Here is a 115,343-nt window from a genome sequence, read left to right on the forward strand (position 1 = left end):
CTACAAAAGCAGGTACAACATAAACTCCATCAGATGAGGTTACTCTAGTAGCATATTTCTCACTATCTACAGCATTTTTAATCATTCTTAAACCATCACGTAACCATTGAATAGCAGAACCTGCAACAAATATACTTCCTTCAAGTGCATATTCAACTTTTCCGTCTATTCCCCATGCAATTGTAGTTAATAATCCATGATTTGATTTAACTGCATGATTTCCCGTATTCATAAGCATGAAGCATCCGGTTCCATATGTGTTTTTAGCCATTCCCTTTTCAAAACAGGCCTGACCAAATAAAGCTGCTTGCTGATCGCCCGCTATGCCAGCAATTGGAATCTCATTTCCAAAAAAATGATAACTTACAGTATTAGCATATACTTCTGAAGAAGGGTGGACACTTGGAAGCATACACTCAGGAACATCCAATATTTTCAATAAATCTTTATCCCATTTTAATTCATGAATATTATACATCATCGTTCTAGAAGCATTTGAATAGTCTGTAACATGTGCCCTGCCTCCAGAAAGCTTCCACACTAACCAAGTATCAATCGTTCCAAATAATAAATCTCCTGCCTCTGCCTTTTCTCTAGCACCATCAATCTGATCAAGAATCCATTTTACTTTCGTACCAGAAAAGTAAGCATCAATTAATAGGCCTGTTTTTTCGCGAACTATTGAATCATAACCGTATGTTTTCAGTTCCTCACAAATTTCGGCTGTTTGTCTTGATTGCCAAACGATGGCATTATAGATTGGAGCCCCAGTATGTTTATCCCAAACTACAGTCGTTTCACGTTGGTTAGTAATCCCAATTCCGCTAATTTGATCATGACGAATATTCGATTCTGCAAGGCACGTTGCAATGACCGCAAGTACTGAACCCCAAATCTCATTTGCGTTATGCTCTACCCAACCTGGATGTGGAAAATACTGTGTAAACTCTTTTTGAGCTGTATGTACAATCTTACCTTCTTTATCAAACAAAATTGCTCTTGAGCTAGTCGTACCTTGGTCAAGTGATAAAATATATTTTTCCATCTCAAATGACCTCCTTACTATTATTTTATGTAGGTGTGATTTAAAAATGCGACTTAGTATCTATTTAAAGAGGAATGCTGATTTCCACGCTTTATTCTAGGAATAAATCAAAAGATATTTACGAACTAATATCTGTGAAAGAAGAACGTTGATTTCCTCTACAGGTGCCCGCTTTCCAGGGAGCGGAATCTGAGCCTCCTCGTTCCTGGTGGGTCTTGAGCCTTCCCACTAATCCCATAGGAGTCGAACAACCTTTCGTTCCAATCAACTTCTCTTTGACTATTCTTAATTTTCATTTTTAATACTATTTGTAAAATCAAGATTTACCAAGAATACTTCTCACTTATTATATAAAAAATTTTTATACACATAATCACTTAAATACATATTCTATTTAACAATTAATGATTCCTTTCTTACAAGTACTGTATTGTAAATCCCTCACTTTTTCTCCCAATAAAAAAACCTACCTAGTTCAGTAGATTTTCTCACTTAATATTAAATTCTTTTGTTTTAATTAATTTTATTGTAGTTTATCGTTATTTCTTAGGAAATAATGTCGGAAATATACTTTATTTTCTTGTGAAATCATGAAATGACTTTCTTAAATAGCTACAATGTCTTGACATTTAACTGTTTTTTGAAGAGGATATTATCGGTAAAGATACTTCAAAACTAGTCCCTTCACTTATTTTACTTTGAACTTTGATTTTCCCACCATGTTCTTCAACAATCCATTTTGCAATTGATAAGCCAAGTCCAATTCCACTTTTTGATGTACGTGAGACATCTTCTTGGAAGAAACGGTCAAAAATTCGAGGAAGGTTTTCTTCTTTTATTCCCGCACCACTATCTATAACCTTAATTAGAAAATTATTTTTCACTTGTTCACAGCTAATTTGAATCGTATCATTTTCGTTTGTAAATTTCATTGCATTATCGATTAAAATTACAAGTAATTGGTGAATTCTTTCTTGATCACCAAAATAAAAATACGTATCTTTAATAGATAAAAATATTTCTTTACTTTGAAATGATATGATTTCAGTAAAGTGTGAAACAACTTCTTCTAACAATTCATTTAAGGAGAATATTTTTTTATTTAATTGTATTTGCCCTGAATCTGATCTCGCTAGGGTTAATAAGCTTGCTACTAATTTAGAAAGGCGCCTATTCTCTTTTAACATAATTGAAAAGTCTTGTGCCTTTTCTTCGATTGTTGCACCTGGCTCTCTAAGCAATAACTCCAAACGTGATTGAATTACGGTTAAAGGAGTTCGAATTTCATGAGAAGCATCTGATACAAACTCTTGTTGTTTTTGCCATGCGTTTGTTATTGGTACGAGTGCACGTCCAGCCAAAATATAACCTGCTACAACTGATAATGCACTTCCCAGAACCCAACCAACGATTAATATGATTAATAATGTATCAACTAAATCCTTTTCTGAGTCGATATTCCTTAATATTTGTAGTGTAATTTTCCCTCGATTTGTCTCACCTTGAATTGAAATCGTTCGATAATTCATATCACCGATTTTATCATTATATATTTCGTTTATTTTTGTAGGATATTTAAGTTCATCTTGTATAATAATCGCATTCATACCTGGCATGGGATTTACTAATTTTTTATTTTCATCCCACATGATCATTAAAACACGTGGATCCCGATTGGAAATTGGTAAACGATTTGGATTATCACTATTTTGTATACGGTTAATATTCCATAAAAGTGATTGATCAACTTCTTTATATAAACGATTATTCGTATAGGAATAAATAATTAAAGAAAGAATTCCTATTAATAAGATAAATACTACTGAATTTATAATCGTTAATCGAATTTTTGTTTTCTTAAACATCTCTTCACCTAGTCATCTTTCATAATATATCCGATTCCTCTGACAGTCTTAATCATACTACCATAATTAAATGGCTCTAGTTTTTTTCGAAGTTGATGTACATATACTTCAACGATTGCAACAGTAGTATCAGAATCAAATCCCCAAATTCTATCAAAAATTTGTTCTTTCATTAAAATCTTGCCTTGGTTTTGAATGAAGTATTCTAGTAATTCATATTGTTTGATTGTTAAATGGGTCGATTCATTATTTATTTCAACAGGATGTTCTTTTCCTTTTAAAATGATTCCTTGATATTTCAATGAACTATCAATTGTTAATTTACCACTTCTTCTAAGTAATGCATAAATTCTTGCTAGTAACTCCGGCCCTTGAAATGGTTTTACTAAATAATCGTCAGCTCCTAAGTTTAATCCCTCTACACGATCTTCTAGTGAATCTTTGGCAGTTAGGAAAAGAACTGGTGTATGTACCCCTACTTTTCTTAAGTCCTTAACAATTTCAAAACCATTTTTCTCAGGCAGCATTACATCTAATACAATTACATCATATATGTTTTGCATCGCTAAGAAAAAGCCTTCTTCCCCTTCTAACGCCTTATCTACTTTAAAATCATTAGCTAATAATTCAACGATTGAATTTAAAACTTCTATATGATCTTCTACAACTAAAATTCTCACTTTTTTGCCTCCATTAGACTAAAAAGAAGCGTTCATCAAATAACAACGCTCCCCTTAATTTATTCAAATCGTACTGCTTGAATTGGTCTCATACTTGAAGTTCTACAGGGAATACCTTAAAAATTCATCCCAACTAATAGAGTAAAGATTACAGGTAAATTGAATGCAATAACTGTGATAGAATACAGTTTTGTTACACTTACACTTATCATACCACCAAATGAGCTAAGTACGAATGATCCGATTAAAAATTGTAATTGTATATCTGTTTACCGAATGTAGTTTGAAAGTTTTTATAATCTTTACTATATGCAACAACTGTGGCTTTCCCTTAATTGTTGCTACCTGATGAACCGCCTGGTTGTTGATTGAAATAACCTCCGCCACCATTTTGTGGGAAGCCTCCTCCATTTCGGATGTTTCTCATCATTTCCGTTCGATTATTATTTTTATAACTTAAATAGCCCACTCCAATTAACGTAAAAATGCCAATTACTAAATTGATAATTAATAAAATAGAAATGACTTTAGGCGAAAAAGCACCCGTAGTTGAACGATTCTTCAAATTCGTTTTTTGGTTTTTTTCTACTAGATTTGATTCTAAATCTTCCATCTTGATTCCACTCCTTCAATTCAATTAATTGAATTATGTAATAGAATCCTTAATTTTTACTTAATAACTAATTAATTTTGACTTTTTAGGATAAAAATCATAAAAAAACCACCTGTCTAAGATGGTTTTCGATCAATTTAAAGATTAGTTTTTAACGAGATTAGTAATATAACGATTTTCAGGAATTTGTAATCCTAAGTTTCCTCTCAAAGTTGTGGATTCATATTCTGTACGATAGATTCCTCGTTCCTGTAATAATGGAATGACTTGCTCCGTAAAATCCTTTAATGCACTTGGAATTGCAGAATAAATCATTAAACCGTCAGCTGCTTCCTGTTCATACCACTCTTGAATTAGATTAGCAATTTTTTCCGGGGTGCCAATAAATGCACTTCTAGGAGTAGCAGCTTGTAATGCTACCTGTCTAAGTGTTAATCCTTTTTCTTTCGCTTCTTTCTTTATTTTATCTGTATTACTTCTAAAACTATTTTTTCCTAAATCACCAATGTCTGGGAAAGGTTCATCTAAAGGATATTGTGAAAAGTCATGATGCTCAAAGAAACGACCTAAATAATCCAATGCATTTTCAATACTTGTTAAATTAACAAGATCTAAATATTTTTGCTCTGCCTCCTCTTCGGTTTGCCCAACTATTGGAGCAATGCCAGGGAAAATAACGATATCATCTTTTGATCTGCCGTATGCTACTGCACGATTCTTTACATCTTTATAAAATTGCTTAGCTTCTTCTAGATTATCATGACCAGTAAACACTGCGTCAGCTGCTTTAGCAGCTAATTCCTTACCACTCTCTGAAGATCCAGCTTGAAACACAACTGGTTGACCTTGTTTAGAACGTCCGATATTAAGAGGACCTTCTACTTGAAAATACTTCCCTTCATAATTTAATCTGTGAAGCTTCTTTGGATCAAAAAATACACCTGATTCTTTATCTCGAACAAACGCGTCATCTTCCCAAGAATCCCATAGACCTCTAGTTATTTCTAAATGCTCTTCTGCAATTTTATATCGATCATCATGTGAAGGGTGACCATTTCTACTATAGTTTTTAGCAGAGCCTTCAAGTGGAGAGGTAACTAAATTCCATCCAGCACGCCCATTACTTATATGGTCAATTGACATGAATTGTCTTGCTACAGTAAATGGTTCACTATAGGTAGTTGAGAGCGTACCAACTAGGCCTATATTCTTTGTAACTCCTGCTAATGCCGATAAGATGGTAATTGGTTCAAAACGATTTAAAAAATGTGGTATCGACTTTTCAGTTATATATAATCCATCTGCAATAAAAACTAAATCAAATTTTCCGTTCTCAGCTAATTTCACTTGCTCTTGATAATAGGAAAAATTAACACTTGCGTCCGTTTGAACCTCAGGATGGCGCCAGCCAGACATACTGCCTCCTACTCCATGAACTAGTGCTCCAAGCTTTAGTTTTTTTCTTTCTGTCATTTTTTTCCCCTCCATTAATTTAATAATATTGCTGTATCTTTAATATTTAGTTCATAGCTTTTAACAAGGATATCTCCATTCATAAACTCATATTGTTTAGCGCGTTGAAACCCTATTTTTTCATATAAACTAATAGCAGACTTCATCATATCTGATGTATGAAGAACAATTCTGTCCGATCCCCACTCTAATGAAAGATTGCAGCTTGCTTTTATTAATTCTGTCGCAATCCCTAATCCTCTTGCTTTAGGAGAAACACCTATTAAGCGAATAATTGGATAATTAATCTCTAACTCAGGTAAGCCATATGCTTTTTCTGCAGAGTCATAGATAAAACATGCTCCTAATAGTACATTATCCACAGTGGCAACAAGCTTTGTCTTAGTGTGGCTGTTATCAGTAGCATCAATAATACTATTTTTATAGTTTTCCCATTGTTCTTTTGAAAGAATAGAAGCATATTGTTCATACGCATCGATTAACACTTTTTTTATATTATCTATTTCACTTGGTTTAGACTCTCTAATAATTAAGCGATTTGAAGACATAGCCTACCTCCTCAATTAAATTAAGCTATATTCATACAAAATACGTTGTATTTGTTTTAAATGAAGATGAACATGTGATATAAAAGATTTAATGATATCCTCAACTGTAACGTTTGCATTTTGAGGATTAATCCCGCTCTTCTTCCAATCATCACTTGTTATTCTTTTAAGCAATTGGCTATTGTAATATAAAATAGCACGATATGTTTCTAGTACATCTGCAACATTACCATCGTTTGCATATTGCCCTGCAATCCATTTATCTTGATTAAAAGCAGGTAATTGAACACTTGATCCAGCTAAAACTTCCCTTAGTCGAAAGTTCACTACAAATGCATGATCTAATAAATGAGTTAGCACTTCTACAATACTCCACGATCTTTCATTTTTCTTCCAATGCAGTTTCTCTTTTGAAAGATTTGAAGTTTTTTGCGATAGTAAGTCAAAAAGCTGATTAAATTCACTTATTTCAATTGATAAAGTACTCATCTATTTCCTCCTATATTTTGACTACACTTTTTGAAAGTTCATTCAGTATTGTGATAGAAAAATCTGTAAAAAAACTAATACTTAGCGGGATTGCTTTCTCATCAAGATCAAATTTTGGATGATGCCACTCATATTTTCCTGAAGTTCCAAAAAATACGAATAAACCTGGAATCTCTTCTAAGTAATAGGAAAAATCTTCACTTGCTGTAGATACAGACGGCTCAATTACATGTAAGCCTTGTTTAGTTGCTACATCTCTTGCAATTCGAGCTAATTTTTCATCATTCACAACAGCGGGTGGACCAGGATTCCAAGTCGTATGAACATCCGTTCTAAAAGCATCACCAACAGACTTACTAATTTCATTTAACCGATTTTGAATGTTCTGTCTGACTTCCATTTTAAAGGTACGAACTGTCCCACTAAAAACCGCTTTGTCTGCGATCACATTTGATGCTTTCCCACTATGGAATTTTGTTACACTTACAACTGCATTTTCAAGTGGACTAATATTACGGCTCACAATCGATTGAAGCGATGTAACAATATGTGATGCAGTAAGGATTGAATCTAGCCCAGCTTCAGGTACAGCTGCATGGCTCGATTTCCCATTTATTTCAACAGTAAATCCGTCGGCAGCTGCCATTAAAGGACCTGATTTAATCCCAATCGTTCCAACTGTTAAATCAGGTTTATTATGCATACCAATAATCACTTTTGTATCCTTTAATACATTAGTTTTAATAATTTCTAATGCACCTTTTCCAATTTCTTCTGCAGGTTGAAATAGAATCTGTACTTTTCCCGGCAACTCACTTTCAAATTCCTTCAATAAAATGGCTGTACCCAAGATTGCAACTGTATGAAAATCATGTCCACAAGCGTGCATCTTATTTGGATTTTCTGATGAAAAAGGTAATCCTGTTTCCTCTTGAATTGGAAGTGCATCAATGTCTGCCCTAATTGCGATTGTAGAACCTTTTCGATCGTCACCGATTTCTGCAACAAGTCCTGTTTTTAAAGGTAAAGGTAGGATCCGTATGTTATACTCTGTTAAAAGTTGAACAAGTGTGGCTGTTGTTTTATATTCTTCAAACGCTAACTCTGGAATCGCATGTAAACTCCTTCTTATTTGAATTAGCTTTTCAAGTAGTACATCAGATAGTTCAAATTTCATGGTTTTCAACTCCTAAACTATTAAGTCAGACTGTTATTTCTGTGAAAGCCTCTTTCATTAATTGCAGCGAACGAACTCTTTGTTCAAAATCTGGAATTAATGATGTGAAAATAAATTCATCAATACCGTATTCTTTTTGATATTCAAAAATTCTTTTCTGAAAAGTTTCTTTTGTTCCCTTAAGAACGTCTGCCTCTCGAACTTCTGTAGTATAGGTTTGACCAGCTTGTTTAGCGTAAATCTCTGCTTGCTCAAGCGTGCCGAGATTTACAATTTGCCCATTTCCTAATGTAACTCGCACAGTTTGTAATTGATCTGATAGTTTAAGTGCTTCCTCTTCCGTTTCAGTCACAATCGTAGACAAGGCTAAAATAAACTTTGGTTTTCGACCACTTTGATGATTAAAGGAATTATGATAAGCCTTGGTGGCTTCCTTTGCTGCCACTGGGTCATTATTTATGAATAATGCAAATGCATATGGATAGCCCTTTTTAGCTGCAAATTTTGCACTTGATACACTTGTTCCTAATAAAAATAGTGGAACTCTAATCTGTGGTAATGGAGAAGCTTGTAAAGAATCAAACGAACTTACTTCTGAAGCATCCTGATATAAAAAATTTTCTAGTTCATCAATTTTCTCTTCAAGAGATTGAGATTCTTTCAAGTTTTTTTGGAGCTCTTGGCTAGATTTTGGAAATCCGCCCGGTGCTCTTCCTATGCCAAGCTCTACTCTATTTGGTGACAAATTAGCTAATACATTAAAGTTTTCTGCTACTTTATATGGACTATAATGCTGTAACATTACCCCACCTGAACCAACAGAAATTCGTTCAGTTTTAGCAAGAATATGTGAAACAAGCACTTCTGGAGATGATCCAGCAATTCCCTGTGAATTGTGGTGCTCTGATACCCAAAATCGATTAAATCCTAATCTTTCAGCTTCTTTTGCTAGATTTATAGTGTTTATAAGTACTTCATTTGCAGTTTGACCAGGAAAAATAATACTTTGATCTAAGAATCCATATTTAAGCCCCATATTCTTTCCTCCATTTTTTTAAATATAGTACATGTCTTCCTCTGAAAATCGTTTTAAAAACTGAATTGTTCTTTCTTCTTTAGGTGATTGAAAGATAGCCTTGGGATTCCCTTCTTCAACAATTATGCCGCCGTCCATAAACACAACATGATTAGCAACATCCCTAGCAAATGCCATTTCATGTGTGACGATAATCATTGTAATTCCTTCTTTTGCTATTTTTCGTATAATCGCTAGTACTTCACCTACTAATTCAGGGTCTAAAGCAGAGGTTGGTTCGTCGAATAAAATGACCTCTGGATTTAAAGCAAGGGCGCGAGCAATTCCTACTCTTTGTTGCTGCCCGCCGGATAACTGTAGAGGGTAAGAATCTAACTTGTTTCCTAAGCCTACTTTCTCAAGTAATTCAGCGCTTTTTTTGTATGCTGCTTCCTTAGACCATTTTTTAGCTACTATTAATCCTTCCATTACATTTTCAACTACTGTTTTATTTTTAAATAAATTAAATTGTTGGAATACCATAGCTGTTTTCTGGCGCAATGAAAGAATTTCTGTTTTTGAAGCTTGACTAAAATCTACTTTAAAATCGTCTATTGTAATTTTTCCTTTATTTGGTTTCTCTAAATAATTTATACAACGAAGTAAAGTTGTTTTTCCTGATCCACTAGGACCTAGAATTGCGACGACTTCGCCTTTATTAACTGTTAAATCTATACCTTTTAACACATGATTTTTTCCAAAGGACTTTGTTACATTCGTTAAAGTAATCATTTCACTCCCCCTCGACTAAAGACGCTAAATCTCTTCTCTAATAAACTTGTCATTCTTTCAATAACTAATGTAATTCCCCAGAAAATTAGTGCGGCTGCAATATATGCCTCGAAAAACTTCCAATTTGTAGAAGCAACAATTTGTGCCTTTGCGTTTATATCTACAACAGAAACAATAAATGCCAAAGTTGATCCATGCAGCATTCCAATAAATGTATTTGATAAATTTGGTAAACTTACAGCGAAGGCTTGTGGAAATACAATTCTTCTTAGTGCTTGTGTTGTTGTCATACCAACTGAATAAGCAGCCTCAATTTGTCCTCGATCTATATTTGTAATTCCAGCTCTAACCACTTCTGATAAATACGCACCTGCTGTAATAGAAAAGGAAGTAATTGCAAAAGCCGTCATAGGAATTGATGATGAATTAAATGCAAAATGATAATGTTCAGCAAGTGAATCTAATAGCATTGACATTGAATAATAAATAATTAACAAGTGTGTAATCATCGGCGTTCCTCGAATAATCGTAACGTAACTAGATGCTGCCTGACTAAATATTGGAACCTTATAAATACGAACAATAGCCGTAAAAGTTCCTATTACAAATCCAATAAGGACTGACAAAAAAGTTATGAAAAGTGTAGTTGGAATTGCAGGTAGTATTTGTATAAATGCCTCCCAAATAAATGAGAAATCTAGTTTCATAATCTCGTACCTTCTTTCACAACAACGACATCACGATTCATTTTTCCAAATATGTTACGGATTTTAAAAGTTTTTTCTTTCTTTTCAACACTTGTTCTTTCATATTTTCCAAATCGGCTTTCTAATAAGATAAATCCTTTTTCAAGAAAGACACTTAAAATAAAATAAACGAGAGCAAGTGCAAGATAGGATTCAATAAAATGACGATTTAGTAAACCTAATGTTTGTGATTGCCCTGTTAGCTCCATTACCCCAAGAGTGAATGCTAATGATGTATCTTTTAATGTTCCTATTAATAAGTTTCCTAAAATAGGGATCCATATTGCGAATGCTTGTGGTGCTATGATTCTCTTAAAAGCCTGATATCCGTCCATTCCAACAGAATAAGCTGCTTCAATTTGCCCTCTATCTACAGCACTAACTGATGCACGAATACCTTCTGAAATAAAAGCTGCACTGTGTAATCCGTATGTTAAAATGACAAAATATAAAACATCAATTCTACTAACATCTACTTCTACTAGTTTTAATAGCTCTGGTACGCCATAATAAATTAAAAATAATTGAATTAAAATAGGAGTTCCCCTAAAAAATGAAACATATATTTGCGAGATTCTTTGAAAAATTGGTACCTTATACATTCTAGGTAAGGCTACAAGTAAGCCAACACCTAACCCTACTAAAATAGAACTCCCTACAATGATTAACGAAATCTTTATAAAAGGTAGTAATTTAATAAAATATTCAAAGATCAATCCAGCTTTAAAATCAGCACCCATTCTTTCTCACCCTTTTGGTTTTAGCTTTAATTTGCTGTAAAATCAGCACCTAACCACTTTTGGCTTAATTTAGCAAGTGTTCCGTCAGCTTTTATTTTTAATAGTGCTTCGTCAATTGCATCTGCTAATTTTTGATCTTTTGTATCATTTTTTCTAAAGGCAAATAATACATCAGCCTCTGTTAAAGCTGGCCCTACTGCTTTCAATTCGCCTTTTGGATCAATCAAAGATAAGGTAAAATCTGCAGAGACTGTAGCATCTACACGCCCTGATATAATTTGTTGAACAGTGTCATTTGCTCCACCATTTTGATAAACAATTTTAATTGCGTTATTATGCTCTTTATTATAATTTTCAAGAATTTGTGCTTCTGCACTTGTAGCTGTTGTTAATACCTTTTTGCCTTTTAAGTCATCAATTGATTGAATTGAATTATTACCTTTTGCAACAACGATCTTATTTTTCCAATGCGCATAAGATTCTTTGTTAAATAAATACTTCTCTTCCCTCTCTGGATTTTTTTCAATTTCGTGTGCCACAAAATCTATTTTCTTAGTTTCTAGACTTAACAATAAGCTTGAAAATTCATATGTTTTTAAATCAAACTTGTATTCTGGTAATCTTTTATCAACTTCTTTTACAAGTTCAACATCAAAGCCAGTTAGATTTCCATTTTTATCGATAAAGCATACATTTGGAAATTGTGTACCAGTACCTACAACAATTCTTTGAACTTTTGAACCAGTAGCTGTTGCTGCCTCTTTATCATTATTTTTTAAAGCAAATGTAATGATTAAAACAACGACTGCCAAGGATACAAGTGTAATAACAAACTTTTTCATTCTCAATTCCTCATTTCTGATAATTTTTTTTAGGGTCTTACTGCTAGCCAAATTAACTCTTCTGATAATTCTTCAGTTGCTTTATTTAGTCTTTCTGTTAATTCATTAGATAATGAAAAATAATTTTGATAATCTCTTATTACCCAATCATCAATTGCATAAACACCAGTAACAAAATGATTTCCCCCAAGAACAGAGAGAACTGGTTTTAATGCATAATCTAAACTCAGTAAATGGGCAATTGTTCCTCCGATGAAGATTGGAAGAACAACTTTATTTTTCAAGCCATTCTGAGGAATTAAATCTAAAAAAATTTTTAATAAACCTGAATAGGAAGCCTTATAGACTGGTCCTGCGATAACAACCCCAATCGAATTCTCAATTTTATTAAGGGCTTCTTTAATTTCTTCATTATTAAGATCGCTCTTAATTAAAGCTTCCGTTGGCAAATCCCTAATATTTACTTGACATACTTTAATCCCTACATTAGTCCACTTTTCTTTTACAAATTGGAGTATGCCATTCAATTTTGAGTTTGGTGATGAGCTTGCAGAAATTATGACAATATCTTTCAACGTGATCCCCCCTTTTTAAAAACCAACATTCCTTATAGGTTAACTAGGAATTAATTGTTATAAACTTTATCACTGACAGAATATTTAGTCAACGTAATTTCCAATAGAACTTTTCTATCGTTTTATTAAATATTTGAATTAGCTCGTTAACTTTATAGTTTCCATATGTACGATATAGTTGATTGTCAATTGAGAATACCCCCAATTCTTATATTTAGTTTTATTTTTAGCTTGTTAAAAAACAAAAAGAGTTGGCTATTTCACCAACTCTTTGCTTAATTCAACTATTTCATTCATTAAATCTGTATACTCTCCACGATTACAGAAAATATTTGTTTGAAGAAAAATTCCCTTTGTTTCTTCAATATGTATTGGGTATAGTATTCCTTCTTTAACTTCTTTTTTCACACTGATACTAGGTAAGAAAGCAATTCCAAATTGTTCTATAATAAGTTTTTTTGACATCTCCGAGCTATCAGTATGAATCCTAATATTTGGAGGAGCCTCTAGATTTTCAAATAATCGATGAATTCTAAGCCAATCTAATGAACCGCATTCAAAGAAAATAAGATTTTCCTGAGCAATATCTTGAATTGTGATCGATTTTTTTGAAATAAACGGATGATCTTTATAAACATAAAGCGTAATTGGATCTTCAAATAATTTAATTGATTGTAAGCTAGGGTGACTAGTTTTCCGAACAAAACCTATATCAATTTCATTATTTAACACTTTATTAATTAATTCATCACTCTTACCTGTAATAACTTTATAATGTAAATCTTCTTTACTTACCGAAAGTTTTGGCAAAATTTCTGAAATAACATAGTTTGAAACCGAAACAGTGGAGCCAATTTTCAATTCATTATTGTGTGATTTTTTTTGATTAACGTGCATCTTCCCTTTTTCGTAAATATGAACTAATTGTTGAGCATATGGTAAGAAGCGCTTACCCTCTTCTGTTATATTAATTTGTTTACCCGTTCGGTGAAAAAGCTGACAATTTAATTCTCTTTCTAACGATTGGATTCTAGCCGTAACAGTTGGTTGTGACAGAAAAAGTGATTCTGCAGCTTTGTTAAAGCTACCATAGTGAATTACATGGATAAACGCTTCTATATTTTCAATATTAATTTCTTTCACACCCTTAAATAACAATTTAGTTATATACATTAAATATTCATCTTTATTCCATTCGGTGGATTCTATATTACTATTCATTTAAATAAAAAATATCATTAATAAGTCTATTAGAAATTATTATTTTTATATTTTAATCTTTACATATTCTTTGAAGCTTCTTAAATTCCTTTTTATTTACTACCTTTAGAACATTTAAAGCTGATAAAATGAAATTTTTATGTACAACATTATAAATAACTATTCAAAAGGATTAAAAGAAAACCCAAGTTCTTATATAGAACTCAGGCTCTTTAGAGGGGGCTAAACTGTTACACAGACTCCCTGTTATACGATAAATTAATTTTTTAAAATAACGTAAGTACCAAAATAGTAAATTTTAAATTAAAAGTTACGATAACTTAATTTTTCGGACTACTTGTATCTTGACGTGTTTAGGTATATCACCTTTAATCGTCACTTCTCCATTCGATAAAGGAATTTTTGCTCCCCATCCATTTTTAAATTTTTTGATTTTTACTCGAATTAATCTTATTTCCACTTGACCTAATCCAGATTTGTTTTTTACTTCTAATTCTGGTGTTTTTGCATTACCAATATTATGTAGAAGTAGTTTTACCCTAATTAGAGGTTCTTGATCGCTTTTTACGATTACATATGCGTTTCCTTGTTCATCCTCTTTAAATTGGTCGTAGGTTACTGAAAAGCCTTTTGTACTTAAGTAAATTTCTCCATCATCATTTACTTTGTAAACTGGTGAAAACATATGTCTCTTCTCCTTGCCGTATATTGTTCATATGTAAATAAAGAAATCTTGTTGGCCAGCCTTTTAAAGCGAAGTCAGAAACGTAGGTGCACTTTATTCCTAGAATTGGCTACTACATCGACTACTCATCATCGCTGCCAACTTATACTTCCTTAAAGTGCAATAAAAAATTGACGATGAAATAATTAAATTATTTTTACGTCAATTCTAATCTTAGTATGGCTTAACTATTTAAAAATGTTCTTTCCAATATTTAATATGTTAAAAATATAGTTCTTATCACATCAGACAGATTATTCTAGTTTATTAAATATTATTCGAAAATGCAATTTTAAAACCCTGAAATTAATATCTAATTTTTGGAAATTTCCGTTCAAAATAAAGCCATTATTTTACATTAAAACTTGGTTCTAAAACATAGAATTTAATGAATAAATATGCTATTGTTCTAATGAATTATTTAAAAATTTAAAATCGAATATTTTATCGAAATTATGAAATTTAACAAAAGGAAGAAGGAACGTCAGTTGATTTACAGTAAACAAGATGTGCTACACAATGAATTCCAGAGCATTAAAAATGGAGCTGCATCTACAATCGCAATCAGTTTATCAAATAATTATTTTATATTGTTTGCTATTGCAATTTTAGGTGCTACCAATTATCAAGTTGGTTTAATTTCTTCCTTACCTTCAATCGTCGGAATGGCCGCCATGCTCCCAGCTGCTTTTATTGTTAATAAGTTAGAAGAAAAAAGAAAATTCACTGCCTACTCCATTTTCTTTACACGTTTTTTTCTATTAATAATGGTTTTTCTTCCATTTATTAAATCAGAGCATATCTCATGGTTTTTTGTTATTTTAATTGCATTAATGAATTTTCCTGGTACATTTCTAAATCTAAGCTGGCAGGCATTTATAGGTGATTTAATTCCAGCAGATCGTCGAAACACATTTTTTGGCAATCGAAATAGAATACTGACCTTTACGGGAATGATTGTAACGCTTGTAGCAGGAATATGTATGAAATCCATTAGCCCAAAAAGTGCTCTTCCGTATCAATTACTTTTTTTATTTGCATTTATATTTGGAATGATCGAGTTCTTTTATCTATTGAAACATAAAGAGGAGAAGCAAAAAATTGAAATTTCTAATCATTATTCTCCTTTTTCAAAACATCTTTTTCAGTATAAACCATATATCTCATTTTTAGTTTGTGCATTATTTTTTAACTTTGCGTGGCAAATGGCATGGTCTTTATTTTCGATCTATCAAATAAGATTTGCTCATGCAACTGCTTTTTGGATTAGTTTATTTACTGTAAGCAACCAACTTTCACAAATTGTTAGTTTTCGTTGGTGGGCAAAGATGGCGAATCGTTACAGTAATACTCAATTATTAATTTGGATTTCAATCGGAATGGCATCTGCACCTATTTTAAATATTTTATCAACTAATTATGTATACTTATTTTTCGTAAACTTTACATCCGGATTTTTTGTATCTGGTACAGTTTTAATATTATTTAATAGCTTACTAGATGCTACAGAAGAAGAACATCGCACTTCCTATATTGCCAATTATAATTTCCTACTTTCAATCGTTGCTTTCATCGCTCCACAATTTGGTGTTTTTTTACTTGAATCCTTCAGTATGAATATTGCGATGATTATTTCAACGATATTCAGAGGATTGGCTGGAGTATTTTTTGGAGTGATGGCCTATAAAATGGCACATTCGAAACAATTAGATTATAAGCAAAATAAAATATCTCTCTAGATAAATCTAAAGGAGTTCAAAATTGAACTCCTTTTATTTATGGCTTCAAAACCACTTTAATACAATTATCTTCTTTATTATTAAAAATATGATAGGCATGATCTGCTTCATCTAAAGATAATTTATGCGTAATAATTTTGGTCGGGTCAATATTTTCACTTGTAATTTGTTCATATAAGTGTGGCATATAATGTCTTGCCGGAGCTTGCCCCATTTTTATATTTACATTTCTACTGAAAAATGCACCCAAAGGAAACGCATTATAGTTCCCACCGTAAACTCCTGTGATTTGAACAGTTCCACATTTTTTAACAGCCTTTGTAGCAATTTGAATTGGTCCTAATGTTCCACCTTGTAATTTCATTTTCTGTTCAATAAATTCCAACGGTGATTTCTTCCCATCCATACCAACACAATCAATGACAACATCCGCTCCACCTTTTGTTATCTCTTTTAAGGTTTCACCCATATCTGGATCTTTCGAAAAATCATAAGTCTCTGTTTTATTCATCTTTTTTGAATGCTCTAATCGGTAATCGATATAATCTACTGCAATAACTCTTTTTGCACCTTTTTTCCAGGCAAACTCTTGAGCCATTAACCCAACTGGACCGCATCCTAATACAATGACTGTATCTCGTTCTTTGACCCCTGCATTTTCAACACTCCAATATGCAGTTGGTAGTACATCTGAGAGAAACAGTAGATGATCATCATCTAATTCACAGTTTTCTGGTATTTTAAACGGAGTATAATTGCCAAACGGTACCCTTAAATACTCTGCTTGTCCACCTGGATAATCTCCAAACTTGGAAGTATAGCCAAAATAACCACCTGAATCATAATGTGGATTCGAGTTATCGCACTGACTTTGTAAACCATGATTACAATATGGACAAGTTCCGCAAGCTACTGTAAATGGAATTACGACTCGATCTCCTTTATTTAAATTAGTAACACCTGGACCAACTTCTTCAACTATTCCCATCGGCTCATGTCCTATAATATAGCCTTCTTTTATTGGAAAATTACCTTGATATAGGTGAAGGTCAGAACCACAAATTGCTGTTGATGTTATTTTAATTATGACATCATCTTTATGTTGAATTTTTGGATCATCTACTTTAATCGTTTTTACATTATAATGCCCTTGATAAGTAACCGCTCGCATAATACGCCTCCTAATTTAGGTCATTTTTATAGCGTTACCTTAAGGAGTATTAGTATGTAATAATTAATAAAAAAACCTACCATTCTTTCGTTAAAAAATGAAATAAAAAAAGTAACCCCTTGCAGACTGTAATTAAACTTCTTGCCCAATGCTCTTTTATAGGCAACAGAATGACTGTAAAATCATACTTTAATTAATGTGATATTAATTTAATTGACCCTATTAGATGTTACTGATTTTTTTTGTAAAATTAGCTATTCTTGAAGATTCAAATCCAAATGAATTTGATACTATTATAATTAGTACGATTTAGGAAAGGATACTGATATGACTATAGATTATCGTTTTTATGAGAGTCCAACAGATCTTGACTTGCAGTTTGATTTTTGGAATAAGATGACCAAATCTCTTCCCTATGCCTGGAAACCAACTTTATCTCCAAAATTATTTGAACAACAATCTGAATTTAATGAAAAATCTAGATGTTTTGCTTTTGATGGAGATCAGCTTGTCGGTTATATGAGTTTCTCTGGTAAAGGAGAGTTTGTTTCACTAGGTTATCCATGGGTATTACCTGAATATGAGGATACTGTGCGGGATGAATTATTTGAAAGAGTTTATCAATTTGCTGTTAGTGAGGAATACGGTGGAAAACTATTTGCACAGCGATTTAGAGGACAGTGGTCAAAACATATAGACTACTTCTTATCAAAAGGCTTCAACATTACCAATCGTACTCAAATAGTTGGAGCGCATTATCCACTTCTTGTAAAAACAATCCAAAGCATTCCTGGATTTTCGTATGAGATAAAAGATCAATTTCAATTTAATGCTTGGAAAGATTTAAAAATGAAGCAACAAATTCTTACTAACGAACAAGTTGCCATGATGAATGAGTATTATAGCTCAATTGAATTCGACTATGCAGTTGAATGTAAGCTAGAAAATCAAGTGATTGCCTATTTTGGTATGACAATACGACCAGATACTGGGTATTCAGAAATATTAGCTGTTGCTCATACTGAAGCAGCTATACCTTATTTTTATGATATAATGTCGATTATCCATAATGAAAACATCAATCGAAATGTTACAGCTGTTACAATCACTAAGTCACAAATTCCTAAAAGTGTGTTACAAGAAAAACTTGGATTTACTCCATTAACTGAAGATGTGATGATGCACAAGAGACATGGATAAGTGAATAAAAAGATAGGTGAGCTGAAAACATAGAGAGATTCCAAAAAATTGGAATCTCTTTTTTATTTTACCGTAAAGTCATACGTTCCACTTTCCACTCCATTGATTAGTAGTGTGATACTATGTTGACCTGGATAGTGTTTTCTTGTTGATAAGTTTTTGAAAGAGAGTGTTCTGTTGTATGTAAATGTTTTGCCACTTTCAATTGTGTTTTCGGATATTTTAAAGATTTTTCTTGTACGATTTCCTTTTGATTTTACATAATCAATTGCGAATTCGATTCTAAGTTTTGTGGCTGTCGGTTCGTTACTATGAATCATAAAAGAAAAGTTTAAGTCTCCACCAATTTCTATATTGTCTGAATGTAATTGGAATTGGTCGATATGGATTGCTTTTGCCGTTTGGAATCCAAAAATCGTTAAAGCTTCTATATTACCATTTTTTAATAGGGTTCTACATGCGTGCTTTATAATCCAATTGGTATGTGGATTTTTACCGTACCATTCTTTCGCAATTTTTAATACTAGCGTTGGGTGATCTTTAGAAATATCATTTAAATTATTTGCTACACTTTTTCGAACATATAGTGACTCATCTTCCTTTAAGTTTTCTAGAATCGGAAGAATTGGAGTTGGGTCTTTTTTTAGACTTTTTAGAACCATCCCCCACGGTAATTTGGGTCTGCATCCTTCACTTGCAAGCCTTCTTACATGTTCATCTGGATGAGTAGACCATTTTAGCATTTGTGTCATCATTCGTTCTTGGTCTTGTACAATAAACGGTCTAACAGCAAATTCTGATGTTGAGTGCTGTGTAAATATTTCTAGAGCTTCCATAGATTTTATCCAATGCTCTAAGCCGTACACTTCAACAAAATCAGGAAAAAAAATACTACTTAATTGTCCCTTTGGAAATTTATCTAATATACTTCTTAAAATATCTATTGATTTTTCATATTTGTTTGGAAGTGTCTCTCCCAAACAAATCGTAATCTGTCTCATTCTTTCCTTTAATGTTTTTTCATCCCAGTTTCCATTGAATACTTTATCCATAAAAGTTTCACGATTAAAATCTGTATAAACGGTGATTATTTCGTTTGCGATTTTTGAAATTAAATCGTAGTTATATACATTTTTCAAAGCATCTGCCATTTTAGTTCTCCAATCATTTCATTTCAAACTATTAAACAATCTCACCTAATAAAGTAATTGGCTGTGTGATTTGTCTTTTTAATTCTTCAATAGCACCATGTTTAATAATTGCTAGTGCGCATGTCGCTGGACCAGCTGATTTATGTAACGGAATACAAGATTGATTCAATAATTTTATATCGATATTATTCGTTTCCATCAATAGATTCAATTCATACTGAACGCCCTTTGAACCAATTGGTAATAAATCAGAGACATCTTCGCAATTAGTTAATTGCTTTAATGAATTAAAATTAATGATTTCATTTTTATTTTCATTTAAATCCTCTAATACCTCATTTCCTACTTTTGGATATCCAATTAATATTACAATGTCACCTGAAATGACTTCTTTTCGATTAAACGGATTATAAATTTCTCCCATTAAAGTAATTCCTAAACCTGTTTGTTTTGTTGGGATATTTTCTTCTGTACTTCCAGTAATATTTATTTCTAAGTTGTCTTCATAAAAATCAGCTTCATTATATTCGTTAATTGCTTTTTCAATCCCGTATATTATTCGCTTACCTCTTCCGTTCATTTCTACACATAAAGTATTGATTAATACCGTTGGCTTAGCGCGAAATGCTAATGTTTCAACTAAACATACTTTCGCCGTTAAATAACCTACAATTTCTTCATCAACTTTTATGAGATCTAGCTCACTCATCCCTATTCCACCGCAGCTATCACAAGCAATTGTAAAATAACGATTCCCATCTATTTGCATTAAAGTTAGATCTCTATATTTTAAAATTTGCACGTTTCATCACCTTTTGAAGTATAAATGCTAAAACAATATTTGCTGCTGAAGCTATAGTCAATGGCACAACCATTAAGATAAAAAAACTACTAATAGTCTTTGCTGTAAACGAGTGATTCAAATAAGCAATTAATAGACTACTTAATAAAGTTGCCACTGGACCATTTAAAATAATTGCCACGACCATTGCTATGTATTGATTCATTTTTTTAAATAATACGCCAAATAACCAAACAATCACAAGCATTTGTATTGCGATAAATAGATGCACTGGTACTGTAAATGGAAAACCAGAAGTAATTGCGGTAAGAAGATGACCTAGTGCCCCTACAATCCCGCCTGCAATCGGAGAAATTAACATAGCTGCTAGAAAAGCTGGCAAAGAATCAAATGCAATAGAATAGACTATTTTTATATTAGACAGTACAGCACTTAATGCGATAAATAATGAAAGTAAAACAATTCTTTTTGTGTTCAAGTTTCTCCATCCTCTTAATTTAGTTGAATGATATTTTTCAAAAATCCAAAACCATCATTATACTCAATTTCAATAATACATCCATTACTCGTATAAAATTTCCAGAAATGATTTAAATCTAGGTGAAGTAAATTTAAGAGTAGTAACTTCATAATCCCACCATGTGATACTACTATTACATCTTCGTTTTTTGATCTAATGTCATGACAAAATGTATTAACTCTTTCTGCACATTGCTTTAAGCTTTCCCCATTCGGAATTTGAAAATGAATCAAATCTTCATTCCACTTTTCTACAACTTCAGGCACTTCATTTAAAAGATCAGTATATGTTTTCCCTTCAAATAGCCCAAAATTTGTCTCTTGTAACCGATGATCAATGATTTTCGATTCTCCTATTAAATCTTCAATCGCATCACTTAATAAAGTGCATCTACGAAGTGGACTTGAATACAAAGTATAGCGTGAAGTAGGTTCAATCATTTTCGTAAACTGGGTTATCACACCATCTATTTGACTTAAGCCTTTTTCTGTTAAATCAAAATCAGTCATTCCAGCATAAACCTTTTTTCTATTTCCAATGCTTTCTGTATGTCTAATTAAAAATATTCTCATACTAATCTCTCACCTATAACAGCAAAAATTAAAAAGCATAATTGGGAAACTTCAATTGTAAATCCAATTACATCTCCTGTAATTCCATCAAGTTTTTGATTGATTCTTTTCGTTACAAAAGTAATAAAAATAAACGTGAGACATATCGCAAAAACAATGGCCATTTCATTGATATATACACTACTTACACAAATAAGTAACAAGTATGTAATTAGAACAAATAATGAATTAGATTTTTTGGCTTCGATTATAAATTGACTTCCAAATCCTTCATTTCTAGCATAAGTACTTATTCTGCATGTGAATAAGGCAATGCATCTCCCAATTATCGGAAATATAAAAATAACAAATGTTGTACTCTTTGATAAAAATAACCAATCTCCTAAAAATAAAACAATTAAGGAGATTACCCCAAATGCGCCAATGCGACTATCTTTCATAATTTCTAGTATTCTTTCTTTTGAACGATGACTAAAAATTCCATCTGACGTGTCAGCTACTCCATCAAAATGTAATCCACCTGTTAAGAATAAATAGACTAATAGAATAAGAAATGCACTGGATTCTTTGTCCAAAACTAATGATATTCCAGTATTCAAACTAACAAGTATTAAACCAAATAACATACCTACTAATGGAACCAATCTAATTCCTTTTCCTAGTTCGGCTTCAATAAAATCGTAATTTTTAACCGGTATGGTTGAAAAAAAACTGATGATCATTTTAAATCGATTCATATTTGTACTCCTACTTTATTCTTAATGGTATACCAGCTGTAACGAGTATAACTTCTTCTGCTCTTGAAGCAATTTTTTGATTTATACGCCCAGCAATATCTCTAAAAATCCTTCCTAATCGATAAGATGGAACTAGTCCATATCCTACCTCGTTCGTTACAATTATTAATGTCTTACTATGCTGATCACACATGTCAATCAACTCGTTCACTACAACTTCTATATCAAACTCTAGCTTGTTTATTTCCTCGTTATCAATTGTTTCAAAATCAACATCAGTATACTGATCAAACATTAAATTTGTCACCATAACTGTCATACAATCTAATAAGACATACTTCGATTGTATAAATTTTTCATGCGTTTTTAGTTGATTAAAATGTTTATAGCGCTCAATGGTATGCCAATTGTTCGGACGATCTTCTTGATGTCTTTTAATTCTTTCATTCATATCTCCGTCAAATGGTATTGCTGTAGCAATATAAACTACATCATTTGAATTTGTTTGTAACTCCTTTATTCGTCTTTCGGCATAGGAACTCTTTCCACTACGGGCCCCACCAATAATTAGAATCAACGTCTTCACCTCCACGTATAAAATAATTTACCTTAATTAAAGGATCGCAATATCTTGTCCTAATTATCCTAACTCTCCAAGTACAAATAAACCAACTAACAAAATGATTATTAATATAACTGAACCAATTATTTTCTTCATACTAGGTCTCGAACCATCTTTTAAAACTCTTAACCCAAGTGGTACAAGTGAAATGCAAAGTGCCAATGTAGCTACAATAGAAAATGGAGTTGTACCTTTTAGAACGCCTAGTGGTAATGAACTCATAAGTCCTAACAGTATAGAACGAGTTAACCCCAATACATTCGCACGATATGAGCCAATAGCTAAAATAATCCAGCCAAACATAATTAAAGGGGATAGACTATGAAATATATGAAACGCTCCATAAGATTGTTCCATAACTTTTGTAGCGGTGTCCACACCTAAAATTCGAACCATTTGAAAAGCTAGATGATCGACTCCAGCATGAAATGTACGAGCAAAAAGGCCAAATATCGCAAAACTGCCTCCCCATACTGCCCAATTTGGCTTTTTTATACTGATTAATCTACAAAGTGAGATAACTGCTGGCCACAATAGAACATTCCCGGCAATAAAGAAACTATAAGATAAAAATAATAAAGTTGGATGAGCCTTGTATGCTTCAAGCTGATTGGGAAAGAAGAAATGAAATCTACTTCTTAAAATGACACCTATCAGCATAAGACTTGGACCTAATATTAGAGAGGACCCACCTAACCAACGACCTGGAAACCAATTATCTTTTACTCTTTCATTCATAGCCATACTCCTTTTATTTAGTTCATTTCTATCATAATTCATTTTTCATAAAAATGAGCATAAAAAAGAAGGTCGTTTCCATAAAAATCAACCTTCTTTTTACAATCTTTTTCTTTTCTGAATCACGTTCATCTTTTATAAGATTTAGTACCAATAATATGTACTTTTACTTTTATATCTTTTATTGAATTAGCATTAACTGAATTCAAGGTTTTTATATCCCATTCTTTTCGATTAAATCGGTAAGCCTTTTCCGAAATATTGAGAAGATCTGCATGAAGCTCTTCTCCTTTTTTAATTGTTGATAAAATTTGCTTTTTCATTTCATTTCTTATTATAGAAGTCATTTTCTTTATACTTAAATTATTCTCGTTTTCTAAAACCGCAACTTTTGTTTTTATGTTAATAATGTATTTTGGCTTCTTACCACCACGCATTACTTTCACTGAGCCCCTTGAGCTTCTTATTTCGATATTTAATTTATCTTTTTTAACTAAAAGTGGCATATGATCATTTTCTTGATGAAAAAAATCTAAAGATCTAACATCATTTATTGTTACTAGACCTTTATATTTTTGTCGAGAGAGAACATAAGCACCGTTAATATAGGCAACCTTATCTTTTGTTTTTTCTTTAAAATTCGTTTCATCAATATCTAATGAAGGAATCAAAATTGTTCCCACAGGCTGATAATACCTTGAAATCAACTGATGAAATTTTAAGCTTAAAAGGATTAGACTCCCCCTACTCTTTTCATCTGGATTAGATACTACTGTATATAAAAAAGGTAAATTAAAAAAATTTTGACTTGAAAAAATATCCTTAATATCTCGATTGGTACCAAAAATCCACATTGTATACCTTAATAACGGTCTGCCGTTAATAAATGAATTAATATCTTTCATTTTTTCACTAATTGCCGAGTTACTTAAAATTACACTATTTACATGACCATAATATAATGGTATAGGTGAAATTTCATCTAATTTATTAAATGCTGACTGTAGACTTTTCCCAGTTGATTGTCCGACTAATGGTGGTGCAGGAACTTGTAAATTTCCGCTTTCTTGCTTGGCAATATTCGAATAGTTGAGTGCCTGAATCGTGACAATATATTGATTGTTTTTATAGTCAATCCCTATACTTGTTACCATTGTTTGATCGTTAATCGTACGACTTCCCCAACATCCTGTCAAAATGAATAATTGAAAGACCATCAATGTGGTGATTAATACTTTTTTCATCGTATATTTCACTTCCTTTGACGGTCTTTATCGATCGGATGGAGTGATTGATTTCTATTCTTCTTATACTTTTGAGGTAATTTGATCAATACATTTAAAAAGTCAGATTTACTCGGTACAGAAAAAACAGGAATAAAAGGTTGTCCAAAGCTTTCTAATGAGACAACCATAGTAATAAGTAGAAAAAAGCTTGTAAAAAAGCCGATTAACCCTAATATAGACGATAAAAATAAGACAAAAAAACGAAGGATTACAATATTACCTGAAATATTTTGGTTAATTAATGTATAGCCTGAAATGACAGTTAAAGCTATGACTACAAGCATTGCAGGTGATGTTAGACCTGCCCGGATCGCAGCATCGCCAATAAATAATCCCCCTAGAACAGCTACTGTTTGTCCTACTGCTTTTGGTAATCGTATACCTGCTTCTTTAAATAATTCGAAAAAAACTAGCATTAAAACTGCTTCTTGTGATGCTGAAAATGGTAATCCATTTCTAGAAGTAGCAATCGTTGCAAGAAATGGATAAGGTATTTGATCTAAATGATATGTCAATAATGCTATATAAAAGCCGGGTAAGAAAATGGTCGTCAATACAGCAAGAATTCTGAGATACCTGACTACATTCATATAAAAAAAGCTTGCATGTATATCTTCAGGTGAATAAATAAGCTGATTTAAATTTGTCGGTCCTATTAAACAAGTTGGATTTCCATCAACGATTACTGCAAACCTTCCTTGATTTAATGATTGTGCAACGAAATCAGGTCTACCTATATTATCTAAAAGCGGAAAAATCGAAAATGGTTGATCATATAATGCTTCTTCAATTTCATAGCTACTTACAATTGCGTCTTTTTTTATAGAACTTAAACGCTGTTTAACATCAGATAATATTGAAGGATTAATAATGTCTTCAATATAGGTTAATAAAACTTTTGTACGGCTTCGTTCACCAATTGTATATTCAATACTTTTTAATGTTGATGTTTTAAGTCTTTGACGAATTAATGCCATATTATCTGAAATATTTTCTACAAAACCGTCTCTAGGTCCACGAATTGAAGTTTCTAAATTAGATTCCTCTGGCGTTCGTTTTGGAAGATTTGCTACAGAAATAAAAAATATATCATTTAAATAAGAACTAAAAATTACTAGGGCGCCAGAAAATAAGTTTTCTTCAACTTCTAATTTAAGATTAGATACTGTTTGTAACCTCTTTGTTTCAACTAGATTACTTACTAACTCAAAATTAAACTTTTTTTCCCGATTTATTATCTGAAACATATCATTAATAATTTGATTACTAAATTGAATATCAATCAAATTTGGACAAAACATGACAATTACGTAATGGAGCACTTCACCTTCTTTATACGATTTCGTTCTGAAATCAATATCCGATGAATGATTAAAACATTCCATAAACTCTAGTAGATTTAGGTTATTTAAAGTTGCCGATTCTTTTGCCATACTGAATCACCTTCAATTTTGAAATAGCTAAGAATAGTAAAAGAGTAAAAAGTAAAAAAATTAAATTTATAGGAAAATAGTAGTGTTGCAAAAAATAATAAAATGATGTTGCATTCCAAGGAATCATTACAGCTACCGATACCAAAAGAGACAATGCAGGTAAGCTCCATTTTTTCCGTCCACTGTAATTAATAATGTAATTTGCAATAAATAGATTTAAGCTGATTCGAATAAAAGCTCCTGATAACCACTGAAAAATTGAAAAGAAATCCAATCTAGTAATATTCACACCTAGCGTTAGAAGTTTCCATTGCTCATAAACAGGATTTCTCATTTTTTCTGCCTCATGTGATCCAAATTCCATTATCGCTCCTGTCAAAGGTCCCAAAATTAACATTAACAATATGAAACTTACTAAAATTAACCATTTTACTTTTACTTTATCCTTTAAAAAAGAGTTTAAAAATAAAAGTAAAATAATTTCAAAAAATCCTGAACAAGTATAGATAAAGCCATGAAAAAAATCATGATATCCTTTTTCAAAAATAGGAAATAATAAGCCGTAATCTTTGTTCTTAATATTCCCTATACCCACTAAGAAACCAAACAAAACAACAAATGGTAAAACTAAAAATGCAACGGTTGCAATTGTACGAATTCCTTTTAATGCTGCATAAAAGCAGATCAGAGAAATTAAAAATACTACGACAATATCTGGAATGTCTTCTGTATAGTTAAGATTTGCCCAAATAAGTGTAAATCGAAAAGCAACCAAAGCTGATAATAGAAAATAAACTACAAAAATTGATGAGAATAGATAAGCTAATGGTTTATACATCACTTTAAACATTAAAGATACAACGTCTTCATTATTAAACTTTTTATACAAATAAAAAACTAAAGTCGTCCAAATCACAAAAGGGAGAATACTAGCGACCACCGTTATCCATGAATCTCGAAGAGCAGAGGTTAAAACACTAGGCACGATAAACACATGTAACATAAATCCCGTAGACATAATAAGTAAGATATAAATATGAACTGAATAAATAAACTTTTTATTCATAAAAAGTCTCCCTAGAAATCCTTTATTTCTTTAAGTTACCCGAAATGCAATCATTTATGTATATATTTACCAATGAACATAAATAAAAAGCCTTCTCCAAAAATAATCGGGAGAAGGCTGCTTTTATTTTGTTTTAAATGTTTTCCTTATTCCTGCTCTTAATGATTTAATCCTAAATCATTTAAGATACTATCTAATGTAGCACCTTTATAAGTAGTTTTTGGTTTTGGAGCTATATCAACAGTAGGATTTTGTAATCCAAAGTTTCGAACAACAAAGTCCATATCCTTTTTATCTACTACTTTATCAAAGTTAAAGTCTGCTGTAGCTTTATTAGTACCCCAATAAGTTTGTACAGCTAATGCATCTAACACATCAATTACATCATCTTTATTAACGTCTCCAGCTGCAGCCGTTAATAAGCCTACGTTGTATCTTTTTCCTAAGTTCTCTCCACGTACTACATCTGATAAAAGAACTTGTCTGTTCATTGTAAAATGTCCAGGTACTTCAACTTTATAAGTATATGGCATAGGATCTGCTTTCAGTCCCTCTGCACTATATGTTCCACTTTTGTTAATTGTAGGTTGAACAGTTGTTTTTCCATCATAAGTAGTAACTGTAACTTTTGCACCAATTACACTTTGATCAAGAGCATAGTTTTGCTGACCTGTAGCCGGATCAATTGTTCCTTCTATACTTAATGATCCATTTAATTTTGAATAAGTATTTTTAATTTTATAAGATTCCATGTACGTATACACATCATTTGTCACAGCATTTGATTGGTCAATTGTAGTTGCTGTCATTGTATACCAGTCATTTGGAACTGATTTAGTATATTTCTCTGCTGTTTTCATATCAAAATTAAATAATTGTAAGTCTTCTGGTAAAGCCTTTGTTCCATTATAAGTAAAAGTAAATGTATAAAGCTGACTTAATCCAGAAGGTACTGAAGTTACAGAGACTTGTGCATCACCATATTGTTTTACTGCATCATTTACAACGACATTTTGAATTGTTGCAAAATTCGGATCAACTTTTACATTAATTTTAGTTGTTTTTAAGTTTTTAATATTGTTTGAACGTACGCTGTAATTTACAGTATCACCTGTTGTAACTGTTTGTTTATTTGCTTTTAAATAATAGTACGGGAAATTTTGATCTACGAATACTAGTCTTAACATATTTGTTGCATTTCCAGTAAAGTTTCTTGCTGCATCCATACCATAGAATGAAACTTGTAATGGTGTTGAACGCTTCTTAACTAAAATTTGGTCAGTATAGTTACCGTTCTTATCTGTTTTAATTGGATTATCTGGGAACGGACTATCGTAAAACGATACAACTGCATTACTAGACTGATCTACAGGTAAACCTAAACGACTTGCTTCTGCAGTTTCAGGATCATTTAGATTAATGTTAAAGTCGTATAAGAATTGACCATTTGAATCAAATTGGCTATCTTTGTATTCAATTACTTTTTGATCTAATGTATCAAAACTAGAAGTCATATTTGGTGCTGCAACATCATAAACGAAATCAGCTGTTCTTACGAATGTCTTTCCATTATCATTCGTACCAACTAATTTTAATTTATAGTTTCCTGCTTTTGCTACAACTGGATCATAACTAATCGGATTTTTTGAATCACCAGTAAATGGATAGTAAATTGAACTAAATCCTCTTCCGATAAAGTAATCTTGATTTTCATTCATTGTGATTGGTGTGAAAGAACCAACTAAACCAAGATCTTCACCTGTAGTAGCATCTTGTAGCAATACATCTAATGTCTTCATATGTGACTTTAATGAAAGATCAAATGATAAGAACGGGAATGCATTTGCTGGCCAGCTCGTATCATTACCAAACATCGGATTATCAATTTTAAAATAATCAATGCCTTCATCAACTACACGACCACCAAATGGAATTTGATATGTTTCTGATGGATCCTGAGTATTCGTAAATGTAATAAATCCTTCGTAAGTTCCTTTTTCTGCTGTTTTTGGGATATTTAAGTTAAACTTAACATTCTTTTGGCTAATTCCATTTAATTTTACAGAAGTAGGACCAGTTAAAGTTACATTGTTCCCAGTTGCATCTTTTGATCCTCTTAATCCAGTTTGGAATTTGACATTAACATTAAATGTTTTTGCTTTTTCGCTACGATTTTTTAATGTAATATTACGAGAATCTGCAATATCTTGATCATCAAAACCATAAGTTCCGAAGCTAATACCACCAGTTAATTCTTTAATTGATTTTTGTTTGCCATTAATATATGTTGGCGTTTGATCTACTACTTCTAATTCTACATTCGAATGAATTGCTTCATATGCGTCAATACGTCCACTACCTGCTTCAAATACACTATAAGCTTTTGATAACGGGTCAGCTGTATTCATTAGAATTGATTTGATATCTTCTGGTTGTAGGTCTTTATTTGATTGAAGTAATAATGCTGATACACCTGCTACATAAGGAGTAGCCATTGAAGTACCTGATAGTCGTGCATAAGCATATTTATAATCTTCAGGTTTAGAGCCATCAACGTTTTTATCATTTACATAAAATGGAACAGTTGATAGTATTGATACTCCAGGTGCTGTAACTTCTGGTTTGATATCATAATTGATTCGTGAAGGACCTCTTGAACTAAACCCTGCTAATTCATCAGATGCTGTTTGGATTTTCTTAAAATCACCAAATGTAAAATCTGATTTTCCAGCTTTTAATGCTGCAGAAATTACTGAACCCTCTTCAAATGAAACTGAGAATGAAGGGATCGCATTCATTGATTCACCAAGGAATGTCTGAATTGCTCCCTCTGCCTTGTTCGCTTCATCGTTAGCCATGATAACACCAACAGCACCTTGTGCTTTCGCATATGCAACTTTAGAGTCTAATGTATAAACTCCTCGGTTCATGAATACAAATTTACCTTTTACATCTTTATTTTTATAACCAGCTGGATCTCCAAGTCCTACATCAACTAGTTGAATCGATTTCCCTTTTAATACTGATAAATCATCTTTATAATTTTTCGTTAATTGTCTTAGATTGTAATTTTTACCATTAAGTACACCTGAATATTGATAAATATCAATTGCAACTGATGAAGCTCCAACTGTTAAAGCTAAAGCAGCCGATCCTGGCGAACCTAATGTATACATTTTGTCCCCATCATTACCAGCTGCAACAACTGTCGTTACCCCACTTAATACTGCGTTATTTACAGCGATTGAAGTAGCGTAAAGTGGGTCATTCAGTGTTGCACCAAGTGACATGTTAATAACGTCCATACCATCTTGTACTGCTTTATCAATTCCTGCTATAATTCCTTCACTTGTTCCTCCACCATATGGACCAAGTACACGATAAGCATAAAGATCTGCTTCTGGTGCAGCACCAACAGATGAATACTCACTATTAGCTACTCCACGCCCACCGATAATTCCTGCAACATGTGTACCATGTTCAGTATAATAAGTAGAACCATTTACTTCTGGTTTTCCTGATTTCTTCCAATCCTCATATGTTGTTTCCATCGGATCATTATCATTATCGACAAAATCATATCCGCCTTTATATGCGTCTTTTAAATCTGGATGGTTATAATCCATACCTGTATCTAAAATACCAATTTTAATCCCTTTACCTGTATAGCCTTCTGCATGTAGACGATCTAGCTGATCATATGGAGAATAGTTTGCAATATTAAACTCGTCTGCTTTTAATTGTTCGTTTTCTTGATTTTTTGTAGGCGGATCAATGGAGAATTTCTCATTACTCCAAACTGTCTTTACTGCTTTTGATTTTAATAGATTCTTAATTTGGTTTGCTGGTAGGGTTATCGAAACACCATTGAATGCATCTTTAAATGAACGATTAATTTTATAATCTACCTTTTTACTTTCTGTATTTGTTAAAATTTTCCCTATATCATTTGTAAAAGTATCATGGTCTTGATCAATTAATTTTTGTGCATCAGTTTTTGTTAATGTTTTACCTTCAACGCTCGCCTCAATTTGAGCGACCTTAACTGGTTTATTGGCAAACTCTACAATAACTTTTGTTTCTTCCGATGATTCCAAGTTAATATCAGAAGAAATTTGAAGCCCAGTTTCTTCACTAGTAGAAAGCTGCTTAAGAGCTGCTCTTTGCTCTGAACTTAAACTTGCCAAAATATCTTCTGCCTTACTTGGACTTGCTGCATTTGATACATTTGTTACTTGTCCTAGAGAACCTAAAATAAAACTAGATGTTAAAGCTAAAACAGTAAAACTTTTTAGAACTTTACTTTTTTCTCTCTTTTCCCCCATTTTTCTTCCTCCAGTTCATTTTTCGTATTAGTTTGCCTTTTACGTTACTTACTAGAAATAAGTTTTTTTGACAACTTCTTCAAGTAATCAACAAAATAGAATGACATTTGTCGTTCATATCTATTAATTATATTATTGGGAATTTTCTATTTTTAAGCAATTGGGTTATAACAAACCTTGATTTATCAACGTTTACTCAATACCCTTTTAACAAAACGACAAATTACAACATAATTCCCCTGCGGAATAAACCAATTTCAAGCAATTTAAATTCAATCTATTAATTTATTAGCCTATTCTGACGAAATAAATTTCTAAAAAGACAAAAAAATGGAGCCATCTCAAATTTCTGGATGCCTCCTTAACGCTTCTGAAACAATTATTTGTTAATCAAAGTAGTTGGGGGATCTCAGGCAGTACTTTTCATTTGTGGTTGAGATCCTTCTCTATTTATAAAAATAATTAGAATAGTATATTCGATAGTGTAAGATTTAGATTATATTAGCTAGTTTTAAATTTAAACTGAACGACTATTATACAATTCTGAGTCATAATACGGTGATTATTAACTTTATTTGCGGTTTCCCTGGATTTAATTACAGTTGTGATAATTTTAATTGCTATTGTCTAATTTTAATTGCATTTCTCAGATTTTATTTGCAGTTCACTGTTTTTTTACAACTCACCAATATCTATATGCATTTTTGCACCTCTTAATTTGAATTTTTCAGCAAAAAAACGAGGGTACCCCTTTTGGGACACCCTCATATTTTTTACATGCTTACAAATGTATGTTCAATGGACTCATATAACTCGGCAGCTTTTTGGTACTCTTTAATCTCTATATAGTATTTATATAATTTCTTACCAAACTGTTCGATATAAAATTTATTATTAGTAGAATAAAAGAATGGGAGTGCCTCATCCGATAGATATTGATAAAATTTTTCACGGGCTCCCTCAGCCTTAAGCTTATATAATTTAATCAATGTAATATGTACTGGGCTTTTTAACATTTTTGCTAATGCTAATGCTCTTTTCATCACACCAAGAAGTATCTCTTTTTCTAATAGTGTGCCTTCCGTACATGTCTCTAAATAATTGCACAAACGTCTTAAGTAATTGATTGATTTTTTATTTTCGGTTTCATTAATACTTTCCTCAAAATAATACAATGCAGTTTCATACTCTTCTCGCTTAAAATATTTCACTCCGAGATTATTCAATAAAATGGCCTTGCGTTCGCGGTCTCCTAATACTTCACAGTTATGAATCAAATCTTTATAGCGTTCAACTACTTCACTAAAATTGATCTCTAGTTCACTACCGTACTGCAAAAGCATAAGGGTTTCGGAACTAATTGCAGATGGGTAGTTGTTCGTCTTCTGAAAAAACTTAAGTGCCATTTCGGCATATTTATACGCTAAGATTTTTGAACTTCCAAAATGATAGGCAATTGCTAGATGGTGATAATATTCTTCATTTCGATATTCATCAATATTAATCATCTTTAATACCTTAATTGCCTTTTGATGGTCCTCATTACTTAGGCTAGTATAGTTCGATATATAGTACATACCTTGAAGATGATAGAATAAATTTTTCTCGAAAGGAGATAAATCACTATATTCTTTTTTCACATATGTAAGTATTTGCTTAACCATATCTAAATTTTGATTATGAAAATAGTACCTTGCTCTTAGTAAATTATAGTGGGCTGCATATTGTGAATAGTCAATAAAGGGCATTTGTTCAAGTTCTGCTTTATATTCTTCTATTTGTACTTCTTTTTTCATGATTAATGCATCATGCCATAGATGTAATTTTTTTTCTAAATTATAAAAAGATTGGACTTCTTGATTAATATTGATCCCTAAACGATCTGAGAATAAAGCAATAATATCAGGTGAGTAAGCCGTCTTACCTCTTTCAATTTTACTTACATGAGTAGTTGTACATATACCTTCTCCAAGCATTGCTTGAGTTAACCCCATTTTTTCACGATAAAACTTTATGATTTCCCCCTCAATCATATGCACCCTCCTCTATCTCTATAAACATATTTATCTAACTATTCTTTACTAAATTTTAATATCCTTTTAAGGAAAAAACAATTAATGATTTTTACCTAATACTAGGAAACTCCCTTTCAAACTCAATACAATATATCTATAAAAAAGAAAAAATCCGAAAATGAAATCCTATCATAAAGACTATTTTAGATTGATTTTCCAATTCCAAAGACCTATTTAACCAAATATTCTTACCTTAGAGAAACTGCATATATTTGACACTTATCACCTCTCTTATTATGAAAATTTGCTATGCTTTTATATTCCTCTTCTAATTTTTTAGATAAACTACTCATTGAGCTATGCTCTCACATTTTTGAGAAAGGAGCATTCTGAATTCTGCATTAATCAACTGTTGTTATCCTGTACCATATATAAAGTATAAACTCTTTTTTATTCAAATATAAAAATAATGTGTGAAAAAAATTTTTTTGACAAAAATGATATTATGCGAAATAATTTTCACAAGAAAGGGTTTTCATATTATTATTAAAAAAAACTCTTTTTTCCTATATAATAATTATTAAGCAAATAATAATGCTTTTCTAAATCTTTAAAATACAAACAATTTCAATTTAATACTATATTAAAAATTTATTTATTCAAAAAATCAATTTCCTAAAGGAAAGGTGTAAAGAATATGGAACAAACGAACAGCTTAGGTAAAATTCGTTCTTATTATGCGCGATTAAGTGATAAAGAAAAAAAAATCGCTGATTATATATTACAAAACCCAAAGCATATTATTCACAGTACGATTACAGAAGTAGCTGAAGACTTAAACGTTGCAGATGCAACTGTTTTTAGATTTTGTAAAAGGATTGGATTTAAAGGATATCAAGCGCTTAAGATTGCATTAGCAACTGAAATTATGACGCCGATCCAGCAAATCCACGAGGAAATTAACGAAAAAGATGATGAAATAACAATAGCAAATAAAATATTTCAATCTAATATTCGAACACTTGAAAATACTGCCCAAATTCTAGATAGTGCATCGTTTAAAAAAGCAGTAAATCTTATTTTAAAAGCTAATAAAGTTGAATTATACGGTGTAGGTGGCTCGTCTGTTATTGCGATGGATGCCTTCCATAAATTTATTCGTACAGGAATAAAAGCGAACTCGTACACAGACTCGCACTTTCAATTGATGTCAGCTTCACAACTGACAAAAGAAGATGTTGCAATCGTTATCTCGCACTCAGGCTCAAATAAAGACATCCTTCGTATCTTGCAAGTACTAAATGAAAACGGTACCAAAACAATTGGAATTACAGGTTTTCCAAAATCACCATTAAGTCAAAATGTTGATGTCTCACTTTACACTTCTTCCGAAGAAACAGAATATCGACCAGAAGCACTTGCTTCAAGAATTGCTCAATTAAGTATTATTGATGCACTATACGTAAACTTAATGATTTTAAACGCTCACAAAGCTAAAACATCATTTGAAAAGGTAAGAACTGCAATTTCAGAAACAAGATCTTAATATTATTAGGAAAAAAGATGTCTCACAAAAGTGTTGAGACATCTTTTTTATGGCTTAGCGATTTGACTAACAAACTTTTTCATAAACTTCAAAAGCTTCATATGCATGATTGCCATTTCTTCAGGGGTAATTGGTTCTTCTTTTTCTAGCCATTGCTCCATAAGTCCAAAGAATGCCGATGAAATAAATGCAGTTGTGTATTCGTGTGGAATTTCAATCATGTATTCTTCTTCTAATAAATCCACTAGTTTTTCATAAATCGTCTCTTTAATGTATTCCTTCATTTTCCTCGGAAAAGCTGGGTCACCTTTTGTACTGATTAAAATTTTAATAAATCTTTGATTTTCTTTTAAATAATGATATACATTAAGAATAGGTGGATAGACCATATCATTTGAATAAAACTCATTCATTTCTTTCGGCCTTATAAATATAAGTCGATCCTGTAATCCTTCCAATATTTCATTTTGACTTTTTTCCATTAAATCATATTTATCTCTGTAATGTAGATAAAATGTACCGCGATTTAATCCTGCTTTTAATGTAATATGTCTAACTGAAATAGCTTCGAATCCTTTTTCTTCTATTAAATCTAACAACGTCTCTTTTATTAATTTCTTAGTTTTTTCAACTTTTATTTCTCTTAATGATTGATTCATTTTAGATCATCCTTTTGGAATATAAGTTCTTACTGAACAAATTTGATAAATGTGTTTAGCAATGAACACATTTGTATGATTTGCTTATTGTGATTTATTAAAAGTCATTGTAATATCTTCACATAACAATAGTCAACACGTTGTTCAGTTATTTAATTAAAAGAATTAGGAGGTTATTGAAATGAACTTATTTAAACAAAAACAAGCTATATTAGCTCCTATACTAGTACTAGTTGTTGCGATTATATTCAGTTTAACATTAGCATCATCCGTTAATCCTACACCTAAAGATCTTCCTATCGCGATCGTAAACGAAGACCAAGGAATTCAAGTACCTTCAAAAGGTAATGTTAATATAGGTGATATGATGGTTGCAAAAATAAATGCACTATCTAAAATGAAAAATGGTGAAAAACCAGCGATTAAGTGGATTCAAGTATCAAGTGAAGAAAAAGTACGTAAAGGTCTAAATGACCAAAAATACTATGCTGCCCTTATCCTTCCAAATGATTTAAGTAAAAATCAGGCTTCATTAAAAACAGCGAATCCATCACCTATTACGATGAAAATTTTAGTTAATCAAGGCAAAAATGCAAATGGATCAACGATGGCTAGTCAAATGCTGACTCATTTAGTAGAAAATCTAAACTTAAATATTCATACTGAAATTTTTAATGAATTAAAGAAAAGCGTGAGCTCAATTTCAGTAAATCAAGCTGAAGTATTAGCAAGCCCAATCATAACGAAGGTTGAAAATGTAAATGTAATTGGAACCCATACAGCAAATGGAAATGCACCAGTGAGTTTAATCACACCACTTTGGATGTCTAGTTTAATTGGTGCCGTAATCGTCTTTTTAGCGAAAAAGAAAACAGAAACATCAAATTCAATTAGTAAATTAAAAGTTATTTTTGAACAATTACTATTAGGAGTAGTCCTATCCTTCCTAATTGGTTTTGGTATAACTTTAATGGCAAAGTGGATTGGCTTTACTCTTCCAAGCTTCTTGGACGTTGCGCTATATTTAACGATTACTTATTTCTGTTTCCATATCCTAATTTCTGCTGTCATGTCTTGGATTGGCTTTGGTGGAGTAGGGATCTTTGCTCTAATCTTTTTCTTCTCGGGTTCTTTAATCGGAATGCCAAAAGAGCTTTTACCAGCTTTTTCAAAAGACTGGATTTACTCATGGGTTCCAATGCGATTTGGTGCTGATGGATTAAGAGAAATCTTCTATTTTAATAAAGGATTATCAATGAGTCATCCAATGAGTATTATTATCTGGATTGGTGTAATCTCTGTTATTGTTTTATCCTTATCTGCTTTTAAACCACAAAAAGAAGAACTAAATCAAACTTTAACAATAAAATAAATTAAACCACAAAAAAGGGAAACCTAATCATTTGGTTTCCCTTTCCTTATTACTGATCTAATCCTAAATCTTTTAAAATATTATCTAAAGTCTTTCCTTTATAAGTAGTTTTAGGCTTCGGTGAGTTATCAACTGTAGAATTTTGTAATCCAAAGTTTTTTACAATATAGTACATATCCTTTTTATCAACTACTTTATCAAAGTTAAAGTCTGCAGTAGCTTTATTTGTACCCCAATAAGTTTGTACAGCTATTGCATCTAAAATATCGATTACGTTATCTTTATTGACATCACCAGCTGCTGCCTGTGTTAAATTCCAAACCATTCTCTTTCCTACTAATTCACCTCGAACTTCATCTGCTAAGTTCATTTTTCTATACATTGTAAAATGACCAGGTACATCAACTTTTACAGTATATGGTTTTAGATCTGCTTTTAAGCCCTCAGCAGTGTATTGTCCATTTTGGTTATATATTGGAGCATCGACCATCGTTTTTCCATCATACGAAGTGACGGTTACTTTTGCACCAATTTTACTTTCATCAAGCGCATAATTTTGCTGACCTGTAGTCGGATCAACTGTTCCTTCTAATCTTAAAGTTCCTTCTACTCTAGAATATGTTAGCTTTTTATTATAAGTTTCCATAAAAGTGTAGACATTACTTGTTTCTACATTTGATTGGTCAATCGTTGACGCTGTTATTGTATTCCAATCAAAAGGCATACCCTTAAGCCATTTATTTGCTGTTTTCAAATCGAAATTAAATAGTAGTAAATCTTCTGGTAAAGCTTTCGTTCCATTATAAGTAAATGTAAATGTATAAAGAAGTGTACCAACTGAAGTAGGTACTGAAGATACTGATACATTCGCATCTCCGTACTGTTTTACCGCGTCATTTACTAGGACATTTTGAATTGTTGCAAGATTTGGATCTACTTTTAAATTAATTTTAGTAGTTTTTAAGTTTTTCACGTTATTTGAGCGAATACTATAATTGACAGTGTCACCTGTTGTAACAGTTTGTTTATTTGCTTTTAAATAGTAATATGGTAAATTTTCACTTACAAATGTTACTTCTAACATATTCGATGCATTTGCCGTAAAGTTTCTTGCTGCATCAAAACCATAAAATGCAACATTTAAAGGAGTAGAACGCTTTTTAACTTTAATCTTATCCGTATAGTTTCCATTTTTATCTGTATACTTTGGTTTTGCTGGGAATGGACTATCGTAAAACGATACTACTGCATTGCTTGATTGATCAACCGGAATACCTAAGCCATTTGCTTCAGCAGTTTCAGGATCATTTAAATTAATGTTAAAGTCATATAAGAATTGCCCATTTGAATCGAATTGGCTATCTTTATATTCAATAACTTTTTGATCTAAATTGTCAAAGCTAGTTGTCATAGTTGGTGTGCCAGCGTCAAAAAAGAAATCAGCTGTTTTAGTGAATACTTTACCTTCTTCATTTGTTCCAATCATTTTTAATCGATATTTACCTGCTGTTGCATTAATCGGTTCGCTACTTATCGGATTTTTCGCATCTCCAGTGAATGGATAGTAGATTGAATTAAATCCTCTGGGATTCGTATAATTTTGATTTTCGTTCAATATGATTGGTACATATGAACCTACTAACCCTAAATCCTCACCAGTTTCTGCATCTTGTAACACTACATCCAATGTTTTCATATATGATTTTAATGAGTAACTAAAACTTATATAAGGATACGCATTTTCAGGCCAGTCTATATTATTGCCAAACATTGGATTGTTGATCTTAAAGGTATCAATTCCTTCATCAACAAAACGTCCACCAAATGGAATTTGATACGTTTCCGTTGGATCTTGTGAATTTGTAAATGTAATATACCCTTCGTATGTTCCCTTTTCTGCAGTTTTTGGGATGTTTAAGTTAAACTTAATATTTTCTTGGCTATTTCCATCTAATTTTACAGAAGTAGGACCAGTTAATGTTATATTATTTTTAGCTGCATCTTTAGATCCTCTTAATCCAGTTTGAAAATTTACATCTACATTAAATGTTTTCACTTTTTCACTACGATTTTTTAATGTAATCTTACGAGAATCTGTAACATCTTGATCATCGAATCCATAAGATCCGAAACTAATGCCACCAGTTAATTCTTTAATTAATTTTTCTTTACCATCAATACCCGCAGATGTTTGATCAACCACTTCTAACTCTACATTAGAATGAATTGCTTCATATGCATCTACTCGTCCACTACCTACTTCAAAAACACTATACGCTTTTGACAATGGATCAGCAGTGTTCATTAAGATTGATTTAATATCCTCTGGTTGTAAATCTTTATTTGATTGAAGTAATAATGCTGAAACCCCCGCTACATAAGGTGTTGCCATTGAAGTTCCAGATAAGCGAGCATAAGCATATTTATAATCTTCAGGTTTTGATCCATCAGCTGTTTTATTATTTTCATAAAATGGTACAGTTGAAAGAATGGCTACACCTGGAGCAGTTACTTCTGGTTTAATGTCATAGTTCCTACGAGATGGACCTCTTGAACTAAATGTCGCTAATTCATCTGATGCAGTTTGTACTTTGCTAAAGTCTCCAAACGTGAAATTTGATGCACCAGCTTTGATTGCCGCTGAAATGGCTAAACCATCTTCATTTGAAACAGAGAATGCTGGAACTGCATCTACTGATTCTCCAAGGAATGCTTGAATTGCGCCTTCAGCTTTATTTGCTTCATCGTTATACATTAATACGCCGATTGCACCTTTTGCTTTTGCATTTTTGATTTTATCATTTAATCCAATCGTTCCACGTTTAATAAATGCAATTTTTCCATTTACATCTTTACCAGTAAAATCAGCAGGATTTCCTAAACCAACATCAACTAACTGATATGTTTTTCCTTTTAAAGATGTCAGAACATCTGTGTAATTTTGTGCTAATTGTCTGACTGAATAGTTCTTTCCATTATTTACCCCTGCGTATTGGTAAACATCTAAAGCAATAGATGACGCACCTACTGTTAAAGCTAATGCCGCAGCTCCAGGTGAACCAACCGTATACATTTGATTACCAGTATTCCCCGCTGCAACCACTGTTGTCACACCACTTAAAACTGCATTGTTAACTGCTATAGAAGTTGCATACATTGGATCATTTATTGTTGCTCCAAGTGACATATTAATTACGTCCATACCGTCTTGAACTGCACGATCGATTCCTGCTAGAATATCTTCAGTTGTTCCACTTCCATATGGTCCAAGTACACGGTAAGCATATAAATCTGATTCCGGTGCTGCTCCTAACGTTTTATATTCACTATTTGCTTTGCCACGACCACCAATAATACCTGCGACATGTGTTCCATGCTCAGTGTAATATGCTTCTGAATTACTAACCTCAGGTTTACCAGATTTTTTCCAATCAGCGTAAGTCGTTTCCATTGGATCAGGATCGTTTTCAACGAAATCATATCCACCTTTATAAGCATCCTTCAAGTCCGGGTGGTTATAATCCATCCCTGTATCTAAAATTCCAACTTTAATTCCTTTGCCTGTATATCCTTCCTTATGTAAACGATCCAAAGCATCATATGGTGTATAGTTTCCAACATTTGCTTCATCTGATTTTAATTGATCATTTTCTTTTGGTGGATCAATTGAAAATGCTTGGTTACTCCAAACTTTTTTAACAGCTTTTGATTTTAGTAGATTCTTAATTTGATTTGCTGGTAATGTCATGGACACACCATTGAATGCATGTTTATATGAACGATTAATTTTATAATCTACCTTTTTACTTTTACCACTAGTTAGAACTTGTCCAACCTCTTTCTTAAAAGTATCATGGTCTTGATCGATTCGCGTTTCAGCATCCGATTTAGTCAGAGTTTTACCTTCAACACTCGCTTCAATTTGAGCGACTTTAACTGGTTGATTCACAAACTCGACTATAACACTTGTTTGTTCTGTAGAATCTAAGTTAATATCAGAAGAAATTTGAAGCCCTAATTCTTCATTCGTTGAAAGCTCTTTAAGAACTGCTCTTTGCTGTGCAGTTAAGTTAGCAAGAATGTCTTCTGCTTTACTTGGACTTGCTGCATTCGATACATATGATACTTGTCCAAGAGAACCTAACATAAAACTAGATGTTAAAGCTAATACTGTAAAACCTTTAAGAACTTTACCCTTCTCTCTAATTTCCCCCATCTTTCTTCCTCCAGTTCGTTTTCAATAAAATAGCTAATACAATTAATTACAAAAATTATCTTATATTGACAAAATTCACTGTCATTAATCATTTAAAATGATCAATTTTCGTTCATTTATCTTACTTAAATTATCGTGAATATTCTGTTTTTAATCAAATGGGTTATTGCTAGCCTTGATTTATCAGCATTTATTCCACTCGTGAAAAAATACGACAAACTTCTGCGTTTTTTTTAATAAAATTAACGTGATTTTTAACTATTTTAGGGATTCATTTTATAATTCAATTAGCTAATTAAAAATTAAAATATAAATAAAGTTATTTAGATAAACGATGGAATGTTCTAAGTAAGATTGTAAGATACCTAAAACACAAAAAAGAACCAAACAGAGTTGGTCCTTTTTTCGTAGATTAACTGTCAATTAAGTATCAAATAATATACCATCCAATGCTTCAATATATCTTTTAGCAGAATTAGAGACAACGAGCTTTGCATTCTCTTTTACAATCCCATGAAATGCATTATAAATTCTATCAAATGTTAACTTCTCTACGGCTAATGATATCTCTTTTACTTTTTTTGCTGGTAATGGAATTAAATTAGGATAACTGTACATAAAACTTACCCAATTTGGATCTGCAACTACTTGAATAATATCTCCTGTTAACAGTATTCCTTTTTGCTCATTTCCAGCTTTCCATTCTAATACTGCCCCACCTTTAAAGTGCCCGCCTAATCGATGAATTTGAATTTCTTTGTAAAGCTCCAACGATTCGCCAGACCAAAAAATAATTTTATCACTTTTTCTCGTGACCCACTCTTGATCATCTTCATGTATGTATACAGGTACATCAAATCTTTCAGCCCATTCAATTTGACTAGAGTAATAGTGTGGATGTGATAGAGCAATCGCATTGATTCCTCCTAACCTCATAATTTCTTCTATCGTCTTCTCATCTAGATAAGTAACACAATCCCATAAAACATTAAACCCTTTATTCTTAATAAGATAGGCAGTTTGACTAATCCCAAACTTAGGGCTCGTTACAATACTATATAAATTTTCTTCTTCAAAGCGAATAATATTTTGATAGTTTTGTTCTTTCATTAATTGTAATGTTGTCCAACTTTGACCATTTGGATTGATGTATTGTCTTTCTTCAGAACAAATTATGCAGTAATCAGGAGGATCAATAGACTTGTTATACTGAACGCCACAAGTCGTACAAATAAATTTGAACATTTACTTATTCATCTCTCTTTCCCTCTAATTTAGTCTGACGTATTTCACATTGATTTAAAGGTAAAAATTACCAATACAAATAGACACATTTAAGTATAGTAAATCAATAACTGATTTATTACACTTGAATGTGCCTAAATGATTTCTGTTCTATTATTTAATTTTTACTACTTTACCTTTTGTCATTTCAATTAATTCATTTGGTGTTAACTGAAAAATTGCTTTTGGATGACCAGCAGCAGCCCATACTTCTTTATACTGTAATAGATCCTCATCTATAAATGTCATTACTTGGTTTTTATGACCGATTGGTGATACCCCTCCAATTACGAATCCTGTTTGTTCACGCACGAAATCAGCATCTGCTTTAGCTAGTTTATCATTCATTATTTTCTCGATTTGTTTCTCATTTACACGGTTTATTCCACTTGCTACGATTAGGACAGGACTATTTGAGCTTTCTAATTTAAAGATAATAGACTTTGCTATTTGAGCTACTTCACAATTTAATGCATCCGCTGCTTCCTGAGCAGTTCTTGCACTATTTGGTAGTTCAATCACTTTATTTGAATAACCTAACTCAAAAATTAAATCTTGTACTATTTTTGCACTTTCTTTTAATGCTTCCATTAACATCACTTCCCTAAAAAATTGATTTTTTATTTATTCAATAATAAAATGTACAATCCTGCTTTTTTTCAAATAAATAAACTACTTCCACCAAATTGATTTAGGATATTCACCTGTACTTATATTAATTGTTTCTCCAATTTTAGGTGTGGCATACTTTACCTCATTTTCTTTAGCAGCCTTCACAACCCGTTCAATTGGCTCATTCCAGTCATGAAATGCTAATGTAAAAGCACCAAAATGAATTGGAACAAGAACTTCACCTTTTACATCAATAAAAGCCTGAACTGTTTCTTCTGGCAGCATATGGATTGCAGACCATCGTTTATCATATTGACCACATTCCATTAATGCATAATCAAACGGTCCATACTTTTCCCCTATTTCCTTAAAATGAGGTGCATAACCGCTATCTCCACTAAAGTAAATTTTCGTTTTCCCACCAATGATGACCCACGAACACCACAATGTACTGTTACGATCAGTTAAATTTCTTCCTGAAAAATGTCTTGCAGGAGTACAAGCTAAAGTTAATTGATCAAATTTAAATTCATCCCACCAGTTATGTTCAGAAATACTCTCTTTTGATACTCCCCAACTCACCAAGTGACTCCCTACACCAAGAGGAACAATAAATCGATCAACTTTTTGTTTGATTTTTTTTATCGTACCGTAATCTAAATGGTCATAATGATCATGCGATAATATGACAGCATCTATTTTTGGTAATTCACTGATCTCAATTGGTAAACCGCCACTATATCTTTTACCACCAAATTGCGGAAACGGGGTTGGTGCGTTCCCAAACATTGGATCAATTAAAATATTTTTTCCATCGATTTGAATTAATAAAGCTGAATGTCCAAACCAAGTAATTTTTGAGTCGTTATTTTTCGAATGCAAAAATGAAACGTCCATTTTTTCCATTGGAATCTTTTCTTTAGGCGTACGATTGGGATTTATCTTAACAAAGTCTCTAACCATAGAAACATTTGTTTTGAAATCCATACTCATACTCGTAGGGATTTGGTTTATAAACTTACCATTTTTGTAATGCTCTAAAGCATAAAATGACTGCATTTTATCCTTTGAATATTTCTTCCCAAAATGAGGATATGTATTTAAAAACATTGTTATTATGATAACTAGCAATACTAAAATTAGTAAAAATAACATTTAATTTCTACCTCCAAATTAACTTTTACTAAATTTTACACTACCACAAATTTAGAAGATTAAACAAATATTCAGATTGCTTTTTTTTAATGAAAAAACACCTTTTATGATTCATAAAAGGTGTTTCATTTTATAGTCTAGGATCGATTTCTTTTGCCTGCTGTTCTTCGAATAATTTATTTGCAATTAATTGTTTATACTGCTCATTATCATTTGAGATTGAAGATAGTGGATATTCTAACATCTTTTGCCCTAAAACATAATCTTTAATTGAGGCATTTATCTTCTTATTGATCCGCTTTTGTTTGATTAACTTCTGATATTTATGTTCTAATTTATAATCATATCCATAAACAAGCGTTAAATAATCAGCGTTTCTAACCTTCAAGAATGGAGCACTATTGAAAGATTTATGGTTAGGTTTTATGACTACACCTTCCATTTTTCTAGTTGTCGTTAGCGTTTCATAATAATGATTAGCTTTTTCAAAGTAATGTTCATCATCCAATGAAAGAACTAAATAATCGTCACCCGATACGAGTGAGAAAATTTCAGCAGTACTTAATGAAGGTAATTTTTCCTCACCATTTTCATAAACCATTTTTAAGAGATTAAATGGCTTATACTCTATTTCTGATTTCGCTCCATATATTCTCAGTTGCTCATCATAAATATCTAATAACTCTTCATGCTTTTTAATCGGTACGTACGACTTTAATGTTTCTTTTACTACACTAAATGTTGAATAGTCATTATGACCATATTTATTCGTTAATATTTGTTTCGTAGTATGATTTACTTCATCATGAAAATCCGTTTGCTCATATCTAGAGATCAGTTTGTTAAAATGCTCATCAAATCCAGTCTCTTTTAATATGCTTAATTCAGACCTTAATGATTTTGATAAGACATTAAATTTACCTTCTATTAATCCCGTGCCTAATACGATCCAAGGTAGTAACTCTCCATCTAGAATTAAAGTTCTAATATTCTCTTTTTCCATAAAGCTACCTAATCGCTCTAATAGAATTGAATACACGCCCGAAAGATCAACATTTTTTACACGATATCCATTCCGACTGACTGCATAACATTCTTCAATTTTTTTAGAAAAATAGATATTACATCTTGAACCCATATACTTTGGTTGAAGTACAACTTCTTGAACCTTTTTATCTTTAAAGTATTGTAGTCCTTGCTTTAAAGACTCTAAATCATTCGCATTTGTATCCTTATCAGCCGGACTCATCGTACCAGAAATATAATTAATTGAATTTTTTAATACATAATTGAGACGTCGTTTATCTCTTTGATCCAATTCATTTAGATTGATACTTTTTTCTCTTCCTTTGAATAATTCTGGTAATTCTTCTTTATTCACGACATCCTCATCAACTGAAGGAACACTATACAAATATGGGTTATTTGAATATATTCTAATACTAGTCAGCTGATTCCCACTAGCAGCACCAGTATCAATTCCATATTTATTCTTAATACGAATTAATTTCTTACTCGCAACATGACCAAATACATGATAAGGCTGATTTGAAACAGCTTCCTCAGCTAAAAATTGTAATTGCTCCTGAATCGGTTTATTACGATCAATTCGGAATGAACGTTGATGGCGTAATGAATTATTATCCATTTTTCCAATATATTTCTTTTTACATGGAGCATGAGTAATATAATATGAAGGAAAGTCTTCACCTATATAGTGATAAAACTCCTTACTTTCATTAACCAGCTCTAAAAACTTAACTTGGAGCCCTTCATCTTTTTCCAACGTTTTAATAGAAGTAAAGTATGTTTCGACTAAGCTCTGATCAATCGAAGAATCTTTTAATTGACCTAATAAATACTTACTAACAAAATTTTCATGATTTCCTTTTATAAAATAAAACCATTTGCGGTTTGAATAAATGAACTCAATTATTTCTTTAACTTTGTTCCCTTTATCAATCCAATCTCCTACTAATAGTATGCGGTGATTACTACTTTTCTCTGATTCTATTATTTGATTATTTTGAACCGTGAAACCAGCTTTCGATAATAGCTTTTGAAATGTGAGAACCTGTTCATGAATATCCCCTACGATTGTATATTTGTATTTTGTAGGCAGCTTTCGAGAAATATACTCCTCCATATTATCCACTTTAATCTCAAATTCAGTCGGATTAAGAAAATTCTTCTGACGAATACGATGTATAATTCGATAATTACTTCTTTTTATATTTGGAATTACTTCTGTTCGAAGACGTCTTACATGATTATCAATTAATTTCTTTGATCGGTCTGAAGAATAGTACTCACGTATATTTTTATAGTCAAATAATACTAAATCAACATTATATGAATTTTGATTTGCGATCTCTACAACTTGATCACGGAATGATTCTGATAGTCCAGTTGTATCGACAATTACAAATTCTGCATTAATTGGGAATGTTGTAACCATCTTTAATTTAGTAAATAGTAATTCAAATGCTTGTTCACTCGCCTCGAGCATAATCGTACTATGTTTATCAAAATCTTCCCCTAATATTTCTCGTCTAATATCATCAGATGATAAATACTGTATATTTGTTTTATAATTTCTCGACTCGTCTCTATAAGATAAAGATGGAATTAAAATTTTTTTTGCAAAAGTCGATTTTCCACATTCACTAGAGCCTACTAAAAGAAAAATCGTATGAACATTTGTTGAGATTTTCATTCCTGATGCTCCTTTACTTTTTGCTTCGTTATAACAACTGCCTGAGAAAGTGAGATTCCGTCTACACGATCTCCTACATCCGAGAATGTATACGTATATGTCGTATTACTTAAGATTGAATCAATCCATTTAACGAAATCTTCTTTTGTCATTTCCCATTTATGATCATCATGCCTAAATCCATCTAATTGGTATAGATTATTAAACTCTGCATTTGGAGTCGTTATGATGAAATTCTCAAAATTAACATAAGATAGTACGCTCTTTATTAAATTGGTAGCATCCTTAACACTCATATGTTCAACAACTTCAGTTAGCAATACATCAACATTCAAATCGTTGTCGTAAAACTCTAGAAAGTGAGATAAAGACTCATAGATTGCAATATTTTCAATCACTTTGTTATTTATTTTATATTTCAATCGTTCTCTTATTTCGGCATCAATATCAATTGCGAAATAATCATACTCACTGATTTTTTGACTATAAGGAATTGCATACGCTCCCTCACCACAACCAATATCAAGAATAGAACGCTCAAATTTTAACTGTTCTGAAATCCACTCTTGACGCTGTCTTGCAGTATTTCCAAATTTAAAATTGATATCATAATGATTTGTTTTTTCAAGTTCATTTTTAAATGCAAGAAATTTTTTACGACTATTTAACACATTTCTATTAAATAAATAACGTATATAATAAGGTGCATCAATGACTTGCATACTAGTTATATATTTTCGTATAACATCGTCTGTAAAATCGATATACTCATCTGAAACGATGCTCAAGAAAACGCATAGCACTGTCGTATAGTGAATTAACTCATGAATTGTTTTTGTTGTACGAATACGTAGCTGATAAGTTTTACTAGCTAACTCTTCAAAGGTTAGATCAAATTCATTTAAATGCCTCTGAAAGAAGTTTAAGTAACTAACGTTTTTCACATGAATAGCATTAATCAATACGCTATTTTCATATTCATTCTGATCTTTTTCATGTAATTTTTTGAATGCTGAAGAAAAGAATGTGTTGATTGCATTTAAAGGGAATAGGGTTGAACAATATCTTGTCGTATTTAAGTATTCAAACATTTCCTCTGCTTGTTCTTTATACGAAATTTCATTATCAGCATCTTTAAAATAAATATTATATGTATCTTCTGTAGAATACCACGCAAACGCGTTTCCCTTCCTAATTGTCTTAATACTCATCCCAGAGCTTGGATTTTTTGCAATTATATAGGAAAAATCAGGGTTATTTGATTTTAACTGAAAAATAGCCACTTGAGTGAATCACCCTTTCTTTTTGAATTATCAAATTATTAATCTTATTTTAACATGGAATTTCTAATAGATTATTGGTAATTTAATAAAAAAAAGAGAGGTAAAATTCACCTCTCCTTAACCAGTTTCTTCTATTATATATATACTTAGTTTAAAGTTCTTAATAAATTAGCCATCTCAATTGCCGAAATACCAGAATCCCAACCTTTATTACCAGCTTTCGTTCCCGCTCTTTCAATTGCTTGTTCAATATTTTCTGTCGTTAATACACCAAAAATAACAGGGATACCAGTTTGTAGAGTAATAGCTGCAACCCCTTTTGCCACTTCGTTACATACGTAATCATAATGAGTAGTTGCCCCACGAATAACTGTTCCAAGCGTAATAATCGCATCGTATTTTTTTGAATCTGCTAGTTTTTTTGCAACTAATGGAATTTCAAATGCTCCAGGTACCCAAATAACATCAACGTCTGATTCTTCTACACCATGACGATATAGTGCATCTTCTGCACCACCAAGTAGTTTTGATGTAATAAATTCATTAAAACGTCCTACAATTACAGCAACTTTAAGTCCAGATCCTACTAAATTTCCTTCAAATTTCATCTTAATCTCTCCCATTTTTTAATAGTGTAATAAATGTCCCATTTTTTCAATTTTAGTAATTAAATATTTTTCGTTTTCCATTTTCATCTCAGTTTGAATTGGCACTCGATTATTAATCTGTATTCCGTGAGATTTTAACGCATCTATTTTAACTGGATTATTAGTTACTAAATCTATACTCTCAATGCCTAAATCTTTTATAATTTGAGCACTTATCGCATAATCTCTTAAATCTGAATCAAATCCTAAGTTTAAATTTGCTTCAACAGTATCAAAGCCTTCTTCCTGTAACTTATATGCTCGTAACTTATTAAGTAAGCCAATTCCTCTACCTTCTTGTCGCATATAAACAATTACACCTTTTCCAGCTTCTTCAATCATCGATAATGTAGATTGCAACTGCGGTCCGCAATCACAACGACATGAGCCAAATACATCACCTGTTAAACATTCCGAATGAATACGTACAAGTACTGGTTCACCATCGTCAACTTTACCTTTTACAATCGCAATATGCTCTTTACCATCGATCTCATTTGTATAACCAATCATCTTAAAATCACCAAAATCAGTTGGTAATTTAATTTCAACTTCTCTTTTTACAAGTTGTTCAGTTTCTTGTCTATAATGAATTAAATCTTTAATTGTTATCATTTTTAAATTAAACTTGTTTGCGATTTTGATTAAATCGGGTACTCTTGCCATAGTTCCGTCGTCATTCATAATTTCACAAATAACACCAACTTCTTTCGATCCGGCCATTCGAGCTAAATCTACTGCCGCTTCAGTATGTCCCGGTCTCTCAATAACGCCTCCGTTTTTAGCGACTAGAGGAAACATATGCCCAGGTCTTCTAAAATCTGCTCCAGTTGATTCATCATTTAACATTTGTAAAACAGTATGTGAACGCTCAAATGCTGAGATACCAGTAGTAGAATCGATATGATCAATACTTACCGTAAAGGCAGTTCCATGTGAATCTGTATTGTTTGTTACCATTTCATATAAATCCAGTTTTTTGGCTATCTCTTCAGAAACAGGTGCACATATTAAACCCCGACCATGTGTTGCCATAAAATTTATATTTTCAGGAGTTGCAAATTCTCCGATAACAACAAAATCGCCTTCATTCTCTCTATCTTCATCATCACAAACAATAATAATTTTTCCATTTTTCAAATCTTCAATTGCTTCTTCTATTTTAGAGAACATGAGCTTACTCCTTTATATATAGCCATTTTGAGATAAAAATGAAGTTGTTATTGCAGAACTCTTTTTCGTCTCATTCATACCAAGCATTTTTTCAACATACTTACCTAATAAATCAAACTCAATATTAACAACGTCTCCCGTTTTTTTACTGCCTAAGATGGTATGTGATCGGGTATGAGGAATTAAAGAGATTGTTACAATATCAGTTTCAACTTCAAATATTGTTAAACTTGTACCATCAATCGTTATACTGCCTTTTTGTAGGCAATATTTAGCAAACGAACTTGGAATAGTAATTTTATACATTACTGCGTTTTCCATTGCATTTACAGATATAATTTTACCTGTGCCATCAATATGACCAGATACAATATGTCCACCAAACCTTCCATTTGCAGCCATTGCCCGCTCTAAATTTACTTTTTGGTTTGAAACCAAAGTACTTAGATTCGACGCTTGAAACGTTTCAGGCATGACATCAACAGAAAATTCATTTTTAGTAAAATCCGTAACGGTTAAACACACTCCATTTACAGAGATACTATCTCCTAAATGAACATCCTCTAAAATGACTGGTGCCTCAATTGTTAGCAATAAAGTTTTACCTTTTTTTACGATATTTTTTACTGTTCCTATTTCCTCAACGATTCCAGTAAACAAGTTTTTTCACCTCATTTCGAAAAAGCATATTACATTCCAGCCCGATAAATGACTTTGTAAGATCCATCTCTAATTTTATAAATAGTTGATCCACCTTATCACACCCTCTAATTCAAATTAATTTGAAAAAGTGAAAAGCCCCTTAGAGAAAACTCCTAAGGGGCAATAGATGTTTAAGAAAGGAAGCATACTTAAATAAACGCTAGTTCAATATGAGTCTATTTAAAGACAGTACTATAGCGTCTATTGTTGTACATACAAAATATGCACAACGAACTAAGCCTATATGGATAGTATTTTTGAAAAAACAAATAACCAGACCATATATGCACTCCATCCTTCTCCCATCCAGACTATACTGTCGGCTCTAGATTCTAACTAGATCAGCAACATATAAAAAATCTATATGAAGCTCACGGGCTTAGTATATAAATATACAACACCGCCGGTTGGGAATTTCACCCGACCCCGAAGGACACTAATTATCAAATTTGGTTTCATTATAACTAGCAATTATTTGATTGTAAAGATTTTAAGATTCTATTTTTTTTTAAATCGAACTGATTGAAAAGAAAATAAAAGTAAAAAACCTTATAAAATATGGAAAATTTCTTACTCTATTTCGTTAAAAAATATTTTATTTTTTTATCTAATAATTTAATCATCTTGCTTTATATATTTTTTTGCAACGAATACAAAAGTGAATAAATATTAATAATAAAGTAATTTCGGAAATCTTGAATTTGATAGTTAATTTAGAAAGTAAGACTTATAGATTCCGAAATTATATAAAATTAGCCGAATTAATAATACATTTGAATTCGTTTTTTATTTGTATTGTTTATTTAAACCAAAGAGTCATACACTCCTCTTAATAATGCTCCTAAAATACTTAACAATTCCAATTATAAATGCGCTTTCCTTTATATCAGAAATAGAAATAATTAAACCTTATAACTACAAAATAATATATAATCCTAAAATAATAAAAGACCCTTCATCCGTACTAAAAAGCCGATAATTAAATTGAAATAAACAGCTTCATCTTATACCAAACTGAAAAGTGTTGTGGAATTCCAGTAGATCTCCTTTTAGAAAAAATAATAATAAATATGCGGTATGTGTAATTATTATAAAAAAGTTAGTTTTTTTTAAAGAAACTTCTTTTAATAGAAGTTTCACGCTGTTGAAAAACACCTTGTCAATTAAATTACCAAATTTTCGTAAAAGGAGTAGAGTGATGTTGATTTCCACTACATGGTGCTCGCTTTCCATGGGGCGAGACCTGAGCCTCCTCGGCAAGCCGAGGCCACTGAAAAAGTAAATTTTGATCAAATTTTGCTTTTTACGAAAAATCAATTCCCATAAAAACCTCGATTTTTATAGATAAAGTGGGGATGACACATTAAGTTTTAACCCATTTTTGAGACAAAAGTGGGGATGGAAATTTTAGGGAATTGAACTTTTTCAAAAATCATAGAGTTATTCAGCGGCCTAGGCAAGCCTGCGGGGTCTCAGCCTTCCCGCTAATCCCATAGGAGTCGATCACCCCTCCGTTCCAATCAACTTATACAATTAAAAAAAGTCTGTAATTAAATACTAGTCAAATAGCCTTTACTTAGAGTAATCTAACTGTTGTATATTAATCAGCTTGTAGATCAATTAATACCGAACAATTGTTAAACTAAACTATAAAATTTGTTCCCTAAAAAAGCCCATCATATTTTTAACTTCTAAAAAAAATCATTACTAGTGTTATTCGAATAATAAATTGCTCAAACACTTTTACATTTAAAACCATTAAAAAATCATTCAAAAAATGCTAATTTTATCATTATTAAATGTTCATTTAAAGTCCGTTTCCCTATTGACGACTTTATATTTCAACACTCTGAAACTTCTTTTAATAGAAGTTTCCTTTCTAATCCATTATTTATTTCCAACTTGTAGAATTTTTTCATGTTGTTTTGAATGTCTTTTTTGTAGCCAAATAAAGTACACTGAAACTACTATGATCAATATTAAAATGATCGGCGAGGAAAAAGAAAGTATTCCTAAAAAGCAAATTGCTAGTATACATGAACCGATTTTAAAAATTACGGAATCAAATAATCGTAAACATGCTAATACTCCTAGTAAAGCGTTGCATAAGAAGAATGCATTTGCAATTGCTACAAGTGTTTGAATGCTTAGGAAATCATTAAAATAAAGAATAAATACAATTATGTGAATGACAAACAAACTAAATAATGATCGAGTTGCCACATTATTTCTATTTTTAAAAGAAAGCCATGAAGGCAATAAACCGTTTTTGGCTTGATCGGCGATTAGCCTTGATACTGCTCCTATTACTAGCAGAACCGTACTAATACAAAGTGCAATTGTAATGGATGAAATAATTGGAGTTGACCAACTTCCAAATAAACTTTGTAGTAACGGTGCTAATGATTGATCCATCATATTTCCATTTTTAGAATGAATCCACTGGAAAGCAAATGCAACTGTTAGACTTACTATTGCTATAATCGAGAAACTTAAGACTACTGCTCTAGGAATTGTTCGTTCTGGAGTTTTTACTTCTAAAGAATAGCTACCGATGACCTCCCACCCGATTAAGGCCCAAAATAATAAAAGTAAACTTTCTCCAAAATTAGAAACAGTAATCGGATTCGATAAAGTAAAGCTCCCATCAACTGTAAATAATGTATGAATACTGCCAACTATAAGCGTCACTACAATGAAACTAGACATAAAAAAGGCAAATTTTCCAACATCGGCAATGCTTCGAGTTAAAATGATATAAACAAAACATAGGATTCCTAAAGCTAGCCACTTTTCATTGAAGAAACTTTGATTTGTCAGTAGTTGTAAGTAATGTCCTGCCGTACCTGTAACTGCTATTGGCCCAAAACAAACTGCAAGTAAAAAGAAAATAGCTGAAAGGTTTTTTAGTTGTGTACCAAATGCACGTTCAACTGCCAATGGTACTCCAGAATCTCCTGGAATCAACAAACTTAGCTTACCAAACATTAGTGCAAATATTAAACTTAAACCAAGCATTAGAACCCATGCAAAAATAGCATAATTACCAGCAGTTTCATACACTGCAGGCGGTAAAATGATAATTCCCGAACCTAAAATAGGTCCAATCATTAACCCGCTGAGCAAAAGAAAACCAATTTTTCGATTCCTCATTAATATCCCCCCAATAGTTATTGAAAAAAATTGTAATCTCGTATACTTTAATTATATGAACCGACTTAACATCGGTAAAATGAATAATTATGATATAACTCATCGGTAAATCCGATACTTAGGAGGTTATAATGGAAATCCGTCATTTAATTACGTTTAAGTCAATTGTAGATATGGGCGGGTTCTCAAGAGCTGCCGTCCATCTCGGATATGCACAATCTACAGTTACTGCACATATACAATCACTTGAGCAAGAATTAGGAGTCCCTTTATTTGACCGATTAGGTAAAAAGGTACATCTGACTGAGGTCGGTGAGAACTTTTTAGTTCACGCAATCGAAATGATTCAGCTCTATACAAAAGCAAAAGATGTATTTCAGATGGAAAATGAAGAAGTATCCACGTTAAAGATTGGAGCTCCTGAATCTTTAACAATCTACCGTCTTCCACAAATTATCCAAGCTTTTCGATCACAATACCCGAAAGTAAATATTATAATGAAATCTGGTTCATGTTGGGAATTACAAGATGAATTACGTCGAGGAGATTTGGATATTGGCTTCTTACTACAGGCTCCATTAACTGATTCAGATTTATATACGGAAACACTAATTGAAGAACCACTTGTCATTTTACTACCTCCATCTTCTGATACTAGAACACTTTCATCTTTTACACTAAATGCGAATGAAAATATAATTCTCACCGAACAAGGTAGTTATCGTGATTATTTTGAAGCATTTTTAAGAAGTAAAGGTATTGCAACTGAGTCTGGAATGGAATTTTGGAGTGTTGAGGCAATTAAACAATGTGTCATGTGCGGACTTGGTATATCCATACTCCCACTCATAGCAGTTCAAAATGAAATGCAGCAAAAAAAACTAAAAGTCATAAATTGGGATACAAATTTAGGAAGTGTATCTACAATCATGTCTTGGCATAAAAATAGATGGCAATCACGTGCTGCTAGAAAATTTATGGAAGTTGTTAGAGATCAGTCATCTTTATGGAATCAGTCTATCAAAATCTAGTTTCTAATAAGTTATTACTTGGGAGTTATAAGCTTAGAAAGAAGTCTTTAGTATTGTTTAGTACTGGTCATTTCTCGGCCTATTGTAATTCATTTACTCTATCATTCATGTGTGACTTTATTTGCAGTTATCCAGATTTTAATTGCAGATTTGCCTTTTTTATTTGCACTTCCCATACAACGACACGAAAAAAAGCTAGCGCTAACTAGCTTTTTTATTATACAGTCTGCCGCTCAATTAATTTAATCGCTATCTCCTCTTGATTAATTACAGAATTAATCGCTTGTATAAAAAGTTTCCTCCCTATTTCCCGTAATGGAATTTCGACTGTTGTTAACTTCATTACTTTAGCAATTGGTTGATTATCGAACCCAATTATCGCTAGATCATGAGGAATAGCTATTCCACGATCATTACAGCAAGTCTGCACACCCGCTGCCACTTGGTCACTTGTTACTAACAAAGCTGTTGGTCTCTCTTTTAAATTTAATAAAGACTGGACAATTCTTTCACCATCTTCAAAATAGTAACAATTATCGAATACAAAATCCTTATTTAGTGCTTCATTATATTTACTATGAAAATCAATATAGGCTGATTCTCTTTGTTTACTATTCTTACCTGTTCTACGACCAATACTATAACCTATTTTCCGATGACCTTTTTGATATAAATATTCTAAAGCAATCATGAAACAATTGTATTGATCTATAAATGTTGAGGAAACCCCCGTATTTCTTGTATCTTCAAATATGACAATTTGTCCATATTGCTTATAATTCTCGATCATTTCAATTGAACAAACTCTAGAACAAATAATGAGTGAATCTATTTGTTTATGCTGCAGCATCTTTAAAGCCTCAATTTCTCGCTTCACCTCATAATTTGATTGAAATAGTACTAACTTATAATTATTTTTTATCGCTTCGTTAGCAATTCCATCAATTAGCAATCCAAAGTATGGATGTTGCGAGAACGGAATAACCACTCCAATTAGATTCGTTTTTCCTTTGCTTAAATTGACTGCATTTTGATTTCGTTGATAATTTGTTAACTCAATTGCATTTAAAACTGCTTTTCTTTTTTCCTCACTAACGTATGGTTTATCATTTAAAACTCGTGAGACTGTTGTAACCGAAACGCCGGCAATCCTCGCAATTTCTTTAATATTAGACATTTTCTCACCTTTTTCTAAACTTTTTCTTGCTCTGAAACTAGTTCCATACTTTACGATGTTCTCATCATAAAAAGGAGGTACGAATATGCAAATACTTTTTGGTTTACTTTGTTTACTATTTATGTGTTGTTCAATTTTATTTTTCGCTTTTTTTGCTATCATACAACAAGAAAAGAAACGAGTTAAGTAATGTAGGCAAATCTTAAAACAATTGCTCCAACAATTTTCCTCCCTATAATATTACATAATCCTTTAAAAAAGCTCCTATTTTCCATGAATACTCTCACTTTACTATGTAAATAATAATATAGGTTAGTAATTAAAGGAGGTATTATGATGGATACTGAAAGAGCATTAGAAATCGTAGCAGCACCTGGTATGATAAATGTAACTTGCGATGGAGTACCTGTTTATATTCAGCATGTTAATAAAAATGAGGGCACAGCAAGAATTTATCCTCTTGATCAACCACAAAATGATAAAGAAGTATCATTAAGTCACTTAAAAGAACATTAAATGATAGAAAAGACCCAAAAATAAACCTCCATCAAGGAGGTTTATTTCATTTTTGGGAAAAAAGCCCAATTATCTAACTATTTTGTCTGATTTCAACTGAAACCTTTAGGAATATAAAGATTAATGAGTGCAGTATTACTTATGGCATAACGATTAACTAGTTTATTTTTACTAAACGACTAGGTATTGGGTAATAAGTCGAATTTACTACTTACTTTAAAAAAAAATGAAAAAAAAGTCGAAAAATTATTTGAAAATTTCTATAAGTGTGTTATCATAAAAATCACTTAAGAGACAAATTGAAATATTACTTCGTAGCTAATTGTCAGAATTTTCTATTTTTTGAGGTAAAATTAGAAAATAATAAACTTTCTAAATAGAAAATTAAAAAACTACTAAAAATAGGATTAGAGGAGGCTCATATGAATTTATTTCGAAAAAAATCAGTTTCAACCGGATCGCCTAGTTCACTTAAACAAGTTCTAGGAGCGTTTGATCTTACAATGTTAGGAATCGGTGCCATCATCGGTACAGGTATATTCGTTTTAACTGGTGTAGCAGCAGCTGATTACGCTGGTCCAGCACTTATTCTTTCATTTATTATCGCAGGTTTAGCTTGTACATTTGCTGCACTTTGTTACTCTGAATTTGCATCTATGATTCCAGAGGCTGGTAGTGCTTACACTTATAGTTATGTTGCTTTCGGTGAAGTCATTGCTTGGATATTAGGTTGGGATATGGTACTAGAGTATGGACTTGCTTCTTCAGCAGTGGCAAGTGGATGGTCTGGCTATTTCCAAAGTTTATTACATGGTTTTGGAGTAAACCTTCCAACAGCTTTAACAAGTGCATTTGATCCATCTAAACATACTTTTATTGATTTACCGGCAGTAATCATTGTTTTACTTGTAACGTTCATTCTTACTAGAGGTGTTAGAGAATCAGCAAAACTTAACACGATCATGGTAATAGTAAAATTAGCAGTAGTAGCACTTTTCATCGTAGTTGGTGTTTGGTACGTTGAACCGCATAACTGGACTCCATTTATGCCAATGGGATTCCATGGGGTTACAGCTGGTGCTGCAGTAGTAGTATTTGCTTACTTTGGATTTGATGCAGTATCAACTGCAGCTGAGGAAGTTAAAAACCCTCAGCGTAACTTACCAATCGGTATTATCTCTGCTTTAACAATTTGTACAATCTTATATATTGTCGTTTCATTAATTCTTACTGGTATCGTTCCTTTTGATCAATTAGGTGTTAAAGACCCTGTTGCTTTTGCACTAGCATTTATTCACCAAGATTGGGCTGCGGGTTTCATTTCACTTGGCGCAATCATCGGTATTACAACTGTATTAATCGTAATGATGTTTGGACAAACTCGTCTATTCTATGCAATCAGTAAAGATGGTTTATTACCAGGTAAATTATCAAAAGTTAATAAGAAAACTTCAGTTCCTATAACAAGCACTTGGGTAACTGGCGGACTAGTTTCTTTATTCGCTGGCTTAATTCCATTAAACAAATTAGCTGAATTAACAAATATCGGTACTCTATTCGCTTTCTCTGCTGTTTCTCTTGGTATTCTTGTATTAAGAAAAACTCGCCCAGACTTAAAACGTGGATTTAAAACGCCTTGGGTACCAGTAGTACCAGTATTAGCAGTTGTATTCTGTGTATATTTAATGCTACAACTTTCATCATTTACTTGGAAAGGTTTCGTAGTTTGGTTAGTAATCGGTTTAGTAATTTATATCACATACGGATATAAAAATTCTAAACTAAATAGTAAAAATAAGTTTGATAAGGATTCAAATCAAACTGCATAAGTAATGAAATCCCACTATAGTAACCTATAGTGGGATTTTTTTTGTTAGTTACATATTTTGATTAACAATCTAGAATAATTATAGATATCCAAATCAACAAACTTTACAAAAACAGATTTACTTTATGATATGATACGACTTAAGAAAATTTATTTTCGAATGAACAGGAGCTGTTAAAATGTTCCCATTAAAAAATTATTATGAATCATTTATTAAAAAGGATCTTATTGGATTGAAAAGAGAGATCGCATTAAAACGACTAAGTAATTTACTTGCTTGTCAAAAGATTAGTAAAGATACCAAGGAAGTTGTACATATTCGTTATTTTACTTGTACCGAAACACTTCAGCCCACTGACACTTATTTAGGTACAATAGCTGTGAAGTTTCAAAATGGTTATGTAGTTGAAACAGCAATCTCACTTCCTAAGGAAAAATAATTCATTTATTAAAACTTACTTCTAGGTAAAAGCCTAATTACACTATAGACTAGTTTCATAGTTGGCAAAAAAACATACGATACATTATCCACCTCTCCTAATTGTAATTTTTCAATTAGCTGCATGACCCTAAGGGAATTTTCCCTTAAATATCGTATGAAGGAGGTCACATGTATGAGTACTGGACATCACGGACACCATCTTAACGGTTTTGCTTTAATCGTTGTTCTGTTTATCTTATTAATCATTGTTGGAGCAGCTTGCTGGTCTGGACATGACGGATATGGATATGGTCACCACTGGTAATCATTAAAAACTATAAAACTCCTGTTAAATTTTAACAGGGGTTTTTTTTTAATCCATTAAGAAACTAGTGCTTGCTTAGAATGAATTGTAGTGATATGTACTGAACTTTTTAAGTCGAACCATTTTTCTATTCCAAGGTAAGGATCTTAAACTTAACACTAAACTCGATTTAAAGAAAGTAAAATTCCAAAAGCGCTTGTATATACAGTTAAACTTATTAAGTTCATATTACCGGAAAGAATGAAAATTAATATGCATAAATAGACAAAATAAAACAGAAGGAAGAATAAAAAATTTTAAATATATGGCATGTTTTTTAAGATAAATTTTAAATGAATACCCAATCACACCACGGTTAATAATATGTTAGGTTTCTATTTTTAGTTTAGAGGAGGTTATGTATGAATAAGCAACGAGCTCAAGAAATTGCTTCTTCTGCTGTAATGGCTAATGTTACATATAATGGAGTGCCAATTTATATTCAACATGTTGATGAAGCAAATGAAACTGCTAGAATCTATCCGCTAGGTCAACCAGATCGAGAGGAAGATGTTTCAATCAATAGTTTGTCAGAACATTAATTCTTGAATAACAAAAAACAAACCTCTTAGTTTTTGAGGTTTGTTTTCGTATTGTTTCTCCAGATTACCAACATAAGCTTTCAATTAAACTGCATTTAAGGCATTCTTGTATCGTATCTTTTTTCTGGAAATCGTGTACACAGTTTTTTTGAATTGTGCTCAATTCGATCTTTAACTGATTCATATTTCTTTCTAAATACTTTATTTCTTTTATGATTTCTTCTACCCTATTCATATAAGGCTCACACCCTTATTGATAGATTTCTCCGCCTTGTTTTCTAAATTCAAGTGCTTTTTCTTTCATGCCTTCTTCGATGATTGAATCATTCTGAAGTTCTTCTTGTTTAACTAAATCTCGAATATCTTGAGAGATTCTCATACTACAGAATTTTGGACCACACATTGAACAAAAATGTGCTGTTTTAGCTCCTTCAGCAGGTAATGTTTCGTCGTGATATTCAATTGCTCTTTCAGGATCTAGGGAAAGGTTAAACTGATCACGCCATCTAAATTCAAATCTTGCTTTTGAAAGTGCGTCATCTCTTTTTTGTGCACCAGGGTGTCCTTTTGCTAAGTCAGCTGCATGTGCTGCTATTTTGTATGTAATAACACCTACTCTTACATCTTCCTTATTTGGAAGGCCTAAATGCTCTTTCGGAGTTACATAACAAAGCATTGCAGTACCAAACCAACCAATCATTGCTGCACCGATCGCTGATGTAATGTGATCGTAGCCAGGCGCGATATCAGTCGTTAACGGTCCTAATGTATAAAACGGTGCTTCCTGACAAATTTCTAATTGTTTATCCATATTTTCTTTAATTAAGTGCATCGGTACATGTCCCGGTCCTTCAATCATAACTTGAACATCGTGTTTCCATGCAATTTTCGTTAACTCACCTAGTGTTTCTAACTCAGAAAACTGTGCTTCGTCATTTGCATCGGCGATTGAGCCTGGTCTCAGTCCATCTCCTAAAGAGAATGTTACGTCATAACGCTTCATAATTTCACAAATTTCTTCAAAATGAGTATATAAAAAATTCTCTTTATGATGAGCTAAACACCACTGAGCCATAATAGACCCTCCACGAGATACAATTCCAGTCACTCGTTTTGCAGTTAATGGGATATAGCGTAATAACACACCCGCGTGAATCGTAAAATAGTCTACCCCTTGTTCAGCTTGCTCAATTAGAGTATCTCTAAACACTTCCCAGCTTAAATCTTCAGCAATTCCATTGACCTTTTCAAGCGCCTGATAAATCGGAACTGTCCCTACTGGTACCGGTGAGTTTCGGATAATCCATTCACGTGTTGTATGAATATTCTTCCCGGTTGAAAGATCCATCATCGTATCTGCTCCCCAACGAGTAGCCCATGTCATTTTTTCTACTTCTTCTTCAATTGAGGACGTGACGGCTGAATTACCTATATTGGCGTTTATTTTCACATGAAAATTACGTCCGATGATCATTGGCTCACTTTCAGGGTGATTAATATTCGATGGAATGACAGCCCTTCCTTTTGCAACTTCATCACGAACAAATTCAGCTGAAACATTCTCTCGAATCGCAATAAATTCCATTTCAGGTGTTATAATCCCTTTACGAGCATAATGCATTTGAGTAATATTTCCATTATCCTTTGCACGTAACGGTTTTCTTTTTAACCCTTTAAACACCTCAACATTATGTTGATCTGACTCTTTTCTATATCCATTATCTTCAGGCTTTATTTCACGCCCTTCATACTCTTCAACATCATTTCGTTCGATTACCCAGTTTTGTCTAATCGCCTTAAGTCCCATTCGAATATCAACTGAGCTAGCTGAATCTGTGTAAGGTCCGCTAGTGTCGTAAACTCTTACTGGAGCATTCTCTTCTTCGCCAAAAGTGCCAGTTGTTGGACTTAATTGAATCTCACGCATTGGCACCTTAATGTCAGGTCTAGACCCTTCAACATACACCTTCTTACTCCCTGAAAAACTAGACATGATGGAAAAATTCATTTCATTTACAGAATTGTTCATTTGATTTCATTCCCCTTTTTAATTAGTTTAAAAAGGACGAAATCCAATTCATTTAAAGCATGAAAAAAAGCCGAAATCTTATTTTTAAGACCCGGCTAAGTGTTAGCAAAACTACATTAACAATTATGAAATCATTAATGAGAAATTTCTAACTTCCCCACGCTGGTATGAACCAGATCAGGTCCTGAGGGTTAAGAAACTTATTCGCGTTTCTCTCTCAGCCCAACTAATTGGACACCCCTAGTCAATCTATTAAATTGTTCAAACTAAATATAAACCCACAAATTTAAAATGTAAATGTTTTTATTCCCCTAAATTTTTACAGAAATTCCAAATTAAAAAAATTATTGGTTTTTTTATCCCCTAAAAATACTTGATTTCACTATATCTCAAGCCCAATTTCTAGTAAATAATTAGACTAGTAAAAATAAATTTAGTATTGAATATTATTTTTTATATGCTATGCTAAGATTAATTTTCATACATATTCATCACTAGGGGATCCCTTGATAAGGGCTGAGAATAAAGTAGTTACTTTTAAACCCTCAAAACCTGAACAGGCTAGTACCTGCGTAGGAAAGTGGCGCATTTTATACTTTTTCACGTGCGATGTAACCACTTTCTTTTTTTAGGAAAGTGGTTTTTTTGTTGAAAAAATTTTCATAGTGAAAGAGGCTGGGAAAATGGAACTTATTGCAATTACAGATGATCAGCACTCAGTCGAAGTACTTGCTACAAAAATAATTCAAATAATCGATGCTGTCGACTATGTACATATTCGCGAAAAATCGAAAACGGCAATCGAGCTACTATCACTTTTAAATCTACTAAAAATAAACAAAGTAGATATGAAAAAAATTGTTTTAAATGATCGATTAGATATAGCTATTTTCTCTAACCTATCAAATATTCACTTGCCAGGACATGGTCTACCACTTGTTGATGTAAAAGAATATTTTCCTAATTTACGAGTAGGAAAGTCAGTTCACTCACTTACTGAAGCAATACAGGCAGAAAATGATAAAGCTGACTATATTATGTATGGTCATTGTTTTGAAACAGAGTGTAAAAATGGATTAACACCTAATGGAATTGAACTAATTCCAGAAATGAAAAAAACGTTAACTATACCAATCTATGCAGTCGGGGGAATATTACCTGAACATATCCACGTTCTAAAAGAGAACAAAATTGATGGTATAGCTGTAATGTCTGGCATATTTTCTGCCCGAAATCCCCTAGAAGCTGCGCTGCAATATTTTGAAAGGTGCAAATTCGCTTATGAACAAGAAATTTGATGTTGTAGTAATTGGTGGTGGAATAATAGGTTGTTCCATTTCTTATTATCTAGCAAAAGAAAACATTCATGTCGCAGTTCTTGAAGGACAGCAGGTTGGTCAGAAAACAACTAAGGCAGCTGCTGGAATGCTTGGCGCGCATTCCGAATGGGATCATTCCGAGTCATTTTTTTCTTTTGCTAGAAACAGTCAATTAACTTATTTTCACCTTCAGGAAGAATTAAAAGAATTATGTGGAATTGATATTGAACTTAAAAAAGGTGGCATTTTCAAACTAGCTTATACAGATTTAGAAAAAAAACAATTAACTCCCCTACTCACTCAAACTTCATCACTTTGGTCTAACCAGGAGGAGCTAAAAAAACAGATACCTGGCATCCATCCAAACATAATTGGAGCAGCTTATATTGAAGACGACGTGAATGTGTTGCCTGTTTCTGTCTGTAACGCGTTTTGCAAAGCTGCTCAAATTTTAGGTGCATCTATTTTTGAATATACACATGTATTTCAGATTCAAAAAATTGATTCACATTATTTAGTTAAAACAACAAATGGCGATTTTGAAGCAAAAACCATTGTAGTTGCAAGTGGCGTTTGGAGTAATTCATTGTTTGGACAGCTTGGATTACATCACGAAATTATTCCCGTTAAAGGTGAATGCATCTCAGTCAAAAGTGAAAAAGTTGCATTAAAGCATACTCTCTTCCATGAACAAAATTATATTGTTCCAAGGAATGACGGCCGCCTTGTTATCGGAGCTACGATGATTGATAACGAATGGAATGAGAACCCTAGCTTAAAAGGGATTGAGTCATTAATAAAAAGCGCTAAAAAAATGCTTCCCGAAATTGAAGACATGAAAATTGATTCATTTTGGGCAGGATTACGACCGCGAACTCTCGACTATAACCCTTTTATTGGAACTCATCCAGAAGAAGATCAAATCTTATTTGCGACCGGCCATTTTCGAAATGGGATATTGCTTGCACCAGCAACTGGAAAATTAATTCGAGATTTGATCCTTAAACGGGAAGTCGATCGTAACTGGATTGAAGCATTTAAAATCAATCGTTAATTTTAAGCCTTTGGAGGTGTAAGCAGTTGGAAATAAGGTTAAACGGAAAGAATATCGATATTTCGAGCAAAAACTATACAATTCAGGATCTGCTTAATGAATATCAATTAGAAAATCGAATTGTTATTGTCGAAGTTAATAAAGAAATTATTTACAAGGAACAGTATTCGATAACTCATCTCTCTAACGGAGATTCTGTAGAATTAATACATTTTGTAGGTGGTGGCTAATCATGTTAAAAGTAGGAAATCATACGTTTCATTCAAGATTATTATTAGGAACAGGAAAATACCCTTCATTTGAAGTCCAGAAAGAAGCTGTTGAAGTATCGGAAGCCGATATCCTAACTTTTGCTGTTAGAAGAATGAATATTTTTGAGGAATCTCAGCCAAATTTTCTTGAACAATTAGATCTAACGAAATATAAATTATTGCCGAATACAGCTGGTGCAAAAACTGCTGAAGAGGCAGTTAGAATAGCAAGATTGGCAAAAGCGTCAGGCTTGTGCGATATGATCAAGGTAGAAGTAATTGGGTGTGATAAATCATTATTACCCGATCCAATTGAAACATTGAAGGCATCAGAAATGTTATTAAACGAAGGCTTTATTGTATTACCTTATATTTCCGATGATGTTGTGCTAGCAAGAAGACTAGAAGAACTTGGTGTACATGCGATTATGCCAGGTGCATCTCCAATCGGTTCCGGAAAAGGAATTATTAATCCATTAAATCTTAAATTCATCATTGAGCAAACGAATGTACCTGTTATAGTAGATGCCGGAATCGGGTCACCAAAGGATGCAGCTTTTGCAATGGAGCTAGGTGCTGATGGAGTTCTTTTAAATACTGCGGTTTCTAATGCGAAAGATCCTGTAAAAATGGCAGTTGCAATGAAGCTTGCTATTGAAGCAGGAAGGCTTGGTTATGAGGCTGGAAGAATTGAAGAAAAAAATTATGGTGTAGCTAGTAGCCCAATCACAGGGTTGGTGAATTCTTGACAAACCGTTATGCAAAACAAGAATTATTTTTAGGAAGAGATCGTCAATTAAACTTACAAAAAGCCAGTGCTATTATTATTGGTGTTGGTGCACTAGGCTCATCAATAGCAGAAATGCTTGTAAGAGCAGGCATTGGAAATATAACAATTGTTGATCGTGATTACGTTGAATGGACTAATTTACAAAGGCAATCTCTTTATACTGAAGAAGATGCTAGAAATAAACTACCTAAAGTAATTGCAGCTAAAAATCGACTTCAACAAATTAATAGTGAAGTATTGATTACTAGTTTAATAAAAGATATTACTAGTCTTAATATTGAAGAGTTGATTAAAGGTCAAACAATCATACTAGATGCAACAGATAATTTTGAAACTAGAATGGTTGTGAATGATGCAGCAATTAAGCATGGGATTCCTTTTATTTTTGGTGCGTGTGTTGGAAGCTATGGCCTCTCGTTTCCAATTATTCCAGGAAAAACTCCTTGTCTTAACTGTTTATTAAATCATATACCAACTTTAAATATGACTTGCGATACAGTAGGAGTAATTAGTCCAATTGTGCAAATGATTGCTGCCTACCAAGTAACCTATGCCATGCAATATCTTACTAATTATGAACTTTTACCAATCTTACAATCGATTGATGTTTGGAAGCATGAAAAGTCTGAGATAAACATCGAGAAATTAAAAAATAAAAATTGTTTAACATGTGGCTCTATAAGAAGTTACCCATTTTTAAAAGATGATGACCATATGAAGTCATATGTTTTATGTGGAAGAGATGCAGTCCAACTAAGAGTATCATCTTCTAAAACCCCAACACTAACTAACCTGTCTGAAAGATTACAAGGGTTAGTAAATGATTTGATTGTAAATCCTTATTTATTGTCATGTACTTATGAAGATCATCGCATTGTTTTATTTAAAGACGGTCGAGCGATCATTCACGGTACAAAGGAACCATCTGTTGCTAAGGAACTCTATCACAAAGTTTTAGGTTGAATGACTTTTTTACAACAATATTTTAACAGAGTTTTAGTCGTTGGAACATTCGTTTCAATTGCATGGGCACATGAAACTAAATACTTATCACTTAACGATGCTAGTAAGACTGATGGTTTAAAAAAACCAAATAGTCATCCAGCAGATATTAAGCCGAATATCTTATAAAACAATTAATATGTAAATATATAACTTTAAGAAAATATAAAAAAGCAGGAAAACAAAGGGTTTCCTGCTTTTTATCTGTTTAATTTATGGCACATCTACAACAAATGGTACTATAAACACATCTCCATTTTGTTTAAACTGTCCCCATATTTTATATAATCCTTTTTTAGGAAAACTAGTCATAAACTCTGCGTCAGGTCCACTTGACTTTTCATTCATTGGATGGACATGTAAGTAAGTATTCGTATCACCACTAATCGCAACAACATGACCAATAGCACCCAAATAAGGCTGTAAATCAGTAATACCTTTTTTGGTTTTAGCATCCTTAATCGTAAATGTCATTTTAACTTCATTCTTTGTCGTCAATTTATCAAATTTTAAAGTAACCTCCTTTCCATCAATTACTTTTGTTAATACTCTATCTGGTATTAGTGAAACTGGTTTAGCTTGCTCACCTGACACTTGTACTAGTTTTGTTTTTACATTTTTATCAGAGCCCTCAGGTATAAAATCTGCAAATAATTTATATTCACCACCACTTGGAAAATCCGGTGTGACTGTAAATAACCCCTTACCTTTGTATACTGGGTGCAAATGGTCAAAATATGATAAATCCTTACTTACAACAATTAAATGCATTAATTTTTCGTGCTCGAACTCAAATTTATTTACTGTTTTCCCCATCAAATCATTAACTTGAATGTTTAGATTTACTTTCTTACCACTTTCAGGATTACTGTTAAACGTAAATTGTACCTTTGTTGAATCCTTTTCTTCTTTTGTTTCATGATTCATACTTTCATGATTCATACTTTCATGAGTAGAAGCTGTATGGGACATATTTCCACATCCACTTAAACCAATAACTGTAACAAAACTAAGTAACAACAATAAGTATTTCATCTAATTCTCTCCCCAGTCTCGCATTTTTTCCAAATAAAAAGCGAACCATTAGTTCGCCTTTTATTTTTTTGCTAAGATTAAACGATATCGTAACCTTGATCTTCAATAGCCTCTTTCACTTTCTCAATTGTTTCAGCGTTTGAAGTTTTGAATGTTACTTCTTTATTTTCTAAACTTACAATTATATTATTTGTACCAGCCACTCCTTCTACCGCTTTCATAACTGCAGCTTTGCAGTGTCCACATGTCATACCTTCTACTTTTAAAATTGTTTCCATTTCTAAATCCTCCTATATTTTTATGCGTTTTAATCGTAATGCATTTATGACAACCGATACAGAGCTAAATGCCATTGCAGCACCTGCAATCCAAGGCTGCAACAACCCTAAAGCTGCAATCGGTATACCTAAACTGTTATAAAATAACGCCCAAAATAAATTTTGGCGAATATTATTCATTGTTTTCTTACTTAAGCTAATAGCTTTCGGAATATGTGATAAGTCGCCACCTACTAGCGTAACATCCGCTGTTTCAATCGCTACATCTGCACCAGTACCGATTGCCATACCAATATCAGCTATAGCAAGAGCTGGAGCATCATTAATCCCATCTCCAACCATCGCAACAATTTTCCCTTGTTTTTGTAGTTCAGTAACTATATCTGCTTTTTTCTCTGGTAGAACTTCAGCAAATACATTTTCAATCCCAACTTGATCTGCAATCGCTTTTGCTGTGTGTTTATTATCACCGGTTACCATAAAAACCTCTATTTTTAAATCCTTTAATGCGTTTATCGCATTTCTTGAAGATTCTTTAATTGTATCGGCTACAGCAATAATCCCTTCAAGCTTCTCGTCAATTGCTACTAACATTCCTGTCTTGCCGGCAGATTCAAATGCGATTAATTGTTCATCTACTGAAGAAAAATCGATATTCTTTTCATTCATTAACCTTCGAGTACCGATATATACCTTTTTATTTTCGATCATGGCTTCTACTCCATGTCCAGGTACGGCAATAAACTCAGTAAGAACAGTTAGTTGCAATTCCTGTTTAAGAGCGTATTGAACAATTGCTTGTGCTAAAGGATGCTCTGACATTTTCTCTACACTTGCTACCAGCTTCAATAAATCCTCTCGATGATTTAAATTAATAATATCTGTTACTTCAGGCTTTCCTTTTGTAACAGTTCCTGTTTTATCAAGAATGATTGTATTAATTTTTTGGGTAGTTTCTAAAAATTCTCCGCCTTTGTATAAAATCCCATTTTCCGCACCTTTTCCACTTCCAACCATAATCGAAGTTGGTGTAGCAAGTCCTAAAGCACAAGGACATGCTATGACTAAAACAGCTATTGCTACTTCAATTGATTTAGGTAAATTTTGTGGATCGACTACAAAAAACCAAATGATAAATGTTAATATAGCTATGCCAATTACAATTGGAACAAATATATTCGAAATTCGATCAGCTAATCTTTGAATTGGAGCTTTTGAACCTTGTGCCTCTTCAACTATTTTCACAATATTTGCTAATGCCGTATCCTTACCAACCTTCTCAGCACGTATTATTAAAATACCATTTCCATTAACCGTTGCTCCAACAACTTTATCATCAGCCTTTTTATCAACAGGTAAAGACTCACCTGTAATCATTGATTCATCAACTGTAGATACTCCCGAAACAATGACACCGTCCACTGGAATTTTCTCACCTGGTTTAACTAGTAGTAGATCTCCAACTTTTACAGCTTCCAATGGTACATAAACTTCATTTCCATTTTCTAATAAAATTGCTTCCTTAGCTTGTAATTCCATTAGTTTTGATATTGCTTCAGTCGTTTTCCCTTTAGCAATATGCTCAAAATATTTTCCAAGCAAAACTAATGTTATTAAAACCGCACTTGTCTCAAAATATAGATGCGGCATATACATACCATTATTGATTGTCTTAATCGACTCAACTAAGCTATAAAAATAAGCAGCCGATGTTCCAAGTACGACGAGCACATCCATATTTGCACTATAATTTCGTATTGCTTTAAAAGCTCCTACATAAAAATGCCAACCAATAATAAATTGAACAGGAGTTGCAAACAATAATTGAAACCATGGATTCATTAATAAATGTGGCATCCAAATATTTGTACTCAACGGAAGATGAGATACCATCGAATACAATAGTGGAAGTGAAAGTAAGATTGAAATGATTAATTGAATCAGTTTGTTTCTTGTTGTGTCTTTTTCTTTAACTGCATTTTCTTCTTTTATAGTTGCTGCATAACCGATGTGACTAATTTTATCGATTATGGATTGGGCTGAGCGTACTTCAGGTAAATATGAAATCGTTGCTATATTCATAGCTAGATTAACATTGATTTGAACGATTCCATCCATTTTCCCTATTACCTTTTCGATTCGAGCTGAACAAGCAGCACATGTCATTCCTTCAATATTTAACGTAACTTTTTCAACTGCAACCTCATAACCAATCGTATGGATTTTATCTATTAAATCAGAAGTTTGATATTGTCCTTTATCATAGATAATAGTAGCTTTTTCTAATGCTAGATTCACATTTGCTTTCAAGCCATCCATTCGATTTAAGCTTTTTTCGATTCGGGTTGCACATGCGGCGCAAGTCATACCCTCTATACCAAGGGTTAACTGCTTTGCATCATTCATTCTAATCACCCCCCTTTACTTTACGTAACGCTTAATAACCTCCATTAATTCAGTTACCGATTCTTCGCCATTGTTTTCTTTAACTGCCTTAACCATACAATGATTTGCATGTCTTTCAATCAATGAGAAACTTACCTTTTTCATAGCAGCTTCCACTGCCATAATTTGCGTCAAAATATCTATACAATATCGGTCCTCTTCGACCATTTTTTGAATACCTCTTACTTGCCCCTCTATTCTACGAAGACGCTTCATTAAATCATTAATTTCGTCTTCACTTCTTGGAACCATTTGATCATCATGGCAATTTTCCATTTTATCACCTCACCATTATTATATACTCATAGGGGGTATAGGTGTAAATTTTTTTTCACCTTAAGAAAAAATAAATTGGCAAAGAGGAATCGTACTCGACGTGGTAGCCAATTTTAGGAATAAAGTATAAGTGCAACTACACCTCTGACTTCACCTAAAGGCTTGTCAGTCGACGAGTTTTCTTTATTCTATTTATTTTAAGTTGTCCATATGATGATAAAAAGCAAATAGTTAGGGGGTATCATATATGTTCACCAGTTGGGTATGTATTTGCATTATGCTCTTAATAACAATCATTTCGATCCAACTCAAACCAACAAAAAATGACCAGATGCATCAAATGATGTATATGATGATGATCAGTATGACTACTGGTTTAACAATAGGTGTACTCATTACGCTTTCTAATCACCAACAATTTTTCCATTCTTTACTCATTTCGATGGGCGCATCTGCACTCATTGGATTATGTATCGGCTTTCGATTACATTTCCTTGCACTTCTTGAGGGGATCTTTACTGGAATGATGGCCGGTATGATGGGGAGCATGATCGTCGTTATGATTTCAATATCAGAAGCACATGCTTTATTATTAATTTGTTTATTATTATTAACTTGTTCAGCCATATTTTGTTCTACTATGTTTTTAAGTCAGCGATTCCCAAAACTACTATCATCATTCTTTCCAGTAATTATTATTTCTAGCCTGCTGCTCATCTTAACTGTGTTTTATTCTTTTACTCATTTTGGAACTACTCCTGTTTCACAGAGTTATAATATTAACCTACTGAAAAAGTAGAAAGAAACACTCCGGACTAAAATGTCCCCTATAGAATAGAAACTTAAAAAAGTCTACTCGATACAGTACTTTTTCTTATCATTAGGAAAACGAGATCGGGAAAATTTGAGGATGAGTAATAAAAAATTCACTGAGAAAGGCATCTAATTCCAAAAATCAGTATGTGAAAACGGTTAGTTCGAAAAGAATCATTTACATCGATGAATTTAAGCGTATTTTTATTTAAGAATATGAGAAGGAAAAAAGCCTGTCCAAAATATGAACAGGCTTTTACAAGTTTATTGCAATTCTAATTGACTCTTAATTGATTCTAAAGTACTTCCTTTATAATTTTTAACTGGTTTTGGTGGTGATGGAACCCAAGGATTTTTCATTAGGTAATTCATTTCAACGAATGCAAGATCTTTTGCATCAACCTTTCCATCGAAGTTGATATCTGCACTACGTTCATTTGTTCCCCAATCTTTCTGAATTGCTAATGCATCTTTTATATCGATTACATCGTCTTTATTTACATCTCCAGCAGTAGCACTTTCTATACCTACTGTAAAGAATGTACCGTACACTTCGTCATCTATACCAAAGTAACAGTTGATTCTTGAATTTCGGTTTGTAAAATGACCTGGTATATCTTGGATTAATGTATAATCATCTTTTGATGGATCAATTCCAGTAATATCAAATAACCCATTTTTAGCGACTAGATTTGATTTTACTACTTTTCCATTTTTATCAATGACTGTTAAAGTTGCCGAAATATTTGAGTAATCTTTTAAATAGTCATAATTACCTTTTTCATCTAAAAATCCTTGAGCTTTAATATAACCTTGTAATTCAGTTATATTATTTAAGATTGTTATTGGCGAAACGTTTGAAAAAACATTAGTTGATACATTATTTTTATCGGTAAATTGTGAAGTAAAATTAAATGAGCTAAATGAATAAGCATTTTTCGGATTTAATTGCTTAGGAATTTCAATTGTTAAATCAACCATTGGTAAATCACCATCTACTCCAGAAGTTCCGTTAAAGTTAACAGTAACATCTGATGAAGTTGTATCTCCTGATGAAGTTTGTTTAACATCTAGTGTTCCACCTAGTTTTTGTGCAGCGGGATTTAATGAAATTTTCGTAATTTTTGTCCCTGGAGTATCTGAGAACTTATAGTTTGCCTTTGCTAGCTTACTCACATTATTTGCATTTAATGTCATCGTAAAAGTTTCACCTGGTTTGACAAGAGCTCTACTAAATTTTGTCGGTTTATTTGCCTCAACAGAAACATATGGTGTATGTTCATTTACAAAATAATATTGCTTTTGAAGATAGCCATTTGTTGCTTCGTCCATCCCTTCAAATTTAACACTTAAAACTTGCTGCTTAGGCAACATCGCAATTTCGTCGGATGTTTTACCATCTTTATCTAGTGTCATGTTACCATTTGGTAACCAAGCGTTGTAAGTATAATAAATTTGATTTTGGGATTGATCTGCAGATATACCTGCTGCTCGCTTTACTTCAACATTATCATCTGTAATTTGAGCTGTTACACCTAATGTGTCCTGACCATCTTTATACTCAACAATTTGTTTACCCGGTACTTCACCCTCTACATTTATATTCCATTTTGGTTTTGTACCATCCACAAATAAATCTTGACTGATCGTATATTGATTTCCATTATCATCTGTACCAATCATTTTTAATACATATTGCCCGGCTTTTGGAAAAACAACATGTTCCCTGTTTGTATCAATTGGATTATTCGGATCATTTGTAAATGGATAGTAATATCCCATATAAACGTAAAGTGGAATATCTACACCTTCATTGAATGCTACTCCATCATACGAATTAATTACTCCTAGATCTTTACCAGTTTTTGGATCTGAAATAACAACGTCAATTGATCTCATATGTGATTTTAAGGCTATATAACCAACATTCATACGATTCCATCTTTGACTACTCTGAATAAGGGACTCAGGCACTGATTGTTTATACAATTTAAAGTAATTAAATCCTTGCTCAACAAAATGAACACCAAAAGGAATTCGATATGATTCAGAAGGATCATCTTTGTTTGTATACACGACATACCCTTCATATATTCCTTTTTCAGCCGTATTAGGAATATTTAATGTAATAGCTGTTTTCTTTTGGCTATTTCCTTTTAATGTTACTGTCGATGGAGTTTGAACAGTTACACCATTGGCAGCAGCATCCTTTGAACCACGTAAGTTTGATTGATAATTAACTTTTACATCAAATGTTTTTGATTTTTCTCCTCTATTCATCAAAGTAATTGAACGGTTATCAGAATAGTCTTTGCCATTAAATGGTACATTTCCGAAGCTAAGTGCTCCTGTTTCTTCATTAATTTGTTTTTCTCTTCCATATAAAATCATTGGTGTTTTTTCTTGCACTTTAATTTCAATCGTTGAATGAATTGCATGATATGGATCAATTCTTCCTGCACCTTGTTCAAATACACTGTATTGCTTACTTAAAGAATCAGCAGTATTCATTAATATCGCTTTAATATCTTCGGTTTGTAAATTAGGATTAGCTTGTTTTAATAATGCTACAACACCTGTAGTAAATGGGGTAGCCATAGATGTACCTGACAAACGCTGATATGCATTTTTATAATCAGTTGGATTATCTGGATTATTAATAAAACTTGGTACTGTTGATAATACGCTCACACCTGGGGCTGTAATTTCTGGTTTAATATCATAAGTTAATCTTGCAGGTCCTCTTGAACTGAAGTCAGCTAACGTATCGCCCTGTGTTTTCGCTTCACCAATATCAGTAAATGTAAAGTTAACAGATCCTGATTGTAGCTTTTGCTTCAAAGCAAGACCATCTGAGTTAGATAACGAGAACGTTGGAATGAAATTGACACCATCGCCTAAGAAAGTTGGAATTTGGCCTTCAGTTGGATTATCATTATACATCAGAACTGCCACTGCGCCTTGTGATTTAGCAACCGCAATTTTTGAATCTAATGTATACGTTCCACGACTCATTAGGACAATTTTACCTTTTACATCTTTGCCAGAATATGCTTCTCCTAGATTTACGTCTACAACCGAATTCGTTGCACCTTTTAATTTTGAAACATCATCCCCAGCACCTTTTGCCATCAAAAGTAAAGATGCAGTTACATTGTCAATTGATCCTTTTCCACCAAGTGTCGTAATAGGAACACTACTCGCACCTACTGTTAATCCTAGAGCTGCCGTTCCTGGTGAACCTAACGTATACATCTTATTTCCTGCATTTCCAGCAGCAACTACTGCTGATATACCATTTAATACTGCATTATTAATTGCAATACTTTGAGGAATTAGTGGGTCATTATAATCTGCACCTAATGAAAGATTCATAACATCTACACCATCAGCAACTGCTTGGTCAATACCAGCAATGATATTATCAGTTGAACCGCTACCACCTGGTCCTAATACACGATATACATAAAGATCTGCATCTGGTGCAATACCAGTTGTTGCATCTTCACTTTCATTTTTGCCTTGCCCTACAATTGTACCGGATACGTGAGTACCATGTTCTGTTACGTAATTAGCTGCGCCAGTTGCTCCAAAAGGTTTACCCGCTTTTACATAATCATCATAAGTAGTTTCCATTGGATCATTGTCATTATCTACGAAATCGTATCCACCTTTATAGGCAGCTTTAATATCTGGATGATTATAATCAACACCTGTATCAATAACAGCTACTTTTACTCCTTTACCTGTATAGCCTTCTTGATGTAATTTATCAATTTGTAAGTAAGAACGCTCATCTGCCATTCCTTTACCTGTTGAATTTGTTGATGAATCTTTTTCTTCAACCGGAAGCTCCGATTTTACTTTTACATCGCTATAAATAGCTTGTACAGCTGTTGATTTCATTAAATCATTTAATTTATTTGCAGGGACTTCTAACGCTACCCCGTTAAAGGCATGTTTATATTCACGTTTTATTTTATATGAACCATCAGATTTTGTTTTAAATAAAGAACTAATGTCTGATTTAAACTTAGTATGATCTGCATTCGCATTACTTGCTGCTTCTGATTCTGATAAAGCTTGTCCTTTTAATGCGCTTTCTAATACAGCAATTTTCTGTGGTTTTTGTTTAAATGAAACAATTACTGAAACAGTTTCTGGACTATTTAGATTTACATTTGAATTAAGAAAAAGTCCTGTTTGATCAGTCGTTGAAATCTTTTGTAAAGCTTCCCTTTGTTGAGGAGTTAATTTAGCTAAAACAGTTTCTGCATTTGAGACAGCATCAGCCTTCGTTACATTCGAAACATGACTTAAAGAACTTAAAATAAAACTAGTAGATAATGCAGCTACTGTAAGGCTTTTTACAATTTTACTTTTGTTTGTTCTCTTTAACATACTCTTCCTCCATTTATAGTAAGATTCGCAAAATGAAGTTATTAACTGTAGAGGAGTTTTGAATCTAAAATTCTAGCTTTTCTATTCTATAATCCGTCAACATAATAACCACCTTTCATTACTAATTATTGGAAATATTCCAAAAATAGTCAATCGGGTTATATTTAGTTGAATACATCAATGTTTATAATTCCTATATGCACATTTCGACAAAGATCGATATAAAATGTTACCCGAATAGTAGACACTATAAAAATGTCTATTAGTCGGGTAACATTTCAATTTTTTATTCCCCATCTTTTGATTATTTTTTTCTTAATGTGTTGCTTCATTCGATTATTAGGTGGTTACTTGCTTATTACCTTTTACCATTAATTGTTATATAAAGTTAGTCAAAATAATTTTAATGACATAATTCACCTGTCTATATTAATCACTTCGTACTTTTACATTTCAGAATTTACTCTAGCACATTCAACCGAGACAAAAAAACAAAAACTTGTCTAATGTTTAATTTCATTTATTGATTGAAACCTTATACCCAACAATTTCATCAAAATACTTTAAATGAATTTGTTCTTTATTAATATCATCTTTAAAATATCGTTCATGGATCAATATTTTTGCAATGTACTCTTTTCGAATATGATCTTTCGCATCTTCAAGCGCAGTAACAGCTTCAACTAAATCTGCCATTTTATTTGCTATTTTCTTTACATTATATGTTTGAATATTGCCATCTAAAGTAGCTGTATAATGAACAATTTCATTTAATTCCTGTAGCTTTTTCTTTACGAGATCACTTTCATTTACTAATGTTTGAGGTGTATCTACTAATTTTTCTTCAATATATGTTTTAAAGACTTGATAACCATTCATTTTTTTAAATAGTCTCAAAATCTCTAAACCTAAAATATTCGCTGTTCCTTCCCAGACTGTAAGTACTTGAGCATCTCTTAAAAGTCGAGGTGTAACAAAATCTTCTATATAGCCATTTCCTCCATGCATTTCAATCGCTTCGTGGGAGAAGTGAATTGCTTCCTCGGCGGTACGCATTTTTAATATAGCAATCAATAGCCTTACTAATGTTTGATCCTCGGTTGTTCCATTTTCTTCCCCAACCACTCGATCATATAAGGCCACTAAATTAAATACTGCACTTGTTTGTACTTCCTGAATGGATGCAAGTTTTGCTAATAACTCCTGTACCATTGGAAAATTTGTTAATAATTGTCCAAATGCTAATCTATTTTCTGCATATTTCTTCGCTTCCACATAGGCTCTTCTCATAATTCCAACTGATGCTACAGCATTACATATTCTAGATAAATTCAATGCTTCCATCATATAGTTAATTCCTCTAGAAGGATCTCCGATTAGAAATGCTTTCGCTCCATTAAACTCGACTTCTCCTGATGGAACAGCCCTTACACCTAGCTTATCTTTTAAGCGACGAATCGTGAATCCGTTATTTGTACCGTCATCATTCTTCCAAGGCACTAAAAATAAACTTAAACCTTTACTCCCAGACGGCGCTCCCTCAATTCTTGCTAAAATCGTTGTAATACCACACTGACCTGCATTGCTAGCAAAATATTTTTCTCCATAAATGCGATAATAATCTCCTTCTTTAACTGCTTTTACTATATTGGCTCCAACATCTGAACCACCCTGTCTTTCAGTTAAAAAAGTTGCTCCTTCATATAATTCGATTTCTCCTGTCGATAATAAATGGGGGAGATATTTTTCTTTTAATCCTTTATCCGCATATCTTTCAACTAAAAACGTAGCAGCCATTGATAATGTTACTGGACAATAAAAACCAGCTTCAGTCTGTGATAATAAATAACCTTGCGCATAGGAATAAATATAATTCCCCTTTATACCAAGTTCTGGAATTGGCTTATGAATATAGCTAACAATCCCTCTATTATAAGTATCTTTTACAGTATGCTTATAACCTTCATTTACCCAAACATGTGAAATATCATTACCATATGCATCATATTTGATTAGACGAGGTTGTCCTTCTCGGTCTGTGCGAATTGCACGTTGATCAATTTCATTCGCACACAGCTCGCCAAATTCTTCTAATTCTTTATTAGCCCATGTAAAAAAATCTTTATTAAAATATTTTCCTAAAATCATTTGTAGATTACGATCTTCTTTATAAAAATTCATTAAGGCTTCCACATCCTTTTTCGGAAGTATTTCATTCGATTTCTACTAAATTTCGCTCAAGATTTCTCTTCATTCTCACAATTTCTTCTTTTAATCGAATTAAATCGTTAATTTTTTTATCTAACTCGACGATTTTTTGATTACCATATTCAATTGTTTTTTGTAATTGTTTTTCACCTGTTCGATCGATAGTAAATAAATCAATCATTTCTTTTATTTCCTGCAAATTAAAGCCTAAATTTTTACCCCTTTGAATTAAATAAAGACGTGTAAAATCTTTATGAGAATACCTTCTTCTACCACTTTCAGTATAAGTTGGGTGTAATAATCCGATTTCTTCATAATATCTAAGGGTTCTATGAGTCGTATTAAATTCATTCGTCATCTCTCGAATCGAATAAAACTTCAAAATGCCCTCCTCCTTCTAGCTATACATTCATTATAAATCTTACGTAAACGTAAGTTTCAAGATGGATTCCTTCGACAAAAAATTCGAGGTTAAGAGATTTTTAAAGTATTTAATTCTTAATGCCTCCTACTTTTCCTGCCTTTTTTTGGTATAACGTTTTGAATTTCTGCAAAGCATAAATTTATCTGTAGCCTAAGGCTTATTAAATTCAATAGTTCCTAATAACAGTGAACTAGAAGGAGAATACAATGAGGAAAACAATTGCAGATTTACTGATTGATTCATTGATTCAGGCAGGAGTTACTAGAATTTACGGTATTGTTGGCGATTCTTTAAATGCTGTTTTGGATTCAATTAAAAACTCAAAAAGAATTGAATGGATCGGCGTTCGCCATGAAGAGGTTGCAGCTTTTGCTGCGGGTTCTGATTCTTTATTAAGTGGAAGTATCGCAGTTTGTGCTGGAAGCAGTGGCCCTGGGAACCTACATTTGATTAATGGATTATACGATTGTCATCGAAGTCGTATTCCTGTACTTGCAATTGCCGCACATATCCCAAGCATTGAAATTGGAAGCGAATATTTTCAACAAACTAAACCAGAGCAATTATTTAAAGAGTGCAGCCACTTTTGTGAAACAGTCTATAGAGCAGAACAAATGCCTCGTCTAGCAACGATTGCGATGCAGCATGCAATTGCAAGAAAAGGTGTATCTGTACTTGTTTTACCTGGAGATATTGCTGCTTTAGAAGATCGACAAACTGTCCCAGAACAAGTCATTCACGTCACTAATCCACTAATTACTCCATCGAAGCCTGAATTAGAAAAACTAGCTGGATTTCTTAATGATGGTAAGAAAGTTACATTACTTTGCGGAGCAGGCTGTGAAGGTGCACATTCTCATTTAATGCTTCTTTGCGAAAAGTTAAAATCTCCTATGGTAATTGCGCTTAGAGGAAAAGAATTCCTTGAATACGATAATCCATATAATGCTGGGCTAACCGGATTAATTGGCTACTCATCAGGATATCACGCGATCATGGATTGCGATGTCTTATTGATGCTTGGAACAGATTTTCCTTATCGACAATTTTATCCGGACGATGCAGTTATTTTACAAGTAGATGTTCGAGCTGAGCATTTAGGACGACGAGCTGCACTTACTTATGGACTATGTGGTGATGTAAAAGAGACAATTAGTCAGTTATTACCTCTCTTAACAGATGTAAAAGATTCAAGTCATTTAGAAAAGTATGTCTCAGCATACAAAAATGTACGTGAAGATTTAGATAAATTTGCTGTAGGAAAACCCGGCCGAACACCGATTCACCCTCAGTATTTAACAAAGATTGTAAGTGATCTTGCAAGTGAAGATGCTGTATTTACATGTGATGTCGGTACGCCAACATTATGGTCTGCACGATATTTACAAATGAATGGAAAAAGAAGATTACTTGGATCTTTTAATCACGGAACAATGGCAAATGCCATGCCTCAAGCAATTGGTGCTCAAGTTTCCCAACCTGGACGTCAAGTAGTCGCATTATGCGGAGATGGTGGCTTATCAATGTTATTGGGTGATTTATTAACAATCCATCAGCATAAATTACCTGTAAAAATAGTTGTATTTAATAATAGTGCGCTAAGTTTTGTAGAATTAGAAATGAAAGCTGCTGGTTACCTAGAAACTGGTACAACGTTAGAAAACCCTAACTTTGCATCATTAGCTCAAGCGATGGGGATTGAAGGAATTCGTGTAGAAGACCCAGCTGATTTAGAATCCGCTGTACAACGTGCGTTTGAACACAATGGACCGGCATTAATCGATGTTTTAGTAAACCGCCAGGAACTAGCAATGCCTCCTAAAGTAAGTATTGAACAAGCACATGGATTTACACTTTGGACATTAAAAGCTGTATTAAATGGTCATGCTGATGATGTAATTGATCTTGCTAAAACGAATCTTTTAGATCGATTCCATCTATAATTAATGAACCCGTTCGATCTGAACGGGTTCTTTTGTATATTTAGAAAAAATTCCATACTCATAACAGCTTCATTAATCACTAAAATAGCTCGTTGTTCTAAATTACTTTCTCATAAACAAGATGAAAAGAACCCGTTCATTTAAACGGGCTCTTCCTTAAATTTGTTCAGTAAGTTTTCCATTTTCAATATAAACAACACGGTCACACAAGTCTAGCATCCTTTTATCATGAGTAACCATGATCGCAGCTTTTTGTCTTTGCTTTACTTCTTTAGATAGCATTTCAACTACTGCTCTTCCTCTTTCTGAATCGAGACTAGCTGTAGGTTCATCCGCAAAGATTACTTCTGGGTCATTCATTAGTGCTCGTGCAATGGCTACTCGTTGTCTCTCTCCACCTGATAAATTTTCTGGGTAGTTTCTCATTCTCTTTGATAATCCTAATTGTTCGAGCAGTTCATTCGCTTTCTTCTCTGCAACTTTGTTTTTTATTCCAGCTAATTCGGCTATTAATAGAAGCTGATCTTTAACTGTTAAATACGGGATTAAATTAGACATTTGAAAAATAAATCCGATTTTGGATAATCTAAATTCATTCAATTTATTTGCTGGGAGATTACTTATTTCAATATCATCTATTAAAATTCTCCCACTAGTCGGAGATAGTAATGCTCCGGCTATTGAAAGGAAGGTACTTTTACCTGAACCAGACGGACCTACAACTGCTACTAGTTCACCGGCTTTTACTTGAATAGAAACTTGATCTAATACGGTTGTTGCTAAAGAATCTCCGTCATTATATGTTTTGCTAATATTATCTAACACTAGTTTATTACTCATTAAAAAGCCCTCCCTATTGCTTCAATCGCATCAATTTTTACTACTTTTAATAAAGAGATTAACGAGCCGACTATTGCTACAAATAGGAATAATAATGAACTTCCGATGATTAAATGAGCATCAAATACAAAAGGTAAGCTTGCTGGTAATACTTTAGATAATCCAAATGTGATTGAAATACTTATCATTAGACTTAATAGTGTAAGTGTTAAAACTTGAAAAATAATATTCTTAGCTAAATAACTAGTTTTTGAGCCAATTGCTTTTAGCACACCAAATTGATTGATTTTTTGAATCGTAATGATATAGAAAAAGACTGCTAGCACAAATGCTCCGATAAAGAATAGAAAAACAATCATCATTAGTAAAGAACCCTGTTCTTCTTTATAACCAGGTATGCCTTTTAATGCCTGATTTTTATTAATTACTTCTACTCCTGAGACTTTTTCACTTACCTTTTTGGCCGTACTTTCGTTTGTTTTTAATGCAATTGTATTAAATGAATTCTTACTATTTACCAGCGACCACTCTTTGTAATTCATATGGATAACCGGTGCGTGACTATATGATTGATTCTCGGTAAAACCTACAACTTTAAATTCTTTACCCGAGATTTGATCTGAAATATTGTCCCCAAGCTTGATTCCTTTTTCTTTCAAAGAAATATCTCCTACAACTTCATTCTTTGTTGAATTATTAATCATTTCTCCTTCAATTACCTTTGGAGCTGCTAAACCATTCACATCAATTCCAAATAAGGTAGCATCAATTTTTTTAGATGTTCCATCCTTTAGAAACGTAGTCATTTGAACTCCTAAAGTAGTGGCATTTTTCTCATCAACAAATTTTTGAACTTCATTTATTTGATTTTCCGATAATATTGAATGATTAATTTGTTTACCCGATTCTTTTTGTAAAACAAAATAGTTTGGGGTCATACTATCAATAGAAGAAGCATTATCAAAAGATAATCCTTTCGCTAATCCTGAAACGAATAATACTAGGAATGATATAAGGATCATGATTAGACTAATTAATAAAAAACGTAATTTTGCGTGCTTAAATTCCCTTAATGCAAGAAACACCTGTCATTCATCTCCTTTAATATACTAAATTTTAAAGAGTGTAAAAAATAGAATCACTCTTTGTAATTTAAAGTATAGGAATGTTAGATGAACAACAGGTGAACAGTCGATTACAATTATAAATCAGGACTCTTTGATATTAGGTATGGATAGATGAAAATTAGTTCCTTCGCCTACTTTACTGCTTACTTCTATATGCCCATTATGTAATTCAATGATTTGTTTAACAATCGCTAAACCTAAGCCACTACTGGATTCCTTTCGATTTCGTGCTTTATCAGCAATAAAAAATCGATTAAATATTTGTTCCAGATCTTTTTCGGATATGCCAATTCCGGTATCTTGAAATTCAATTTGAACAGACTCTTCATTACTACTCAGTTTTATTGAGATTGCCCCACCTTCATGATTAAATTTAATGCTATTCGTCATTAGGTTTGTCCAAACTTGATGCAGTAAATTCTTATCAGCATACACAAAAGTTTGTGGTAATTCCAAATCAATGGCCAACTCTTTGTTTCTCCAACTCCATTCAGTTGTAAAAACTACTTGTTTAATTTGTTCGGCAACATCAAAAGTTGATTTTTGCAGAATACTTTCTTCTTTATCCAATGAAGCTAACGTTAATAATTGTTTACTTAACAAGGACATTCTTTTACTTTCTTCCTCTATTATTGATAAGTAATGATTCTTTTGCTCTTCGGTTAATTTTTCAGTTTGAAGCGACTGCGAAAAACCTTGTATTGATGCAAGTGGTGATTGAATTTCATGAGATACATTTGAAACAAACTCCTGACGCATTGCTTCAATTTGTCCTAATCTTTGTGACATGTGCGAAAAGTGATTAGCAAGTTTTCCTATTTCGTCTTGGCGTTTAATTTGTAATTGAACATTATATTTTCCTTCAGCAATTTTTTTAGTTGCTTCAGTTAATTTAATAATCGGTTTTACAATATATCTTGTACTAACTAGAACTAATACGATACTTAATACAATTGTCAGTAAGAGGAGAATGGAAAAAAGTATCCGCAATTCACCAAATTGAAGCTGGACATTAGGACGCATAAAAAGAGCTAAATGATGATTACTTGAATTTATAGGAACACCCACTGTATTACTTAAAGTATTATCAAAAAAACCAGTCACAAATAATGATGTTGGAAATTCGGCAATGCCATGGTAGACCTTCCCCTTTAAAACAGAATCAATCACTTTAGACCCTAGTTTTTTTTCTCTAAAAGAACCACCATAATAGGATTGATTTCCTTGTTGATCTACTAATAAAATTTGATAACCCAATTTACTAATACTTTTTAAGTAATTCCTTATATCAATATCATTATTTTCTTCATAAAAAGTACCAACGTCTAAAGCCATTTTAGTTAATTTTTTATCATTATATGGCTTTAGATTATAATGGTAATACACATTTGAAAGAAAGAAAGCCAATAAACTGCTACAAATCATTACACCGAGGATTGTAAGTACAATTCTTATGTATAAAGTTTTCACTTTTTAGTGACCTCCAATTTATAACCAACACCGCGAACGGTTTTTATACTAAAGTCATTCGTTAAACTTGAAAACCTTTCACGTAAACGTTTAATGTGAACATTTATTGTTCGATCATCACCTTCAAAATCAGCACCCCAAATTAATTGGATTAGCTCATCACGTGTAAAAATTCGATCCGGATAACTTGCCAATTGAGATAATAATTCAAATTCCTTCATAGGCAGCATAAGTAATTTTCCATTACAGTAAACTTCATAGCTTTTTCGATCGATAACGGTTTCGTTCAGTTTTATTTTTTGAGCACTAATCATATTGTATCTTCTTAACAGTGCCTTAATCCGGAATAGTATTTCTTTTGGTTCAAATGGTTTGGTCAAATAGTCATCTGTGCCTACTGCAAAACCTTTTTCTTTATCGGATAGCTCGCTTTTTGCAGTTAACAATATTACGGGAAAATCATAATACTCTCTTATTTCTTCACAAAGCTGGTATCCGTCTTTACCTGGCATCATTATATCTACAATCGCTAAATTAATTTGTTGTTGTTCAAGCAATGCAGAAGCTTCGTCTCCGTTAGCTGCTTCAAATGTAGAATAGCCTTCTGTTTGTAAATACATTTTTAGTAACTCTCTTATATGAGAATCATCATCCACAATTAAAATTCGAATCATACCCTATCCCCATTCTTTTAAATTAGTACAATTAATTAAAATATCATATCATAATTTAATTTTAATATCCTTTTTCTATTTTTCATGGGCAGAAATGAGGATGTATTATAACATGAATAAAAATATTTCTGTAATATAGTTTGTCCCCCATACATTTTTGTATTTTAGACATAATATAAATATGTAGTTTATAATGGCTGTTTTCGTAAATCTTGTTGCTCTTTAAGAAGATGACTAGCTGATTTTACTCTAGATATAGAGTAGTCAATTAGTATCTCAATATTTCACTTTTTCTGATACTCCTACAGAAACCCCACACCTTGTTTCTAATCTGTTTTTATTTACTCTGTGTTTTAAAATGATCGGTTTATAAACAACAACCATTTCGAAAAGAGTCAAACATAATAGAATTGTGTTAGAAATAGTAAAATTTGCCCCTAGATATTATTATTTCAACATAATGTAAAAAAAGTTCCTTTAAGGAACTTTTTTTACATTGAAAAACTTGTTGCCAATTAATTTTGGTAGCACTTTTAATCATTATTGATAATTTTATTTGCAGTGCAACTTTATTCTTCACACTCCTTCTTTAAAAAATAAAAGAACTGTCTAAAAAACAGTCCTTTAGTTATGTATTTTAATAACATCTATTAAGAAGTTAGACATTTCAACTGCCTTCTCAAACTCTTTTGATTTCACATAATAATCATATAACACTTTACCATATCGTTTCATGAAAATAGTATGATTCCGTGATTTAAAGTATGGAAAAGCGGTCTTTTCTATGTACTGTATATACTCTTTCATATTATTTTCAATCAAATAGATCAGTAAAGTGAAAAGAATTTGATAATGTTGATTCTTTAAATTATTCGCGATAGTTAGACCTTTTTGAGCACTATTTAATAAAGCAGATTTGCGCATTAATTTACCTTCAAATGAACTTTTAAGATAATTATTAAGTCGTTGAAGATAAATAACCGATGGCTTTTTCTCCAATTGTAATGCTGCTTTATAATATTTTTGCGCTTTTTCATAATCTTTTCTTTTAAAATATTCCAAAGCAAAGTTATTTAATAACATCCCTGTTTTATCTGGTGCATTGAGCGTTTCACTATCATGAATCAGATTCTTATATGATTGTTTCAATTTTTTAAAGTCTAAGTGCCCATCGTTGCTTGATTGTAAAAGCATTATTGATTCAGCATTTATGGCACGTAAATAATTACTTGTATCTTTAAAATATTTAAGAGCTTTTTCTGCGTATACATAAGCCATTACCTTAGAATCAACCCATCCATATGCTACTGCTAAATGATAGTAGTATTCTGGATTTCCATATTCGTTTAGATCAATCTTCTTTAAAGTTTGTATTGCTTTATGATGATTCTCTGTACTTGAATTATTGTAATTATTTAAATAATAAATTCCTATTACATGCAAAAGGAGATTTCTTTCAAAAGGAGGTAAATCTTTATAGTTTCTTTGTATACTTAGAATAATTGTATAAGTGTTTTTATAGTCGTTCTTTAAGAGATAATATCTTGCTAGCAGCAATTGATACAAAGCATCATATTTTGGCGAATTAATAAAAGGGCTTATTTCTAGCTCCTTTTTATATGAATCAACTTCCTTCATTCTTAGTTTAATGATTGCTGTATGCCAGTTTTGTAGTTTCTTTTTAAGATTTTCAAAGTTAGCAATTTCTTTTTGAATATCAATTTGTAATCGTTCAGAAAACAAGGTAATAATCTCAGATGAGTAGGAGGTATTCCCTCTTTCAATTTTTCCTACGTGCTTGGAAGAGCAGATTCCTTTTCCTAGTTCTTCTTGTGTTAGTCCGGCCTTAATACGATAAAATTTTATAACTTCTCCTTCGATCATTGATTGCTCCTCCTATCCTAAAATTTATACTAAATATACACTAGTAAAGCTTGAATTCCATCATGCTATTCACACAATTTATTAGGATATTCTAATGAAGAATTAACTACGAAATAGTATTATCTTACTAGCCTATTGAAATAATTAGGAAAATTTTAACAGAAAATATGAAAACCATGAACAGAGGTTAGTTCATGGTTTTTTAAGCTTACTTATTAATAAACACCAACAGCATCGTATGCAGCCATTACTGCTTTTGTTTGAGTTGATGGTTGACCGGTAGTTTTGTTATCTGGATATAGGTCACGTGCAGCTTGAATTGCAGCTTCGCGCATTTCTTTGAAACCAGAAGAAGGTGTTAAATACATTGTTAATGCACGGTAATAGATTTTCTCTGCTACTGTACGCTGCAGTTTAGTAACTGTTATGCCGTTATGTGTGCCACCTTCAGCGATTAAATATGCAGCTTTATTGTTGATACTACTGTTGATGTGTACGCCACCTTTATCTTCAGTACCTAAATATCGATCCGCGTAATTATCTGGATATTTATTATCCTTTAAACCATAAATAGGACTAAGTGACTTAGATTTTGGATTGCTTAACGAACGAAGTCCTCCATCACCATCTTTTGTAGGAGTGTAGATATCTTCACCCATCTCCCAATCAGATGGAGATGTAACACCTGCAGCATTCATTTCAGCTAATGCTCCGAAGATATCTGCCAATGATTCATTAATTGCACCAGACTCATTCTGATACGTAAGGTTTGCAGTATTTGATATTACACCATGTGTCATTTCGTGACCTGTTACGTCCAATCCGCCTGCTAAAGAACCAAGAACAATTCCATCACCATCTCCGTATAGCATTTGCTTTCCGTTCCAAGCTGCATTATTCCATTTTGATCCGATATGAACCGTGCTGATTAACGTCATTCCTTTATTATCTAAACTGTTACGCTTGTGCACTGTTTGATAATATTTATTTACTTTATCAGAGTTCATATGAGCTGATACTCCAGCAGGATCATAGAAAAAATTAGTTGAACTTTTTGTTTCTATTTCAAATCCTGTAAATCCTAATAGTGCTGAAAGAAGAATAAATGGAGTTTCACCCATACGATGAGCATCGAAAGTTGCAAGTGGCACGATATTTGGTGATGTTGTAGTACCACCAGCAATTGATCCACCATATAAATAGCTAGTACCAGTAGATGTGTCTTTTCCGACAGGGAATGTCTGCATTTTACCAAATACATCTAAACCTCTTCCAACCGCAACAGAAAGTTTTGCTGGATCTGCTAAATTATCTATTGCATCAAAGCTGTCTACTATTTCTCCATTTGTTGCATCCACAAAATAATGGAAGTAACCAGGTGCTGGCACAGAAGTTGAAGCCTTAACTAAATAGGTTAAATAATACTTTCCATTATGTGGGTAAATTGTTAATTCAGTATCAATTCCATCATAATTTTTAACAGTGCCAATTTGAGATTCGATACTCTCCTTAGCAGTTGCTTCTGCATCTTCTTTAGAAATAACCGCTTCAGTTGGAATAATTGTACGTGATAATTTTTGAGTTATATTACCAAATGATGCGTATACATTGTTATTTGCGTCTAGTGCAACAGCTTGTCCAGATCCATAAATTGGAATTCCTTTGTACTGTTCAACTGTTCTGACATGGTAAGTATTTGTCGTGCTGTCGGCTTGTTCACTAATAACTTTAAATTGTTCCCATGCGGAACCTGATCTTGCAAGACCTTCTACTTTTGAATTAAGAAAAGCTTTTACAATTTCATCCTTACTTAAAGCTTGTTCAACTGTTGCTGCACTTGCTTTTACATTTACAAATGAAGGTAAAGTTGTTAAACCTCCTCCAAATGCTACGGTTAACGCCATTACTGCTGGAATTGCTTTTCTTCTCATTCTTTTCTCTTTTTTCATTCTCAAAACTTTCACCCCTTATTTAATTTTGTTGCGACTGCAATTTTCATTATTGAGAAAATTCAAAATTAAATCAATATGTCGAACCCGGGTTCTTTTTCAGGTGATTTTACAGCTTTCCACCCCACAAACGACTAATTTTGACAAAAAACTACCGATAATTTAGCCGAAAATAACCCGGTTTCAATTTTCCGACAACTGAGCAATAATGAATTTCAACAGGGCTTTTGCAAAGGAGTGAAAATTTGAAACTAGCAAGCAAAAAAGTCTCTATCATCGTAAGTTTATGTTCTATTCAATTTTACTTGGCAATGCAAACAGTTGGACAAACTGAGGCAACGTTTACTAGTCAAGCGTCTTCAGAACAAGTCGTTTCAGCAGCAATCGTGTTTCCTAAAACAATCCAACAATTAGAAATAGCTGCAAAAGATCATTCAATAAGAGCAAATCATTTATACAAGTCAATCCTAAAGAAATCAATTACTGGTAATAGCTCTGAATTGTCAAATTTACTTACTACTGTTCTTAATGAGGAACATGAATTAAATAATGAGATTAAGCGTTTACAAAGTATTCAAGAGCAGTTGAACTCTTATCACAATCAAATTCATGAACTTCCTGAAACTGAACAAATTAACTATGAATATGAGAGAAAAGGCTATCAGAATGTTAATCAACTAATCCAGCAATTAAATGAAACAATTAATCTTCAAAAGATAGCGGCCATTAAATCTACCCTTCAAACCCTGCTAGGTGAAAGTAAAGAAAAGATTAATAACGATACTAGTGAACCTAAAAATACTACCGATTTTGTTCAGGGCCAAAGTTCTAATCGCTCCGATACAGATTCAATACGGAGCCAGGATTCTAATGGTTCTGATACAGATTCAATTCCGAGTCAGGATTCTAATAACTCTAATACCGATTCAATTTCGAAGCAGGATTCTAATCAAACCGATACAGATTCAGTTCATAGCCAGGATTCTGATCATACCAATTCGGATACAATCTCAAATGAAAATTCTAATAATTCAGTAAAAATATTTCAAAACGAATAGGTGGTCTCTCATGTTGAAGAAATTTTTATCAATTGTAAGTAATATTTTTAAAAGTATTTTTATTGTCATCTTGTGTTTCCTAGCTTTTATTGTGATTTCTTCCAGGTTTACAGGTGGCGATTCTACCATTCTAGGCTATCAATTAAAAGCTGTTTTATCTGGATCGATGGAACCTACTTTTCATACAGGTTCAATTATTGCCGTTAAGCTAGGTGCAAATCCATCATCTTATCAAAAAGGCGACATTGTTACCTTTCACATGGACAATAAGCTGATCACTCATAGAATAGCAGCTGTTGATCATAAAAATGGTGAAATTTCATATAAAACGAAGGGTGATAACAATAATGCCCAAGACTTATGGACTGTGTACCCTCAAAATATCGTAGGAAAATATTCTAATTTCACGATTCCATATGTTGGTTATGCATTAAATTTTGTAAGCTCGAAAGCTGGATCAGCAATATTGTTAATTGTTCCAGGTATTATTTTGACTCTTTCAGCAATACGCAATTTATTCCAATTAAGAAAAGAGTTTGAACAAAAAACTGCAGGATGAAGTTGGTTAGATCTCTTAAGTACAAAATAAAAGCTTAAGAGTTTAATAAATAAACCTTAAGGGGGAAAAGAAATGAGTTTTACTAAGAGAATTGGTCAAGTTGTAATGAGTGGAGCAGTCGGTTTATCATTAATTAGTGGCGGTACATTTGCGTATTTCAGCGATACAATTAAAACTGATAATACGTTTGCAGCAGGTACATTAGACTTAGGTATGAATCCTAATGCTGTTGTAAACATTAGCAATTTAAAACCTGGTGATGAAGTATATCGTGAATTTACATTAGAAAACAACGGTACTTTAGATATTAATAAGGTTCTATTAAACACTAAATATCAAATTGAAGACGTAAAAAATGATAATACTGAAGATTTAGCTAAGAATATTAAAGTAACAATTATGTACAACACTAGCAGCGCTACAAATGAGATTGTTGAAACATCATTATATGACTTACAAAATCAAACTCCTGATTTAACAGCAATTACTCAATTTGTAGGTAGTACAAAAGACCCTGACGGCATTGCAGCAGGACAAAAAGAAAAGATTTTTGTATTATTCGAGTTTGTTGATAATGGAAAAGACCAAAACCAATTCCAAGGTGATAAGCTAAAAGTTGATTGGACATTTAATGCTCAAACTGGCGGAAGTACATACCACGACGACACTGATCCTAACAGCAACTAATATAAAAACAAAGCCACCTAAACTTAATTAGGTGGTTTTTCACGTTGTTGAAAAACAATCTTGTCTATTAATTATTAAACTTTCGTAAAAGATGAAGAGTGTGGTTGATTTCCACTTCAGTCTGCCTGCTTATGAGTAGCCTATTTTAATCTTTTTTTAATTACTCATGAACCTCTTAAGTAAACTTTTCCCCTTATGAACCTATCAGTAATTCTATTACTCACAAAGCAAATCTTTCTTTTATTAATTTAGCTACTTCTTCTGCACTCATATTTGTGTTATTTATTTTTAGATAATTTTCCTTCTGAATTTCTCCTTCTATTGAATTTAATCTATATTTTTCTATTGTCTTCATTAAATTGTTTTCAGACCATTCAATATCTCTTTTTGTTGGCTTATGTTCCAATCTGTGAGGCGTTTTATTTCGTGCAAGTCTCTCATCTAGTTCTGCTTCAAGTTCAACAAAATAGGTTGTTGCCCCTTTTGACTCAAATATAGTACAAACTTTCTCAATATAATCCCAATCAGATTTTAGATCGAGAGCCCAAACATAAGTAAAAATAATACCGTATAAGTCACTTTTGGACACCTCTTCAAATATTTCTTTTCGAAATAAATTAACTAGTCTACTTCCCTCTTTTGTTCCATAATCAAAAAATTTACTAACCAAGTCAATTGTCATGTGATTATGAAACAATTTTAAATCTGTTATTTTTTCTAGTTCATGTCCTACTGTCATTTTCCCCACAGCTTGTGGCCCAAATACTAATACAAACTTCATGGATCTCTCTCCCAAAAATATTAAATTTTTTATAAGCACTTTTGAATATAACTGAATTTTTTAAAAAGTATATCACACTTAAAAATAATTAACTTGATCATTAACTTCAACGTACAAAAAAACTGAACAATCGAATGAATTGCATAAGAAATATTAAAAAAGCAGAAACAAAGAAAAGGTAAATATTCTACGTATATTATCTGTTTACTAAAAATTTACGAAGTTATCAAAAATTTTTTATTACATTTGGGAACTATTGTGTTAAAATCAGCATATAATTTAAAAAACTTTCCCTAGGGAAAAACTATTTGATGTGTACAATAAAACAGGTGGTGGGAAACATGTCACAAGAATCACAAGAAAAAGTCATATATAAAGAAGCTGGATGGAAACAGGAACATTCACAACCTAGTTTGCAAGAGGTTCATCGTTCATTATCTGTTCCAAAGAAAGCTAGTAATTTCCGTAAGTTTCTAGCATTTGCTGGCCCAGGATATTTAGTTGCAGTTGGATATATGGACCCTGGAAACTGGGCAACTTCAATAGCAGGTGGATCTGCTTTTAATTACACTTTATTATCAGTTATTTTAATTTCTAATCTTATGGCCATCATTCTACAATCATTAGCAGCTAAATTAGGTATCGTTACCGGTAGAGATTTAGCCCAGGCATGTCGGGACCACTTCAGTAAACCTGTATCATTTATACTTTGGGTGCTTTGTGAAGCTGCAATTGCCGCATGTGACTTAGCTGAATTAATAGGGTCAGCCATCGCTTTAAATCTATTATTTGGAATTCCGTTGTTTTATGGAATTTGTTTGACAACTTTAGATATATTACTTGTTTTACTTTTACAAAATAAAGGATTTAGGTATATCGAGGCTTTTGTCATTTCATTGATCATATTAATAACAGGTAGTTTTGTTTTTGAGTTGATTATGTCTCAACCTGATGTGAAAGCTGTATTTGGTGGATTTATTCCAAGTTCACAAGTTATTACAGATCCAAAAATGCTTTATATTTCTTTAGGAATTTTAGGGGCAACTGTTATGCCTCATAACTTATATCTTCACTCTTCAATCGTTCAAACTAGAAAGTTTGATGTATCTGATGCTGGTAAAAAAGAAGCAATTAAATTTGCTACAATTGACTCAACAGTTGCATTAATGATCGCATTGTTTGTAAATGCAGCCATCTTAATATTAGCTGCTTCAACTTTCTACAAATCGGGTCATACAAACGTTGCATCAATTGAAGATGCATTCCAGCTTCTTACTCCAATACTAGGAACAACTTTAGCAAGTACATTTTTCGGATTGGCATTATTGGCTTCAGGTCAAAATTCTACTTTAACAGGTACTCTAGCTGGGCAAATTGTAATGGAAGGCTTTTTAAATATTAAGCTTAAACCTTGGATAAGAAGAATGATCACTCGTTTAATTGCTGTTACACCAGCTCTTATCGTCACTTATTTTTATGGAGCAAATGGAACAGCAGATTTATTAATACTAAGTCAGGTAATCTTATCTTTACAGTTATCTTTCGCAGTTATACCACTAGTTATGTTCACTAGTGATGCTAAGAAAATGGGTAAATTCGTTAATAAAACTTGGCTTAAATCAGTCGCTTGGACAATTGCTTCAGTTATTGCAGTATTAAATGCATATTTACTTTGGGCAACATTCTTTAAATAATAAATTGAAACAAAAAAGATTGAACAGATGTTTGAATGACATGTGTTCAATCTTTTTTTACTTTCTCTTTTAAAGAAATTTTACATATAGAGATTCTATCTATTAAGACTGTGGAGTATTTTATGCACTTTGATGGAAAAATTAGACACTTCCTTTTATTAAGGGATTGAAAGATAGAACCGGTCATTGAAAAAAATCTAAGTTCTGTTTTTTAGGCTTTATGACCATTTAGATTTTGATGGTAATAAATACTAGCTTGTTTGATAAAATCTAATTCAAATTCTGGAATTGTATATGTTTTTGGCTTTTGATCTTCGGGTAAAGAATTAAAACTTTCCCAAGATTTTTTCATACCTTCTTTAATTTGTGGATCATTTTGACTATAGCGATTATTCATTTCCATCAAAAATTTAACAAGTTCTTGCGCTTCAACACTTTCAATTTTATATCCTCCTTGAACTAACTCTGTTAATTTGTTTCTAAAATATTGATAATCTTTTAAATGACGAACATGGTCTCCTTCAGCCCATCCTCGCTTCGCTAATTTAAGTAAAGTCTCTTTAGTGTATGACTGCTTGGCGATGTTCCTCATCACTTTACGGTCTTCAGTTGATAAATATTTATTTACCCAATCAGGCTTTAAATTAAAATGTGCCATTTGAATCAACTCTGTAACACTTTCATAATCAATTGAATCAGATTTTAGCGATGTTTCTACCTGCTCAATCACATTAATAATTTGATCAATTTGGTCTTTTTTAGCATTTAACATAGCTTTTTGTTCTTTTAACTTCTTGGAAAAATTCAAACTACTTTCATTTATAATTGAGTGAATATCCTTCAAAGAAAATCCTAAAAATTTGAAAGTAAGTATTGATTGAAGATGTACTAAATCAGAATCTGTGTATAACTTAAAGCCCGATTCGTCAGTATTTGTTGGTATTAATAATCCAATTTTGTCGTAGTATCGCAGTGTTCTAACAGAAATAGAAGTTTTTCTTGCAAATTCGGTTATGTAATAAAATTTACGATCCACTATCTCCTCTCCTTTCTTTTCACAGTTTATACGGTTACGTAGCGTCATAGTCAATAGTATTAACTAAAGAAGAGCGTGGGGAATTCTCCGAGCTACTAATAAGGCATCTGTGCAAATAAACGACGAAAGCTGCAAAATAGCAAGGGACTGCAATTACATTTCGAAAACTGCAATTAAATACCTAATAGCCGCACTTAAGACGAAAAATTACACGTACGAGTTAAGGTATTATGACATGAAAATTGTACAATTTAGCAGTGGGGGGATCATAGCTGCACTTTTCAGATTGATATGACCGCCCCCTTTGTTATAAATAATAAGCAGATTTTATCAAGTTTTTATTCAACATCGTAAAAATTAGAGCATACTTGCAGATTTTCCATTTTGGCATAGCCAATAGTTATATTTTCAATAAAAAAGGTCGTTCCTTAGTCAGTTAACCCGACAATTGGAACAACCTACAATTTCATATAGATTAAATAAAATCTAAACTTCTTTTAAAAATTTATCAACAATTGAGATTTGTTCATTTGTATTTAAAGCAGGTGCATGACCAACATTAGGTATTGTTTCCATTTGAAAATTCTGCGTTTCCTTCATTTTTAATGCTACATCAAGTGGCAAGACGTCCGAAACTTCTCCTCGAATGAGTAAAATCTTGGACTGTATAGCTTTCCAGTAATTCCACAAGGTTAAATCTTCAGTATGTTGAAATTGTAATGCTATTTTAGGATCATAATCAGGACCAATTCCACCTTCATCTCTTCTACGGCAAGAATTTTGCGTAAAATCATTCCATTCTTCTTCACTTGAAACACCAAATGAATGATAAATTAACTTATAGTAATTCTTCAATTCAGTAAATGTTTTAAACTGAGGAGGTGTACCAACATAGCTAATAATTCTCTTAATTCCTTCAATATCTTGTGGTTGGTTTTCTGAAGCTCCTGCTCCGATATCATTTAAGACTAAATGAGAAATACGGTTTAGATGTTTCGGCGTACCAGCAAGTCGCATTCCTATTGCTCCACCCATCGATGTCCCTACCCAACGAACTTGTTCAATTTCTAATCGGTCTAATAAACCAATCGCTAGATTTACATAGTTTTCAAAACAGTAATCTTGCTCGGGAGAAGTACTCCACTGGCTTAATCCTCGCCCAATCGTATCTGGACAAATTACGTGGTAATCCTTAGCTAAATAGCGAGCTAAAATATCAAAATCTCTACCATTTCTGGTTAAACCATGCCAACAAACAACTGTTGGATTTTTTCTTTCTCCCCATTCTGTAAAATGAAGCTCCTTTCCATTAATCGATTCAAACCGAGACTCAGGATAAAAAATATCAATCACTCCATTCATTTTAGTGTCCACTTTATGTAATATTCGATTTTAATAAAAATATCCCTATAAAAGTAACAGAGAAAGAAATGAAACATTCAGGTTTAATTAAATAATAATAAAGACAAATACAGCACAATCATGAATATTAAAAAAGAAAATAGAATTGATACAAGAATAATTGAATTATGTGCAGGTATAATTTTCCTTTTTGAATTTCTTTCCGCTTTTTACTGTACTGAATAGTAGCTAATACTCCTGAAATTAAACCAACAACACATGCATATATACCAAGAAAAATTGCTAATGTATTGATGAACTGGTTATTACTAATTTTAATTGTAAAGTGTAGTGAGGTTGTTAAAAATCCTACACCAGTAATTGAGTTTGCAGTTCGCAACCAGGCTAAATATGTCCTTTCGTTTGCTAGATGCTGTTGTGCATATTTAACACTTTCATCTGGTAAATCACTTACTTTACTTAAAGAAACCATATTAAATTACCCCTATCAAAGATTTATAGAGTGATAAATTTGTAGCAAAATATCTAAGTTTTAGTTTAATCTTTAAAATTTAAGATTTAGTAAAATTTGGATTACGATTTGATAAAAATAGAAATGGGGGATTCTAAACTTATATTTTTTACTTAGGTATTATCGAAAGGAGAAGTTAACAGAATACTACTATATAAATAGAACAAATAATGTCATTAGACTGAGTTTTCAAATATAAAACGGTCAAAATGATGGTAATTCCGTCCATCTTTCTGACCGTTCAATCTAACTATTTCTGTGCTTGTTGAAATTCATTTTGAACTTTTTCCAAAAGGTTTTTATCGGTAATTAATCGATAACCTGTCAGAGCTAATGCTTTTGCACCCGTTATTAGAGCATGATCACCAAGTGGAGACTTCGCAGCTTCACGAAATTCATTCGTATGAGCAATTAAATCATCAGGTCCAATTTTAATATATGCGTGGGAAGTCGGAACAACATGGCTTACATTTCCGGCATCAGTAGATCCAAGCCCGCCGCTTTTGCTATTCACTACTTCACCCAATAGGCTTAGTTCTTCACCTACAATCTCATCAAGAGATTGATTGATAATAAAATCATGGACTTCATTTTGGAATCTTTCAATTTTCACAGTACTACCAGTTGCAATTGCTGCTCCTTCGGCAATATTACGAATCTTAGTGGAGACTTCCTCCGTACGCTTCCAAGTACTAGCACGGATGAAAAATCTCGCTGAAGCATACTCTGGAATAATATTTGGTGCATCGCCTCCATGAGTGATAATTCCGTGTATGCGAACATCGCTAGAAAGCTGCTGACGAAGGGCATTAATACCATTGAATAATTGGATTACTGCATCTAAAGCATTGATTCCATGTTCTGGTGACCCAGCAGCATGGGCTGCTCTTCCATAAAAATGGAAGTCTAATGGGTCTACTGCCAATGATGGGCTCGATAAACCTGTTTTACCACTGGGGTGGAGCATAAGAGCTGCATCAACACCTTCTAGTAATCCATTTTTTACGAAACTCCCCTTTGCACTTCCATTTGGTCCACCCTCTTCTGCAGGTGTTCCAAATATGACAACCTCTCCTCCGGTCTCTGAAATGACTTCAGCAAGAGCGATTCCCGCTGCTACACTTGTTGTTCCAATAATATTATGTCCGCATGCATGACCAAGACCAGGTAGTGCATCGTATTCTGCTAAAAAAGCGATGGTTGGGCCTTGCTTAGATGACGTTTTCCTTGCTACAAAGCCTGTTTCATGGCCCGCAATATTACGTGTGACATCGAAACCAGCTTCTACTAGAATTTTAGTATGTGTTTCTGATGCAAAAAATTCTTGATTGCCAATTTCAGGTTTCTCATGAATATTATGGCTAATTTCAAGATAAACTTTCTTCGATTCCTCAATACTTTTCACAATTTGTTCTCTTTGTGTTTCAATTTTGACTGTCATATAAACGATCTCCCTTCCATTCTTTTAAATAAGCATGAACTAGCTTTATAGATTTTTTATTTTATCAATCGAAATGACTACTGGAACCGTCGCACCTTTGTCACGCTTAATAATGTAATCATGAACTTCTTTTGATTGATAGGCCTTTACAATCTTTGCAAAGTCCTTGTCATTTTTATTCTTTGTACGAGATGCAATAACATTGATATACGGCATAGCTGCTTTATCATTCGGATCTTCTTTATAAAGTGGATCCTTTGCAGGATCTAAGCCCGCTTGAACGGCAAATCCATTATTGATGATAGCTGCTGCCACATCATCCAATGATCTTGCTGTTTGCCCCGCAGCAATCGGTTTGATTTTTAGATGCTTAGGATTTTCTTTAATTTGTTCAATACTTCCTTTAGGATCAAAATTATCTACTAAACTAATTAACTTTGAAGATTGTAATAGTTTAAGTGCACGTCCTGCGTTCGTAACATCATTTGGTATCGTAATCGTTGCTCTATCTGGAATATCACTTAGCTTTTTAAATTTATGTGAGTAAATACCCATTGGCGCAATCACCGTCGAGCCAATCGCAGAAATGTCTAAATTATGATCACCTTTAAATTGATTCATATAGGTAATCGTTTGAAAAGCATTTAAATCAAGACTTCCATCATTAAGCGCTGTGTTAGGCTGAACATAATCTGAAAATGAAATAATTTTCAATTTAATGCCTTCACTTTTTACTTGTTTTTGTACAATATTCCAAAGTTCATAGTCATCTCCGTTAATACCAATCTTAACTGTTCTCTCCTTTCCATTTCCTGATGATGATTTAGAACCACATGCGGATAATACCGAAACCGTTAATAATAATGCTGCAAAAATAGTAAAAAACTTTTTCATCCTCTTTTCCTCCTTACGTATCTTGACCACGTATTCCCTAAACTTTGTATGATTTGAACAATGACTACTAGTAATACGACAGTAATGATAATAACCAATGTTTCAAAGCGCTGATAACCATATGTAATAGCTAAGTCACCTAATCCACCAGCACCAACAGCACCAGCTGCCGCAGTCGATCCAATCAATCCAATCGTTGCTGTTGTAAATGAAAGAATTAACGATGGAATCGCTTCAGGCAAAATAAACTTCACGATGATCTGAAACTTTGTTGCTCCCATTGAATAGGCTGTTTCTAGCACTCCCTTATCTACTTCTAGCATGGAGTTCTCAATCAATCTTGCCAAATAAGGACCTACAAAGATCGAAAGTGGAACAATTGCAGCAACTACTCCAATGGACGTGCCCGTCAATAACCTTGTAAATGGAATAATGGCAACTAGCAAAATAATAAATGGTACAGATCGAACAATATTAATAATGGTATTTAACAACCTAAATAAAGGTTTGTTTTCCATTATATGACCTGGTCTTGTTACAACTAGAATAATACCTAAAGGCAATCCTATAATTGTGCCAAAAATAAATGACCCAAGCACAGTTAGAAATGTATCTTGAGTTGCCTGCAAAAACTGCGGCCAAAAGAATTCCCAATTAAGCTCCATTTAACTCCACCTCCCTAACATCTATCCCCTTTTCCGAAATAAATTTAATAGCTTTTGCGCTTTCCTCTTTTGTTCCTTCTAATGCCACAATCAAATTCCCATAAGGTCTTGCTTGTAGCTCTGTAATCGATCCATAAAGGATATTTAAATGAATATCGAATTTTTTAAGAACCTCTGATAATAATGGGTTGCCTGCCTTGTCACCTAGGAAGACTAATTGATAATATTTTCCTTTTGATAATGATTTGGATAACTTAGATGGCACCTCATTTTGTAATACTGTGTTAACAAAATTCTTTGTAATACTTTTTTGTGGATTCGTAAATACTTCGTAAACGTTACCTTCTTCAACAATTTCACCATTATCAATGACAGCCACTTTATCACATAAATCACGAATTACACTCATTTCATGGGTAATAAGGAAAATTGTAAGATTATATGATTTATTTACCTTCCTTAAAAGCTCTAATACATTCTTTGTTGTTTCAGGGTCTAATGCAGAAGTAGCTTCATCACATAGCAAAAGATCTGGGTCTGTTACGAGTGCCCTTGCAATACCTACTCTTTGCTTTTGTCCCCCCGATAAGTGGCCCGGAAATACATCTTGCTTCCCTGTAAGTCCAACAAATTCAATTAATTCCATTACCTTTTCCTGAACATCCCGTTTCTTTTTTCCTTCAAGGTATAGCGGCATTGCAATATTATCAAATACCGTTTTGGCAGAAAGTAGATTAAAGTGTTGGAATACGACACCAATTTTTCTACGTGTCTTACGTAATTCTTCATCTTTTAATGTCATTAGATCCAATCCATCAATGAGAACTGATCCTTCTGTTGGCTCTTCAAGTCTATTTAAACAACGAATCAATGTACTTTTTCCTGCTCCGGAAAAACCAATGATTCCAAAGATCTCTCCTTTCTCAATTTTCATATTAATATTATTTAAAGCTTTAATTGGTGGCCTTCCAGGATAAACCTTGGAGACATTTTTAATCTCAATCAAATTACTTCCCCCATTGCAAGTTATTCCAATCACTATAACTAAGTAAACATATTCGAAAACTAGGATTTATAACTATATTTCCCCCTTTTTCTCCTATGGCACCTCATCAAAAAACCCCTCTTCTTATCCAATAAAACAGATAGGAAGAGGGGTTATAATAAATAAGCCACTTTACTTCTTATCTTTCAAATCGTTTGAACGATTTGCAGGAATTAGCACGGTATTTGTTACGAAATAACAAACCCGTTGCCGAGGTATCGCAGGGCCAGTCCCTCCACCTCTCTGGATAAGTAATAGAATTTATTAAGTTTTTAAATTATTGAGTTCATGTTATCTCTCTTTTTATAATCCGTCAAGAATTTTTTAAAAATTTTTTAATGAAAATTGTGTTTGAAAAAAACATTTTTTTTACGAGCACTATTTTATGTAGGTCTTAGAACCTTTGTTTTCAAATCAAAAAATCTATTTCATATACCGTTTGGAATAGGTCGAGATACTTATTTTTTTGAGTTATTATTAGTATTTCATTTAAGAAAATGACAAAAAAGCAGACAAGTTCCTCAATAATAGATAACCTGTCAGCATAATTTAATTGTGCCTACCATAATGCAGGCTTTACTACCATAAACCATAGCATAACCATCAAAAGAACGATGTAAATCCAAATAGATCGACGAAGCTTCTGAATCAGCATTCTCTGGTCATGGGATGGTTCACTGAATTTCCGAATGGTCGGTGAAAAGGCTCTAGCTAGGAAAAATAATGAACTCACCAAAAGAAGAATAGTCATTACAATCCAAGATGTCTTCCACGACCAATGACCCACTAGTACCAACAAGACCCCTGATCCAACCAGTACATGCCCAGCATGCTTTGCCAATCTGACAGCAAACCGAAATACATCCAAATAGCTCTGTTGTATCGCAGACTTCGTTGAATGCAGCTTTTTGAGGACCGGAATCAATACAAAAAAAGGACCAATCGATAAAATTACACTAGCAATATGTATGTAAAGAAGCAGTCTATACAGCATATAAATTAATCTTGGATGAGACGAAACTCATGAACCCATACCCTCATTTTTGGCAACCAAGGCATTCCAGGATGGATTGACAGGATTGATTGCTTATACTCTTCTACAGTTGAATAGCCTTCCTGCTTAGCATCCTCATCTGTCAATTCACCAAGAGCTTGAGAATAAACTTTTTCAACTACATACTGATTATTTTGAAGGGTCATCACTTCCCCAACATCTGCATATCTTCCGTTTCGGCGAGTAGCAGTTTTTTGTCCTGCCAATACTTTTTCCACATCCGCTTGAAGCGTAACAAGGCGTTCAATCGTACATGTTTTTGGCGGTAAAGCGTTCGTTTCATTTTGATTTGTCATTATTTCCATTCTCCTTTTTCCGTTTTAATTTCAAATACAGGTTATTTAATGTCATCTAAATTAATTAATAATAAATAATGACGATTAGTTCTATTTAATTATATTCATCAAAAATTAGCAAATTTTATGGGAAAATATTGAAATGGCAATAAGTATTTAGAACAAAAAGGAACTTAAATGTAGTGCTTATTTCATATTTCGCCCTAAAAAATATTTCGATATAATTTCTAATTTATTTCTAATTTGGGTAATTTTGAGCTGTTTTCGTCATATTTGTTCTTAATCGTTAAAAAAATATTTAAAAAAGAGTGCTCAATTAAGAACACTCCTTCTGAAAAATAGACTTTAGTTTTGGCCCATTGGTGTAATGATATGAATTTTTTTTGTAATCTCAAATGCTTGCGGATTTAAATCAATTCCATTTCCTTTTACTGAACCTGATAAAGTAATGCTGTAATCACCAGCGCCAAGCTCAACGTCAACTGGAGTCATTGCTGCTTTTGATAAAGCAGAACCATCAGCACCACCATTGTCATTTCCTTTGAAAGTATCACCATTTAAGATGTTAGCTGCAGAGCCTTCTTTAAGGGCACTAATTGCAGCTGTTGAATTTCCATAAGTACCTGCATTTGCAAAGTAATTAAAATCTTGACCCTTTACGATTGTTGAATCTGTTGCAGTTGTAGAAACTACCACTGGGTTAATAACATCTGTATTATCTGTAACTGTAATTGAAAGACCTGTTACACGGTTTGTTAATGCATCGTCACCAATACTGAAAGAATATTTACCAGTTGGATTTTGCTTAGAAAGTTGAACTGATTCACCAGCGATGTCTGCAGTAATTGAGATGTGTGCTGTAGAATCTCCTGTTGTTTTAGTAAGATCCCAAGCCGTGAAAGGCGTTACATCTCCAGGAGTTGTTGGTGCAACATTGTAAGTATATGTGTAAGTATATGTTACTGATTTAGTTGATTCTTTACCAGTTTTCGGGTCTGTAACCTTAACAGAGCCATCTAATTTATAATTTTGAGTATAAGTTGAACCTGTTAACGTTTTTCCTTCTAGAAATGCATGTTGGTTATCGTTATTTGCAATTACACTGTCTAATTCTTTTTGTGATGGAGCTGGCGCATACGCTGTTCCATCAGGAATAGTTGTTACATATGAAGCTCCTGCTCCAGAAACAGTTGCTTTAGGTGCATTGCCATCCCAAGCATTTGTAAAGTAACTTGCAGCAACTGCTGTATTGTAGTGATAAAATTGGTTTTCTACAAGTGCAAAAGTACCTTCAGTATGTAAATCTGCCATAATTGATTGTGCAGTGCTTGTTCCACTTGTTGTTGCCGCCATTGCATTGTAAGATAAACCAAATAGTGTTGCGCTAGCTAAAATCCCTGATAATACTTTCTTTTTCAATTTCATTTCCATTTCTCCCTTTATATGTAATTTTTAAAAGGTCGGTTACACTACTAGCTCCGTATGATCCAAGAGTCCATATACAAACCACACTTCTTAGCCCTTAGCACCCTTCCTTTCTAATAGGACTGTAACCAGTTTATGCTAAAAGAACCAATTTGTAACTTGGGGAACTCCAGTACATTTTAACTGTATTTCTACATCGTTTTAACAACGCTTTTCTCCATAAAATTATTCCGATATAATAAATATACCTGTTTTTCAACAAATTATTTTGGATTTTAACGTATGAACTAATAGAAGTGATTCTTGAAAAAAAAGCCAATAAAAAAACAGAAAACTCTCATAAGTTTTTCTGTTTTTTACTGTTAATTCATATTCAACCAAGCCATGATTTAATAATAGTAAACCAAATTTTTAAAGCGGTAAAACCAATTAAGACTGCCAGAATTCCTCGTAAAACCTGCGTTTTTGTTTGTTTGCCTATTTTTGCACCTAATGGTGAGGCGATTAAACTGGCAATTACAACAATAATTGTAGGCAAAATTTCAACCTGACCAGTAGAGATTTTCCCAATCGTTACTCCTATTGAAGAGATAAATGTAATGGCTAAGGATGAAGCAATTGTCACACGAGTTGGTATTTTTAAGATTGTTAACATGATTGGTACTAACAGAAATGCTCCTCCTGCACCAACAATCCCTGCACTAGTTCCAACGATAAATGCCAAACCTGAAGCAAGCCATACATTAATTGAAATTTGACCATCTGCTGACATTTCGACGTTTTTTCTAGGAATAAACATTAAAACGACCGCAATCATTGCTAAGATTCCGTAAACAAGATTAATTCCATGTTCTGAAAGTAGATTTGAACCAAATCCACCAAGAAAACTTCCTATTAGTACACTTATCCCCATACTTAATATTACTTTTTTGTTTAGATAACCGCTTTTACGATAGCTTAAAACTCCACCTAAAGTTGCAAATACTACTTGGACCGCACTTATACCTGAAACTTGATGTGGTGTGAAAGCAGCAAATCCTAATAATGGAGGAATAAATAGGAGCATTGGATAATTTATAATCGCTCCACCAATTCCTACCATTCCTGAAATAAAGGACCCAAAAAAACCAACTAAGAAAAGTACTAAAATTAAGGTCCACTCCATTTAAAGTCCTCCTATAATAGAAAAGGAGAGGTGACACTTAACTCTCCTTTTCCTATTAATCTACTAGCTTAACCTTTTTTAATCCAAAATTTTAAAATATTGTCTTCTTCAGTATAATTTAATAATTCATGTCCACCTGATTTAGCCCATGCTGTAAGGTCGTTTTTAGCACCTTTATCAGTAACATGAATTTCTAATACTTCTCCTGCTTCAATCTCTGCTATTGCTTTTCTTGTTTTTACAATTGGAATGGGACATGCTAAGCCTTTTGCATCTAATAATTTTGTAGCTTCCATTCTATTCTCCTCCAAGTCTCATTATCGTACTGCACAGCGATTTGGACCAATTTCCATTTCTCTCTGTTTTTCTTCATTTAAATTAATTTTACCCATATTAACTTCACGGATTTCTTGATATGAATTTGGTTGTGGTGGTAAATTCTCAGTTACTAACTTTCTAAACTCACTTTCACTCTCAATATTCAATCCATGATTCTGTTCAAATAAATATCCTAGTTTTTTATAAACACTACCATCTTCGTTCAATTCACTAATCACCATAAAATGTGATGGAAGCACGATTAATTCAAGCGATAAATTTCGGTATCTTTTATAAAGGGTTTCGCGTAAGTATCCTACCCAATCCTCTGCCATTCCAGCAAGATCGGGTCTTCCAATTGAATCGATAAATAAAATATCACCAGAAAGTAAGAATTTTTCATCAACAACAAATGAAGTTGATCCGATTGTATGTCCTGGTGAATAAAAAGCATCAATACTGATTGCTGTTTCACCAATTCTTACCTTATTCCCATCTTCTAATGGACTATATTCATAAATAACCTCTTTAGCATCCTTTGGCGGTAACCAGTATGTTGCTCCCGTAGTCTCAGCAATTTTTCTTCCACCAGAAATATGGTCTGCATGAAGGTGAGTATCAAATACATGTGTAATTTTTGCGCTCTTTGTATTCGCAAAATCAATGTAGATATCCGTCATTCGAGTAGAATCAATTATAGCAGCCTCATTATTTGAGATAACCATGTAGGATAAACATCCCTTACCGATTCTGACAAATTGATACAGCTCTCCACCATTTTTCAAATCTGCAATTTTTACTGGTTCTAGATATTCACTCCACTCTTTCATTCCGCCTTTAAGATAAGCTACGTCTAGTCCCTCGTCTGAAAGCATCTCTGCAATCATGATAGAAGATCCTTCTTTAGCACACACAACTAAAACATCTCTACTTGTAGGAATCTTATCTAAAATATCTTCAACCCCATCAAGTAAATCGAAATAAGGTATATTTAAATGTTCAAAATTTGAACCTTCTATTTTCCAATCGTTATAATCATCAGTATTTCGTACATCTAGAATATATAGTTCTTCTTTATCAACTATTTTTTTTGTAATCTCTTTTGCAGACATTGCTGTGACTGCCATCTTTTATACCCCCCACAGTATATTTTTATTTAAAAAAATTAGATTAACCTTTTATGCTTACTGTTTCTCCAGACCATTCAATCATTCCAGGTATTACATTAAACACGTTAGTAAAGCCGCTAGAAACAAGTAATTGAGCAGCAAGATCACTGCGGTTTCCAGTCCTGCAAACGATATATATTTCTTTTTCTTTATTTAATTCTGTCAATCGGTTCTCCAATTCTCCTAAAGGGATTGATACCGCATTTGGTATATGATTAAATACATATTCTGCTTCTTCTCTTACATCTAAAACGATTATATTTTCGGTTTGTAGTTTTTGACTTAATTGATCGTTCGAAATGACGTTTTCAAATCTTTTTTCAATCGTATTTTCATCTGAAGATTTTCTTAAATAGTGTAGTAATACCTCGCCATTTTCGATTGTTCCTAAGTATTGATTTCCAGTGCTTTCGGCCCAAGCTTTAATATCTGCTTTTGAACCTTTATCAGTCGCTTGAACCTCGATTACTTGCCCATTATCTAAATCCTTCATTGCTTTTCTAGTCTTTACAATCGGCATTGGACAAGCTAATCCTTTTGCATCTAATTTCACGTTTGATTTAATCAGTTCCATCTGACAGCCTCCATACTTAAAATACCACTAGGGGTATCTATTTAATCAAAAAAATTATTCTACGTTCCCTTCCCAAGTAAGCATTCCGCCGACCATGTTTTTAGCGTTAAAGCCATGAGATTGAAGGAATTCTGTTGCACGGCCACTTCTAGCACCTGAACGACAAACAATAATATATTCTTTTGATTTATCTAATTCGTGTAATCGAAATTCAATTAATCCGAGTGGAATATGAATAGCTTCTAGAATTTTTCCAGCTGCAACTTCATCTACCTCACGAACATCGATAATATTTACTATTTTTCCAGTTTTTAATTCATTTTCAAGCTCAATCGCAGTAATTTCTTTCATGTTATTCAATCCTTTCTAATTAAATAAATAAGTTAACTTGACCTTCTTCTGCTTCACCAATGTAGGCGGCAACACCAGCATACTGAATATTCTCTAATAGCTCTTCGGTTTGTAGACCTAACAGATCCATTGTCATTGTACATGCTACTAAATTTATATCTTGTTCTTGGGCCATTTCAATTAATTGTGGTAAAGGCAATGCATTGTGCTTTTTAATAATATCCTTAATCATCTTTGGTCCAAAACCAGCAAAATTCATTTTAGAAAGTCCCATTTTATCAGCGCCTCTAGGCATCATCTTTCCAAACATCTTTTCAATAAAACCTTTTTTTGTTGCTATATGTTCGCCTTTTCGTAAAGCATTTAAACCCCAAAATGTATGAAAAATAGTTACTTCATGATCAAAAGCTGCTGCTCCGTTCGCAATAATGTAGGCGGCCATTGCTTTGTCATAATCTCCACTAAATAAAATGATATTTGTTTTCTTAGTTGTCATATTCTTTCTCCTTTTCGTCCTTTATACCCACTAGGGTATATTACAAAACAAAAAAATATATCTTATATATACTATTACCCCTATGGGTATATGTTAGTAAAAATAAAAAATTGTTTCAAACCATATATTATCTACTTTTTACAAGTAAGTTTACTGCTTCTTTCACTAAATCTTCAGCATCTTGCCCGTTTTCATTCGCATTTCGGACACAATCAACTAAATTTGAGCTTACTATTACGCCAATCGTACGATCCAAAGCTGATTTAACTGCTGATAACTGAGTAATGACATCTTTACAGTCTTTGTCATCTTCCATCATTTTTAAAATTCCACGAATCTGTCCCTCAATTCGCTTTACTCTATTTTTTACTGGATCATCATATTTCATTAAATCACCCCTAACTTACAGAACTAAACAAAGCATAACCTTTATTTAAGAATATATGTGCAATATTCTTATCTGTACTATATACCCCGCAGGGTATTATGTCAATCGTTTTATTTTAGTTAAATAAATCAACTTTTAGTTAGTTAAAAGTTAATCATGAAGAAAAAAGATCACAATAACGTGATCTTTTTTTAATACGTATTTTAAGATTTTACTGTCATTTCCATCTCAAAATAAGTACCTACCTCCATAACTGCTTCGTCTTTATGGATAAAGTCATTTTTCTCTTTTAAATAAATATAATCTTTAGACCATTCTTCAATGTTTTGAATAATATCTTTTAAAGCATTAGTGAATATAACTACTTCTTCATTCGTAGTCGTTGGATGAACACTCATGCGAATCCAACCAGGCTTTACGCTAATATTGCCATTATCGATTTCATCTGTAATTGCTTTAGACATTTCTCTTGTAATATTCAGTAGCATATGTCCATAAGTACCCGCACATGAGCAACCACCCCGTACTTGAATTCCGTATCGATCATTTAATAATCTAACTACTAAATTATGATGAATATTTTTTAAATAAAAAGAATAAAAACCTAATCGTGGATTACATGAATCTTCAAGTAACACTACATTTTCAATTGTTCTAAGCTCATCTAATACGATATGAGCCAATTCTTCTTCACGATTTAATATATTCGCTGTACCCATTGCATTTTTTACCTTAATTGCAAGAGCTGTTCTAATTGTTTGAAGAAATCCTGGAGTACCGCCATCTTCTCTTTCACGAATATTGTTAATGTATTTTTTCTCACCCCATGGATTTGTCCATTCAACAGTTCCACCACCTGGATGATCTGGAATTTTATTTTGATACATTGAAGAGTCAAATATCAAAACTCCACTACTACCAGGTCCTCCTAAAAACTTATGTGGAGAAAACAGAATCGCATCAAGTTTTTCCATTGGGTCACTAGGATGCATATCAATGTCAACATATGGCGCAGAAGCTGAGAAATCCACAAAACAAACGCCATTATATTCATGCATAAGTCTAGCTAGCTTATGATAAGGTGTAATTAATCCAGATACATTAGAACAAGCACTGAAGGATCCAATTAATTTTCGTTTATTTTTATAAAACTCAAGTCGATTTCTTAAGTAGTTTAAATCGACTACATTATTATTACAATTAGGTACAACTTCTACATCACAAATCGTTTCCAACCACGAAGTATGATTGCTATGATGCTCCATACTTGTTATAAAAACAACTGGTCTTTCTTCCTCAGGTATACTTAAACGGAAATGGAAATTTTCATGTATTTTTAGCCCTAAAATACGTTGAAACTTATTCATAACGCCAGTCATTCCTGATCCATCAGTAATGATTGTGTCGGAAGCGCTTGCATTAACATGCTGTTTTATGATCTGTAATGCTTCATGATAACAATTCGTCATCGTACTTCCTGTTATATTTGATTCCGTATGCGTATTTGCAACATATGGACCAAAAGTTGAAAGTAATTTTTCTTCAACTGGTCCATATAACCTACCACTCGCAGCCCAATCTAAATAGATAATTTTCTTTTCACCAAATGGCGATAAGAATGTTTTTTCATTTCCAATAATCTCTTTTCTAAATTGTGAAAAATACTTTTCTAAATTCAATTTTATCGCTCCTAATGAGAATATGTTTTGTGCTTTTTAATCGGAAGTCTCTGTTTAAGGTAATTAAAATAAAACCGAGTATTCCAATACCCTATTGGGTATTATATAAAATGTACTGAAGCCAGTCCGCTTATGACGGAATGGCTTTTTTAAATTAATTTATCAATTTTTAAACAGAACCGATGAATAAAAAATATCTTGCGTCAAAATCTAAAATAGAAAACTTATTTACATATACAAATATATGTCAAATTATTCTGCATTAAAAGAATTTTTTCACTTTTAAAATATTAGTAAAATTTTACACTATCTATTTTATTTAAAAAGAGACCCTTTTTGATAGTACTCTTTCATCATTTTTTCTGGGACCATACTACCACCTGTAGCCCAAATGACATGGGTACTATTTTCCATTTTTTTCATTAACTTATTTTTTAGTAAATAATCTTTACCTTCTTTAAATATTTTAATTGGACCGATCATACCAGCTAATGCCGATGGTTCTAAATAAATTTTCTCAGTATCAGCTAACTCTTTTAACATCGAATATAATTTTTCATCACTAACTGTATAACTACCGTTTAATAAAGGCTCAATTACCTTTCCAACAAAACCGGATGGTCGTCCTACGGCTAACCCATCAGCATCTGTTTTATTATCAATACCAAAATCTTGTACCGAAACTTGATCATGAAGTCCAGTCATTAATCCAAGCATCATACAAGGAGAATGAGTAGGCTCAGCAAAAAAGCAGTGAACATTATCTTTAAATAATAATTTCAATCCAAACGCAACGCCACCTGGACCTCCTCCAACTCCGCAAGGTAAATAAACAAATAATGGATGATTTTCATTAATTGTAATGTCTAATTCCTCTAATTGCTTTTTCAATCGTGAAGCTGCTACTGCATATCCTAAAAATAAATCATGTGAATTCTCATCGTCTACAAAATAACAATTAGGATCTGCCTCAGCTTGTATTCTGCCTTCTTCTACTGCTTTACTATAATCTGCCTCGTACTCAATGACATTTACGTTTTTACTTCTAAGTAAATCCTTTTTCCATTGTTTTGCATCCGCTGACATATGTACAGTTACTTTAAACCCTAACTTTGCACTAATAATTCCAATGCTCATACCTAAATTACCTGTTGATCCTACAGCAATTGAGTAGTTTGAGAAAAAATCTCTAAAAATATCACTATCTATTTTTGAGTAATCATCTTCAATCGTTAATAGTTGATGCTTTATAGCTAGGCTTTCAGCATGCTTTAATATCTCATAAATGCCGCCTCTTGCTTTAATTGACCCTGAAATTGGTAAATGACTATCACATTTTAAAAATAGTTCTCCTAATATAGTTTGTTGATAATTTTTTTCTAACGATTGTTTCATGGAAGGAATTTGTACTAAAGGAGATTCAATCATACCATTTGTTTCTTGAGTTTCTGGAAAAACCTTTGAAATATATGGAGCAAACCTTTTTAATCGTTCATCTGCGTCGTTTATATCCTCTTGAGTAAGTGGTGACTTTTTAATTGCTTTTTGAAACATCTCAAGATTTGGGTTCAACCAAAGATATTCTTCTAAGTTCATCAGTTTTTTCAGGATTGGATAATTTTCTATATATTCCTGTATATCAATTCTTTTCATCTATTTTCCTCCTAGTCTTAAACAGTTTATATGTAGTTTATCAGATGTACCACTAGGTCAGTAACATTGTTTTCAAATAGAGTCTCAAACATAGTTTTGATTATTAATCTTTTGTAAATTCACATGAAAAGAGATTGGTTTAGATTTTGATTTAAACTATACTATTTCTATGTATCAGTTGTTGGAGGAATAGATGAATCCTAATCATAAAAATAGTAAGTTATCTATATTGTTAGAAATACTTTTTGTTTCTACTAAACTGGGTTTAACTTCTTTTGGTGGACCAATCGCTCATTTAGGTTATTTTCGTGAGGAATATGTAAGAAAGAAAAAGTGGATTGATGATCAAAACTATGCTGACCTAGTAGCTTTATCACAATTTTTACCAGGACCAGCTAGCAGTCAAGTTGGCATTGGTATTGGGCTAATACGTGCAGGGTTCTTAGGTGGCATTGTCTCATTTATTGGATTTACATTACCATCAGTTATTGCACTTATATTATTTGCATTATTACTACAAGACTTAGAAATAAAAAATTCAAGTTGGATCCATGGACTAAAACTGGTTGCAGTACCGATCGTTGCACAGGCTATTTTAGGTATGGTGAAGAACTTGACGCCTGATTTAAAAAGGAAAGTTCTTGCTTTGTTTGCAATGACTGCAACACTTATATGGCAAACGACATTCACTCAAATTGCTGTCATTTTAATTTCATCAATTGTAGGATATTTCCTATATCAGGATAATGAAAATGATGATAAAACTACACTAATTACGAATATATCAAAAATGGTTTCAATCATTTGTTTGTCCATATTTTTTATATTATTAGTTTTATTACCTTTATTTAGTTCATTTACATCGTCAAAATGGATATCTATATTTGACAGTTTTTACAGAGCAGGTTCAATGGTATTTGGTGGTGGCCATGTTGTACTTCCTTTACTTGAACGTGAGTTTGTTCCCACGGGATGGCTAAACAAAGAAACATTTTTGGCTGGATATGGGGTCACGCAGGCTGTACCTGGACCATTATTTACGTTTGCATCCTATTTAGGAACTGTAATGATGGGCTGGCGAGGAGGTTTAATTGCAACGATTGCCATCTTTTTACCTGCTTTCCTACTTATTATAGGTACTCTCCCATTTTGGTCTAGTATGCGTCGTAGTTCTAAATTAAGGAGAGCTTTATTAGGGGTCAACGCAGCAGTAGTTGGGATTTTAATTTCAGCCTTTTGTAATCCAATATGGATTAACTCTGTATTTTCTATTTATGACTTTCTAACCGTAACGGTCTTATTTAGTATGTTAGTAATTATGAAATTACCACCATGGGTTATTGTACTTGTAGGAGCAATTAGCGGTGAAATCATATCTAGAATTTAAATTTAATTTTGTTGAATAGATCTGTTCAATCTTTATAAGAACAACTCCTCGCCATTTTTAATAGAAGGACAAACTCAATAAAAAAGCAGAAAAACTATACATTGTTTTTCTGCTTTTTTATTTTTAATTATTTTAGCAATACAGCAATATTTCTTGCAGTTCTTTCAATATTTTCAAATGCATTCTTCATAACATCTTCAATCGGTAAGATTGCAGGAATCGTAGGGAAAATAGCATCGATACCGTGTTTATACAATTCCTCTATCCCATCACCAATACTACCACATATACCAATTACTTTCGCATTAGCAGGGGCACAAGCAGCCGCTCCAACAGGTGCTTTACCATAAATTGTTTGTCCATCCATTCTGCCTTCTCCTACAATTACGATGTCAGCATCCTTACATACTTCTTTAACATTTAATTGGTCAAGAACCAGTTCAATCCCTTTTTTAATTGAAGCATTTGCGAATAGCATTAAGCCTGCACCCATGCCCCCACCAGCTCCACTACCGGGGATCTCAGAGACGGATTTATTTAGATATTGCTCAGCAATCTGATAGAATTTCCCCATTGCTTCATCAATTGTAGCTAATTGATCTGCAGAAAGTCCTTTTTGTGGTCCAAATATATAAGTTGCTCCATTCCTACCGATCAATGGGTTAACAACATCTGCCGCAATAGTGATTTTTACTTTATCTAATAGTGGTGATCTGTTTTCATCAGACATTGAAGCTACTTTTAGGAGTGCCTCACCATTGCATTCAATTTCCCCACCGTTTTGATCGAAGAATTGGTAACCTAGCGCTTGAGCCATCCCAATCCCACCATCATTTGTTGAGCTACCTCCAACACCAACAATAAGCTCAGAAACTCCACGCTCAATAGCATAAAGAATTAATTCACCAACACCAGAGGAAGTAGTTTGTAAAGGATCACGTTTTTCTAGTGGGACAAGATGCAAACCACAAGCTTCAGCCATTTCTATAAATGCTGTTTTATTATCTTTAGAAAATGCAATTTTGGCTTGAACGTTTTCATTAAGAGGGCCTGTTACATTAATGGTTTCTACTTCTCCACCATTTGATGCGATTAAAGCTTGAACAGTTCCCTCCCCTCCGTCTGCTAACGGTAATAAATGATACTCTGCATTCGGATATATGGAATAAAAACCTTTATGAATGGCATTAGCTACATTCGTTGCATCCAAGCTTTCTTTAAAGGAATCAGGTAATATTACTACTTTCATTTGTCCTCCTCCTTAAAGTGATGTAGTTATTTGATCTGTTAAGTTAAATAATTCTCCATTAATTTCGATTAGAATTTCTGTATCAGTTTGTTTTGTTACCGTTACAGATTCGTGCGTAATTGAAATATCAAGATTTGTACCTTGCCAATGGAACGGGAATGAAAGTTTGTCCCAGTTCTTAGGTAAGTTAGGATTAATTTTTAGCTTATTTGATTCCATCGTAACGTTTGCAAAACCAAATATAGTTGCTAACCAATTTGCACCTAGAGATGCTGCATGTATTCCTTCATCTGATGATTTCGGATTTGGACCTAAATCGATTAAGCAAGCTTCTTGGAAGAATCGATAAGCATTTTCTATTTCTCCACATCTTGCAGCAACAATTGCATGGATAGCTTTACTAAGTGAAGAATCATGAATTGTATGCTCCTCATAATAGTGCAAATTCTTTTTAACAACATCTTCTTCAAATAAGTTAGGGAAAAGGTATAATAGCATAACTACATCAGCTTGCTTTAAAATTTGCATCTCGTTTACTTCTTGACGTGAATAGTCAAAAAGAATTGCCTGGCTGCCTTGTTTTTGTTTATATTTTGATAAATCAATTTCTGGTTTTGATAAAAATGTATCATCCTGTGGAATAATGTTTTCTGCATTTGGTCTTGGTAAGTAAAGTCGATTTAAAAAATCCTTACCAGCCTCAACAATTTCAGCATCGATGTTATTATATTTTTCCATAAAGCTCAAAGCTTGTTGAACATTATAATATGCCATATAGTTCGTATAAGCATTATTATTAATATGTTCAGTGTATTCATCTGGTCCGATTACATCTTTAATAGAAAGTGCTTGATTTTCTTCTGTCGTACGACTGATCCAAAAGCGTGCCGTTTCTTTTAGTAATTCTAGCCCTTCATTTGCCATAAATGACTCATCAAGTGTATTTTTATAGTATTGAATAACCGCATATGCAATGTCAGCAACAATATGATGTTCAGCAAGAGCTGAAGCTACTTTTTGGCGTTTACCCGTTAGTATATTAATAGCTGCATATTCTGGCGTTTCTTCCATACCAGAAAATGCACTTTCCCATGGGAATAAAGCTCCAGAATAGCCATTTTTCGTTGCCTTCCCTTTTGCTTCTTTAATATGAAGATAGCGATATCTTAATAAGTTTCTAGTTACATCCGGATCAGTGAACAAATGAAACGGTGCAATAAAGATTTCCGTATCCCAGAAGACATGTCCTTTGTATCCTTCACCAGTTAATCCTTTTGCTCCAACACTAAAGCGATCATCATGTGCAGGTGTCATTATTTCAATATGGTAAAGTGAAAAATCTAAGGCTACTTGATCTATAGCTTCTTTAGAAGAAATGATAACGCGCTTCTTTTTCCAAAACTCAATCCATTTTAAAGATGAGCTTACTAATAAACGATCGTAACCATTATCAAGATTTTCTTGAACAGTATGAATACTTGATAGTGCCGGATCATCCACAGACAAGTCATTTGAAGTATAAACAGCACTTATTTTTTCGAATTCAAACGGCTGATCAACAACTAAATCATGTTTAATGATCGTTAAAAGCTGTCTGTTTTTAGCCACAAAAGAAACATCACTTTCACTTGAAACTTTACATGAAGTTGCCATTGCGATTGAGTGATCGCTTTCAGTTGTTCTATATACAGCATGCATTACTTTTTTATCAATAACTCGTACATTTTCTTCTAAAAGATGTTGCTTTCCAAAGTTAGACATTTGCGCATCGATACCAGTCGTAACTTTAATTGATGCACTACAATCTAAACTAACTACACTAACTTTAGAAGCAAGTAAATGTAGATTATCTTTAGAAACAAAGCGTTGGAATTT

General features: G+C 32.7%; 100 protein-coding genes and 4 riboswitches (2 of these 104 running past the window's edge). Of the genes, 23 read left to right on the plus strand and 77 right to left on the minus strand.

Annotated features, from left to right (window positions below; translation table 11 throughout):
• The 16 genes from glpK to MY490_RS18355 all read right to left on the minus strand — a co-directional run.
• On the minus strand, window positions 1-1,045 hold the 5' portion of the coding sequence (glpK, locus tag MY490_RS18280) for a glycerol kinase GlpK (RefSeq protein WP_248266951.1). The gene continues 446 nt to the left of window position 1, outside the view; the window shows 1,045 of its 1,491 coding nt (coding positions 1-1,045); the start codon lies at window positions 1,043-1,045; the stop codon falls past the left edge of the window.
• A gap of 629 nt (window positions 1,046-1,674) precedes the next feature.
• Entirely contained in the window at window positions 1,675-2,910 is a 1,236-nt protein-coding gene (locus tag MY490_RS18285; protein ID WP_248266952.1) for a sensor histidine kinase, read from the minus strand.
• An 8-nt stretch (window positions 2,911-2,918) separates the two neighbouring features.
• Window positions 2,919-3,590 (minus strand): response regulator transcription factor, encoded by a 672-nt coding sequence (locus MY490_RS18290; RefSeq protein WP_248266953.1) that lies wholly within the window; start codon window positions 3,588-3,590, stop codon window positions 2,919-2,921.
• A gap of 331 nt (window positions 3,591-3,921) precedes the next feature.
• Entirely contained in the window at window positions 3,922-4,203 is a 282-nt protein-coding gene (locus MY490_RS18295; RefSeq protein ID WP_248266954.1) for a hypothetical protein, read from the minus strand.
• Window positions 4,204-4,347: 144 nt separating this feature from the next.
• On the minus strand, window positions 4,348-5,676 hold the full coding sequence (locus tag MY490_RS18300; protein ID WP_248266955.1) for an LLM class flavin-dependent oxidoreductase: 1,329 nt from the start codon (window positions 5,674-5,676) through the stop codon (window positions 4,348-4,350).
• A 14-nt stretch (window positions 5,677-5,690) separates the two neighbouring features.
• Window positions 5,691-6,224, minus strand: a complete 534-nt coding sequence (locus MY490_RS18305) for a GNAT family N-acetyltransferase (RefSeq protein ID WP_248266956.1) — start codon at window positions 6,222-6,224, stop codon at window positions 5,691-5,693.
• 15 nt (window positions 6,225-6,239) lie between these two features.
• Window positions 6,240-6,713, minus strand: coding sequence for a DinB family protein (locus MY490_RS18310; protein WP_248266957.1), 474 nt, complete (start codon window positions 6,711-6,713; stop codon window positions 6,240-6,242).
• A gap of 10 nt (window positions 6,714-6,723) precedes the next feature.
• The gene (locus MY490_RS18315; RefSeq protein WP_248266958.1) at window positions 6,724-7,890 is read right to left on the minus strand and encodes an amidohydrolase; all 1,167 of its coding nucleotides are present in this window, start codon (window positions 7,888-7,890) and stop codon (window positions 6,724-6,726) included.
• Between the two features lie 25 nt (window positions 7,891-7,915).
• On the minus strand, window positions 7,916-8,926 hold the full coding sequence (locus MY490_RS18320; RefSeq protein ID WP_248266959.1) for an LLM class flavin-dependent oxidoreductase: 1,011 nt from the start codon (window positions 8,924-8,926) through the stop codon (window positions 7,916-7,918).
• Between the two features lie 18 nt (window positions 8,927-8,944).
• Complete coding sequence (locus MY490_RS18325; RefSeq protein ID WP_056471409.1) at window positions 8,945-9,697, minus strand: amino acid ABC transporter ATP-binding protein; 753 nt, start codon at window positions 9,695-9,697, stop codon at window positions 8,945-8,947.
• Window positions 9,694-10,404: an amino acid ABC transporter permease gene (locus tag MY490_RS18330; protein WP_248266960.1), complete on the minus strand. Its 711-nt coding sequence runs from the start codon at window positions 10,402-10,404 to the stop codon at window positions 9,694-9,696. Before MY490_RS18330 ends, MY490_RS18325 begins: the two co-directional genes overlap by 4 nt.
• A complete protein-coding gene (locus tag MY490_RS18335; protein ID WP_248266961.1) occupies window positions 10,401-11,183 on the minus strand; it encodes an amino acid ABC transporter permease in 783 nt (260 codons plus the stop codon). Before MY490_RS18335 ends, MY490_RS18330 begins: the two co-directional genes overlap by 4 nt.
• A 26-nt stretch (window positions 11,184-11,209) precedes the next feature.
• Window positions 11,210-12,025 (minus strand): transporter substrate-binding domain-containing protein, encoded by an 816-nt coding sequence (locus tag MY490_RS18340; RefSeq protein ID WP_248266962.1) that lies wholly within the window; start codon window positions 12,023-12,025, stop codon window positions 11,210-11,212.
• Window positions 12,026-12,054: 29 nt separating this feature from the next.
• Window positions 12,055-12,600, minus strand: a complete 546-nt coding sequence (ssuE, locus tag MY490_RS18345) for an NADPH-dependent FMN reductase (protein ID WP_248266963.1) — start codon at window positions 12,598-12,600, stop codon at window positions 12,055-12,057.
• A gap of 255 nt (window positions 12,601-12,855) precedes the next feature.
• Window positions 12,856-13,734, minus strand: coding sequence for a LysR family transcriptional regulator (locus tag MY490_RS18350; protein ID WP_432707093.1), 879 nt, complete (start codon window positions 13,732-13,734; stop codon window positions 12,856-12,858).
• 397 nt (window positions 13,735-14,131) lie between these two features.
• Window positions 14,132-14,506 carry a hypothetical protein gene (locus MY490_RS18355; RefSeq protein ID WP_248266965.1) on the minus strand — a complete coding sequence of 125 codons (375 nt, stop codon included), beginning with the start codon at window positions 14,504-14,506 and terminating at the stop codon, window positions 14,132-14,134.
• Between the two features lie 527 nt (window positions 14,507-15,033).
• Between MY490_RS18355 and MY490_RS18360 the strand changes: the two genes are divergently transcribed.
• Window positions 15,034-16,284 carry an MFS transporter gene (locus MY490_RS18360; RefSeq protein ID WP_248266966.1) on the plus strand — a complete coding sequence of 417 codons (1,251 nt, stop codon included), beginning with the start codon at window positions 15,034-15,036 and terminating at the stop codon, window positions 16,282-16,284.
• Between the two features lie 37 nt (window positions 16,285-16,321).
• On the opposite strand, the gene MY490_RS18365 is transcribed toward MY490_RS18360, so the two are convergent.
• A complete protein-coding gene (locus MY490_RS18365; RefSeq protein WP_248266967.1) occupies window positions 16,322-17,455 on the minus strand; it encodes a zinc-dependent alcohol dehydrogenase in 1,134 nt (377 codons plus the stop codon).
• A gap of 327 nt (window positions 17,456-17,782) precedes the next feature.
• Between MY490_RS18365 and MY490_RS18370 the strand changes: the two genes are divergently transcribed.
• Complete coding sequence (locus MY490_RS18370; protein WP_248266968.1) at window positions 17,783-18,655, plus strand: hypothetical protein; 873 nt, start codon at window positions 17,783-17,785, stop codon at window positions 18,653-18,655.
• Window positions 18,656-18,717: 62 nt separating this feature from the next.
• Here the strand turns inward: MY490_RS18370 and MY490_RS18375 are convergent, their stop codons facing one another.
• From MY490_RS18375 to MY490_RS18440, 12 genes are all read right to left on the minus strand, one after another.
• Window positions 18,718-19,806: a DNA alkylation repair protein gene (locus MY490_RS18375; protein ID WP_248266969.1), complete on the minus strand. Its 1,089-nt coding sequence runs from the start codon at window positions 19,804-19,806 to the stop codon at window positions 18,718-18,720.
• A 31-nt stretch (window positions 19,807-19,837) separates the two neighbouring features.
• Window positions 19,838-20,608 (minus strand): hypothetical protein, encoded by a 771-nt coding sequence (locus tag MY490_RS18380; RefSeq protein WP_248266970.1) that lies wholly within the window; start codon window positions 20,606-20,608, stop codon window positions 19,838-19,840.
• Window positions 20,589-21,086, minus strand: coding sequence for an ECF transporter S component (locus MY490_RS18385; protein ID WP_248266971.1), 498 nt, complete (start codon window positions 21,084-21,086; stop codon window positions 20,589-20,591). Before MY490_RS18385 ends, MY490_RS18380 begins: the two co-directional genes overlap by 20 nt.
• A 14-nt stretch (window positions 21,087-21,100) precedes the next feature.
• A complete protein-coding gene (locus MY490_RS18390) occupies window positions 21,101-21,700 on the minus strand; it encodes a histidine phosphatase family protein (protein WP_248266972.1) in 600 nt (199 codons plus the stop codon).
• Window positions 21,697-22,437: an adenosylcobinamide-GDP ribazoletransferase gene (gene cobS / locus MY490_RS18395; RefSeq protein WP_248266973.1), complete on the minus strand. Its 741-nt coding sequence runs from the start codon at window positions 22,435-22,437 to the stop codon at window positions 21,697-21,699. Before cobS ends, MY490_RS18390 begins: the two co-directional genes overlap by 4 nt.
• Window positions 22,438-22,447: 10 nt before the next feature.
• Complete coding sequence (cobU, locus tag MY490_RS18400; protein ID WP_248266974.1) at window positions 22,448-23,014, minus strand: bifunctional adenosylcobinamide kinase/adenosylcobinamide-phosphate guanylyltransferase; 567 nt, start codon at window positions 23,012-23,014, stop codon at window positions 22,448-22,450.
• A 63-nt stretch (window positions 23,015-23,077) separates the two neighbouring features.
• The gene (locus MY490_RS18405) at window positions 23,078-23,797 is read right to left on the minus strand and encodes a hypothetical protein (protein WP_248266975.1); all 720 of its coding nucleotides are present in this window, start codon (window positions 23,795-23,797) and stop codon (window positions 23,078-23,080) included.
• Window positions 23,798-23,925: 128 nt separating this feature from the next.
• Window positions 23,926-25,041, minus strand: a complete 1,116-nt coding sequence (locus MY490_RS18410; RefSeq protein ID WP_248266976.1) for a Ger(x)C family spore germination protein — start codon at window positions 25,039-25,041, stop codon at window positions 23,926-23,928.
• 8 nt (window positions 25,042-25,049) lie between these two features.
• Window positions 25,050-26,516 (minus strand): spore germination protein, encoded by a 1,467-nt coding sequence (locus MY490_RS18415; protein WP_248266977.1) that lies wholly within the window; start codon window positions 26,514-26,516, stop codon window positions 25,050-25,052.
• Window positions 26,488-27,582: a GerAB/ArcD/ProY family transporter gene (locus MY490_RS18420; protein ID WP_248266978.1), complete on the minus strand. Its 1,095-nt coding sequence runs from the start codon at window positions 27,580-27,582 to the stop codon at window positions 26,488-26,490. The genes MY490_RS18415 and MY490_RS18420 overlap by 29 nt, the downstream gene beginning before the upstream one ends.
• A gap of 158 nt (window positions 27,583-27,740) precedes the next feature.
• Window positions 27,741-31,907, minus strand: a complete 4,167-nt coding sequence (locus tag MY490_RS22200; protein ID WP_282439814.1) for a S8 family serine peptidase — start codon at window positions 31,905-31,907, stop codon at window positions 27,741-27,743.
• 773 nt (window positions 31,908-32,680) lie between these two features.
• The gene (locus MY490_RS18440; RefSeq protein WP_248266979.1) at window positions 32,681-33,940 is read right to left on the minus strand and encodes a helix-turn-helix domain-containing protein; all 1,260 of its coding nucleotides are present in this window, start codon (window positions 33,938-33,940) and stop codon (window positions 32,681-32,683) included.
• Window positions 33,941-34,619: 679 nt separating this feature from the next.
• Between MY490_RS18440 and MY490_RS18445 the strand changes: the two genes are divergently transcribed.
• The gene (locus MY490_RS18445; protein ID WP_248266980.1) at window positions 34,620-35,468 is read left to right on the plus strand and encodes a MurR/RpiR family transcriptional regulator; all 849 of its coding nucleotides are present in this window, start codon (window positions 34,620-34,622) and stop codon (window positions 35,466-35,468) included.
• 47 nt (window positions 35,469-35,515) lie between these two features.
• Here MY490_RS18445 and MY490_RS18450 read toward each other — a convergent pair whose 3' ends face one another.
• The gene (locus MY490_RS18450) at window positions 35,516-36,127 is read right to left on the minus strand and encodes a TetR/AcrR family transcriptional regulator (protein WP_248266981.1); all 612 of its coding nucleotides are present in this window, start codon (window positions 36,125-36,127) and stop codon (window positions 35,516-35,518) included.
• A gap of 181 nt (window positions 36,128-36,308) precedes the next feature.
• On the opposite strand from MY490_RS18450, the gene MY490_RS18455 reads away from it, so the two are divergent.
• Entirely contained in the window at window positions 36,309-37,499 is a 1,191-nt protein-coding gene (locus MY490_RS18455) for a YhgE/Pip domain-containing protein (protein WP_248266982.1), read from the plus strand.
• A gap of 49 nt (window positions 37,500-37,548) precedes the next feature.
• Here the strand turns inward: MY490_RS18455 and MY490_RS22205 are convergent, their stop codons facing one another.
• The 10 genes from MY490_RS22205 to MY490_RS18515 all read right to left on the minus strand — a co-directional run bounded on the left by MY490_RS22205 (window position 37,549) and on the right by MY490_RS18515 (window position 54,440).
• Entirely contained in the window at window positions 37,549-41,715 is a 4,167-nt protein-coding gene (locus MY490_RS22205; protein ID WP_282439815.1) for a S8 family serine peptidase, read from the minus strand.
• Between the two features lie 423 nt (window positions 41,716-42,138).
• The gene (locus MY490_RS18475; protein WP_248266983.1) at window positions 42,139-42,960 is read right to left on the minus strand and encodes an MBL fold metallo-hydrolase; all 822 of its coding nucleotides are present in this window, start codon (window positions 42,958-42,960) and stop codon (window positions 42,139-42,141) included.
• A 153-nt stretch (window positions 42,961-43,113) separates the two neighbouring features.
• Window positions 43,114-43,590 (minus strand): YbaK/EbsC family protein, encoded by a 477-nt coding sequence (locus tag MY490_RS18480; RefSeq protein WP_248266984.1) that lies wholly within the window; start codon window positions 43,588-43,590, stop codon window positions 43,114-43,116.
• Between the two features lie 81 nt (window positions 43,591-43,671).
• Window positions 43,672-44,670 carry an MBL fold metallo-hydrolase gene (locus MY490_RS18485; RefSeq protein WP_248269423.1) on the minus strand — a complete coding sequence of 333 codons (999 nt, stop codon included), beginning with the start codon at window positions 44,668-44,670 and terminating at the stop codon, window positions 43,672-43,674.
• Between the two features lie 226 nt (window positions 44,671-44,896).
• Entirely contained in the window at window positions 44,897-47,482 is a 2,586-nt protein-coding gene (locus tag MY490_RS18490; RefSeq protein ID WP_248266985.1) for a metallophosphoesterase, read from the minus strand.
• Window positions 47,479-48,765 (minus strand): class I SAM-dependent methyltransferase, encoded by a 1,287-nt coding sequence (locus MY490_RS18495; RefSeq protein WP_248266986.1) that lies wholly within the window; start codon window positions 48,763-48,765, stop codon window positions 47,479-47,481. The genes MY490_RS18490 and MY490_RS18495 overlap by 4 nt, the downstream gene beginning before the upstream one ends.
• Before the next feature lie 146 nt (window positions 48,766-48,911).
• Window positions 48,912-49,373 carry a 6,7-dimethyl-8-ribityllumazine synthase gene (ribH, locus tag MY490_RS18500; protein WP_097976649.1) on the minus strand — a complete coding sequence of 154 codons (462 nt, stop codon included), beginning with the start codon at window positions 49,371-49,373 and terminating at the stop codon, window positions 48,912-48,914.
• Between the two features lie 18 nt (window positions 49,374-49,391).
• Entirely contained in the window at window positions 49,392-50,585 is a 1,194-nt protein-coding gene (locus MY490_RS18505) for a bifunctional 3,4-dihydroxy-2-butanone-4-phosphate synthase/GTP cyclohydrolase II (RefSeq protein WP_097976650.1), read from the minus strand.
• Between the two features lie 12 nt (window positions 50,586-50,597).
• Window positions 50,598-51,245 carry a riboflavin synthase gene (gene ribE, locus MY490_RS18510; RefSeq protein WP_097976652.1) on the minus strand — a complete coding sequence of 216 codons (648 nt, stop codon included), beginning with the start codon at window positions 51,243-51,245 and terminating at the stop codon, window positions 50,598-50,600.
• 332 nt (window positions 51,246-51,577) lie between these two features.
• Window positions 51,578-51,725, minus strand: a riboswitch (FMN riboswitch).
• Window positions 51,726-53,174: 1,449 nt separating this feature from the next.
• Complete coding sequence (locus MY490_RS18515) at window positions 53,175-54,440, minus strand: APC family permease (protein ID WP_248266987.1); 1,266 nt, start codon at window positions 54,438-54,440, stop codon at window positions 53,175-53,177.
• A 131-nt stretch (window positions 54,441-54,571) separates the two neighbouring features.
• Here MY490_RS18515 and MY490_RS18520 point away from each other — a divergent pair, with 131 nt between their 5' ends.
• Window positions 54,572-55,471 (plus strand): LysR family transcriptional regulator, encoded by a 900-nt coding sequence (locus tag MY490_RS18520; protein ID WP_248266988.1) that lies wholly within the window; start codon window positions 54,572-54,574, stop codon window positions 55,469-55,471.
• A 217-nt stretch (window positions 55,472-55,688) separates the two neighbouring features.
• Here the strand turns inward: MY490_RS18520 and MY490_RS18525 are convergent, their stop codons facing one another.
• Complete coding sequence (locus MY490_RS18525; protein WP_248266989.1) at window positions 55,689-56,648, minus strand: LacI family DNA-binding transcriptional regulator; 960 nt, start codon at window positions 56,646-56,648, stop codon at window positions 55,689-55,691.
• Between the two features lie 336 nt (window positions 56,649-56,984).
• Between MY490_RS18525 and MY490_RS18530 the strand changes: the two genes are divergently transcribed.
• From MY490_RS18530 to MY490_RS18550, 5 genes are all read left to right on the plus strand, one after another.
• Window positions 56,985-57,164: an H-type small acid-soluble spore protein gene (locus tag MY490_RS18530; protein WP_056471502.1), complete on the plus strand. Its 180-nt coding sequence runs from the start codon at window positions 56,985-56,987 to the stop codon at window positions 57,162-57,164.
• A gap of 422 nt (window positions 57,165-57,586) precedes the next feature.
• Window positions 57,587-58,993, plus strand: a complete 1,407-nt coding sequence (locus tag MY490_RS18535) for a branched-chain amino acid transporter BcaP (RefSeq protein ID WP_248266990.1) — start codon at window positions 57,587-57,589, stop codon at window positions 58,991-58,993.
• A gap of 178 nt (window positions 58,994-59,171) precedes the next feature.
• On the plus strand, window positions 59,172-59,432 hold the full coding sequence (locus MY490_RS18540) for a hypothetical protein (protein WP_248266991.1): 261 nt from the start codon (window positions 59,172-59,174) through the stop codon (window positions 59,430-59,432).
• Between the two features lie 174 nt (window positions 59,433-59,606).
• Entirely contained in the window at window positions 59,607-59,738 is a 132-nt protein-coding gene (locus MY490_RS18545) for a YjcZ family sporulation protein (protein ID WP_097976661.1), read from the plus strand.
• A 401-nt stretch (window positions 59,739-60,139) separates the two neighbouring features.
• Window positions 60,140-60,319: a small acid-soluble spore protein H gene (locus MY490_RS18550; protein ID WP_248266992.1), complete on the plus strand. Its 180-nt coding sequence runs from the start codon at window positions 60,140-60,142 to the stop codon at window positions 60,317-60,319.
• Window positions 60,320-60,569: 250 nt separating this feature from the next.
• On the opposite strand, the gene thiC is transcribed toward MY490_RS18550, so the two are convergent.
• A complete protein-coding gene (gene thiC, locus MY490_RS18555; protein WP_248266993.1) occupies window positions 60,570-62,348 on the minus strand; it encodes a phosphomethylpyrimidine synthase ThiC in 1,779 nt (592 codons plus the stop codon).
• A 137-nt stretch (window positions 62,349-62,485) separates the two neighbouring features.
• Window positions 62,486-62,600: riboswitch (TPP riboswitch) on the minus strand.
• 234 nt (window positions 62,601-62,834) lie between these two features.
• Window positions 62,835-62,944: riboswitch (TPP riboswitch) on the plus strand.
• Window positions 62,945-63,031: 87 nt separating this feature from the next.
• On the opposite strand from thiC, the gene MY490_RS18560 reads away from it, so the two are divergent.
• Genes MY490_RS18560 through MY490_RS18585 form a run of 6 tightly spaced genes read left to right on the plus strand, consistent with a single transcriptional unit; the run spans window position 63,032 to window position 66,893 of the window.
• The gene (locus MY490_RS18560) at window positions 63,032-63,646 is read left to right on the plus strand and encodes a thiamine phosphate synthase (RefSeq protein ID WP_248266994.1); all 615 of its coding nucleotides are present in this window, start codon (window positions 63,032-63,034) and stop codon (window positions 63,644-63,646) included.
• Entirely contained in the window at window positions 63,630-64,721 is a 1,092-nt protein-coding gene (gene thiO / locus MY490_RS18565) for a glycine oxidase ThiO (RefSeq protein WP_248266995.1), read from the plus strand. The genes MY490_RS18560 and thiO overlap by 17 nt, the downstream gene beginning before the upstream one ends.
• A 26-nt stretch (window positions 64,722-64,747) precedes the next feature.
• On the plus strand, window positions 64,748-64,951 hold the full coding sequence (gene thiS / locus MY490_RS18570) for a sulfur carrier protein ThiS (RefSeq protein ID WP_248266996.1): 204 nt from the start codon (window positions 64,748-64,750) through the stop codon (window positions 64,949-64,951).
• Between the two features lie 2 nt (window positions 64,952-64,953).
• Window positions 64,954-65,721, plus strand: a complete 768-nt coding sequence (locus MY490_RS18575; protein WP_248266997.1) for a thiazole synthase — start codon at window positions 64,954-64,956, stop codon at window positions 65,719-65,721.
• Entirely contained in the window at window positions 65,718-66,725 is a 1,008-nt protein-coding gene (locus MY490_RS18580) for a ThiF family adenylyltransferase (RefSeq protein ID WP_248266998.1), read from the plus strand. The genes MY490_RS18575 and MY490_RS18580 overlap by 4 nt, the downstream gene beginning before the upstream one ends.
• Complete coding sequence (locus MY490_RS18585) at window positions 66,726-66,893, plus strand: hypothetical protein (RefSeq protein WP_248266999.1); 168 nt, start codon at window positions 66,726-66,728, stop codon at window positions 66,891-66,893.
• Window positions 66,894-66,977: 84 nt separating this feature from the next.
• Here MY490_RS18585 and MY490_RS18590 read toward each other — a convergent pair whose 3' ends face one another.
• From MY490_RS18590 to MY490_RS18605, 4 genes are all read right to left on the minus strand, one after another.
• The gene (locus MY490_RS18590) at window positions 66,978-67,799 is read right to left on the minus strand and encodes a hypothetical protein (protein WP_248267000.1); all 822 of its coding nucleotides are present in this window, start codon (window positions 67,797-67,799) and stop codon (window positions 66,978-66,980) included.
• 77 nt (window positions 67,800-67,876) lie between these two features.
• Entirely contained in the window at window positions 67,877-68,077 is a 201-nt protein-coding gene (locus MY490_RS18595) for a cation transporter (RefSeq protein ID WP_248267001.1), read from the minus strand.
• A gap of 12 nt (window positions 68,078-68,089) precedes the next feature.
• The gene (locus tag MY490_RS18600) at window positions 68,090-70,483 is read right to left on the minus strand and encodes a heavy metal translocating P-type ATPase (RefSeq protein WP_248267002.1); all 2,394 of its coding nucleotides are present in this window, start codon (window positions 70,481-70,483) and stop codon (window positions 68,090-68,092) included.
• A gap of 15 nt (window positions 70,484-70,498) precedes the next feature.
• On the minus strand, window positions 70,499-70,798 hold the full coding sequence (locus tag MY490_RS18605; protein WP_248267003.1) for a metal-sensing transcriptional repressor: 300 nt from the start codon (window positions 70,796-70,798) through the stop codon (window positions 70,499-70,501).
• Window positions 70,799-71,045: 247 nt separating this feature from the next.
• Here MY490_RS18605 and MY490_RS18610 point away from each other — a divergent pair, with 247 nt between their 5' ends.
• On the plus strand, window positions 71,046-71,597 hold the full coding sequence (locus tag MY490_RS18610; protein ID WP_248267004.1) for a hypothetical protein: 552 nt from the start codon (window positions 71,046-71,048) through the stop codon (window positions 71,595-71,597).
• Window positions 71,598-71,875: 278 nt separating this feature from the next.
• On the opposite strand, the gene MY490_RS18615 is transcribed toward MY490_RS18610, so the two are convergent.
• From MY490_RS18615 to MY490_RS18625, 3 genes are all read right to left on the minus strand, one after another.
• The gene (locus tag MY490_RS18615) at window positions 71,876-76,012 is read right to left on the minus strand and encodes a S8 family serine peptidase (RefSeq protein ID WP_248267005.1); all 4,137 of its coding nucleotides are present in this window, start codon (window positions 76,010-76,012) and stop codon (window positions 71,876-71,878) included.
• Between the two features lie 516 nt (window positions 76,013-76,528).
• Window positions 76,529-78,193 (minus strand): acyl-CoA dehydrogenase family protein, encoded by a 1,665-nt coding sequence (locus tag MY490_RS18620; RefSeq protein ID WP_248267006.1) that lies wholly within the window; start codon window positions 78,191-78,193, stop codon window positions 76,529-76,531.
• Window positions 78,194-78,224: 31 nt separating this feature from the next.
• A complete protein-coding gene (locus tag MY490_RS18625) occupies window positions 78,225-78,602 on the minus strand; it encodes a MerR family transcriptional regulator (RefSeq protein WP_248267007.1) in 378 nt (125 codons plus the stop codon).
• 248 nt (window positions 78,603-78,850) lie between these two features.
• Here MY490_RS18625 and poxB point away from each other — a divergent pair, with 248 nt between their 5' ends.
• Window positions 78,851-80,587, plus strand: a complete 1,737-nt coding sequence (gene poxB, locus MY490_RS18630) for a ubiquinone-dependent pyruvate dehydrogenase (RefSeq protein ID WP_248267008.1) — start codon at window positions 78,851-78,853, stop codon at window positions 80,585-80,587.
• Between the two features lie 156 nt (window positions 80,588-80,743).
• Here the strand turns inward: poxB and MY490_RS18635 are convergent, their stop codons facing one another.
• The 6 genes from MY490_RS18635 to MY490_RS18660 form a co-directional block, all read right to left on the minus strand.
• Window positions 80,744-81,427: an ABC transporter ATP-binding protein gene (locus MY490_RS18635; protein ID WP_248267009.1), complete on the minus strand. Its 684-nt coding sequence runs from the start codon at window positions 81,425-81,427 to the stop codon at window positions 80,744-80,746.
• Window positions 81,427-82,512: an ABC transporter permease gene (locus MY490_RS18640; RefSeq protein ID WP_248267010.1), complete on the minus strand. Its 1,086-nt coding sequence runs from the start codon at window positions 82,510-82,512 to the stop codon at window positions 81,427-81,429. The genes MY490_RS18635 and MY490_RS18640 overlap by 1 nt, the downstream gene beginning before the upstream one ends.
• A gap of 123 nt (window positions 82,513-82,635) precedes the next feature.
• A complete protein-coding gene (locus tag MY490_RS18645; RefSeq protein WP_248267011.1) occupies window positions 82,636-84,024 on the minus strand; it encodes a sensor histidine kinase in 1,389 nt (462 codons plus the stop codon).
• Window positions 84,021-84,698, minus strand: a complete 678-nt coding sequence (locus MY490_RS18650; RefSeq protein ID WP_248267012.1) for a response regulator transcription factor — start codon at window positions 84,696-84,698, stop codon at window positions 84,021-84,023. Before MY490_RS18650 ends, MY490_RS18645 begins: the two co-directional genes overlap by 4 nt.
• Before the next feature lie 624 nt (window positions 84,699-85,322).
• On the minus strand, window positions 85,323-86,582 hold the full coding sequence (locus tag MY490_RS18655) for a helix-turn-helix domain-containing protein (protein WP_248267013.1): 1,260 nt from the start codon (window positions 86,580-86,582) through the stop codon (window positions 85,323-85,325).
• A gap of 215 nt (window positions 86,583-86,797) precedes the next feature.
• Window positions 86,798-88,513, minus strand: a complete 1,716-nt coding sequence (locus tag MY490_RS18660; protein WP_432707094.1) for a M4 family metallopeptidase — start codon at window positions 88,511-88,513, stop codon at window positions 86,798-86,800.
• Between the two features lie 263 nt (window positions 88,514-88,776).
• Here MY490_RS18660 and MY490_RS18665 point away from each other — a divergent pair, with 263 nt between their 5' ends.
• The 3 genes from MY490_RS18665 (at window position 88,777) to MY490_RS18675 (ending at window position 90,835) form a co-directional block, all read left to right on the plus strand.
• Window positions 88,777-89,589: a DUF4047 domain-containing protein gene (locus tag MY490_RS18665; RefSeq protein ID WP_248267014.1), complete on the plus strand. Its 813-nt coding sequence runs from the start codon at window positions 88,777-88,779 to the stop codon at window positions 89,587-89,589.
• Window positions 89,590-89,599: 10 nt separating this feature from the next.
• Entirely contained in the window at window positions 89,600-90,148 is a 549-nt protein-coding gene (gene sipW / locus MY490_RS18670; RefSeq protein WP_248267015.1) for a signal peptidase I SipW, read from the plus strand.
• A 72-nt stretch (window positions 90,149-90,220) separates the two neighbouring features.
• Window positions 90,221-90,835, plus strand: a complete 615-nt coding sequence (locus MY490_RS18675) for a TasA family protein (protein ID WP_248267016.1) — start codon at window positions 90,221-90,223, stop codon at window positions 90,833-90,835.
• Between the two features lie 220 nt (window positions 90,836-91,055).
• Here the strand turns inward: MY490_RS18675 and MY490_RS18680 are convergent, their stop codons facing one another.
• Complete coding sequence (locus MY490_RS18680; RefSeq protein WP_248267017.1) at window positions 91,056-91,616, minus strand: DEAD/DEAH box helicase family protein; 561 nt, start codon at window positions 91,614-91,616, stop codon at window positions 91,056-91,058.
• A 341-nt stretch (window positions 91,617-91,957) separates the two neighbouring features.
• Here MY490_RS18680 and MY490_RS18685 point away from each other — a divergent pair, with 341 nt between their 5' ends.
• Window positions 91,958-93,310, plus strand: coding sequence for an Nramp family divalent metal transporter (locus MY490_RS18685; protein WP_248267018.1), 1,353 nt, complete (start codon window positions 91,958-91,960; stop codon window positions 93,308-93,310).
• 211 nt (window positions 93,311-93,521) lie between these two features.
• Here the strand turns inward: MY490_RS18685 and MY490_RS18690 are convergent, their stop codons facing one another.
• The 19 genes from MY490_RS18690 to MY490_RS18780 all read right to left on the minus strand — a co-directional run bounded on the left by MY490_RS18690 (window position 93,522) and on the right by MY490_RS18780 (window position 110,832).
• The gene (locus MY490_RS18690; RefSeq protein ID WP_248267019.1) at window positions 93,522-94,346 is read right to left on the minus strand and encodes a MerR family transcriptional regulator; all 825 of its coding nucleotides are present in this window, start codon (window positions 94,344-94,346) and stop codon (window positions 93,522-93,524) included.
• A 486-nt stretch (window positions 94,347-94,832) separates the two neighbouring features.
• Window positions 94,833-95,708, minus strand: a complete 876-nt coding sequence (locus tag MY490_RS18695) for an alpha/beta fold hydrolase (RefSeq protein ID WP_248267020.1) — start codon at window positions 95,706-95,708, stop codon at window positions 94,833-94,835.
• Between the two features lie 127 nt (window positions 95,709-95,835).
• Window positions 95,836-96,180: a YidH family protein gene (locus MY490_RS18700; RefSeq protein WP_248267021.1), complete on the minus strand. Its 345-nt coding sequence runs from the start codon at window positions 96,178-96,180 to the stop codon at window positions 95,836-95,838.
• 289 nt (window positions 96,181-96,469) lie between these two features.
• Window positions 96,470-97,660 carry a M20 family metallopeptidase gene (locus MY490_RS18705; protein ID WP_248267022.1) on the minus strand — a complete coding sequence of 397 codons (1,191 nt, stop codon included), beginning with the start codon at window positions 97,658-97,660 and terminating at the stop codon, window positions 96,470-96,472.
• 45 nt (window positions 97,661-97,705) lie between these two features.
• Complete coding sequence (locus tag MY490_RS18710; protein ID WP_248267023.1) at window positions 97,706-98,554, minus strand: MetQ/NlpA family ABC transporter substrate-binding protein; 849 nt, start codon at window positions 98,552-98,554, stop codon at window positions 97,706-97,708.
• The gene (locus MY490_RS18715; protein ID WP_248267024.1) at window positions 98,551-99,219 is read right to left on the minus strand and encodes a methionine ABC transporter permease; all 669 of its coding nucleotides are present in this window, start codon (window positions 99,217-99,219) and stop codon (window positions 98,551-98,553) included. Before MY490_RS18715 ends, MY490_RS18710 begins: the two co-directional genes overlap by 4 nt.
• Window positions 99,209-100,225, minus strand: a complete 1,017-nt coding sequence (locus MY490_RS18720; protein ID WP_248267025.1) for a methionine ABC transporter ATP-binding protein — start codon at window positions 100,223-100,225, stop codon at window positions 99,209-99,211. The genes MY490_RS18715 and MY490_RS18720 overlap by 11 nt, the downstream gene beginning before the upstream one ends.
• Window positions 100,226-100,400: 175 nt before the next feature.
• A riboswitch (SAM riboswitch) is annotated at window positions 100,401-100,518 on the minus strand.
• A gap of 305 nt (window positions 100,519-100,823) precedes the next feature.
• A complete protein-coding gene (locus tag MY490_RS18725; protein ID WP_248267026.1) occupies window positions 100,824-101,258 on the minus strand; it encodes a hypothetical protein in 435 nt (144 codons plus the stop codon).
• 5 nt (window positions 101,259-101,263) lie between these two features.
• Window positions 101,264-101,614, minus strand: coding sequence for an ASCH domain-containing protein (locus MY490_RS18730; protein WP_248267027.1), 351 nt, complete (start codon window positions 101,612-101,614; stop codon window positions 101,264-101,266).
• Between the two features lie 345 nt (window positions 101,615-101,959).
• Complete coding sequence (locus MY490_RS18735; protein WP_248267028.1) at window positions 101,960-103,039, minus strand: hypothetical protein; 1,080 nt, start codon at window positions 103,037-103,039, stop codon at window positions 101,960-101,962.
• A gap of 373 nt (window positions 103,040-103,412) precedes the next feature.
• On the minus strand, window positions 103,413-104,204 hold the full coding sequence (locus tag MY490_RS18740) for a sulfite exporter TauE/SafE family protein (protein WP_248267029.1): 792 nt from the start codon (window positions 104,202-104,204) through the stop codon (window positions 103,413-103,415).
• Between the two features lie 68 nt (window positions 104,205-104,272).
• Entirely contained in the window at window positions 104,273-104,500 is a 228-nt protein-coding gene (locus MY490_RS18745) for a sulfurtransferase TusA family protein (protein ID WP_248267030.1), read from the minus strand.
• A gap of 21 nt (window positions 104,501-104,521) precedes the next feature.
• Entirely contained in the window at window positions 104,522-105,649 is a 1,128-nt protein-coding gene (locus tag MY490_RS18750) for an MBL fold metallo-hydrolase (RefSeq protein WP_248267031.1), read from the minus strand.
• A gap of 43 nt (window positions 105,650-105,692) precedes the next feature.
• Window positions 105,693-106,265, minus strand: coding sequence for a sulfurtransferase TusA family protein (locus MY490_RS18755; protein ID WP_248267032.1), 573 nt, complete (start codon window positions 106,263-106,265; stop codon window positions 105,693-105,695).
• Between the two features lie 54 nt (window positions 106,266-106,319).
• Window positions 106,320-106,616 carry a rhodanese-like domain-containing protein gene (locus MY490_RS18760; protein ID WP_248267033.1) on the minus strand — a complete coding sequence of 99 codons (297 nt, stop codon included), beginning with the start codon at window positions 106,614-106,616 and terminating at the stop codon, window positions 106,320-106,322.
• 19 nt (window positions 106,617-106,635) lie between these two features.
• Complete coding sequence (locus MY490_RS18765; RefSeq protein WP_248267034.1) at window positions 106,636-107,112, minus strand: DsrE/DsrF/DrsH-like family protein; 477 nt, start codon at window positions 107,110-107,112, stop codon at window positions 106,636-106,638.
• A gap of 127 nt (window positions 107,113-107,239) precedes the next feature.
• Window positions 107,240-107,500 (minus strand): metal-sensitive transcriptional regulator, encoded by a 261-nt coding sequence (locus MY490_RS18770; protein ID WP_248267035.1) that lies wholly within the window; start codon window positions 107,498-107,500, stop codon window positions 107,240-107,242.
• Between the two features lie 203 nt (window positions 107,501-107,703).
• The gene (locus tag MY490_RS18775; RefSeq protein ID WP_248267036.1) at window positions 107,704-109,179 is read right to left on the minus strand and encodes an aminotransferase class V-fold PLP-dependent enzyme; all 1,476 of its coding nucleotides are present in this window, start codon (window positions 109,177-109,179) and stop codon (window positions 107,704-107,706) included.
• A gap of 315 nt (window positions 109,180-109,494) precedes the next feature.
• Complete coding sequence (locus MY490_RS18780) at window positions 109,495-110,832, minus strand: D-serine ammonia-lyase (protein WP_248267037.1); 1,338 nt, start codon at window positions 110,830-110,832, stop codon at window positions 109,495-109,497.
• Window positions 110,833-111,025: 193 nt separating this feature from the next.
• Here MY490_RS18780 and MY490_RS18785 point away from each other — a divergent pair, with 193 nt between their 5' ends.
• On the plus strand, window positions 111,026-112,219 hold the full coding sequence (locus MY490_RS18785; RefSeq protein WP_248267038.1) for a chromate transporter: 1,194 nt from the start codon (window positions 111,026-111,028) through the stop codon (window positions 112,217-112,219).
• A 127-nt stretch (window positions 112,220-112,346) separates the two neighbouring features.
• On the opposite strand, the gene MY490_RS18790 is transcribed toward MY490_RS18785, so the two are convergent.
• The gene (locus MY490_RS18790) at window positions 112,347-113,468 is read right to left on the minus strand and encodes a glycerate kinase (RefSeq protein ID WP_248267039.1); all 1,122 of its coding nucleotides are present in this window, start codon (window positions 113,466-113,468) and stop codon (window positions 112,347-112,349) included.
• Window positions 113,469-113,480: 12 nt separating this feature from the next.
• Window positions 113,481-115,343, minus strand: partial view of a glycoside hydrolase family 65 protein gene (locus tag MY490_RS18795; protein WP_248267040.1) — the 3' portion only. The gene runs 360 nt beyond the window's last position; the window shows 1,863 of its 2,223 coding nt (coding positions 361-2,223); its start codon lies beyond the right edge, outside the window — the gene reads right to left on this strand; it ends in the stop codon at window positions 113,481-113,483.

Origin of the sequence: Gottfriedia acidiceleris, from assembly GCF_023115465.1 — a bacterium.
In the GTDB taxonomy this organism is placed as follows: domain Bacteria; phylum Bacillota; class Bacilli; order Bacillales; family Bacillaceae_G; genus Gottfriedia; species Gottfriedia acidiceleris_B.

Excerpts from the sequence above, each read along its gene's own strand:
- MY490_RS18540 (WP_248266991.1), top strand. The coding sequence starts at position 59,172 with ATGTTCCCATTAAAAAATTATTATGAATCATTTATTAAAAAGGATCTT.
- MY490_RS18590 (WP_248267000.1), bottom strand. The coding sequence starts at position 67,799 with ATGAAATACTTATTGTTGTTACTTAGTTTTGTTACAGTTATTGGTTTA.
- MY490_RS18705 (WP_248267022.1), bottom strand. The coding sequence starts at position 97,660 with ATGACAGTCAAAATTGAAACACAAAGAGAACAAATTGTGAAAAGTATT.
- MY490_RS18735 (WP_248267028.1), bottom strand. The coding sequence starts at position 103,039 with ATGAAATTGAAAAAGAAAGTATTATCAGGGATTTTAGCTAGCGCAACA.
- MY490_RS18575 (WP_248266997.1), top strand. The coding sequence starts at position 64,954 with ATGTTAAAAGTAGGAAATCATACGTTTCATTCAAGATTATTATTAGGA.
- MY490_RS18300 (WP_248266955.1), bottom strand. The coding sequence starts at position 5,676 with ATGACAGAAAGAAAAAAACTAAAGCTTGGAGCACTAGTTCATGGAGTA.
- MY490_RS18710 (WP_248267023.1), bottom strand. The coding sequence starts at position 98,554 with ATGAAAAAGTTTTTTACTATTTTTGCAGCATTATTATTAACGGTTTCG.
- MY490_RS18505 (WP_097976650.1), bottom strand. The coding sequence starts at position 50,585 with ATGTTCTCTAAAATAGAAGAAGCAATTGAAGATTTGAAAAATGGAAAA.
- MY490_RS18340 (WP_248266962.1), bottom strand. The coding sequence starts at position 12,025 with ATGAAAAAGTTTGTTATTACACTTGTATCCTTGGCAGTCGTTGTTTTA.
- MY490_RS18585 (WP_248266999.1), top strand. The coding sequence starts at position 66,726 with ATGACTTTTTTACAACAATATTTTAACAGAGTTTTAGTCGTTGGAACA.
- MY490_RS18760 (WP_248267033.1), bottom strand. The coding sequence starts at position 106,616 with ATGAAAGAAATTACTGCGATTGAGCTTGAAAATGAATTAAAAACTGGA.
- MY490_RS18620 (WP_248267006.1), bottom strand. The coding sequence starts at position 78,193 with ATGAATTTTTATAAAGAAGATCGTAATCTACAAATGATTTTAGGAAAA.
- MY490_RS18390 (WP_248266972.1), bottom strand. The coding sequence starts at position 21,700 with ATGAGAATATTTTTAATTAGACATACAGAAAGCATTGGAAATAGAAAA.
- MY490_RS18745 (WP_248267030.1), bottom strand. The coding sequence starts at position 104,500 with ATGGAAGCTACAAAATTATTAGATGCAAAAGGCTTAGCATGTCCCATT.
- MY490_RS18785 (WP_248267038.1), top strand. The coding sequence starts at position 111,026 with ATGAATCCTAATCATAAAAATAGTAAGTTATCTATATTGTTAGAAATA.
- MY490_RS18700 (WP_248267021.1), bottom strand. The coding sequence starts at position 96,180 with ATGGTTTCTTTAAGTAAAGTAAGTGATTTACCAGATGAAAGTGTTAAA.
- MY490_RS18650 (WP_248267012.1), bottom strand. The coding sequence starts at position 84,698 with ATGATTCGAATTTTAATTGTGGATGATGATTCTCATATAAGAGAGTTA.
- MY490_RS18455 (WP_248266982.1), top strand. The coding sequence starts at position 36,309 with ATGAACTTATTTAAACAAAAACAAGCTATATTAGCTCCTATACTAGTA.
- MY490_RS18725 (WP_248267026.1), bottom strand. The coding sequence starts at position 101,258 with ATGCTGTATAGACTGCTTCTTTACATACATATTGCTAGTGTAATTTTA.
- MY490_RS18490 (WP_248266985.1), bottom strand. The coding sequence starts at position 47,482 with ATGAAAATCTCAACAAATGTTCATACGATTTTTCTTTTAGTAGGCTCT.
- cobS (WP_248266973.1), bottom strand. The coding sequence starts at position 22,437 with ATGAATCGATTTAAAATGATCATCAGTTTTTTTTCAACCATACCGGTT.
- MY490_RS18365 (WP_248266967.1), bottom strand. The coding sequence starts at position 17,455 with ATGCGAGCGGTTACTTATCAAGGGCATTATAATGTAAAAACGATTAAA.
- MY490_RS18325 (WP_056471409.1), bottom strand. The coding sequence starts at position 9,697 with ATGATTACTTTAACGAATGTAACAAAGTCCTTTGGAAAAAATCATGTG.
- MY490_RS18695 (WP_248267020.1), bottom strand. The coding sequence starts at position 95,708 with ATGAATGGAGTGATTGATATTTTTTATCCTGAGTCTCGGTTTGAATCG.
- MY490_RS18310 (WP_248266957.1), bottom strand. The coding sequence starts at position 6,713 with ATGAGTACTTTATCAATTGAAATAAGTGAATTTAATCAGCTTTTTGAC.
- MY490_RS18660 (WP_432707094.1), bottom strand. The coding sequence starts at position 88,513 with ATGAGAAGAAAAGCAATTCCAGCAGTAATGGCGTTAACCGTAGCATTT.
- MY490_RS18680 (WP_248267017.1), bottom strand. The coding sequence starts at position 91,616 with ATGAAGTTTGTATTAGTATTTGGGCCACAAGCTGTGGGGAAAATGACA.
- ribH (WP_097976649.1), bottom strand. The coding sequence starts at position 49,373 with ATGAAATTTGAAGGAAATTTAGTAGGATCTGGACTTAAAGTTGCTGTA.
- MY490_RS18415 (WP_248266977.1), bottom strand. The coding sequence starts at position 26,516 with ATGGCAAAAGAATCGGCAACTTTAAATAACCTAAATCTACTAGAGTTT.
- MY490_RS18770 (WP_248267035.1), bottom strand. The coding sequence starts at position 107,500 with ATGAAATATGATGATCCAGTAAAAAATAGAGTAAAGCGAATTGAGGGA.
- MY490_RS18370 (WP_248266968.1), top strand. The coding sequence starts at position 17,783 with ATGACTATAGATTATCGTTTTTATGAGAGTCCAACAGATCTTGACTTG.
- sipW (WP_248267015.1), top strand. The coding sequence starts at position 89,600 with ATGTTGAAGAAATTTTTATCAATTGTAAGTAATATTTTTAAAAGTATT.
- MY490_RS18655 (WP_248267013.1), bottom strand. The coding sequence starts at position 86,582 with ATGATCGAAGGAGAAGTTATAAAATTTTATCGTATTAAGGCCGGACTA.
- MY490_RS18445 (WP_248266980.1), top strand. The coding sequence starts at position 34,620 with ATGGAACAAACGAACAGCTTAGGTAAAATTCGTTCTTATTATGCGCGA.
- MY490_RS18320 (WP_248266959.1), bottom strand. The coding sequence starts at position 8,926 with ATGGGGCTTAAATATGGATTCTTAGATCAAAGTATTATTTTTCCTGGT.
- MY490_RS18610 (WP_248267004.1), top strand. The coding sequence starts at position 71,046 with ATGTTCACCAGTTGGGTATGTATTTGCATTATGCTCTTAATAACAATC.
- MY490_RS18295 (WP_248266954.1), bottom strand. The coding sequence starts at position 4,203 with ATGGAAGATTTAGAATCAAATCTAGTAGAAAAAAACCAAAAAACGAAT.
- MY490_RS18410 (WP_248266976.1), bottom strand. The coding sequence starts at position 25,041 with ATGAAAAAAGTATTAATCACCACATTGATGGTCTTTCAATTATTCATT.
- MY490_RS18315 (WP_248266958.1), bottom strand. The coding sequence starts at position 7,890 with ATGAAATTTGAACTATCTGATGTACTACTTGAAAAGCTAATTCAAATA.
- MY490_RS18740 (WP_248267029.1), bottom strand. The coding sequence starts at position 104,204 with ATGGAGTGGACCTTAATTTTAGTACTTTTCTTAGTTGGTTTTTTTGGG.
- MY490_RS18440 (WP_248266979.1), bottom strand. The coding sequence starts at position 33,940 with ATGATTGAGGGGGAAATCATAAAGTTTTATCGTGAAAAAATGGGGTTA.
- MY490_RS18330 (WP_248266960.1), bottom strand. The coding sequence starts at position 10,404 with ATGAAACTAGATTTCTCATTTATTTGGGAGGCATTTATACAAATACTA.
- MY490_RS18715 (WP_248267024.1), bottom strand. The coding sequence starts at position 99,219 with ATGGAGCTTAATTGGGAATTCTTTTGGCCGCAGTTTTTGCAGGCAACT.
- MY490_RS18550 (WP_248266992.1), top strand. The coding sequence starts at position 60,140 with ATGAATAAGCAACGAGCTCAAGAAATTGCTTCTTCTGCTGTAATGGCT.
- MY490_RS18615 (WP_248267005.1), bottom strand. The coding sequence starts at position 76,012 with ATGTTAAAGAGAACAAACAAAAGTAAAATTGTAAAAAGCCTTACAGTA.
- MY490_RS18730 (WP_248267027.1), bottom strand. The coding sequence starts at position 101,614 with ATGACAAATCAAAATGAAACGAACGCTTTACCGCCAAAAACATGTACG.
- MY490_RS18405 (WP_248266975.1), bottom strand. The coding sequence starts at position 23,797 with ATGAATGAAAGAGTAAAAGATAATTGGTTTCCAGGTCGTTGGTTAGGT.
- MY490_RS18335 (WP_248266961.1), bottom strand. The coding sequence starts at position 11,183 with ATGGGTGCTGATTTTAAAGCTGGATTGATCTTTGAATATTTTATTAAA.
- MY490_RS18485 (WP_248269423.1), bottom strand. The coding sequence starts at position 44,670 with ATGCAGTCATTTTATGCTTTAGAGCATTACAAAAATGGTAAGTTTATA.
- MY490_RS18530 (WP_056471502.1), top strand. The coding sequence starts at position 56,985 with ATGGATACTGAAAGAGCATTAGAAATCGTAGCAGCACCTGGTATGATA.
- MY490_RS22205 (WP_282439815.1), bottom strand. The coding sequence starts at position 41,715 with ATGGGGGAAATTAGAGAGAAGGGTAAAGTTCTTAAAGGTTTTACAGTA.
- MY490_RS18285 (WP_248266952.1), bottom strand. The coding sequence starts at position 2,910 with ATGTTTAAGAAAACAAAAATTCGATTAACGATTATAAATTCAGTAGTA.
- MY490_RS18355 (WP_248266965.1), bottom strand. The coding sequence starts at position 14,506 with ATGTTTTCACCAGTTTACAAAGTAAATGATGATGGAGAAATTTACTTA.
- MY490_RS18605 (WP_248267003.1), bottom strand. The coding sequence starts at position 70,798 with ATGGAAAATTGCCATGATGATCAAATGGTTCCAAGAAGTGAAGACGAA.
- MY490_RS18685 (WP_248267018.1), top strand. The coding sequence starts at position 91,958 with ATGTCACAAGAATCACAAGAAAAAGTCATATATAAAGAAGCTGGATGG.
- MY490_RS18600 (WP_248267002.1), bottom strand. The coding sequence starts at position 70,483 with ATGAATGATGCAAAGCAGTTAACCCTTGGTATAGAGGGTATGACTTGC.
- MY490_RS18595 (WP_248267001.1), bottom strand. The coding sequence starts at position 68,077 with ATGGAAACAATTTTAAAAGTAGAAGGTATGACATGTGGACACTGCAAA.
- MY490_RS18635 (WP_248267009.1), bottom strand. The coding sequence starts at position 81,427 with ATGAGTAATAAACTAGTGTTAGATAATATTAGCAAAACATATAATGAC.
- MY490_RS18450 (WP_248266981.1), bottom strand. The coding sequence starts at position 36,127 with ATGAATCAATCATTAAGAGAAATAAAAGTTGAAAAAACTAAGAAATTA.
- MY490_RS18525 (WP_248266989.1), bottom strand. The coding sequence starts at position 56,648 with ATGTCTAATATTAAAGAAATTGCGAGGATTGCCGGCGTTTCGGTTACA.
- MY490_RS18475 (WP_248266983.1), bottom strand. The coding sequence starts at position 42,960 with ATGTTCAAATTTATTTGTACGACTTGTGGCGTTCAGTATAACAAGTCT.
- MY490_RS18765 (WP_248267034.1), bottom strand. The coding sequence starts at position 107,112 with ATGACAACTAAGAAAACAAATATCATTTTATTTAGTGGAGATTATGAC.
- MY490_RS18420 (WP_248266978.1), bottom strand. The coding sequence starts at position 27,582 with ATGAATAAAAAGTTTATTTATTCAGTTCATATTTATATCTTACTTATT.
- MY490_RS18780 (WP_248267037.1), bottom strand. The coding sequence starts at position 110,832 with ATGAAAAGAATTGATATACAGGAATATATAGAAAATTATCCAATCCTG.
- MY490_RS18790 (WP_248267039.1), bottom strand. The coding sequence starts at position 113,468 with ATGAAAGTAGTAATATTACCTGATTCCTTTAAAGAAAGCTTGGATGCA.
- MY490_RS18545 (WP_097976661.1), top strand. The coding sequence starts at position 59,607 with ATGAGTACTGGACATCACGGACACCATCTTAACGGTTTTGCTTTAATC.
- poxB (WP_248267008.1), top strand. The coding sequence starts at position 78,851 with ATGAGGAAAACAATTGCAGATTTACTGATTGATTCATTGATTCAGGCA.
- MY490_RS22200 (WP_282439814.1), bottom strand. The coding sequence starts at position 31,907 with ATGGGGGAAAAGAGAGAAAAAAGTAAAGTTCTAAAAAGTTTTACTGTT.
- MY490_RS18535 (WP_248266990.1), top strand. The coding sequence starts at position 57,587 with ATGAATTTATTTCGAAAAAAATCAGTTTCAACCGGATCGCCTAGTTCA.
- MY490_RS18515 (WP_248266987.1), bottom strand. The coding sequence starts at position 54,440 with ATGAGGAATCGAAAAATTGGTTTTCTTTTGCTCAGCGGGTTAATGATT.
- MY490_RS18560 (WP_248266994.1), top strand. The coding sequence starts at position 63,032 with ATGGAACTTATTGCAATTACAGATGATCAGCACTCAGTCGAAGTACTT.
- thiO (WP_248266995.1), top strand. The coding sequence starts at position 63,630 with ATGAACAAGAAATTTGATGTTGTAGTAATTGGTGGTGGAATAATAGGT.
- MY490_RS18480 (WP_248266984.1), bottom strand. The coding sequence starts at position 43,590 with ATGGAAGCATTAAAAGAAAGTGCAAAAATAGTACAAGATTTAATTTTT.
- MY490_RS18750 (WP_248267031.1), bottom strand. The coding sequence starts at position 105,649 with ATGGCAGTCACAGCAATGTCTGCAAAAGAGATTACAAAAAAAATAGTT.
- MY490_RS18755 (WP_248267032.1), bottom strand. The coding sequence starts at position 106,265 with ATGGAACTGATTAAATCAAACGTGAAATTAGATGCAAAAGGATTAGCT.
- thiC (WP_248266993.1), bottom strand. The coding sequence starts at position 62,348 with ATGAACAATTCTGTAAATGAAATGAATTTTTCCATCATGTCTAGTTTT.
- MY490_RS18675 (WP_248267016.1), top strand. The coding sequence starts at position 90,221 with ATGAGTTTTACTAAGAGAATTGGTCAAGTTGTAATGAGTGGAGCAGTC.
- MY490_RS18375 (WP_248266969.1), bottom strand. The coding sequence starts at position 19,806 with ATGGCAGATGCTTTGAAAAATGTATATAACTACGATTTAATTTCAAAA.
- MY490_RS18520 (WP_248266988.1), top strand. The coding sequence starts at position 54,572 with ATGGAAATCCGTCATTTAATTACGTTTAAGTCAATTGTAGATATGGGC.
- MY490_RS18305 (WP_248266956.1), bottom strand. The coding sequence starts at position 6,224 with ATGTCTTCAAATCGCTTAATTATTAGAGAGTCTAAACCAAGTGAAATA.